The organism is Thalassospira lucentensis (assembly GCF_011806425.1).
Lineage (GTDB): Bacteria > Pseudomonadota > Alphaproteobacteria > Rhodospirillales > Thalassospiraceae > Thalassospira > Thalassospira lucentensis_B.
The window spans coordinates 748,219-863,561 of record NZ_JAATOV010000002.1 but is presented as its reverse complement, the minus strand read 5'-3'; the positions used below and the strand labels follow the sequence as shown (position 1 = coordinate 863,561).

Annotated in this window: 103 protein-coding genes and 1 tRNA gene (2 of these 104 only partly in view); 50 read left to right on the top strand and 54 right to left on the bottom strand. The window is 53.2% G+C overall.

Annotation, left to right across the window (positions count from 1 at the left end):
- The 3 genes from HCZ99_RS09475 to HCZ99_RS09465 all read right to left on the bottom strand — a co-directional run.
- On the bottom strand, positions 1-710 hold the 5' portion of the coding sequence (locus tag HCZ99_RS09475) for an ABC transporter permease (RefSeq protein WP_167446673.1). 361 nt of this gene lie to the left of the window's left edge; 710 of the gene's 1,071 nt are visible here — the first part of the coding sequence; its start codon is at positions 708-710; its stop codon lies beyond the left edge, outside the window.
- Entirely contained in the window at positions 707-2,317 is a 1,611-nt protein-coding gene (locus HCZ99_RS09470) for an ABC transporter ATP-binding protein (RefSeq protein ID WP_167446672.1), read from the bottom strand. The genes HCZ99_RS09475 and HCZ99_RS09470 overlap by 4 nt, the downstream gene beginning before the upstream one ends.
- A 127-nt stretch (positions 2,318-2,444) precedes the next feature.
- Positions 2,445-3,452, bottom strand: a complete 1,008-nt coding sequence (locus tag HCZ99_RS09465; RefSeq protein ID WP_167446671.1) for a BMP family protein — start codon at positions 3,450-3,452, stop codon at positions 2,445-2,447.
- A 487-nt stretch (positions 3,453-3,939) separates the two neighbouring features.
- On the opposite strand from HCZ99_RS09465, the gene HCZ99_RS09460 reads away from it, so the two are divergent.
- Complete coding sequence (locus HCZ99_RS09460) at positions 3,940-5,040, top strand: site-specific DNA-methyltransferase (protein WP_167446670.1); 1,101 nt, start codon at positions 3,940-3,942, stop codon at positions 5,038-5,040.
- A gap of 140 nt (positions 5,041-5,180) precedes the next feature.
- Positions 5,181-5,390, top strand: coding sequence for a hypothetical protein (locus tag HCZ99_RS09455; protein WP_254869533.1), 210 nt, complete (start codon positions 5,181-5,183; stop codon positions 5,388-5,390).
- Positions 5,391-5,513: 123 nt separating this feature from the next.
- On the opposite strand, the gene mutY is transcribed toward HCZ99_RS09455, so the two are convergent.
- Positions 5,514-6,587: an A/G-specific adenine glycosylase gene (gene mutY, locus HCZ99_RS09450; protein WP_167446668.1), complete on the bottom strand. Its 1,074-nt coding sequence runs from the start codon at positions 6,585-6,587 to the stop codon at positions 5,514-5,516.
- A gap of 69 nt (positions 6,588-6,656) precedes the next feature.
- Here mutY and HCZ99_RS09445 point away from each other — a divergent pair, with 69 nt between their 5' ends.
- The 9 genes from HCZ99_RS09445 (at position 6,657) to HCZ99_RS09405 (ending at position 16,061) form a co-directional block, all read left to right on the top strand.
- Positions 6,657-7,280 carry a DUF721 domain-containing protein gene (locus HCZ99_RS09445; RefSeq protein ID WP_167446667.1) on the top strand — a complete coding sequence of 208 codons (624 nt, stop codon included), beginning with the start codon at positions 6,657-6,659 and terminating at the stop codon, positions 7,278-7,280.
- A gap of 233 nt (positions 7,281-7,513) precedes the next feature.
- The gene (locus tag HCZ99_RS09440; RefSeq protein ID WP_167446666.1) at positions 7,514-8,110 is read left to right on the top strand and encodes a DsbA family protein; all 597 of its coding nucleotides are present in this window, start codon (positions 7,514-7,516) and stop codon (positions 8,108-8,110) included.
- Positions 8,111-8,187: 77 nt separating this feature from the next.
- Positions 8,188-11,721 (top strand): chromosome segregation protein SMC, encoded by a 3,534-nt coding sequence (smc, locus tag HCZ99_RS09435; RefSeq protein ID WP_167446665.1) that lies wholly within the window; start codon positions 8,188-8,190, stop codon positions 11,719-11,721.
- A gap of 65 nt (positions 11,722-11,786) precedes the next feature.
- Positions 11,787-13,136: a class I SAM-dependent methyltransferase gene (locus HCZ99_RS09430; protein WP_167446664.1), complete on the top strand. Its 1,350-nt coding sequence runs from the start codon at positions 11,787-11,789 to the stop codon at positions 13,134-13,136.
- Between the two features lie 461 nt (positions 13,137-13,597).
- A complete protein-coding gene (locus tag HCZ99_RS20685) occupies positions 13,598-13,951 on the top strand; it encodes an AtpZ/AtpI family protein (RefSeq protein ID WP_254869532.1) in 354 nt (117 codons plus the stop codon).
- A 34-nt stretch (positions 13,952-13,985) separates the two neighbouring features.
- Complete coding sequence (locus HCZ99_RS09420) at positions 13,986-14,708, top strand: F0F1 ATP synthase subunit A (RefSeq protein WP_167446663.1); 723 nt, start codon at positions 13,986-13,988, stop codon at positions 14,706-14,708.
- A 60-nt stretch (positions 14,709-14,768) separates the two neighbouring features.
- Complete coding sequence (locus HCZ99_RS09415; RefSeq protein ID WP_033068123.1) at positions 14,769-14,993, top strand: ATP synthase subunit C family protein; 225 nt, start codon at positions 14,769-14,771, stop codon at positions 14,991-14,993.
- A gap of 74 nt (positions 14,994-15,067) precedes the next feature.
- Positions 15,068-15,553 carry a F0F1 ATP synthase subunit B family protein gene (locus HCZ99_RS09410; protein ID WP_167446662.1) on the top strand — a complete coding sequence of 162 codons (486 nt, stop codon included), beginning with the start codon at positions 15,068-15,070 and terminating at the stop codon, positions 15,551-15,553.
- 4 nt (positions 15,554-15,557) lie between these two features.
- Entirely contained in the window at positions 15,558-16,061 is a 504-nt protein-coding gene (locus HCZ99_RS09405) for a F0F1 ATP synthase subunit B family protein (protein WP_167446661.1), read from the top strand.
- A gap of 95 nt (positions 16,062-16,156) precedes the next feature.
- Here the strand turns inward: HCZ99_RS09405 and HCZ99_RS09400 are convergent, their stop codons facing one another.
- Together HCZ99_RS09400 and HCZ99_RS09395 are read right to left on the bottom strand one after the other, a co-directional pair.
- Positions 16,157-16,963: a class I SAM-dependent methyltransferase gene (locus HCZ99_RS09400; RefSeq protein ID WP_217701482.1), complete on the bottom strand. Its 807-nt coding sequence runs from the start codon at positions 16,961-16,963 to the stop codon at positions 16,157-16,159.
- A 50-nt stretch (positions 16,964-17,013) separates the two neighbouring features.
- On the bottom strand, positions 17,014-17,973 hold the full coding sequence (locus HCZ99_RS09395; RefSeq protein WP_167446660.1) for a glutathione S-transferase family protein: 960 nt from the start codon (positions 17,971-17,973) through the stop codon (positions 17,014-17,016).
- Between the two features lie 152 nt (positions 17,974-18,125).
- On the opposite strand from HCZ99_RS09395, the gene HCZ99_RS09390 reads away from it, so the two are divergent.
- On the top strand, positions 18,126-19,067 hold the full coding sequence (locus HCZ99_RS09390) for a LysR family transcriptional regulator (protein ID WP_167446659.1): 942 nt from the start codon (positions 18,126-18,128) through the stop codon (positions 19,065-19,067).
- A gap of 42 nt (positions 19,068-19,109) precedes the next feature.
- On the opposite strand, the gene HCZ99_RS09385 is transcribed toward HCZ99_RS09390, so the two are convergent.
- From HCZ99_RS09385 to HCZ99_RS09370, 4 genes are read right to left on the bottom strand one after another with little or no spacing between them, the layout of a single operon-like run.
- Complete coding sequence (locus tag HCZ99_RS09385; protein WP_167446658.1) at positions 19,110-21,185, bottom strand: hypothetical protein; 2,076 nt, start codon at positions 21,183-21,185, stop codon at positions 19,110-19,112.
- The gene (locus HCZ99_RS09380; RefSeq protein ID WP_167446657.1) at positions 21,182-23,899 is read right to left on the bottom strand and encodes a DUF4159 domain-containing protein; all 2,718 of its coding nucleotides are present in this window, start codon (positions 23,897-23,899) and stop codon (positions 21,182-21,184) included. Before HCZ99_RS09380 ends, HCZ99_RS09385 begins: the two co-directional genes overlap by 4 nt.
- On the bottom strand, positions 23,896-24,864 hold the full coding sequence (locus HCZ99_RS09375) for a DUF58 domain-containing protein (protein ID WP_167446656.1): 969 nt from the start codon (positions 24,862-24,864) through the stop codon (positions 23,896-23,898). The genes HCZ99_RS09380 and HCZ99_RS09375 overlap by 4 nt, the downstream gene beginning before the upstream one ends.
- A 3-nt stretch (positions 24,865-24,867) precedes the next feature.
- A complete protein-coding gene (locus HCZ99_RS09370; RefSeq protein WP_167446655.1) occupies positions 24,868-25,905 on the bottom strand; it encodes an AAA family ATPase in 1,038 nt (345 codons plus the stop codon).
- A gap of 79 nt (positions 25,906-25,984) precedes the next feature.
- Between HCZ99_RS09370 and HCZ99_RS09365 the strand changes: the two genes are divergently transcribed.
- The 5 genes from HCZ99_RS09365 to HCZ99_RS09345 all read left to right on the top strand — a co-directional run bounded on the left by HCZ99_RS09365 (position 25,985) and on the right by HCZ99_RS09345 (position 29,644).
- The gene (locus HCZ99_RS09365) at positions 25,985-26,599 is read left to right on the top strand and encodes a DUF1285 domain-containing protein (RefSeq protein ID WP_368484245.1); all 615 of its coding nucleotides are present in this window, start codon (positions 25,985-25,987) and stop codon (positions 26,597-26,599) included.
- Entirely contained in the window at positions 26,599-27,243 is a 645-nt protein-coding gene (locus tag HCZ99_RS09360) for a CoA pyrophosphatase (protein WP_167446653.1), read from the top strand. Before HCZ99_RS09365 ends, HCZ99_RS09360 begins: the two co-directional genes overlap by 1 nt.
- Before the next feature lie 23 nt (positions 27,244-27,266).
- Complete coding sequence (locus tag HCZ99_RS09355) at positions 27,267-27,557, top strand: hypothetical protein (RefSeq protein WP_167446652.1); 291 nt, start codon at positions 27,267-27,269, stop codon at positions 27,555-27,557.
- 111 nt (positions 27,558-27,668) lie between these two features.
- Positions 27,669-28,997: a CCA tRNA nucleotidyltransferase gene (locus HCZ99_RS09350; RefSeq protein ID WP_167446651.1), complete on the top strand. Its 1,329-nt coding sequence runs from the start codon at positions 27,669-27,671 to the stop codon at positions 28,995-28,997.
- The gene (locus tag HCZ99_RS09345; RefSeq protein WP_167446650.1) at positions 28,994-29,644 is read left to right on the top strand and encodes a GDSL-type esterase/lipase family protein; all 651 of its coding nucleotides are present in this window, start codon (positions 28,994-28,996) and stop codon (positions 29,642-29,644) included. Before HCZ99_RS09350 ends, HCZ99_RS09345 begins: the two co-directional genes overlap by 4 nt.
- Positions 29,645-29,692: 48 nt before the next feature.
- On the opposite strand, the gene HCZ99_RS09340 is transcribed toward HCZ99_RS09345, so the two are convergent.
- The 5 genes from HCZ99_RS09340 to HCZ99_RS09320 all read right to left on the bottom strand — a co-directional run bounded on the left by HCZ99_RS09340 (position 29,693) and on the right by HCZ99_RS09320 (position 35,341).
- Positions 29,693-30,052, bottom strand: a complete 360-nt coding sequence (locus tag HCZ99_RS09340; protein WP_167446649.1) for a hypothetical protein — start codon at positions 30,050-30,052, stop codon at positions 29,693-29,695.
- A gap of 139 nt (positions 30,053-30,191) precedes the next feature.
- Positions 30,192-32,012 (bottom strand): GGDEF domain-containing protein, encoded by a 1,821-nt coding sequence (locus tag HCZ99_RS09335; RefSeq protein ID WP_368484244.1) that lies wholly within the window; start codon positions 32,010-32,012, stop codon positions 30,192-30,194.
- A 239-nt stretch (positions 32,013-32,251) separates the two neighbouring features.
- Positions 32,252-33,217 (bottom strand): site-specific tyrosine recombinase XerD, encoded by a 966-nt coding sequence (gene xerD / locus HCZ99_RS09330; protein WP_167446648.1) that lies wholly within the window; start codon positions 33,215-33,217, stop codon positions 32,252-32,254.
- Between the two features lie 11 nt (positions 33,218-33,228).
- Positions 33,229-35,202, bottom strand: coding sequence for an antifreeze glycopeptide (locus HCZ99_RS09325; RefSeq protein ID WP_167446647.1), 1,974 nt, complete (start codon positions 35,200-35,202; stop codon positions 33,229-33,231).
- Between the two features lies 1 nt (position 35,203).
- A complete protein-coding gene (locus tag HCZ99_RS09320) occupies positions 35,204-35,341 on the bottom strand; it encodes a hypothetical protein (RefSeq protein WP_167446646.1) in 138 nt (45 codons plus the stop codon).
- Between the two features lie 445 nt (positions 35,342-35,786).
- On the opposite strand from HCZ99_RS09320, the gene HCZ99_RS09315 reads away from it, so the two are divergent.
- From HCZ99_RS09315 to HCZ99_RS09295, 5 genes are all read left to right on the top strand, one after another.
- Positions 35,787-36,398: a shikimate kinase gene (locus HCZ99_RS09315; RefSeq protein ID WP_167446645.1), complete on the top strand. Its 612-nt coding sequence runs from the start codon at positions 35,787-35,789 to the stop codon at positions 36,396-36,398.
- A 4-nt stretch (positions 36,399-36,402) separates the two neighbouring features.
- The gene (aroB, locus tag HCZ99_RS09310; protein WP_167446644.1) at positions 36,403-37,518 is read left to right on the top strand and encodes a 3-dehydroquinate synthase; all 1,116 of its coding nucleotides are present in this window, start codon (positions 36,403-36,405) and stop codon (positions 37,516-37,518) included.
- A gap of 151 nt (positions 37,519-37,669) precedes the next feature.
- Positions 37,670-38,944 (top strand): HlyC/CorC family transporter, encoded by a 1,275-nt coding sequence (locus HCZ99_RS09305; protein ID WP_167446643.1) that lies wholly within the window; start codon positions 37,670-37,672, stop codon positions 38,942-38,944.
- A 217-nt stretch (positions 38,945-39,161) separates the two neighbouring features.
- A complete protein-coding gene (locus tag HCZ99_RS09300) occupies positions 39,162-39,611 on the top strand; it encodes a CBS domain-containing protein (RefSeq protein ID WP_167446642.1) in 450 nt (149 codons plus the stop codon).
- 154 nt (positions 39,612-39,765) lie between these two features.
- The gene (locus HCZ99_RS09295) at positions 39,766-40,392 is read left to right on the top strand and encodes a DUF2889 domain-containing protein (RefSeq protein WP_167446641.1); all 627 of its coding nucleotides are present in this window, start codon (positions 39,766-39,768) and stop codon (positions 40,390-40,392) included.
- A 158-nt stretch (positions 40,393-40,550) separates the two neighbouring features.
- On the opposite strand, the gene HCZ99_RS09290 is transcribed toward HCZ99_RS09295, so the two are convergent.
- From HCZ99_RS09290 to HCZ99_RS09280, 3 genes are all read right to left on the bottom strand, one after another.
- Positions 40,551-41,207, bottom strand: coding sequence for a c-type cytochrome (locus tag HCZ99_RS09290; RefSeq protein ID WP_167446640.1), 657 nt, complete (start codon positions 41,205-41,207; stop codon positions 40,551-40,553).
- Positions 41,207-42,460: a PQQ-dependent sugar dehydrogenase gene (locus HCZ99_RS09285; RefSeq protein WP_167446639.1), complete on the bottom strand. Its 1,254-nt coding sequence runs from the start codon at positions 42,458-42,460 to the stop codon at positions 41,207-41,209. Before HCZ99_RS09285 ends, HCZ99_RS09290 begins: the two co-directional genes overlap by 1 nt.
- Before the next feature lie 137 nt (positions 42,461-42,597).
- On the bottom strand, positions 42,598-42,897 hold the full coding sequence (locus HCZ99_RS09280) for a BolA family protein (RefSeq protein WP_167446638.1): 300 nt from the start codon (positions 42,895-42,897) through the stop codon (positions 42,598-42,600).
- A 161-nt stretch (positions 42,898-43,058) separates the two neighbouring features.
- Between HCZ99_RS09280 and HCZ99_RS09275 the strand changes: the two genes are divergently transcribed.
- From HCZ99_RS09275 to HCZ99_RS09255, 5 genes are all read left to right on the top strand, one after another.
- A complete protein-coding gene (locus HCZ99_RS09275; RefSeq protein ID WP_167446637.1) occupies positions 43,059-43,709 on the top strand; it encodes a DnaJ domain-containing protein in 651 nt (216 codons plus the stop codon).
- Positions 43,710-43,939: 230 nt separating this feature from the next.
- Positions 43,940-44,947, top strand: coding sequence for a cobaltochelatase subunit CobS (gene cobS / locus HCZ99_RS09270; protein ID WP_167446636.1), 1,008 nt, complete (start codon positions 43,940-43,942; stop codon positions 44,945-44,947).
- A gap of 57 nt (positions 44,948-45,004) precedes the next feature.
- A complete protein-coding gene (gene cobT, locus HCZ99_RS09265; RefSeq protein ID WP_167446635.1) occupies positions 45,005-46,933 on the top strand; it encodes a cobaltochelatase subunit CobT in 1,929 nt (642 codons plus the stop codon).
- 28 nt (positions 46,934-46,961) lie between these two features.
- Positions 46,962-47,813 carry a tRNA glutamyl-Q(34) synthetase GluQRS gene (gene gluQRS, locus HCZ99_RS09260; RefSeq protein ID WP_167446634.1) on the top strand — a complete coding sequence of 284 codons (852 nt, stop codon included), beginning with the start codon at positions 46,962-46,964 and terminating at the stop codon, positions 47,811-47,813.
- Positions 47,814-47,946: 133 nt separating this feature from the next.
- Positions 47,947-50,010 (top strand): putative bifunctional diguanylate cyclase/phosphodiesterase, encoded by a 2,064-nt coding sequence (locus HCZ99_RS09255; protein ID WP_167446633.1) that lies wholly within the window; start codon positions 47,947-47,949, stop codon positions 50,008-50,010.
- Between the two features lie 92 nt (positions 50,011-50,102).
- Here the strand turns inward: HCZ99_RS09255 and HCZ99_RS09250 are convergent, their stop codons facing one another.
- A complete protein-coding gene (locus HCZ99_RS09250; RefSeq protein ID WP_167446632.1) occupies positions 50,103-50,291 on the bottom strand; it encodes a hypothetical protein in 189 nt (62 codons plus the stop codon).
- Positions 50,292-50,874: 583 nt separating this feature from the next.
- On the opposite strand from HCZ99_RS09250, the gene rpmB reads away from it, so the two are divergent.
- On the top strand, positions 50,875-51,168 hold the full coding sequence (rpmB, locus tag HCZ99_RS09245) for a 50S ribosomal protein L28 (protein ID WP_167446631.1): 294 nt from the start codon (positions 50,875-50,877) through the stop codon (positions 51,166-51,168).
- A gap of 374 nt (positions 51,169-51,542) precedes the next feature.
- Positions 51,543-52,109 (top strand): HNH endonuclease, encoded by a 567-nt coding sequence (locus tag HCZ99_RS09240; protein ID WP_167446630.1) that lies wholly within the window; start codon positions 51,543-51,545, stop codon positions 52,107-52,109.
- Between the two features lie 85 nt (positions 52,110-52,194).
- Here the strand turns inward: HCZ99_RS09240 and HCZ99_RS09235 are convergent, their stop codons facing one another.
- Positions 52,195-52,707 (bottom strand): disulfide bond formation protein B, encoded by a 513-nt coding sequence (locus HCZ99_RS09235; protein ID WP_167446629.1) that lies wholly within the window; start codon positions 52,705-52,707, stop codon positions 52,195-52,197.
- A gap of 46 nt (positions 52,708-52,753) precedes the next feature.
- Complete coding sequence (locus HCZ99_RS09230) at positions 52,754-53,341, bottom strand: YqaA family protein (protein WP_167446628.1); 588 nt, start codon at positions 53,339-53,341, stop codon at positions 52,754-52,756.
- Positions 53,342-53,564: 223 nt separating this feature from the next.
- On the opposite strand from HCZ99_RS09230, the gene HCZ99_RS09225 reads away from it, so the two are divergent.
- A tRNA-Leu gene (locus HCZ99_RS09225) sits at positions 53,565-53,650 on the top strand.
- 460 nt (positions 53,651-54,110) lie between these two features.
- Here HCZ99_RS09225 and HCZ99_RS09220 read toward each other — a convergent pair.
- From HCZ99_RS09220 to HCZ99_RS09190, 7 genes are all read right to left on the bottom strand, one after another.
- Positions 54,111-55,553 (bottom strand): amidase family protein, encoded by a 1,443-nt coding sequence (locus tag HCZ99_RS09220; RefSeq protein ID WP_254869531.1) that lies wholly within the window; start codon positions 55,551-55,553, stop codon positions 54,111-54,113.
- Positions 55,528-56,445, bottom strand: coding sequence for a 2-hydroxyacid dehydrogenase (locus tag HCZ99_RS09215; RefSeq protein WP_167446627.1), 918 nt, complete (start codon positions 56,443-56,445; stop codon positions 55,528-55,530). Before HCZ99_RS09215 ends, HCZ99_RS09220 begins: the two co-directional genes overlap by 26 nt.
- Complete coding sequence (locus HCZ99_RS09210; RefSeq protein WP_167446626.1) at positions 56,442-58,061, bottom strand: ABC transporter ATP-binding protein; 1,620 nt, start codon at positions 58,059-58,061, stop codon at positions 56,442-56,444. Before HCZ99_RS09210 ends, HCZ99_RS09215 begins: the two co-directional genes overlap by 4 nt.
- A complete protein-coding gene (locus HCZ99_RS09205; protein WP_167446625.1) occupies positions 58,058-58,891 on the bottom strand; it encodes an ABC transporter permease in 834 nt (277 codons plus the stop codon). Before HCZ99_RS09205 ends, HCZ99_RS09210 begins: the two co-directional genes overlap by 4 nt.
- A 1-nt stretch (position 58,892) precedes the next feature.
- Complete coding sequence (locus HCZ99_RS09200) at positions 58,893-59,870, bottom strand: ABC transporter permease (RefSeq protein WP_167446624.1); 978 nt, start codon at positions 59,868-59,870, stop codon at positions 58,893-58,895.
- Positions 59,871-59,955: 85 nt separating this feature from the next.
- Positions 59,956-61,509: an ABC transporter substrate-binding protein gene (locus tag HCZ99_RS09195; RefSeq protein WP_167446623.1), complete on the bottom strand. Its 1,554-nt coding sequence runs from the start codon at positions 61,507-61,509 to the stop codon at positions 59,956-59,958.
- Positions 61,510-61,626: 117 nt separating this feature from the next.
- Positions 61,627-62,397 carry a class II aldolase/adducin family protein gene (locus HCZ99_RS09190; protein ID WP_167446622.1) on the bottom strand — a complete coding sequence of 257 codons (771 nt, stop codon included), beginning with the start codon at positions 62,395-62,397 and terminating at the stop codon, positions 61,627-61,629.
- Between the two features lie 187 nt (positions 62,398-62,584).
- On the opposite strand from HCZ99_RS09190, the gene HCZ99_RS09185 reads away from it, so the two are divergent.
- From HCZ99_RS09185 to HCZ99_RS09170, 4 genes are all read left to right on the top strand, one after another.
- Positions 62,585-63,271: a GntR family transcriptional regulator gene (locus tag HCZ99_RS09185; protein WP_167446621.1), complete on the top strand. Its 687-nt coding sequence runs from the start codon at positions 62,585-62,587 to the stop codon at positions 63,269-63,271.
- Positions 63,272-63,285: 14 nt separating this feature from the next.
- Complete coding sequence (locus HCZ99_RS09180; protein ID WP_167446620.1) at positions 63,286-64,332, top strand: histone deacetylase family protein; 1,047 nt, start codon at positions 63,286-63,288, stop codon at positions 64,330-64,332.
- Between the two features lie 102 nt (positions 64,333-64,434).
- Positions 64,435-65,814, top strand: coding sequence for an aspartate aminotransferase family protein (locus tag HCZ99_RS09175; protein ID WP_167446619.1), 1,380 nt, complete (start codon positions 64,435-64,437; stop codon positions 65,812-65,814).
- A gap of 141 nt (positions 65,815-65,955) precedes the next feature.
- Positions 65,956-66,183 carry a hypothetical protein gene (locus HCZ99_RS09170; protein WP_167446618.1) on the top strand — a complete coding sequence of 76 codons (228 nt, stop codon included), beginning with the start codon at positions 65,956-65,958 and terminating at the stop codon, positions 66,181-66,183.
- A 570-nt stretch (positions 66,184-66,753) separates the two neighbouring features.
- Here the strand turns inward: HCZ99_RS09170 and HCZ99_RS09165 are convergent.
- The 5 genes from HCZ99_RS09165 to HCZ99_RS09145 form a co-directional block, all read right to left on the bottom strand.
- Positions 66,754-68,526, bottom strand: coding sequence for an ABC transporter ATP-binding protein (locus HCZ99_RS09165; protein WP_167446617.1), 1,773 nt, complete (start codon positions 68,524-68,526; stop codon positions 66,754-66,756).
- Positions 68,523-70,214: an O-antigen ligase family protein gene (locus tag HCZ99_RS09160; RefSeq protein ID WP_167446616.1), complete on the bottom strand. Its 1,692-nt coding sequence runs from the start codon at positions 70,212-70,214 to the stop codon at positions 68,523-68,525. Before HCZ99_RS09160 ends, HCZ99_RS09165 begins: the two co-directional genes overlap by 4 nt.
- Positions 70,211-72,016, bottom strand: a complete 1,806-nt coding sequence (locus tag HCZ99_RS09155; protein ID WP_167446615.1) for a hypothetical protein — start codon at positions 72,014-72,016, stop codon at positions 70,211-70,213. Before HCZ99_RS09155 ends, HCZ99_RS09160 begins: the two co-directional genes overlap by 4 nt.
- Positions 72,013-73,215, bottom strand: a complete 1,203-nt coding sequence (locus HCZ99_RS09150) for an NAD-dependent epimerase/dehydratase family protein (RefSeq protein ID WP_167446614.1) — start codon at positions 73,213-73,215, stop codon at positions 72,013-72,015. Before HCZ99_RS09150 ends, HCZ99_RS09155 begins: the two co-directional genes overlap by 4 nt.
- 207 nt (positions 73,216-73,422) lie before the next feature.
- On the bottom strand, positions 73,423-74,502 hold the full coding sequence (locus HCZ99_RS09145; protein WP_167446613.1) for an autotransporter outer membrane beta-barrel domain-containing protein: 1,080 nt from the start codon (positions 74,500-74,502) through the stop codon (positions 73,423-73,425).
- 240 nt (positions 74,503-74,742) lie between these two features.
- On the opposite strand from HCZ99_RS09145, the gene HCZ99_RS09140 reads away from it, so the two are divergent.
- Together HCZ99_RS09140 and HCZ99_RS09135 are read left to right on the top strand one after the other, a co-directional pair.
- Positions 74,743-75,618, top strand: a complete 876-nt coding sequence (locus HCZ99_RS09140) for a dienelactone hydrolase family protein (protein ID WP_167446612.1) — start codon at positions 74,743-74,745, stop codon at positions 75,616-75,618.
- A 102-nt stretch (positions 75,619-75,720) separates the two neighbouring features.
- Complete coding sequence (locus tag HCZ99_RS09135; protein WP_167446611.1) at positions 75,721-77,694, top strand: O-antigen ligase family protein; 1,974 nt, start codon at positions 75,721-75,723, stop codon at positions 77,692-77,694.
- A 3-nt stretch (positions 77,695-77,697) separates the two neighbouring features.
- On the opposite strand, the gene HCZ99_RS20900 is transcribed toward HCZ99_RS09135, so the two are convergent.
- Positions 77,698-78,324, bottom strand: a complete 627-nt coding sequence (locus HCZ99_RS20900; protein ID WP_167446610.1) for a sugar transferase — start codon at positions 78,322-78,324, stop codon at positions 77,698-77,700.
- Positions 78,321-79,493, bottom strand: coding sequence for a DegT/DnrJ/EryC1/StrS family aminotransferase (locus HCZ99_RS09125; protein ID WP_254869530.1), 1,173 nt, complete (start codon positions 79,491-79,493; stop codon positions 78,321-78,323). The genes HCZ99_RS20900 and HCZ99_RS09125 overlap by 4 nt, the downstream gene beginning before the upstream one ends.
- A 56-nt stretch (positions 79,494-79,549) precedes the next feature.
- Between HCZ99_RS09125 and murJ the strand changes: the two genes are divergently transcribed.
- Genes murJ through HCZ99_RS09110 form a run of 3 tightly spaced genes read left to right on the top strand, consistent with a single transcriptional unit; the run spans position 79,550 to position 83,009 of the window.
- Positions 79,550-81,121: a murein biosynthesis integral membrane protein MurJ gene (gene murJ / locus HCZ99_RS09120; RefSeq protein WP_167446609.1), complete on the top strand. Its 1,572-nt coding sequence runs from the start codon at positions 79,550-79,552 to the stop codon at positions 81,119-81,121.
- Positions 81,118-81,816, top strand: a complete 699-nt coding sequence (locus tag HCZ99_RS09115; protein WP_167446608.1) for a class I SAM-dependent methyltransferase — start codon at positions 81,118-81,120, stop codon at positions 81,814-81,816. The genes murJ and HCZ99_RS09115 overlap by 4 nt, the downstream gene beginning before the upstream one ends.
- Before the next feature lie 2 nt (positions 81,817-81,818).
- Complete coding sequence (locus HCZ99_RS09110; RefSeq protein WP_167446607.1) at positions 81,819-83,009, top strand: glycosyltransferase; 1,191 nt, start codon at positions 81,819-81,821, stop codon at positions 83,007-83,009.
- A 370-nt stretch (positions 83,010-83,379) separates the two neighbouring features.
- On the opposite strand, the gene HCZ99_RS09105 is transcribed toward HCZ99_RS09110, so the two are convergent.
- The 12 genes from HCZ99_RS09105 to HCZ99_RS09050 form a co-directional block, all read right to left on the bottom strand.
- Positions 83,380-84,534 (bottom strand): iron-containing alcohol dehydrogenase, encoded by a 1,155-nt coding sequence (locus HCZ99_RS09105; protein WP_167446606.1) that lies wholly within the window; start codon positions 84,532-84,534, stop codon positions 83,380-83,382.
- 22 nt (positions 84,535-84,556) lie between these two features.
- The gene (locus tag HCZ99_RS09100; protein WP_175581443.1) at positions 84,557-86,029 is read right to left on the bottom strand and encodes an NAD-dependent succinate-semialdehyde dehydrogenase; all 1,473 of its coding nucleotides are present in this window, start codon (positions 86,027-86,029) and stop codon (positions 84,557-84,559) included.
- Positions 86,030-86,044: 15 nt separating this feature from the next.
- Positions 86,045-87,199, bottom strand: a complete 1,155-nt coding sequence (locus HCZ99_RS09095; RefSeq protein WP_167446605.1) for an iron-containing alcohol dehydrogenase — start codon at positions 87,197-87,199, stop codon at positions 86,045-86,047.
- Positions 87,200-87,226: 27 nt separating this feature from the next.
- Positions 87,227-87,889: an ABC transporter ATP-binding protein gene (locus HCZ99_RS09090; RefSeq protein WP_167446604.1), complete on the bottom strand. Its 663-nt coding sequence runs from the start codon at positions 87,887-87,889 to the stop codon at positions 87,227-87,229.
- Positions 87,886-88,662 (bottom strand): ABC transporter ATP-binding protein, encoded by a 777-nt coding sequence (locus HCZ99_RS09085; protein ID WP_167446603.1) that lies wholly within the window; start codon positions 88,660-88,662, stop codon positions 87,886-87,888. The genes HCZ99_RS09090 and HCZ99_RS09085 overlap by 4 nt, the downstream gene beginning before the upstream one ends.
- Positions 88,659-89,606 carry a branched-chain amino acid ABC transporter permease gene (locus tag HCZ99_RS09080; RefSeq protein WP_167446602.1) on the bottom strand — a complete coding sequence of 316 codons (948 nt, stop codon included), beginning with the start codon at positions 89,604-89,606 and terminating at the stop codon, positions 88,659-88,661. Before HCZ99_RS09080 ends, HCZ99_RS09085 begins: the two co-directional genes overlap by 4 nt.
- A gap of 1 nt (position 89,607) precedes the next feature.
- Complete coding sequence (locus HCZ99_RS09075) at positions 89,608-90,507, bottom strand: branched-chain amino acid ABC transporter permease (protein ID WP_167446601.1); 900 nt, start codon at positions 90,505-90,507, stop codon at positions 89,608-89,610.
- A gap of 75 nt (positions 90,508-90,582) precedes the next feature.
- Positions 90,583-91,896, bottom strand: a complete 1,314-nt coding sequence (locus tag HCZ99_RS09070) for an ABC transporter substrate-binding protein (RefSeq protein ID WP_167446600.1) — start codon at positions 91,894-91,896, stop codon at positions 90,583-90,585.
- Between the two features lie 21 nt (positions 91,897-91,917).
- Positions 91,918-93,255: an ABC transporter substrate-binding protein gene (locus HCZ99_RS09065; RefSeq protein WP_167446599.1), complete on the bottom strand. Its 1,338-nt coding sequence runs from the start codon at positions 93,253-93,255 to the stop codon at positions 91,918-91,920.
- Positions 93,256-93,497: 242 nt separating this feature from the next.
- A complete protein-coding gene (locus tag HCZ99_RS09060) occupies positions 93,498-94,877 on the bottom strand; it encodes a sigma-54-dependent transcriptional regulator (protein ID WP_167446598.1) in 1,380 nt (459 codons plus the stop codon).
- Positions 94,846-96,600 (bottom strand): sensor histidine kinase, encoded by a 1,755-nt coding sequence (locus HCZ99_RS09055; protein ID WP_167446597.1) that lies wholly within the window; start codon positions 96,598-96,600, stop codon positions 94,846-94,848. Before HCZ99_RS09055 ends, HCZ99_RS09060 begins: the two co-directional genes overlap by 32 nt.
- Before the next feature lie 306 nt (positions 96,601-96,906).
- Complete coding sequence (locus HCZ99_RS09050) at positions 96,907-97,572, bottom strand: TetR/AcrR family transcriptional regulator (protein ID WP_167446596.1); 666 nt, start codon at positions 97,570-97,572, stop codon at positions 96,907-96,909.
- A 226-nt stretch (positions 97,573-97,798) separates the two neighbouring features.
- Between HCZ99_RS09050 and HCZ99_RS09045 the strand changes: the two genes are divergently transcribed.
- The 9 genes from HCZ99_RS09045 (at position 97,799) to HCZ99_RS09005 (ending at position 106,461) form a co-directional block, all read left to right on the top strand.
- A complete protein-coding gene (locus HCZ99_RS09045; protein WP_167446595.1) occupies positions 97,799-98,935 on the top strand; it encodes a C4-dicarboxylate TRAP transporter substrate-binding protein in 1,137 nt (378 codons plus the stop codon).
- A 130-nt stretch (positions 98,936-99,065) separates the two neighbouring features.
- Positions 99,066-99,608, top strand: coding sequence for a TRAP transporter small permease (locus HCZ99_RS09040; RefSeq protein ID WP_217701481.1), 543 nt, complete (start codon positions 99,066-99,068; stop codon positions 99,606-99,608).
- Between the two features lie 9 nt (positions 99,609-99,617).
- Positions 99,618-100,928 (top strand): TRAP transporter large permease, encoded by a 1,311-nt coding sequence (locus HCZ99_RS09035; RefSeq protein ID WP_167446594.1) that lies wholly within the window; start codon positions 99,618-99,620, stop codon positions 100,926-100,928.
- 193 nt (positions 100,929-101,121) lie between these two features.
- Positions 101,122-101,790, top strand: a complete 669-nt coding sequence (locus HCZ99_RS09030; RefSeq protein WP_167446593.1) for a TetR/AcrR family transcriptional regulator — start codon at positions 101,122-101,124, stop codon at positions 101,788-101,790.
- Positions 101,775-103,010 carry a metal-dependent hydrolase family protein gene (locus tag HCZ99_RS09025; protein WP_167446592.1) on the top strand — a complete coding sequence of 412 codons (1,236 nt, stop codon included), beginning with the start codon at positions 101,775-101,777 and terminating at the stop codon, positions 103,008-103,010. The genes HCZ99_RS09030 and HCZ99_RS09025 overlap by 16 nt, the downstream gene beginning before the upstream one ends.
- 44 nt (positions 103,011-103,054) lie before the next feature.
- The gene (locus HCZ99_RS09020) at positions 103,055-104,044 is read left to right on the top strand and encodes a TRAP transporter substrate-binding protein (protein ID WP_167446591.1); all 990 of its coding nucleotides are present in this window, start codon (positions 103,055-103,057) and stop codon (positions 104,042-104,044) included.
- Positions 104,045-104,116: 72 nt separating this feature from the next.
- Entirely contained in the window at positions 104,117-104,623 is a 507-nt protein-coding gene (locus HCZ99_RS09015) for a TRAP transporter small permease subunit (RefSeq protein ID WP_167446590.1), read from the top strand.
- A gap of 49 nt (positions 104,624-104,672) precedes the next feature.
- Positions 104,673-105,983 carry a TRAP transporter large permease gene (locus tag HCZ99_RS09010; RefSeq protein WP_167446589.1) on the top strand — a complete coding sequence of 437 codons (1,311 nt, stop codon included), beginning with the start codon at positions 104,673-104,675 and terminating at the stop codon, positions 105,981-105,983.
- Positions 105,976-106,461 (top strand): GAF domain-containing protein, encoded by a 486-nt coding sequence (locus HCZ99_RS09005; RefSeq protein WP_167446588.1) that lies wholly within the window; start codon positions 105,976-105,978, stop codon positions 106,459-106,461. Before HCZ99_RS09010 ends, HCZ99_RS09005 begins: the two co-directional genes overlap by 8 nt.
- 134 nt (positions 106,462-106,595) lie before the next feature.
- Here the strand turns inward: HCZ99_RS09005 and HCZ99_RS09000 are convergent, their stop codons facing one another.
- From HCZ99_RS09000 to HCZ99_RS08970, 7 genes are all read right to left on the bottom strand, one after another.
- A complete protein-coding gene (locus tag HCZ99_RS09000; protein ID WP_167446587.1) occupies positions 106,596-107,060 on the bottom strand; it encodes a hypothetical protein in 465 nt (154 codons plus the stop codon).
- Positions 107,061-107,266: 206 nt separating this feature from the next.
- Entirely contained in the window at positions 107,267-107,728 is a 462-nt protein-coding gene (locus HCZ99_RS08995; protein ID WP_167446586.1) for a hypothetical protein, read from the bottom strand.
- Positions 107,729-108,348: 620 nt separating this feature from the next.
- On the bottom strand, positions 108,349-108,768 hold the full coding sequence (locus HCZ99_RS08990; protein WP_167446585.1) for a hypothetical protein: 420 nt from the start codon (positions 108,766-108,768) through the stop codon (positions 108,349-108,351).
- Positions 108,769-109,442: 674 nt separating this feature from the next.
- The gene (locus HCZ99_RS08985; RefSeq protein WP_167446584.1) at positions 109,443-109,829 is read right to left on the bottom strand and encodes an Imm26 family immunity protein; all 387 of its coding nucleotides are present in this window, start codon (positions 109,827-109,829) and stop codon (positions 109,443-109,445) included.
- 149 nt (positions 109,830-109,978) lie between these two features.
- Positions 109,979-110,449: a hypothetical protein gene (locus HCZ99_RS08980; protein ID WP_167446583.1), complete on the bottom strand. Its 471-nt coding sequence runs from the start codon at positions 110,447-110,449 to the stop codon at positions 109,979-109,981.
- A gap of 148 nt (positions 110,450-110,597) precedes the next feature.
- Positions 110,598-111,395, bottom strand: a complete 798-nt coding sequence (locus tag HCZ99_RS08975; RefSeq protein WP_368484243.1) for a GntR family transcriptional regulator — start codon at positions 111,393-111,395, stop codon at positions 110,598-110,600.
- Positions 111,392-112,768: a formimidoylglutamate deiminase gene (locus HCZ99_RS08970; protein WP_167446582.1), complete on the bottom strand. Its 1,377-nt coding sequence runs from the start codon at positions 112,766-112,768 to the stop codon at positions 111,392-111,394. Before HCZ99_RS08970 ends, HCZ99_RS08975 begins: the two co-directional genes overlap by 4 nt.
- 81 nt (positions 112,769-112,849) lie before the next feature.
- Between HCZ99_RS08970 and hutI the strand changes: the two genes are divergently transcribed.
- Together hutI and hutH are read left to right on the top strand one after the other, a co-directional pair.
- Positions 112,850-114,097: an imidazolonepropionase gene (hutI, locus tag HCZ99_RS08965; RefSeq protein ID WP_167446581.1), complete on the top strand. Its 1,248-nt coding sequence runs from the start codon at positions 112,850-112,852 to the stop codon at positions 114,095-114,097.
- Between the two features lie 589 nt (positions 114,098-114,686).
- Positions 114,687-115,343, top strand: the 5' end (the start) of a protein-coding gene (gene hutH, locus HCZ99_RS08960; RefSeq protein ID WP_167446580.1) for a histidine ammonia-lyase. Its footprint extends 921 nt past the window's final position; only the first 657 of its 1,578 coding nucleotides appear in the window; it begins with the start codon at positions 114,687-114,689; its stop codon lies off the right edge, out of view.

Here is a 115,343-nt window from a genome sequence, read left to right as displayed (position 1 = left end):
GAAAATTTCGCTGCAGCGGCGTTTTCACCAACGGCGCGGATTTCAAATCCCCAAACGGTGCGCTTAACAAAAACAGCCAAGGCAGCGGCCGACACCAGCGCGATGATCAAGCCCAAATGCACCCGCATCCGTTCCAGAAGTGGCGGCAAAATGGCGCTGTCGATGATCGGTTCTGATTGCGGCCAGCCCATTGACATCGGGTCTTTTAACGGACCTTCAAGCATCATCTGCACAAACAGCAAAACAATGAAGTTCAAAAGAAGTGTGGTGACAACTTCATCAACGCCAAGCCGCGTTTTCAACAATGTCGGCCCAATCAGCATCAACGCCCCAGCAATTGCACCGGCAATCATCACGGCCGGGATCATCACCCAGCTTGGCCCGTCAATAACACCAGACCCAACAACAACGGCGGCCATCGCCCCCATGTAAAGTTGGCCTTCGGCGCCGATATTCCAAAGTTTGGCGCGAAACGCGATTGCGGCGGCAAGCCCGGTCAGAATAAGCGGTGTTGCACGGGTCAGCATCTCGGACGTCGAAAAGATCGACCCGAATGCCCCCGTGATCATCAGGCCATAGGCCTTAAGAATTGGCGCCCCGGCCAAAGCCAGCGGAATGGCTGCCAGCAAAATGGCAATAATCGCGGCGAAAACGGGAACGCCATAAACAAAAATCGGACCGGGATTGGATCGGGGTTCAAACCGGATCATCGGGTTTCTCCCTGATCGGCGGTGGGAATGGTGGCAGCGTGCTGCGCATCGATTTTCGATTGCCCGGCCATCATCAGGCCAAGCTCGGACCGATCAATGGCGGCGGTGGCAATCGCGGATGAAACATGGCCCGCATGGATCACGCAAATCTGATCTGAGATTGTCAAAAGTTCGTCCAAATCTTCGGAAATCAAAATCACGGCTGCGCCGTTTTCGCGCGCTTCAAGCAGACGACGGTGGACTTCGGATTGCGCGCCGACATCAAGACCGCGCGACGGCTGATTGGCCAGAATAAGTTTCGGTGATTTTTCCAAAACACGCGCCAGGATAAGTTTTTGAATATTCCCGCCCGACAGCAATCTGGCCTGGGCGTCTGGCCCGGGGCAGCGTACATCGTAATCTTTGATTGCGTGCTCTGCGCGTTTGCGGATGGCGGCAAAATCAAGGAAACCGAATTTTTGATATTCTTTGGACCGGACGTCTTCGATGGCGATGTTTTCAGCCACCGTCATCGATCCAACCATACCGTCATGGTGCCGGTCTTCGGGGATGCGGGCAATGCCGTTTTGCGCAAATGTGTGCGCATCAAAACGGGTGATGACGTCGCCAAAAATTTCGACCGATCCATGATCGGGTTTACTCAGCCCCGCAATCAATTGCGCCAGTGCGGCCTGCCCATTACCCGACACACCGGCAATGCCCAGTATTTCGCCCTCGTGCGCGGTTAAGCTAACACCGTGTAAAGATCGTCTGTCATCACCGCGATCAATTGTCACACCCGAAAGATGCAAAACCGGCGCGCCGGGGGCGCGTTCTGTGCGGCGACTGGCCGGGACTTCGCGCCCGACCATCATTTCGGCGATGGATCTGTGGTCCGCATCAGATGTTTGCATTTCACCGACCTTTTTGCCCCCACGCAAAACCGCGATGCGGTGCGATACAGCAAGAACTTCGGCCAGTTTATGGGCAATGATAATCACCGAAAGGCCGGTTGCGGCCAGTTGGCGCAAGGTGGCAAACAGGCTGTCGGCTTCTTGTGGTGTTAGAACGGCGGTGGGTTCATCAAGAACCAGCAACCGCGCATCGCGATATAGTGCTTTTAGGATTTCAACGCGCTGCTTTTCGCCAACGGTTAATTTGTGAACCGGTTGATCCAGGTCGACATTCAAACCTGATCCACTCATCAGCTGATCAAGTTTGGCGCGTGCCTTCGTTCGGTCGCGCTTAAGACGGAAAATCGGTTCGGTCCCCAACACGATGTTATCAAGACCCGACAGGTTTTCCGCCAGCGTGAAATGCTGATGTACCATGCCGATCCCGGCATCAAGGGCTGCTTGCGGCGCGCCGGGTTCAAGGGCGGATATCCCGCCATCACGATTGGCGACCGTGACCTGGCCTTCATCGGCGACGTAATGGCCAAACAGGATGTTCATCAGGGTGGTTTTGCCCGCACCATTTTCGCCAAGCAGGGCAACGATTTCACCCTTATGGACCTTAAGGTCGATGGCGTCGTTGGCGATCAGCGGGCCAAATTTTTTGGTAATCCCTGCCAATTCAAGCAGAAGGTCAGGGGACGTTTCATGTGATGAGTGCGCAGCCGATGACATCCGGGTGATCCGTTTAGTTTTATGCGTCACGCTGTGGGGCGATAGGGAATTCTGCGTGGCCCGTTGGCCCAATAAACATGGGACAGTTCGGCTTTTATACCGAACTGCCCCGCATTTTAAGGAAATCTTACATAGAAGATTTCGGTTCTTCGTCATTTACCTCGACGGTGAATGCGCCAGAAAGAATTTCGGCTTTCTTGGCTTCAACGTCGTCCACCGTGCCTTCTGGCAGAAGGGCCGGGTCAAGAACGACGCTGCCGCCATCATATTTCATGTAGCTGAATTTGCCGTAATCTTCGGCTTTGAAGTTATCAGCTTTTACCGCTTCAATCGCGTGGTCAACGGTTGCTTCCATGTGCCAAAGGGCAGAACCAAGAATGGTTGATGGATAATCAGCTGCCGTGTCGATCACGTTGCCAACTGCCAAAACGTCGCGTTCTTTTGCCGCATCGGACACGCCAAAGCGTTCGGCATACATGACGTCCGCACCTTTATCGATCATGGCAAAGGATGCTTCTTTGGCCTTGGGCGGGTCGTACCAGCTGTTGATGAAGGTCACCATGAATTTGACATCAGGATTGACCGATTTTGCGCCTTCCATAAAGGAATTCATCAAACGGTTCACTTCTGGGATGGCAAAGCCACCCACCATGCCAATTTTGTCGGTTTTGGTGGCTGCACCAGCCGCCATGCCAACCAAATAGCTTGGTTCGTGGATGTAGTTATCAAATACCGAAAAGTTTTCGCCGTCCGGGCCAAAGCTTGATCCCATCAAAAAGGCGGTTTCTGGATACTGAGCAGCAACCTTACGGGCCGCGCGTTCAACACCAAAAACTTCACCCAAAATCAGATCAGAACCGTTTTCGGCGTATTCACGCATGACGCGCTCATAGTCGGTATTGGCAACGTTTTCCGAAAATTCATAGGAAATGTCGCCGCGTTCCTGTGCCGCGTTCAGTGCTTTGTGGATCCGCGAAACCCACTGTTGTTCGACTGGAACGGTGTAGATTGCCGAAACTTTGATCGGATCAGCAGCCTGTGCCGGTGCGCCAAAGCCAAATGAAACCACCGCCGCGGCGGCCGCCATGGCCGAAAGCAAGGCGCGGCGCGAAAGGCTGAATGGGCTAGACTTCATTATGTCCCCCTGAAGGTTATTGCCGTTTTGCGAAGTTCAACTTTTGTGATCAGTTTATGTGCAGATTGTATACGCGATCAGAAAAGAGGCAAGGCAAGTTCTGTTTGGCTGCGTGTTTTCACCCACAGCGCTAAGTATTTGGGATGACATTCAGTTTTATGATGTGGTCTAGCGTGTGCAAAGCCATCTACGTGCGTCTTTGACGGGTAATGCGCCCCCTGCGGGCAGGGCGACACATCGGATTATGGCCGTATTTTAATCGGGCATCCTGCGGAGTCCGCCCTGTTGTGCTGGTGGGTAATGCCTTTGCGATGGCATGGCCAAAATCTTCCGGTTTTTGAAGCAGACCGGTTAAGATTGTCTAAACAGGACACGTACTTTCTAACACAATGCGAATCCTTGAAAAATTTCGGAGTCGGTTAACTCTTTCATTAACTATTTGGGTTGATGCTTTGGTCAAGTTTCAAGGGGGAACCAAGAAGGCATCATGACCAAAAAGACATCTTTACCACTTGATCAAGTTCTGGTTGGCGACTGCATCGAAATGATGAACAGCTTGCCGGAGAAGTCCGTTGATCTGATTTTCGCTGACCCGCCCTACAATCTGCAGCTTGGCGGTGATCTTCTGCGTCCGAACAATTCCAAGGTCGATGCAGTTGATGATCACTGGGACCAGTTTGACAGTTTCCGTCACTATGACGAATTTACCCGTGACTGGCTGACAGCTGCGCGCCGCGTGCTTAAAGACACGGGGGCGATTTGGGTGATCGGCTCGTACCACAACATTTATCGTGTTGGTAATACGCTTCAAGACATTGGGTACTGGATCCTCAATGACATTGTTTGGCGTAAAACCAACCCGATGCCGAATTTCCGCGGCAAACGTTTCTGCAACGCGCATGAAACGCTGCTGTGGTGTTCCAAAAGCGAAGAGCAAAAGGCAATCACCTTTAACTACGAAGCGATGAAGCAGCTTAACGAAGGCTTGCAGATGCGCTCAGACTGGTTGATGCCGATATGCTCTGGCTCGGAACGTCTCAAAGACGACAAGGGCAAGAAAGTCCACCCGACCCAGAAACCCGAAGCATTGTTGCAGCGGGTTCTGATGGCAACCACCCGTCAGGGTGATGTGGTGCTTGATCCGTTCTTTGGCACTGGCACCACGGGTGCGGCTGCACGTCGTCTTGGCCGTCATTTCATCGGGCTTGAGCGCGAAGAAACCTACGCCCAAGCAGCCCGCGAACGCATCGCCAAGGTTCAGATGCTTGATGGCGATAGCCTTGAAGTCACCGAATCGAAACGCGCATTGCCGCGCATTCCGTTCGGTGCGGTGATCGAACGTGGCCTGCTATCGCCCGGCGAGAAAATCTATGACAATCGGGGCAATGTGGCCGCGATGGTTCGTGCCGATGGCTCGATCAGTCACAAAGATAACGCCGGTTCGATCCATCAGGTTGGCGCGCGCGTGCAGGGTGCAGAAGCTTGTAATGGTTGGACTTATTGGCATTACAAATGTGATGGCCGATTGGTTTCGATCGACAATCTGCGCAGCCAGCTGCGCAAAGAAATGGGTCAGGTCCCCGCCTGATCCTGATCGGGATTTCCCGATTAAATGCGAGATGCCTAAAAGCCGGCGCGGTTGAAAACTGCGTCGGCTTTTGCATTCCTAAGAGAAATTTGCTATTGTTTGGCCAGAAAAATTATCCGTAAGGATAGATGGAGGAAGTCATGCAAGCAGGCGCAGTAGGTGGTGCAGGATACGCACCCAACCCGATCCAGATACAGCAAGCGGCCGCACCAATTGCGGAAACCGGTGGCAATGACCTGCAATCCCCATCCACCCAACGGGTAGAGCAAACTGCACAAACAGAAACGTCGCAAGAGGCAGCACCCGCCCCGACAGAGGGCCGCGGACAGGTTCTTGATATTTCCGTCTGATCGCGCCGCGAACGTTTCACATGATAAAGGCCCGTGGATTTTTCCACGGGCCTTTTCTTTGTGCCATCGTCAAACCGCTACACTGATCGACCCGTGAACGGTGCCGGCGCTATCGGGCGCGGCTTAGCGATGTTGCAACGCGTGTCGGACGATCTTTTTCATGATCGTCGGCAGGGCGAAATCCGACAATCCATCAATCGTTGTCCAGCTGCCGTCCATTTGATCGGCTTCCTTGGCCGAAACGGTGGTGGCCAAAACACTGACGTTCAAATGGAAATGGGTAAAGGTATGCCCGACGGTGCCGTCAAGCTCCGCCCAGTCGGCTTTAATCGGGGCTTCGGCCAGCATGACATCGTCTGGCGTCTCAATGGCCCGCCAGTCACTGCCCGGAACTTCATAAAGCCCGCCCAGCAATCCCTTTTCCGGGCGTCGCCGGACCAAGATGCGCCCGTCGTCTTCGCGTCGGATCCAAAACGCATAGCCCACCCGGGTTGGTTTGGCTGCCTTTTTACGTTTCTTGGGAAGGTCGGCGGCGATACCGGCCTTGCGGCCTTCGCAATCGGCTTGCCATGGGCAAATGCCACAGGCCGGGTTGCGCGGGGTGCAAACTGTTGCGCCCAAATCCATTAAGGCTTGGGCGTAATCGCCGGGGCGATCCGACGGGGTCAGGGCGGCGGATTTTTCTTTAATTTCCGGCTTTACGTCGGGAAGCGGTGTTTCAAGGGCAAATAGCCGCGAAATCACGCGTTCGATATTGCCATCCACCGGGCTTGCATGACGGTTAAACGCAATCGCCGCGACCGCACAGGCCGTATATGGGCCAATACCGGGCAGTTTAAGCAATCCTTCCTCGGTATCGGGGAAGATGCCGTCATACTCGGTCGCGACCACTTTGGCGCATTTATGCAGATTGCGCGCCCGGGCGTAATATCCCAACCCTTGCCAACCATGCAGAACATCATCAAGTTCTGCATTGGCAAGGTCGGTGACGGTTGGCCAGCGCTGCAAAAAGGCGTGAAAATATGGACCGACCGTTTGCACAGTGGTCTGTTGCAGCATGATTTCGCTAAGCCAGACGTGATATGGATTGGGCAAATCGCCCGGTTCGGACCGCCAAGGCAAGGTGCGATGATGGCGATCATACCATTCAAGCATGCTGTGATTTAGGCGATGTATTTGCTGATTGGTGAAATGCACGGCGTTCCCGTGTTATGTTGCGGGTTGAATGACGGGTAATTTTGATCTGACCCTACGAAAGAAGCGGGCGTGAGCAAGAAAAAAGATACAACCGATACGACGGCCAGCACGTCAATGGATCAGGGATCCGGTGCCGTGGCGGCAAAGAATGCGGTTAAAAAGAAACAAAAAATCACCCCGATGGGCAGTTCTGAACGGCGTCAGGGCTTACGCAATGTTGCCCCGCTTGTCGGGAACCTAACACGGCCTTTGGTGCGAAAGCGCGGTTTTTTCCAAACCGAAATTATTCTGCATTGGGCCGAGATCGTCGGGCGTGATCTGGAACAATTCACCATGCCGGTCAAATATATTCAGCCGCGCGGTGAAAATGCCGGCGGCGGAACATTGGTAATCCGTGTAAGCGGCCCGGTGGCGATTGAACTGCAACACCGCATGCCCCAGATCATTGATCGGGTGAATACCTATTTCGGGTACCGGGCAGTTGAACGCATTAAAATGATGCAAGGCGACATATCGCGGCCGGAACGTACCGTACACACACCAACTTTGGTGCCAGAGGGCAATATCAACCAAGGCAACGAAGCCAGCATTGCCAAAATTGAAGACCCGCATCTGCGCGAAGTCCTGACACGGTTGGGGCGCCATATCGCCGGATCGACCGGGGGGCTTCGGCCCAAGAATATTAAAAAATAGTCTTGTGCAAATATGTCTGTTTCCGGCAAACAGGCGGCTGGTTTTGACACTCATTGGATCGTGAGTGTTATGGGACTTTTCGAATCATTTTATTGAAATGAACGATCATGGAGTTGCCGCATTTTCACGGCAGCTTGGCGACTCGTTGGTGCAATAGCCATTTTGGCGCGCGTGTTGACTCCCGCGCTGCAACAGGCTTGTAATCACAAAACTTTGTTTTAACGGAGGTTTCCTTGCTAAAGGCAGTTAAGTTTTTTGCTGGCGCGTTTTTGTTGGCGCTTGGCGTTGTAAGCGCACAGCCATCGCAGGCAGCAGAATATAAAGAGCATGTTATGGGCGACGCGGACGCGCCGGTCACGATTATCGAATATGCGTCTTTGACCTGTCCGCACTGTGCTGCGTTCCATAATGAAGTCCTGCCAGAGCTTAAGGAAAAGCTGGTTGATACCGGCAAGGCGAAAATCATTTTCCGTGATTACCCGCTTGATGGCATTGCCCTTCGTGCGGCAGCCGTTGCGCAATGTGCCGGTGATGATCGTTATTTCGGTGTGTTGGGCATGCTCTTTAAATCGCAGATGACCTGGGCCCGTGCGAAAGACCCGATCGAAGGCATTAAACAGGTTGTCCGTTTCGCAGGCATCAATGGCGATGCGGTCGATGCCTGCATCAACGATGAAGCCATGATCGATGCCATTGTCGGATCGCGCATGAAGGGCGAACAGGAACATAACGTTTCTTCGACCCCCAGCTTTATCATCGACGGCGAAACCATTGCCGGTGCACGCGATGCAGAATTCTTCATCGACAAAGTCGACGACCTGATCGACTGATTAATTCTTAATTCTGCCGGATACCGTATGGGTGCGGTGTCCGGCAACAGGGGCAAAGGTTCGGGCCGGGGGCATGATTGGTCCAATTTAAATCGTTACGGCTGACGGGGTTCAAATCCTTCGTCGATTCAACAGATCTTCTGGTTGAAGACGGGCTGACAGGTGTTGTCGGCCCGAATGGCTGTGGCAAATCCAATCTTGTTGAAGCGCTGCGCTGGGTGATGGGGGAAACCTCAGCCAAGCAAATGCGTGGCTCGGACATGTCCGACGTTATTTTTGGCGGGACATCGTCGCGTCCTGCCCGAAACGTGGCCGAAGTGTCTGTGACGCTAGATAATAGCGAGCGCAAAGCACCTGCCATGTTCAACGATTTTGAAATGCTCGAAGTAACCCGGCGCATTGAACGCGGCGGCGGCTCAAACTACCGGGTTAACGGCAAGGACGTCCGTGCGCGTGACGTTCAATTGCTGTTTGCCGATGCTGCTACCGGTGCGCGTTCAACGGCGATGGTGTCCCAGGGTAAAATTGGCGCATTGATCGGCGCAAAGCCAAGTCAACGCCGCCTGATCCTTGAAGAAGCCGCCGGGATTACCGGCCTTCATTCGCGCCGTCATGAAGCCGAACTTCGCCTGAAAAATGCCGAACAGAACCTTGAACGTCTTGAAGACGTTTTGGTGACCCTGGATGGCCAAATCGCATCCTTGCAAAAGCAGGCGCGGCAGGCCGAACGGTATCGCAAACTCAGTACCGGCATCCGCCAAACCGAAGCATTGTTGTTCCACATCCGCTGGAGCGACGCGCAAAAACGCCAAGAAGATGCGCGTGAATTGCTGGTCGCGGGCGAAAGTGCCGTCCGTGATTTGACGTCCTCGGTCACCGAAGCCACCACCGTTCAGGCCCATATCGCCGCAAGCCTTCCGGATCTACGCAAAAAAGAAGCGGACGCTGCGGCGGCCTTGCAGCGTCTTTTGATCGAACGAGAAGGTCTGGATAAAGACAAGGCCCAGATCGAAACCCAGATGAGCCAGCTGCGCGGGCGCATTCAGCAAATTGATGCTGACTTGTCGCGCGAAGCTGAACTGGCAAGCGACGCACAAGGTGCGTTGGAAAAGCTTAAACGCGAAAGCGAAGAACTGCGCGAAGCCCAAGGCGGCGAGGATGACGAGCTTGATATGGCAAAGGAAACAGCCGCCGAAAAGGCGCTGTATGTCGAAGAGCTTGAAGGCCAAGCCGAGGCCCTGACCAATAAGGTTGCCGAAGAAGAAGCCCGCCTGAAATCGGTTCAGCAACGTCTCAGCGAATTGAACGGACGGCGCAACCGCCTGACCGAGCGCCACGACGAAGCGGTCGCGAAACTTGATGACATTCGCATCGAAGCTGATTTCGACGAGGCCCTTGAAGAAGCCAATATGCACCTTGAAGAGTGCGAAGAGCTTTGCGAACAGCGCAAAATGGCCACCGAAGAGGCCGAAATGCGTCTGGCCGAATTGCGTGACCGCGAAGACAATCTGAAAACGGCGGAAAATGATGCCCGCGACGCGCTGCGTGATGCCGAAAGCCGCAAATCACGCCTTGTCGCGGAAATTGATGCGCTTGAAAGCCTATTAAAGGGCAATACAGATCAGGAATACCGCGCTGTCATCGAAGATATTTCGGTGCAAAGTGGGCTGGAATTGGCAATGGCCGCCGCCCTTGGCGAAGACCTTGACGCGCCTGATGCCGATGATGCGCCGATGCATTGGTCGGCGATTGATCCGGCCTCTGATGATCCGGCGTTGCCTGATGGTGTGACTGCGCTTGCGAAATTTGTCGAAGCCCCGGCACTTTTGAACCGTCGCTTGTGGCAGATCGGTGTTGTTGATGATGACGCCACCGGCAACTGGTTGGCCAAGAACCTAAAAGCTGGTCAGCGTCTTGTGTCCCGCGAAGGCGCACTTTGGCGTTGGGATGGTTATCGCATTTTGGCCGGGGCGGAATTGCCCGCCGCGGTTCGTTTGCGTCAACGCAACCGCCTTGAAGAACTCCACGGCGAGCTTGAAGAAGCTGACGAAATCGTCGAAGCGGCGCGCGAACGTTCCGAACTTGCCAATGAAAATGTCGAACGTCTTGAAGAAGAAATAGAGACAGCGCGCACCGCCGAACAAGAATCCCACCGTGCCGTGCGCGAAGCCGAAGGTGCCCTTTCACGGGCACGCGAAGAAATCGCCAACATCAAACGCGATGCCAGCGCCATCGAAAGCCGCCTGCAAAGCGCAGAAGAGGCCGAAAAGCGCGCCAAGCAAGACCTTGACGAAGTCATTGCCGAGCAAGAAGAACTGTCAGCCCTGCCCGAAGAAAGCAGCGAAGGGCTGATGGAAATTAAGGCTGAGCTGATTGAAAAACGCGCCAATCTTGCCGATGCCCGTGCCGATCAGATGGAAGCCCGCAGTCAGCTTGAACGGATGATGCGCGATATGTCCGGGCGGCGTAAGCGTCTTGAATTTGTTGAAAACGAAATTTCAACCTGGAATGACCGCGCATCGGGGGCGGGCGAACGCGTGGCCGAGCTTCGCGAACGCCAAGAAGAAGCCCGGATGGAGATCGAGGAGCTTGAACTAAAGCCCGAAGAGATCGAAGAACGCCGTGCTGTCTTGTCAGACCGTATTGAACTTGCCGATCAAAGCCGCAAAGAAGTTGCTGATGAGTTGCAGCGCGCGGAAAATGCCCAGCGCGAAGCCGATCAGAACCTTAAAGAAGCGGAACAAAAACTGGCCGAAGCCCGCGAAGGGCGCGTGCGTTGCGAAGCCCTGTTGGAGCAGGCCGAACAACATCGCCGGGATTTGATCGAGCGCATTCGGGAACGTATCAATGCCACCCCCGATCAGTTGGTTGAGTTGGGTGAAATCGACCTGACCAAGGAACTGCCGGCCGAAGGCGACATTGAAGCCCGCCTGCAACGGCAATCGCGTGAACGCGAAAATCTCGGTGCGGTTAACTTGCGCGCCGAAGTCGAACTGGCCGAAATGCAGGAACAAAAAGACACTATGGTGTCTGAACGCGATGACCTGATTGCAGCTATTGAAAAATTACGCAACGGCATCAATCAGCTTAACCGCGAAGCCCGCACGCGCCTTAAGGCCGCCTTTGACGAAGTCGACAAACATTTCCAACAATTGTTTGTCCGTCTGTTTGGCGGCGGTGGTGCGCATCTGATGCTAACCGATGCCGATGACCCACTTGAAGCGGGTCTTGAAATCATGGCATCCCCGCCGGGCAAGAAATTGCAGCACCTTTCGCTGCTTTCCGGGGGCGAGCAGGCCTTGACCGCAGTGGCACTTTTGTTTGCTGTCTTCCTGACCAATCCGGCACCGATTTGCGTGCTCGATGAGGTTGACGCCCCGCTTGATGATGCCAACGTTGACCGGTTCTGTAAGTTGCTTGAGGCAATTGGCCGTCATGCCAACACGCGTTTCTTGGTGATTACTCACCACCGTATGACCATGGCCCGCATGAACCGTTTGTTTGGGGTTACCATGGCCGAACGCGGCGTTTCATCGCTGGTCTCGGTCGATCTGCATCAGGCAGAAGTATATTCCAAGAAAGAACAAACCGAGCTTGATTTTACCAGTTAGGTTACTTTCCTAGTGGGTCTATGAATGTTACACCGTTGCAAAATTTTACAAAGGTGTAAGCATCCATGTCGCAAAAAGTCCGCGAGCTTTATGAACAGTTTCCCTATCCACTGCGTGACCCGCAGGAGGAAAAGGAACGTTTGTTGATGCCACCAATGGATACGCTGTCGCGGGTAAACCATTATGGCTTTGGCGGCCGTAAAGTGGTCGACGACACCTTCCGTGCGCTTGTTGCCGGTGGGGGCACCGGTGATGCGATGATTTGGCTTGCGGAACAGCTGCGCGCGGCTGGCGGCACGGTAACGTATCTTGAACCATCCCTTGCCAGCACCAACGTTGCACGTGCCCGGGCCGAGGTCCGCGGGCTTGAAAACGTTATCTATGTCAACGCGACGATTTCCGATTTTGCTGCATCAAATCCGGATGCATTTGATTACATCAATTGCGCAGGTGTCTTGCATCACCTTGAAGACCCAGAAGGCGGCCTTCGTGATCTTGCCTCGGTTCTGAAACCCGATGGCGCGATGGGGGTGATGGTTTACGGCGAACATGGGCGTTTGGCCGTGACGGAATGGCGCAAAATGGTCGCGCCGCTTTTGCCGGAAAAGGACCTTGATGCGCAATTGGCGATGACGCGCGGGCTTTTGGCCAACCTTCCCGAAGATAACATGCTGCTTAAAATGGGCGGCGGTCCGGGCTTTATCAAAGGGTTGCTTGAAAACGATCCGGAAATTGTCGACTTGCTGCTTCATCCGGTTGAATGTGCTTATGACGTTCACGGGGTATATGATTTTGCCGCTTCGGCGGGATTGGATGTTGCGGCCTTTACCGGTTTCTTTGGTTTTGGCGGGACGGGCAAGGCGCATTATGCCATCGAAAACCTGGTGCGTGATCAACGCACGTTGCGCGAATTGGCGGCCAAGCCGCTGCGCGATCAGCAGGCATTCTGTGAACGGTTTAGTGGGGCGATGCCCCTGCACGCGTTTTACCTGACCAAAGCCGAGGCGCAAGGTGCACAAGACACCAGTGCCGCGACGGGGATGCTGCCCGATGTCGATCTAGCGCCGTATTTCTTTGTGCGTCCGAACGAAACGTTCTTTGATGATATGATCGCATTGGCCGGGCAACCGGTTTTGATCGAAGACGGCAGCGGCAACGCTGTTGACCTAACCGGTGGTCCCGATTTGGCGCGGTTGCTTGCGGTGTTTGACGGAACCAAAACGGTTGCGGAGTTGGTTGCGGTTTTGCGCGATGAAATTTTGGATCGCCAACCAATCGACATGAACCAGATTGCCGCCAATACCCTTGGGGCAGTTTGGGCACTGTTTCATAAGTTCGACTGGATGCTTGCGGCGTCTCCTGACGGGTGGCAGGAAGCCGATCGTGAAAGAACGCTTTCCGTGCGCAAGGTGTAATGGCCAGGCGATGTAATCGGTTGATCCTGTGGCGATATCGCGGTGCGTTGTCGGAATGGTGAATCGGCGGTTACAAAACTGGGCAGGCGGGTTTCAAATTGTCTTTAACCCCTGAAACTCGCGTCACTTTGGTTGAAAACAACGGAATAGATTGAAATTAAGATTAACTGCGATTTTGTCCGCGACTTATGCGAAAACACGCAACAACCAAGGAAATCCGCCGGTTGCAGACTGTTTTTTTGTTGAAGTATCGATAAAATCATCTGCAACTATCGCCTAACGCCAAATGTGTTTTCCATCACATTTCGGCGGATAATTTTAATTTTTTCAATGTGTTAGGTAACTTATTGGGTGCCCCGTCGGCTGGGGTTTTACAGCTTGACAGCCCATGGGGTGCTAAGTATGTTGCCCGCGCATTTCCTTGCGACGTTTGCAAGGCTGCAAAAGCGGGGTTCACGGCAATGAGCGATGATAAAGATCGCGCTTCATTACAAGATCTTGAAACGAAGCTAAACGCAGTCGCGCATAAACGCGAAGAGACGCATAGCCCGAACCGGGCGACCGGCAAACCGTCCCAAGGGATGGCTCTCGGCATGAGGATTTCGGCGGAAATGATCGCTGCCGTTCTTGTTGGATTGCTGATTGGCTGGGCGCTGGATAGGGTGCTTGATACGACGCCTTGGCTTATTGTTCTGTTTGTCTTTCTCGGAGCAGGGGCTGGAGGTTTGAACGCTTATCGCGTTGCCAGGGGATACGACAGTGCTGTCGGACTTGGTCGTGCGATGAGGGAGCGCAAGCAGGGGGACGAGGATTAACCTCGAAGCCTTATAATATTGAGCGAGGATTACGGTGGCTGGACCGCTAGAGCAGTTTGAAATCAAGCCCTTGGCCGATCTCTCGGTTGGCGGCGTTGATATTTCCTTCACCAACTCCGCATTGTGGATGGTGATCGCAGCCGTTCTGGTAACGTGCTTCATGACGCTTTCGATGCGTCGTGGTGCGTTGGTTCCGGGACGTTGGCAGGGTGCAGCCGAGGTGATGTACGAATTCGTCGCCAATATGCTCAAAGATAACGTTGGAAGTGCCGGGCGCAAATATTTCCCGTTCATTTTCACACTGTTCATGTTTGTTATGTTCGGGAACCTGCTTGGCATGATCCCGCACAGCTTTACTTTTACGAGCCACATCGCGGTTAACTTCGCGCTGGCTTTGGTGATTTTCGTCGGTGTGACGGTCATTGGCTTTGTGCGTCATGGGACGCACTACTTCCGGATGTTCTTCCCGGAAGGCGCGCCGATTGCGACCGCGATCATTTTGATCCCGATTGAAATCATCTCCTATTTCTCTCGTCCGTTCAGCTTGGCGATCCGACTGTTTGCGAATATGACAGTTGGCCACATCATGCTGAAGGTTATCGGTGGTTTCGTTGGCCTCATTGGCATCCTTGGCGTTCTACCGTTTGCTCTTCTGACGGGGATTACTGTTCTGGAGTTCGGCATTGCTGCGCTTCAGGCTTATGTGTTCACAATTCTCACCTGCATCTATCTCCATGATGCAATCCACATGCACTAATGTGTGTGGTTTGGTGTGATCTCTTCTGATTGCCTTTAAGAAATTCGAAAGGGTGAAGTTATGGAACTCGATGCTGCAAAGATGATCGGTGCTGGCCTGGCTGCTATTGGTATGATTGGTGCCGGTATCGGTGTCGGTAACATCTGGTCAAGCCTGATTGCGACTGTTGGCCGTAACCCGGCTGCCAAAGGCGACGTTGAACTGTATGGCTGGATCGGCTTTGCCGTTACCGAAGCTATTGCACTGTTCGCACTCGTCGTTGCGCTGATCGTTCTCTTCGTTTAATCGGCGCCTTTTGAGCGAATACTCGGCCCGGCGAGGAACGCCCTCGCCGGTGTCGTTGAATTCGGGAGTAGGCTATGCCGCAGTTTGATATTGCGACGTTCTCAGAACAGATTTTCTGGCTGTTTGTTATTTTCGCCGTCTTGTATTTCTTGATGTCGAAAATTGCGCTGCCGAAAGTTGGCGAAGTTCTTGAACGCCGTCAAAAAAACATCGAAGACAATCTTGGCAAGGCACGGGCGTTGAAAGACGAAACCGATGCCGCCATCGCGAAGTACGAGGCTGCCCTGGCAGAAGCTCGTGACGCTGCGCAAGCAGACATTCGCGAAGCTTCGGAAAAGGCTGCTGCAGAGCAGGCTAAAAAAACCGAAGCAATGGTCAAGAAATTGTCTAAAAAGACATCTGATGCCGAGAAGGCTATTGCGGATGCCAAAGCGGATGCGATGACCGGTGTTGCGGAAGCAGCATCAGAAATCGCCCGTGAAGCAACCGACAAACTTATCGGTGTCAAGGTTCAGGCCAAAACTGCCGACAAGGCTGTTTCGGCTATCGTAGGAGAGTAAGATAATGGCAACCCACGAGGTTACTTTCCTTACCGATCCATACACTTGGACCACGCTTTCGTTCATCTTGGTCGCTGGTATTGGTGGCTTTAAAGCTGTCAAAGGGATCTCTGCTGCACTTGATAAACGTGCGGAAAAGATTTCCAACGAACTGGATGAAGCTCAGCGTCTTCGCGAGGAAGCTCAAGAGCTTCTGGCCAACTATCAGGCCAAACAGCGCGAAGCTCTGAAGGAAGCAGACGAGATCCGCGCGCATGCTAAGGCAGAAGCCGACCGGATGCTGGAAAACGCCCAGGCTGAACTGAAAGCGGCACTTAAACGCCGTGAACAGCAGGCTCTGGAACGTATTTCCAACCTTGAAAGCCAGGCGGTTGCCGAAGTTCGTGCGCATGTCGCCGAAATCGCAACCCAGGCCACCATGGCCCTTGTTTCTGACAAGGTTTCTGGTGCCAAGGCTGACGAGTTGGTCGACAACGCGATCGCGGAAATCAAAGGTCGCCTGAACTAAGATTTTCCGTTTTACGGATTTGAAAAACCCCGCAGTTATGCTGCGGGGTTTTTTGTTGTCCGCAAACAGTCATCAAACGGTTTGGGTTTCAGGCGTTAGCGTTTTTCCGCGGCAAGAATAAGGAACGGCGGGCGTCGCCGATGTTTCGCCCAGCGAACATCTTCGCCGTCATCCAGCGGTTCAGGTTCAAGAAGTCGCGTAAGGCTGAACCCCTTATCAAGTAACCCATTGACGTAGGTTTCAATGGTTCGATGATATTTGATGACACCGTCAACAAACCATGATGTCTCACGCGGGCCTTCGTCGCGGTAATTATCTATTGGCCAGTATTCGGCATCTCCGTGCGCATCCTTGACCCACTTCTGCGCGGCCAGCGCCGTGCAAATTGGATGCTCGACCGAAAACATCAGCTTTCCGTTTGGTGATAGCCACGATGCAACTTTGGCCAATATCTCTTGGTAATTTTCGACGTAGTGGAGGGCGAGTGAAGACACGACATAGTCAAACCTTCGCTCCAGCTTCGGCTCGAACAACTCAATCGCCACATTTTCATAGGTGATTGCGGTTTGTTTGGTCAGGTCACGTGCGGCGTTGATCATGTTCGAAGAAGGATCAATCCCGACGACGGATGCAGCACCTTGATCACAGGCACTGCGTGCGAAATCTCCAAAACCACACCCGATGTCAAGCAGGTGAAGACCTTCGAATGACCGTGGAAGCAGACTGCGAATTGCGGGCTGTTCCAGGATTTCGTTCAGGGCACGTCCGGACCTGCGAAGCTCTTCATATCCCGCATAGAAGTCGGGATCGTCGTAAATGTTTTGGGGATCTGGCATTTCGGAACCGCTTTGTGTCGGTGAGTGAACGATTTGGTGCCGTTGAAACAGCGTTTTCTGTTTCAACGGCCCAGACCGAGACTCTGAAATGCATTCTTCAGGGAAGTTTGTAAAGCTTAGGACAGTTTGTCGCGCCCATGCGGAGAGTCAAGGTCCATCACGGGACCGATTGGCACGACACCGGACGGATTAATGGTCGGGTGGCTTTCGTAATAGTGGCCCTTGATGTGGTCCATAAAGACTGTCTGCTTGATGCCCGGCTGCTGATACAGATCACGCGTATAGGCCCAAAGGTTTGGATATTCGTTCAGCTTGCGAATATTGCATTTGAAATGCCCGTGATAAACCGGGTCAAAACGCACAAGGGTCGTAAACAGCCGCAGGTCAGCCTCTGTTAAACGATCGCCCGCAAGGTAACGCTGGGTGCTTAAACGCTCTTCAAGCCAATCCAGCGCCTTAAAAAGGGTCGTTGCGGCCTCTTCATAGGCAGACTGGGTCGTGGCAAAGCCCGCCTTGTACACGCCGTTATTGACCTCGTGATAGACGCGCTCATTGACCTGATCAATTTCGCCTTGCAAATCGTCGGGGTAATAGTCGCCCGGTTTTGCGCCAAGATCGTCAAATGCGGTGTTGAGCATCCGAATAATCTCAGCCGATTCGTTATTGACGATCGTTTTGGTTTTCTTATCCCACAACACCGGGACGGTGACCCGACCGGTATAATCAGATTTCGCATCGGTATAGACCTGATACATGAAATCACGGTCTTCAAGATCATCGACAAGGCCGTCTTCGCGCGAAAATTCCCAACCGTTTTCGCCCATATGCCAATGCACGACTGACACGGAAATCATGTCTTCAAGCCCCTTGAGGGCGCGCATGATTAACGCACGGTGCGCCCATGGGCAGGCATAGGAAACGTAAAGATGGTATCGGCCAGCCTCGGCAGGGAATTGGGCATCAGGGTCCGCAGACAGCCAATATCGAAACGCGGAATCCTGACGTTTGAATTTTCCGCCGTTACTTTCGGTATCGTACCACTGATCTTTCCAGTGTCCTTCGACCAACAATCCCATCTTATTTCCTCCGACATCGTCGTTTGTCATTTATCTGATCGAGCCGTTCTCTATCTCTATTGTCGTCATTTCCGCGTTGAAGACAATGAGGCGATGTGACATTAATTTGTTTCCAAACAGGCAACAGTTTGGTCGCAGACAGGAGTAAGTCAATGTTGATCGGTAATCTTGACGCCATGACGGTTTTCGCCCGCGTGGTCGAAGAACGCAGCTTTTCCGAAGCTGCGCGAAAACTTGGTATGTCAAAATCCGCCGTCAGCAAACATGTGACCAAGCTGGAAGACAATCTTGGTATCCGCCTTTTGAACCGCACAACACGGCGGTTAAGCCTGACCGATGCGGGATCGACATTTTACCAGCATTGCGCGCGCGTCGTCGAAGAAATCGAAACCGCCGAACATGCCTTAACCGATTTGCGCGGCACCCCGCGCGGTACGCTTCGGATATCGGCCCCCCTGACGTTCGGGCAAATGTATTTGCCCGAATTGGTTACCGAATTCATGGAAGAATATCCGGGCCTGCATGTCGATATCCATCTGGCCGATCACATGGTTGATTTGGTCGCCGAAGGGATCGATATGGCGATCCGGATTACCCGACTTAAGGATTCAAGTTTGATTGCGCGCAAACTCGCCGACTTTTCCAGTCACGTTGTCGCGGCACCATCCTATTTAAAACAACATGGCGAGCCCAAAACCCCCCAGGAGCTGACCCAGCATAAAACGTTGGCCTATACCAACTTGCCCAGCCCAAATATCTGGGATTTTGATGGCCCGGATGGGCAGATCAGCGTGCGGGTTGAGCCGGCATTGTCATGCAATAATGGCGAGTTCACATCTAATGCAGCCATTCGCGGGCTCGGCATTGCGCGTGAACCCGAATTCATCGTCGCCCAGGCGCTGTTGGATGGGCGCTTGGTGCCGATCTTAAAGGAATTTACCGCCGATAGTGGCGGGGGCATTTATGCGGTCTATCCAGAACGGCGGCATCTGCCGACGAAAGTCCGGGTGTTTATCGATTTCCTGGTCGAGAAGTTCCGCGGCGGATTATGCTCATTCCATCAACAAACCGCGACAGATATCCTCAAAGACTAAGGTTCAGTTGGCGCGTAATCAACGCGCCAGCGGCATCTTTTCCTATTTGCTTTCGACCCGCCAGCCAACCAAACAGATTGCGCCGACCAAAAGCGCGATCAAAGGGATCGGCAGCAGATTTGTGATGCCACCAACAATGGTGCGGTAACTTTCGGTTTCAATAAGTCCCGCCCAGTTTAAGCCATGGCGTATTCGGTCTTTGGGGATTTGGCGGAAATCGGGCAGGCCATCTTCGATGCGTCCGATATATCCATCGTTTTGCGCCACCAAACTGCTAAGGATATCTGGCGTCGAATTGGTGTTGCGGGTTTCTGCGGTTAAAATATCCCGGTCAACATGCAGGGCACTTTGGGTGCGGTCATTTTGATCGCGTGCACTAACCCGGATCAGGCCGCGTTCCGCCATGGGAACAACCGCTTGCCACGTTTGGTCGGCTTGCCGTTCAAACGGTGCATTCACCTGCGCGCCGGTTTCGGGGTTCAACACGCTTGCCATATCCGGATTAGCGCCGATTTTCCGCCATGTCAGGATCAGGCTGTCGCCATCGGCACTGCGGACAGTCGTAATGGTGTTTTCATCCAGTGCCGGTTCTTTCATCAGCCAATGCGACAATCGGCGCAGCAGTTCCGCCACCGGTCCGCCACCATCATGGCCGCGCTGCCAAAGCCACATTTGATCGGAACTTAACATCGCAACCCGGCCTTCTTCGACCCGTTGCAGGGTTAAAATTGGCGCATTATCCGCCCCGGTCATTAGCGTCATGGCATCTGGGTCGGATATTGTGGTTTCAAGTTGTCGGTACCAACGCCCCCATTTGGGCGGTGTGTTGGGGGAACCGGCAATGGCGGCGGTGACGGGATGTAATCGCCCGGCATCATTTACGCGCGGCACGAACGGTTGTTCGATGATCCGCCCCGTCGCAACAGCGGGCATCAAATCATTTAAAACCGTGCTTGAAAGCCCGTCAGGCCCCAAATATTCCGGGCCGGCCACAACAAGTGCAGCCCCGCCCCAACGTACATAGTCGGCCACCTTTTCAAGGTAATAGCCAGGCAAAACCCCACGCATTTGATAGCGGTCAAAAATGATCAAATCGAACTGGCGCAGGCGGACTTCAAACAAATCGCGGATCGGAAATGGAATAAGGGCCAGTTCGTTGATCGGCGTATCGTCGCCTTTTTCTGGCGGGCGCAAGATTGTGAAATGCACCAAATCAACACCGGGGTCCGCCCGCAAAAGATTGCGCCACGCCCGTTCCCCCGGATGGGGCTCCCCCGATAGCAATAGGACCCGCAATCGGTCGCGCACCCCGGTCGTTTCAAGGATCAGCCGGTTGTTGGTTTGATCGGTTTCACCTTCAATTTCGTCCATGCGCAGTTCGGCCAAAACCGGTCCGGCATGGGGTACCGGGATGCTGACGCGGTATTGTTCATTGGCGGGAAGGGCAATTTCTTCTTCGCTGCCGTCTTCAAGCAACATGCGCACGGCAATCGGGGTGCCTTTGGCAAGGTCATGGTCAATTGCCTCAACCATGAATTCCGCATTTTTGCCGACAATGCCGTAATCCGCACTATGGCGAATTTGCAAACGTCTGTCGTGTTCATCCTCGTGACCGGTGATCAACACATGCAGTGGCGCGCCCAGATCAAGACTTGCCGGCACATCATGCACCTGCCCATCGGTGATCATCATAACACCGCCAAGTCGTTCGCGCGGGATGCCGCCTAACAATCGGTCAATGGCGGCAAACATGCGGGTATCTGTGTCACCGGTAACGTCCTCAAACCGTAGTTCAATGTCTTCGTTATCGGCAAAACGGTCCCGCAGATTCTTGATCGTTTCATCGGTTTGTGCGGGTCGATCGCCGATCTGCTGACTGGCGGTGCGATCAACAAGCACGAGGACAATGTCACTTAATTTTTCACGGTCCTGATCGGCAAATTGCGGCGCCAAAAGGGTCAGCAGGACCAGAACCATCACAGCGCCACGCCAGATAATCCCGCGCAGGCGGAAAACGGTAAATACCCCAATTGCAACGACGCAAACAACGGCGAGGATTTGCAAAATGCCGATATCGATCAATGGCGAGAGTTGCAGGCTTTGCCATCCCTTTGTCATCGGCCCAGCCTTTCAAGAATGGCCGGCAAATGCACCTGATCGCCTTTGTAACTGCCCGTTAGGGCATACATCACAAGATTAACCCCAAACCGAAACGCCATTTCGCGTTGCCGGGGGGAAATATCCTCGGCGCGCATGTCTTCGCGTCCTTCGGGCAGCATCCAGGCCGATGCCCAGTCATTGCCCCCGAAAAGTACGGATGCGACACCGTCCAAACGCCGATCGGGTCTGGCATCAAGCCAAATCGGTTCTGCAAACCGGCCATAGGCCTGATCAAGCAAATAGAAACTGCGAAAAACGATATGGTCACTCGGCGCGCGATCAAGGATCGGGATTTCAAGCCCGGCCAAAAGGCGGCGCAATCGGGCGGGCTCAACTTCGCGGTCGCGACTGTCGATCAGGATCATGCCACCATTTTCAAGGTATTTGTTCAGCCGCGCACGGGCCAGTTCCGAAAACGGTTTCTGCCCATCGACCAACGGCCAATAGATCAGCGGATAAAAACTAAGCTCGTCTGTTTCCGGATTGATCCCGTCAGCCCGGCTAAGATCGGCGGCACTCCGTCGACGCAGGATTTCGGTTAAGCCCGCCATCCCCGCTTGACTAAGCCGATCAACCGGGGCAACGCCGGTTTCAAAATAGGCCAATCTGGGCGATAGGGCGGCTTCCTCTATCTCGGCGGCTATGCCATTGGCCGGAAATGCTAGCAACGCGGCACCGCCAGATGCGCCAACTATGACCAGTGCCATCAGGGTGGATGTCACCGCATTGCTGCGCCGATTGCGCCGTAAGCTGAGGTGATGCAATGCGAGTAAAATCAACGCGTCAATCAGCAGCAAAACCAACGCCGCCAAAAGACACAATGCCGCGAGATCAATTTGGTCCTGATCCGTAATCTTGCGTTGGTCAACCCTTGACGGCCACATCACATCGTCTGCCAATGGTCCGACAAAGGGCCCAAGGTTAAGGGCAACGGCCTGTCCATTTTCGCCGTAAATACCGGGCGGATGGCGCGGTGTTGGGGTGGTTAAGGGCGCGCGAAGCGGCAAGATCATGTCATCGGGCTGATGCGCCCGACCAAATCCATCAAGAATTGATTGCGGCGGCAAGCTGGTTTGCAATTCGCTGCGGTTACCGCTGCTGGGGCTGGCAAGTGGCAAAATCCGTTGCCAGAGTTCGACAAACAGCCCCGACATCGGCAGGTTCGACCAATCCGCCCATGGCGTTACATGAAACAGGACAAGCCGCCCGGCATTATATTGGGTGCTTGTGATCAGCGGTGTGCCATCTGTCAGACGCGCCCATGTGTTCCCCAAGATATCGGGGTCGGGTTCGGCCAGCAATTGGCGATTAATGGTGATTTCAGACGGAATGGGGATGCCAAAAAACGGACTGTTTTCCGGGAAATCGACCATCTTTTTGGGCTTTTCCCACGACATCGATCCGCCAAAGTCCCGGTTGCCCAGACGCAAGGCGACCGGCAAAAAGTCGGTGCCGATATCTGTCGAACTGTCGCCAGCAAATCGCACCAGCATCCCGCCATTGCTGATCCATTTTTCAAGGTTTTTATATTGGCTGCCCAGTCCCGAAATCGGACCGGTCGCGACCAACACATCAACCTTGCCCGCAAGCAACTTGCCAAGCGGCTGATAGGTCACATCGGCATAAGGGGATAATGCGCGATCCAAAAAGAAATAACGATCCGATAAAACCGCCGGGCTGTCGCCCGAACTGACAATCACACCAACCCGTCTTTGTTGCCAGCGCGCACCGGTTTGAAACACAGTGGCGGCACTTTCGCGTCCCTCGATGCCAACGGTTTGAATGGCGTTGGCAATGTCGCTTGGCAACAGAACCGATATTTCGGTTTCTGTACTGTCGGGGGCAATTTCCGCTGTATGGCGCAACAAAACCGATCCGCGTTCCCCGCGCGCCAAAAGCGTAACCGACCGCGCCGTATCGCTTTTGTTGTGCGCAAGTGTTGTGACCAGTCCTGTGCGTGTTCGCATCAGTGAACGCAACGCGATCCGGTCATTCGTGGCTGGCGCAATTACGGTGATCGGCGCGATTTCAAGAAGCTCGTCGGCAAGTTTTGATTTGCCTGGCAACGCCATTTGATCGCTCAGCCACAGCACACTGCCAATCGTATTGTTCATTTCCTGTTGTTCGGAAATCAAATCCGACAGCGCCAAATAATCCGACGGCCATGGACGCGGTTGCAGGCGGCTGACGATATTTTCGGCTGCGGGCGGTGACAACGGCCCGACGATATCGGGCAAGTTCCATGTGCTGGCCCCGGCGGCCTCGGGTGCTGCCTGGGCGATGTAAATCGATTGCAGATCAAATCGCGCCTTATTGATGATCTGATCAAGGGCCGAACGATATTGGGACCAATCACTGGCACTCGACCAGCCATTGTCGAGGACGATCAAGATCGCGCCATCATTTTGCGCAAATTCATTCCTGTTCATTACCGGGCGCGCGGCGGCTATGATCAACAAGGTCAGAATGAGACAGCGCAAAATTGTCTGCCAGATCGGCGCACGTTGAACGTCGCGTCGCGCACTTTTCAATCCGCGCAGCAACCGGGCCGCTGGAAACCGAATTTGTTTGGGCGCACGCGGGGCGGACCGGATCAACAGCCAAACAATCGGCAGGACCATCAACCCCGCCAACATCGCCGGATACAGAAATGTAATGGCCGACAGGCTCATGACGTCTCCTGCATATCGTGGCTGCCTGTCCGTGCTTGGGTCAGGCTTGGACGACCGCGTCCGTTTGATCCGCCTTGGTTCTGGCGTTCGCTAAGATGTTGATAAAGGGCCAGAAGCGTCGGGCTCGCACTTTGGGACGTAACATGCTGATCACATAGCCAATCGTTTTGGCGTGCAGCATCGCGTACATCCGCGCGCCATTTTTGGGCACGTTGCTTAAAGCCGTCAGCAAGGTCTTCGAACTTCTCGCTTTTAAAAATCAGGTTGTCTTGTGAATCGATGAAATTCACGCGCCCCTGAAACGGTGGCGAAATTTCTGCCGGATCAAGAATATGGACCAACGCCCCGTCATTTTGCGATTGCCCCAAACTGCGAAGCGCATGTCGGGTTTGATCGCCGTGATCGGCAAATTCCAAAAAGTCACCCAACACCAAAACAGAATGTTTGCGCCCGGGATGCATGTTCATCCCCGACGTGGCAATGCTGTGCGGGGTGGCTAACATGGCATGTGCCAGCTTTTCCAAATGCTCGACCGATGTAATCCGGGTGCGTTCCCCGTCAAATGTACCAACGGTTTCGCCATTGCGAATCAAAAGGTCGGCCAGCGCAATGGATAGGATTAGGGTGCGTTCGGCTTTGCTGGGAATAGACCGGCTTGATGACCAATACATCGACGGCGATAAAACCGGCCATATCCAGTAATTATGGCTGGCCTGCCATTCGGTTTGGCGGATGAATGTATGATCGCCGCGTGCGGAACGTCGCCAATCAATCTGATTGGTTGGATCGCCGGGGATATAGGGGCGAAACTGCCAAAAATCACTGCCGGGGCCGACCTTGCGGTTGCCATGCAATCCCCCGCGCAGACTAATCGCGGTCCGGCGAGATTCATCAATCAATTGCGGCAGTCGTGCCGCCAATGCTCGGGCCGCCGCAACATGATCCTGCACAGCATCAAGCGCCACTTCTTAGCCCTCCTGAAGGTGGGCAAGCGCGTTGGTGATCAGGCTTCTTGCGGTATATCCTTCTGCACGTGCGCCATATGTCAGGCCAAAACGGTGGCGTAAGATGGGCACGGCCAACTCGGCGACGTCTTCGATTGACGGTGCAAACCGACCATGCAGCATCGCACGAGCCCGACAGGCCAGCGACAGCGCCTGTGCCGCACGTGTGCCCGGCCCCCATGCAACATTATCGCGAATATCGGCCATTGATGTGCTTTCCGGGCGGCATTCCCGGCACAGCGAAATGATGACATCAAGGACCCGGTCCGGCATTGGCAGGCGGCGCACGAAATCCTGGGCCTCGGCCAGATCATCGGCCTGAAGAACTTGTCGTGGCCGGGCGGGATATCGCCCGGTGGTTTCGGTCACAATTTTGCGTTCTTCGTCCGCACTGGGATAGGCCAGCCGCACTTCAAGCAAGAACCGGTCAAGCTGTGCTTCGGGAAGGGGATAGGTCCCTTCCTGCTCTAGCGGGTTTTGGGTTGCCAAAACATGGAACGGTTCGGGAAGTTTGTGGCTGTATCCGGCAACCGATACTTCGTGTTCTTGCATTGCCTGCAAAAGTGCAGATTGGGTGCGGGGGCTGGCACGGTTGATTTCATCGGCCAAAAGAAGCTGGCAAAACACCGGCCCCTTGATAAAGCGAAAGGCGCGCTTGCCGTCGGTCCCTTCTTCAAGAACTTCGGAGCCCAGGATATCGGCGGGCATCAGGTCTGGGGTGAACTGAATGCGCTTGTCCAAAAGGCCAAGAACCTTGCCCAAGGTATGGGCCAGTAATGATTTACCAAGACCGGGTGCGCCGACCATCAAAACATGGCCGCCAGATAAAATTCCGATAAGTGTTTGCTCTACGGCGTCATTCTGCCCAAATATAATGGATGAGACCATTTTGCGGGCTTCGGCCAGTCGTGCGACACATTCATCCAGACGCGCGGCGTCGCGTGCAAGGCTGCTATCTTGGGATAACCCGACTTCTTCGGGGAAACGTGGCGCGTTTGTCATGACGGGAAAACCTTGCTTCCTCTGTTGCAGTGCAATCGCTGACCAGATCAAGGAACGCAAATGAATTCACATAACGACGATGGGAAACATCCGGTTCCGGATTCAACTGTACAGCATGAGCAATAACGAAAAAACCACAGATCTCGCCGAAAAGCTTTGGACACGCCTACGCGGTCAGAAAACCGGCACTGGGCGCCACCCGCAGATTTGCGGCGATATTCCTATGTCTATAGGTCGGGACGGCACTTGGTTCTATCAAGGTGGCCCGATTGGCCGGATAGAGCTAGTGAAACTTTTTTCTTCTGTATTACAACGCGATGAAGAAGGCGGACATTGGCTGGTTACGCCAGCCGAAATGGCCCGGATTGAAGTCGAAGACGTCGCCTTTATTGCCGTTGAAATGCAAAATTCCGGCACTGGCCGCGATCAGGTGATCCGATTCCGTACCAATATCGATCAGTGGGTCGAATTGGATGCGGACCACCCGCTTCGGGTGGAACATGATCCAGAAACAGACGAACCGTCGCCATATGTCATGCTGGAACGGGGACTTGAAGCACGCCTGAACCGGGCAGTATTTTATCAGCTTGTTGAATTGGCCGAAGAAATCGTTGAACCTGACACCGGTATGATGACGGTCGGTGTGTATAGTCACGGACAGTTTTTTGAAATTGGCCGCATGGAGGCGGTTTAATGACGCCAGACGAAATCATCGCGGCACTCCGGGCTCCACGCCACGACATCGTTCAGCGCATTGGGGACCATGCCGTTGATTATCCCGGATCAAAATCACGTGCGCGCGCCTTTGCCGAGGGCGAATTGATCGCGCGACCAGCAGCGGTTTTAGTGCCGCTTGTGAAACGCGATGATGGACTGCATGTGATTTTAACCCGTCGCACAGATCATCTAAGTGATCATGCGGGGCAAATCAGCTTTCCGGGTGGGCGACAAGAACAGTTTGATGCCACCATCGAAGAAACCGCCTTGCGCGAAACTGAAGAAGAAATTGGTCTTGCGCGTCATCACGTTGAACTGATTGGCCGTATTGATGACTACTATACCGTCACCGGCTATCAGGTGACGCCGGTGATCGGGCTTGTTACACCGCCTTTTGATCTGGTACCAGATGATCATGAAGTGGCTGAAGTGTTTGAAGTTCCGTTGGAATTCATCCTCAACCCGAGTAACCAGAAACTGCAAACCGTGACCTTTGAAGGTGCACGGCGGCGCTATTTTGCGATCCCGTACCGGGAATATTACATCTGGGGGGCGACAGCCGGAATGCTGGTGAATTTCAGCGAAGTTCTGCGCGCGTCAAAAACCGAGATGCAAACATAAATGACGTTCAGGGATAAAGCGTAATGCTAAGACAAATCATCCAGATTGGCCTGCCCCTGATATTGCCGTTTGTCATCTATGGCATTTGGCTGAAATTCGCGCGTGCCAAGGCCATCCGCGAAGGTCACGACATCGTCCCACCCTGGAGCAAGGGCCCATGGTTGTTACTGTTTGGGGCAGGGGTTGCGTTAACCGCGGCCATCCTGATTTACACTGCCCTCGGTACAGGTGCGTCACCTGATTCGGTTTATCACGCGCCTTCATTGGGTGACGGCGGGGTTGTTGAACCGGGCTATTTCGAACCCAAGAAATAAGCAAACCCATCATGTTCTGGTCGGAGGCTGCGTTTCGCGGTATTGAAATGCATCATTTAAATGCGTGCAGGCCCCGCACATCCCATGGACATTAAGCATCAAGACCTTGCGATGACAGTATTGGAAGCAACCGGCAGATTACGGCCCTATGGCGTCATGGTCGCGCCAGATACGGCACGCGTATTTGATGCCATCGAACAACATGGCGGGCGGGCACGTTTTGTCGGCGGTGTCGTACGCGATGCGTTGCTGCGTCGTGATTTGCATGATGTTGATATGGCCTGCGACCTAAGCCCCGAAGAAACCACAGCCGCCCTTGAAAAGGTCGGCATCCGCGTGGTGCCAACCGGGATCAAGCATGGCACTGTCACGGCAATTACCGATGGGGGGGCATATGAAATTACCACCCTGCGGATGGATGTTTTAACCGATGGCCGCCATGCCGAAGTCGCCTTTACCGACAACTGGCTTGAAGATGCCAAGCGTCGCGATTTTACGTTTAACGCGATCTATTGTGATCTGGACGGGACGCTGTATGACCCGTTTGATGGCCAAACGGATTTGGGCGATGGGCGTGTGCGGTTTATTGGTGTTGCTGAACACCGCATGGCCGAAGATTACTTGCGCATTTTGCGGTTTTTCCGTTTTCAGGCATGGTTTGGTCGCCCACCAATTGATCCGGTCGGCGCGGAAGCTTGTCGCAAGGGTGTTTCGGGGCTGCTGGATATTTCGCCTGAACGCATTCGCGATGAAGTTCTGAAATTATTGCGCGCCAAAAGCCCGGCCGGCACGGTTGGCGATATGATCGGGTTTGGAATTTTACCCGCAATCTTGCCGCAACTCAGCCACGTTGCAAATCTTCGAATCATGCAATGGCTTGATAGTACCGCCTTGGCCGATCCCGCCATTCGTCCCGATCCTTTGCGCCGATTAGCCGCTCTTTTTAAATCGCCTGATGATCTTGATGACAGCGATGTTAGCGCTAACATCGCCGAAGAATTCGCACGGTCTTTGCGGCTATCGAATGCCGAAGTTGATCGTTTTAGCGCGATGATTTCCCATGCCCCCTTGATTGAGGCCAATCTTAACCCTGATACCGTCCGGCGTGATTTGTACCGAATGGGGGCGGACCGTTTTCGCGACGCGACCCTTTTGGCATGGAGCATGCGCGCCGCTGTCCCGCCGCGCTGTTCGCAAGATGAAAACAAGGCGTGGCAAAACCTTGTGACCATGGCGGCCAATTGGCAACCGGTATCTTTGCCAATCCAAGGGCGCGATATTCTGGCGGCAAAGCTTGTACCTGCGGGACCGAAAATGGGCATCTTGCTAAAGCAGGCCGAAGAATATTGGCTGGATCGCGGCTGTGAACCGGATCGGGATGAATTGATGAACTATCTTGCCAGCCATCCATTGGTGGCCAGCGAACGGGAGACACAATGAGCGACGCTAAAATTGGACATCGTATTTGCTGTTTTGGCGACAGTTTGGTCAATGGTGTCCGGGACGGGGAAAAAGGCGGCTGGCCGATGCGGTTGGGACGCCGGATGTTGGCAGAGGCAAAGCGCGATGTCACCGTCTATAACCTCGGTATCCGCGCTGAAACGACCGAAGGCCTCAAAGCCCGTTGGAAGTTTGAGGCCGGGCTTCGCATGGTGCCGGAATTTCCGTCTGTGTTGGTGTTTGGTTTTGGTGTGCATGATGCCAACCATGCCGAGGAACGCGGCGAAGAAACATCGATGCGTGTTTCCCCGGCATCATCGGCCGCCAATGCCGCCGAAATCATCGGAGAAGCATCCAAACTGGCGACCACGCTTTGGATTGGGCCGCAGGCGGTAATTGATGGCGGAAAATCCAGCCGAGAAATCAATGAACGCCTTGAAGGGCTCAATCAGATTTATCTGGAAACCGCACGTGGCTTTGATGTGCCGTATCTTGATCTTTTAGATACGACATTGCGCGATGAGACTTGGCAACGCGCTTTGCGCCGCGGGGATGGTTATCACCCCGATAAAGTCGGCTATGACTTGCTGGCGAATTTGATTTGGGATTGGGATGGTTGGAAGCGCGCAGTTGATTTGATCGACTAATCGACTGTTTGACTGATTCTTGCGGCCACTAGGCACTGTACAAAATAGTTAGGCGTAAATATCGATATATTGCCCGCGCGCACTGGCGATATTCGTTTCACCGGCATTGGCAAAACCCGTCTGCGAATAACCGTTGGCGGTGGCATCTTCAAAACCGTTTTCAAGAACCGCGTTGCTAAGCTGGTCACTGGAAAACTGTTTTTGCTGCTGGCGGTCCTGTTCATAGGCGCGGACAGCGCGCGCGATTTCTTCATCAGACGTGACAGCTTTTTGATTGTTCTTATCAACAATCTGGTCGTTTTGCTGTTGGTTCTGATCTTGTTGCGGCTGCTGACGCGGTGCAATCGGCCGTGCTGGCCGCACCGGGATCATCTGCTGCAGATCGGACGAAGAAGAAACGCTTACCATCGACAGGACATACTCGTTTAAGGAACGGATATTTCGCCGGGATATTAAACGCAGCGTAGATAAAGAAAAGCTTTATTTTGCCGATTTCAGTGTCTTATAGCGGTTGCGTTTTTGTCCGTAACTGCGCCAATCGCTACCGTTAGGTTGATGCTTGGGAAGGATTATCGGGCACATCCGGGCTTTCGTAATATGCGCTGGCAAAACGCGTCGGGCTATTTTTGGCGGTGGTTTTTAGTTTGGCTGCTGCAATCGACACATGATCAAGGGTTATGTCGCAGCGTTCTGGTGGAATGCGAACGATGGCGGCACTGACACTCATCAAATCAAAACGGGCTTCGATGCCATCTCGGCCCTTACCGGTTAGGTATCCAGCTTCGCGTGTTTCTGCGTCATAGAAACTTTTGATCTGTTCATCAAACATCGACTGCACACGTTTAACCGCGGCAACCGCCTCTTCGAAATCAATCGACTGCACATAGGCAAAGAAATCGTCGCCGCCGATATGGCCGATGAACCAGTCATTTTGGCTCAGCACCTTGCCAAGGATGTCCTTGAACAACAAAATTGCCCGGTCGCCCTGACGAAACCCATAGCGGTCATTGAACGGTTTGAAGTTATCGAAATCAAAATAGACGGCAAAACGACGCTTTCGCGTATTGGATAAGGCGTTCGCCGCATATCGATAAATCGCACTATTCCCCGGCAGGCGCGTCAGCGGATTTTCATCGCGCGCGTTCAAGGTATTGCGTTCATTCACCGCATGCAAAAGTGCACTTTGATCCAAAACCCCCAGATACTGACCATTTTCCGTCAGGATAACGCCATCAATGGCATTGGTATTGACGAAGGTCTCGAGAAGTTCAGAAAGGCTGGTGCGGATATCGGCGATGGGGCATCGGTGTAAAAAGCGTTTGATATTGGTGCGGTTGGCCGGGTTTTGCAGCAATTCACGCCCGAACGGGGTGTAGATAAACGATTTGAATTCAGAATCGCGCACAACGCCGAGCGGTTCACCATTCTGATTAACCACCGGCACCAGCGAAATATCCGGGTTGTGCTGAAAATAGGTCAAGATATCCACCGGGTTAATGTCACTGGTCAGGGCCGGTGTATCAAGAAGGTAAGATCGCACAACGTCGTCGTCACGTTGGGTTTGACGGCGATTGTCAGCGGCAAGGTCAGCGGCAATTTGGATGGCATCGGTTTGTTCGGGCAGTTCCGTTGACGGATGGGCCAGAAAGAACCCCTGAACAAGGTCACAGCCAAGCCGTCGGCAACACAGGAATTCTTCGCGTGTTTCAACCCCCTCGGCGACGACCTGTGCGGCGATCATGTGGGCGAAGGCGTTGATTTGCGTGACAAACAGTTCCTTGCGTCGGTCGCGGTCAATGCCATCAATAAAGAACCGATCGATTTTGATGATATCGGGCTCGCATTCATAGATCGCGCGCAACTGGGCAAAGCCGCTGCCGTAATCATCAATGGCAATCTTAAATCCCTGACTGCGATATCGAACCAGAATATCTTTTAGATACTGCGCGTTGCTGATGTCGTGCCGTTCGGAAATTTCCAGAAAGATCGTATCGCGCTCAAGCCCGGCATCGGACAGGAGTTTGGCGGTTTGGCCGGGTTGGTAGTCCTCGGTTTTGATGACGCGATTATCGAAATTGTAAAACAGTTTAAGGCGCTTGGCCCCCGGAAGGCGGGCAAACTTCTTAATCGCTTTTTCGCGCAGCATCATATCAACGCTGTGCAGGTTACCTGTTTCCCATGCGGTATCAAACAGGGCTTGAATGGATGTAAATCCGGCACTTTCCCAGCGACGCAATAAGGCCTCATAGCCAAATACGTGGCCTGTATGCGGACTGACGATGGGTTGAAAGGCAAAGTCGACCTTGTCGACGACCTGCTGCCAGTTGCGAAGCATCACCGGTGTGGCGGCGGCTGTATTAAATGTCACTGCGTTGTCTGCATCAAACGCCAATGCAGTTCCCCGATTTGCCAAAATGTTCTTCTTTTCCCAACACGGCGGTAGAGTCAGTTTTTGTTAGATTTGCTCTAGCTTATATTTGGCAACAACTTGATGACAGTCGGGTTACGGGTTTATGACAACCGCAGAAAACGTGCATTTTTTTGTGAAATGATCGTGGCCACCCTATACGGGTGGCCTAGACAAATATCGCCGACCTATATCGGGTATTAGGCTTTGTTGATGTGTGCCAACGGGTGATGTTCCTGCACCAGTCCACGTAGCCGTGACTCGAGAACGTGGGTATAAATCTGGGTGGTCGAAATATCTGAATGGCCCAGCATTTTTTGCAAACTACGTAAATCTGCACCATTGGCCAAAAGGTGACTGGCAAAGGAATGGCGTAAAACGTGCGGCGAAACGCGTGATGGCGCGACCCCCGCATCAACCGCCAAGTCTTTGATCATTTTAAGGAACATTTGCCGGGTCAAGTGCCCGGTTTTCCCCCGTGATGGGAAAAGGTATGAGGATTGACCCGGCCGGTCAGCCTGTCCTTCGGATTTGTCTGATGGAATAAAAGCATCGCGGACATCAATGTAATCACGCAACGCATCACGCGCCGGATCGGACAGGGGCACCAAACGTTCCTTATTGCCCTTGCCTTTCACGATCAACATTTGCGGATCGCGGGCGGCGGCGGCAAAGGGCAGCTCAACCAATTCCGAAACACGCATCCCCGTCGCATACATCAGTTCGACCATCGCCAAAAGACGTTTGCCTTTGATCCCCGGATGATTGGATGCGGCGACAATCAGGCGATCAATTTCATCGATTGTCAGGAATTTCGGCAAAGTCTGGCCTTGCCGCGGACTGTCGATATTGGCCGATGGATCCTCGGTACGATATCCGTCGGAATAGAGAAACTTATGAAACTGCCGCACCGATGAAAGCCGCCGCGCCTGTGTGCGTGGCGCAAGCCCCGCCGCCCCAAGTTCGGCCATGTAACGGCGCATATCACCATCGGCAGCAGTGAGGGGATCGGATTTGCGGGCCTTTAATGACGCAACGTAATCTTCAAGGTCCCTGCGATAGGCATCAAGCGTGTGGGGGCTGGCCCCACGTTCCGCTGCCATCATTTCAAGAAATGCCGAAATCAGCGAACTGCTTGGTGCCTTTTTCGCAGGGGCTTGTGTCATGGTGTGTGCCGTTATTGATCCGAGATCAAAAGCAGTTCCGTTGCCAATTTCCGGGCATCGGCCGTCAGACCCAACATGTTAAGCGCCGCAACCGTATCGGTCAGTGCCTTTGGATCGGCATTTTCCATGGTTGCAACTTGTTGTGCCTGAATGGCCAAAATCGCGGTTTTTGCGGTTTCGTCGTTGCGTGCCGCATCAATCATCTGATGGGTAACAGCACTGCTGACCGTCATGCGTTGTTCGGCATATGGTGCGACGAGCAGGCTATCCCATGCCCCATCTGGCACTTCGATCCCGAACCCGTAAAACAGGTTGTAAACCAGCTCGGCGGTGCGTTTTGCGGCGTTCCGGTCTGCCCGCGCGGCTTGGATTTCTTGCCACTCGGTCATGCGCGAACGGTGATCGGTCAATGCCTGCAAGTCGACGGCACGTGTTGGCTGTGCCGGGGCTTGGTTGATCGCCCCACCAAGGCCAAAGCGCGGCTTGGCGATGACGTCTTCATTGACCTGAACCGAAGCACTTTGTTCATCTGGCCGTGGTGAGCCAGTGTCTTCAAGCCCGGAAATTGCCAAAACCGGATACAGAAGGCTCAAGCGTGATGAAATGTCATTGCCCGGCGTTGCCGATGATTTCGCAACCCGAAGCCAGGTTGACGCGCGTTCCATATTATTGGCCGCGATGGATGTCTTAAGGGCGGTAATGGCAAACCACGAGAAATCGTTATTGACCGGAATGTCATCAACAAGCGGGGCGCCAAGGCGGGCAGCTTGAAGGAAATCACCATTGATTTGGGCGGTTTCAAACAGGGAAGCGAGAATTTCCGCACGGGCGGCAGGTACATCGGTGCGCAACGCTGCCTGATAAAGCTTGGCATATTGACGGCCCTGAACGCTTTCGGCAGCATCATCAAGCGCATCTTCAAGGTCACTTTCCTCGAATTGAACGCCGCGATAAACCTCGGCGAGCTTGTCTGCACTGATCAGGCCAAGTTTTTCAGCCTTACGGGCGGCTTCAAGGCGTAAGTCAGTCGGTGTCGCAGCCGCATTTGTCAGGCCGATAAGGGCTGCGGCATTGCCTGATTCAATCTGACTTGTCGGGATGGATTGTTTGGCGATTGCCAACAGCGCAATATCAATCGGGCGCAAATCCGTCAAAAGGTCGGGATCAACCGCCGAACCATTGCGAATGGCGGAAACCAGACCAAAGAATGTTGCGTCGTTTTCACCGCCCATTTCCCGGACCAGATCGACCGAGAATGCCGCACCCGCAGGATCATTGGCATGAAGCGCGCACATGGCAGCAGCTTTCAGCCAGAACATTTCTTCAAAGCTTGCGCTATAGCTTTTAATCGCGTTGCAGGCTTCGTCGATCCGCCCACCAATCATAAGGGCGTTTACTTCGGCCTGTGCCAGCATCGAACCGCGTGATCCTTGAGGGGTTGCACGCACCAGATCAATCGCACCATCAAGCGCGCCCATATTAATCAGTTTGGCAACGCGGGCTTCAAGAAGGCTGACTTTGCCGGTGTTGTCTTCTGGCAAAGCCGCAATCGACAGCAACAAGCGTTTTTGCAAATCGCGTGCGGTATGGGTTGCCGGTGTCGCCGGAAGGTTGGTCACCAGTTGGGCGGCAGATCTGCGCGATGTGCCGGTCCACATATCGGTACCAAGCCCACCATTCGACGGGCCAAGCGTTCCGACAGCCTCGGCATCAACCGCCTGAAGGGTCAGTGACTGAACCGCATTTGGGTCCGACGGGAAACTGTCGGCAGACGATCCGGAATTAAACCCGCGCTGGCCATTTGTGCTGTTGGCCGATGGGGAACGGGTGTCAGAACGGCCGGTCGCGTCCTGTTGGGCTTCCTGTTTTAAAAACAGCGGTACCGGTGCACCGTTTTGGGCATTGGCGGGCGCGGGTACAAGCCCGGTTCCCGTCATCATTGCCAGCAAACAGGTCTGCAGTAATAGGCGGGAACGAAATGCCATTTTAATTGAACCTCGAATTCGGGATGGTTTCTTGGATCTGGGTGGTGGGGGCCGGGATATCCCAAGTGATGAGGAATACGGCGCCGCCGACGATGATGGCCAGAACCAGCAGCAGAATAATGCGCGTGATGATCTTCATTTTAATCCAGACTTCGATGCGTTTATGCGAATGACGCGTCTACCAGTATGCTGACGACGTAGAAAGATGCAAGTAACGCAAACAATCACTCCATCGCGCAGGAAAAACCCTGCGTGTGGTTACATGTGATTGCCCGGTTTTGCGTCATCCATTACGCGATACCAGCTTGGTTTCAACGCGGTGGATGACATTCTATTTCGGCAACTTCATGGCAGTATAGGGTCCTGTTCCTCACAGAGCGTTAACAGAAAAGCCCGAAATGAGATTTGTCTGATCAGTCGCGGTGCGTGCGCCGTAAAAGTGAAATCGGTCATTTTGCCGGGTATTTTAAGCGGGAATTTGTCGCAAAGAACGTGCGGTTTACTTGCGTTTGGGGCTAAGCTGCCCTAAAGAATTATATATATTTTGTTGAAACCAGATGAACTTACAGGACTGCAAACCGAACATGGAGAGCAACATTGCCGAGTCGGGTTTGCACGAAGACGTGATTGCCAAAATCCGCAAAGGCCTTAACGGCCGCGCCTTGGTGTTTATTGGCCTGATGGGGGCTGGAAAAAGCTGCATCGGCCGGATGGTCGCCAAGGAATTGAAGCTGGATTTTGTCGATGCCGACCGTGAAATAGAAGAGGCCGCTGGCTGTTCAGTTGCTGATATCTTCAAGCTGTATGGCGAAGACGCATTTCGCGATGGCGAAGAACGCGTGATTGCCCGGCTGCTTGATAGTGATCAGATTGTCCTCGCAACAGGCGGCGGCGCGTTTATTCGTGAACGCACCCGACAACTCATCCTCGAAAAATCTGTATCGGTGTGGCTGCGCGCCGATCTTGACCTGTTGTTGCAACGGACCAACGGACGGAGCCACCGACCGTTGCTGAATCGTGGTAACCCGCGCAAGATTCTCGCAGATTTCATCGAAACCCGTTACCCGGTCTATGCTGGGGCTGACATCGTTTTTGATTGTGACGAACGTTCCAAGGAAGACACCTGTGTCGCCGTCCTTGAGCTTTTGGCGCAGTCGTTTGACGATGATGGTAATTTGATCAGAACAGGAAGCTAACGAAGTGAGCAATCACGACACTCTTCGCGTTGAACTTGGCGCGCGCAGCTATGACATTCTTGTGGGCAGCAACCTTTTGGCTGATACCGCCAAATACATTGCGCCGTTCGTGCGAAAAGCAGGCGTTGTCGTGATCAGCGATGCGACCGTGGCGGAAAAACATTTGCCGACCGTTCTGGCATCGCTTGACGGGGCCGATATCGCGCACCGCGAAGTTATCGTGCCGTCCGGCGAAAAATCCAAAAGTTTTGCTGTGTTCGAAGATGTCGTCGAACAGATTTTGGCGATGGGCATTGAACGGTCCACCGTGATTATCGCACTTGGCGGTGGGGTCGTTGGGGATCTGGCGGGCTATGTTGCCGCATCCCTTTTGCGCGGGCTTGATTTCGTGCAAATCCCAACCACCCTGTTGTCTCAGGTTGATAGCTCGGTCGGTGGTAAAACCGGCATTAATTCCAAATCGGGCAAGAACCTTGTTGGCGCTTTTCATCAGCCGCGTTTGGTGCTGGCTGATACGGCGGTGCTTGATACCTTATCGGCGCGCGAAATGCGGGCCGGCTATGCCGAGGTGGCCAAATATGGCCTGATTGATGATCCGGAATTCTTTGCATGGCTTGAAGAAAACGGGCAGGCGGTCATTGAAAATGATGGGCCGGAGCGCCGTCAGGCGGTGATCAAAAGCTGTGCGGCAAAGGCGCGTATCGTATCCGAAGATGAACGCGAAGGCGGCAAACGTGCGTTGCTTAACCTTGGTCACACATTCGGTCACGCCTTCGAGGCCGAAACCGGATACGGCCAAAAATTGCTCCATGGCGAGGCGGTTTCGATGGGCATGGTAATTGCCCATGACGTCTGTGGTGCGATGGGCATGGCCCCGGCAGGTGAAAAAGACCGCATCGTTGCCCATCTGAAATCTGTTGGTTTGCCGGTGTATGCGTCCGAAGTTGCGGGCATGCATTGGGATATCGACAAGGTCATTGGCCATATGTCGCGCGACAAAAAGGTCAGCGATGGCCAGATCACCTTTGTCATGACGCGCGGTATCGGCAAGGCCTTTACATCCAAGGCAATGGATGTTGAAAAAATGCGTGCGGCGATCACCCGGTCTTGCCGCGGTTAAGCATCGCGGGATCAAGGCGATCTTGGATTTGGGTTCTGACTGTGGTCAATGGTCAGAACAGTGAAGTCGTTGACGTTACGGTATTTGACCTTACAACTGATTTGGCGGACATCTTCGTTCGCGTGTGATCACTCTTTGGAGACGGCCCTGAATGACAATCACGATTGTCGTGATTTTTTTCCTGCTGATGTTGTCGGCATTCTTTTCTGGCTCGGAAACCGCGCTTACGGCGGCGTCGCGTCCGGTCATGCATCACAAGGAACAGGATGGCGATCTCAGGGCTGCGACGGTTAACCGCCTGCGCCAATATCAGGAACGCTTGATCGGGGCGATTTTGCTGGGCAACAACTTGGTCAATATTTTGGCCTCTGCCTTGGCAACGTCGGTGATGATCGAACTGTTTGGCGAAAATGGCGTTGTCTATGCGACGATGGCCATGACCGCACTTGTTCTTGTGTTTTCGGAAATCTTGCCAAAAACCTATGCGCTGCAGCATGCCGATACCATGGCGCTGCGCGTCGCACGCCCGATGAGTATTCTGGTGGTTGTTTTTGCGCCGATCACCCAAAGCATTCAGGTGGTGGTTCAGGCGACTTTGCGCCTGTTTGGCAGCGGCGAAGGACCTGGGCTGGATAGCGAACGCGAATTGCGCGGTGCCATTGAACTTCATGCCGATGACGTGGTGGTGGGTGATCACCATGCGGAACGCACCATGTTGCACGGCGTGCTTGATCTTGAAGATGTTGGTGTTTGGGAAATCATGGTGCACCGTCGCAAGGTGCAGATGATCGACATTACCCGTCCGATCGAAGAAATTCTTGAAACGGTGCTGGCAAGTCCGCACACGCGTATTCCGATTTACGAACAAGATCCCGATAACATCGTTGGCGTTTTGCATGCCCGCGAAGTGTTAAAGGCCATCGTGCGCGGATCAAAACCGACAACCGCCAAAGACGTGCGCGAACTGAGTTCCGACGCATGGTTTATCCCCGATTCAACCACGCTTGCCGATCAGCTTAAGGCGTTTAAGGAACGGCACGAGCATTTTGCAATTGTGGTGGACGAATACGGTGCGTTCGAAGGTGTCGTATCGCTTGAAGACATCTTGGAAGAAATCGTTGGTGATATTGCCGATGAAACCGACGTCGAAGTGGTCGGTGTACAGCCGCAAACCGATGGATCGGTGATTGTGCGTGGCGATGTGACCATTCGCGACTTGAACCGTCGTTTTGCATGGCGTTTGCCCGATGAAGAAGCCGCAACGGTTGCGGGGCTTTTGCTGTATGAGACCCGGCGTATTCCCGATGTTGGTCAGCAATTCCGTTTCCACGGGTTTGAATTCGAAGTGCTGCGCCGTATTCGTAATCAGGTGACGCGCATCAGGATGCGCGAAGTTACTGATTTGACCACGGATGATCGCGAATAGGGCAATTGTCTATGCGGGTTAGAGACAGGCTCGATTTTCCCCTTTGGCGTAAACTGTTTTAAGTTTTTCGACTTATGGGTTAGAATCGGGTTTGAGCTCTTGACCCGAAGGATCGCAGGGCCACTTCGACATAAGGCCCCTTTGCGTTGGTAAGCGTGCGTTAGATGATCTGACTTGGGTTGGGCATGTGGCAACAGCAATCCGCAAAGGTATAAGCATGGATACGAAAATCGTACCAGGCGTGGTCAAGGAACAATCCATCGCGACCCTCAATCCCGCTGATTCCGTTATGGATGCCGTCACAATGATGACGGAACGGACAATTGGCGCCGTTATCATTGTTGATAGTTCCGCAAAACTTGCGGGCATCTTTACCGAACGTGACCTTGTGAACCGGGTTATTGCAAAGCGCGAAGACCCGTCGACCACACCACTTTCCAAGGTCATGACCGCCAATCCCGATACATTGGGGCCCAATGATACCGCGATGAATGCGCTGGAATTAATGAGCGCGCGTCGCTATCGCCACCTGCCGGTTGTTGATGGGGATAAGGTGATCGGCATGGTGTCGATCCGCGATTTGTTTAACGTGGTCAAAGCCGAACTTGAAGAAGACGTGCGCGAACGCGAAAAGTTCATCTTTGGTTCGGACTACGGTGTTGCGTAATCCAACGGCCTATCTTTCCTGATCTCTGTTTTAAAACCACCAGTCGGTTATGGGGTGTCTCCCACAGCCGTCTTTACTGTTTTGGCGTGTTTTGGCTTTGTTGCTTGACATCGGGCGGGTGAACGACTTTACGTTTACGTAAAGGAGAATTCCCATGCCATTATCCCGCCCCACCGCCCGCGAGCATATCCATACCCGCAATGTGACCTGTCAGGGGTTTCGTCGTGAAGATGGGTTATGGGATATCGAAGGGCATATCACCGACACCAAATCATACGGTTTTGCCAATCATGATCGTGGCGAAATCCCGCCGGGCGTTCCCGTTCATGAAATGTGGATACGGGTTACCGTGGGCGATGATTTGGTCATTCGCGCGGTGGAGGCCGCAACCGATTACGCGCCGTTTAACGGGTGTGACGCCATTGCGCCCGCCTATGAAAAACTGGTCGGGTTGAAACTGGGGCCGGGCATCCGAAAGCAGATCCGCGACCGGGTAGGCGGCATTCAAGGATGCACACATCTGACCGAGCTGATGGGACCGGTTGCGACCACGGCATTTCAAACGATCTTTCCCATCCGTTCGCGCGAAGCCGAGGAAAAACGCCGCGCCCAGTCACAAGAAGGCCAACCCTCACAGGATAGCGTTGTCGCGCCCAAAAATCAGAAAATGCCCCTGATCAATACTTGCCATGGCTGGCGCAGCGACGGGGAAGCGGTCAAGCGCATTGCACCCAATTTCTATACGGGAAATGAAGATATCGACGGCACGCGAGAACCGTGAAATCCGCTTTGATGCGTGCCCGTGCGTGCTTGCCACATATCATTGTGCCGGTCATTGAACGCGACACGGGGATGTTCTGCCGGCGCTGACCATAGGACCGGATGTATCGTCGGCAGGACGCCATAAACGCTGATCGCACCCCGCCATCATGCAGTGACTTACTTTCCCAACGGATCGGTTATTTTCAGATCAATCTTGCTGTACCAATCAGATGCCTGCTGCATTTCGGTATCGGTCAGGTCCTTGGCAATCGGCGTCATGACGTCATGCACACGTTTGCCAGCCCGAAACGCCTTAATCTGGGTTTCGATGTAAATGTTGGTTTCCGCGGCTAGATTGGGTGCTTCGGGCAATTCGGAAATGCCGTTTGCACCGTGGCACCCGACGCATAATTGTGGTGCGTCATCCTCAGTCTTGCCAGGTGGCAGGGTTGCCGCAACGTCAAAATGGTTGAACCATGTTGCGACGTCTTTGATTTGCGCGTCGGACAATCCGCGTGCGACCACACTCATCATTTCATGTTCGCGTTCGCCACTTTTGAACGCATGCAATTGCTTCATCAGATATTCAACGGTTTCGCCGCCAATATGCGGGGCGATTGGAATGCGCGCCATACCTTCAAGACCATGACAGGTTCGGCACATGCCCGCAATCTTGCGTCCGGCTGTCACATCGCTGTTGCTTTGGGTGATTTCAACGAGGTTGGTTTCCGTGCTGGCGGGGGCAGGGGTGGCCGCAGGGGCGGTGGCGCTTTGCGCCCAAAGATCCCCGGCGGGCAAAAGCCCGCCAAGGAGTACCATGATCACACTACGCATCAATTGCCCTCATACCAGATGCGGTAAAGCGCACCGGCAAGATCATCTGAAACAATGATCGACCCGTCGCGCAGTTGGGCAACATCTACCGGACGGCCAAGGTATTCGTCATTTTCGTCGATCCAGCCTTCGGCAAAGGGTTCGGTGCTGGTGTTTCCCTCGGCGTCAATAAACGTCACCATCACACGCGCCCCAACCGGTGTTGTACGGTTCCATGACCCGTGTTGGGCCGAGAAAATCGCGTTCTTGTATTTGGCCGGGAACATCTTGCCCGTATAGAAGCTCATGCCAAGATCGGCGGCATGGGCAACGGTTTCGACCGCTGGCATAACGACGTCATAGGGCACTTCTTGTCCGGCATATTCATTGGTCCGCACGTCACCGCCGCCATACCATGGATGGCCAAAATGTTGGCCTGCTGCGGTCTGATGATTGATTTCGCCGGGCGGAATGTCATCGCCCATGCCATCGACCTGATTGTCAGTCCACCACAATTCGCCGGTTTCGGGGTGAAAATCATGGCCGACCGAATTGCGGACCCCGTATGTATAAACCTCGCGGTCGGAGCCGTCGTTATTCATACGGATGATGCCGCCCATCCCGACCTGACGATAAAGATCAAGCTTTTCAGGCGGCGAGACGTTAAAGGGCTGACCTAGCGAGATGTAAAGCTTGCCGTCCGGGCCGATTTTGCAAACGCGTGCGGTGTGGTTGTAGCTTTCTTCTTCTGGCGGAATAAGGTCACCTTGCTTGACGACATTAAACGCGGCAACATCCGGGCTTTCATAGAAAAACTCGGCTGCCGGGAAGGTCAGAACGCGGTTTTGTTCGGCAATATAAAGCATCCCGTCGGGTGAAAAACACGGGCCGTTCGGAATGGCAAAACGAAGTGACGGCGCGAAGTCCTTTACCTCGTCTGCGATACGGTCCTTGTTCCGGTCGGTCACCGACCAGACCTTGTCCTTGCGCGTGCCGACAAACACAACAACGCCTTGCGGGCCGACAGCGATATGTCGGGCATCAGGTACAACGGCATAGAGTCCGATTTTAAAACCGGGCGGCAGAGTGATGCCTTCAAGGGTCTTTTTGATCCCGGCGGCGTAATCGCCACCCTGTTCAATGACAATGAAGTTTGTCGTTCCGGTTGATTGGAAGTTTGAGAGTTTTTCGAGATTGTCCGGTGCAGGTGCTTGCGCATGTGCGGTTCCGGATAAGACAAGGGCAATGGTCGCCCCAATAAGGCGCTTGGTCATTACATAGTCCTCCCGTTTGATACAGATACCATTGGCCGGTACCCGCGCTGCGCCTGCATAGGGTGCAAGAACAGCTTGTACCTAAGGCATGCGCTCAAACGGAAGGATCGTCTAGGTTGATTTCACAATGCGGAAAACTATTTATTGGTTTTGGTTTCCATGGCCGCGTCATATTCGGCAGGGGTCATGGTTTTAAGGGCCAGTGCATGTACCCGGTCTTTTAGCAGCGCATCAAGTGCGCCATAGACAAGCCGTTGACGGTTTACGCGGTTTTCGCCATCGAATTTATCCGAGACCACCAAAACAGAAAAATGGGACTCGCCGCGCGGGTCTGCGCCCGAGTGACCGGCATGTTTGGACGAATCATCGATGATTTCGAGTTTCGCTGGGGTAAATTCGGTGGTCAGGATGTCACGGATCTGATTTGCGACCTGCATGATAAGGGCCTCTATTTCCATTGGATGTTTGCAGATCACTGCAAAAAAAACGAACTGTAAGTCAGGTTCTGTCATGCATAGGCACTTTTTCAAGCCTTTTATCGCATTAAATCGAACCGTATGATATTGCGAGCAGCGATATCCAGAACATATAGACGCAGATGAACCGAGGACACCGCAACAAGCGCAGAACGCTCTACCATGACGAACCGGTCTTGCCCAAATGTGATTGGCCAGACTGCGACGGTCATGGTGAATTTCGTGCGCCCAAAGATCGCAAGCTGAACGAGTATTATCAGTTCTGCCTTGAGCATGTGCGCGAATACAACAAATCCTGGAACTACTACGCCGGCATGAAGGCCGAAGACATCGAAAATGACATGCGCCGTGATACCCATTGGCAGCGGCCAACGTGGCAGTTTGGTCATATTCGGGGTTCGAAAAAGCCGTTCAATTTCAAATTCAAGGACGGTTTTGGCTTCTTTAACGAAGACGGCGATCAAACCCATCATGGCCCCGGCGAAGAAGGCCGTGCGCGCGCAGAGCAAAAACGCAAAAGCGAAGAAGCCCAACGTCGTGCCGGCGCACTTGGCATGCCGTCCGAGCAACAGCAGGCAATGGCGACCCTTGATCTGGGCTGGCCTTTTACCCGCGATGAGTTGAAATCAAAATATAAGGCCCTGTCCAAGAAGTATCACCCCGATGCCAATGGCGGGGATAAGGCGGCAGAAGAACGCTTTAAAAAGATCAGTGCGGCATATTCATCGCTGATGAGCTACATCCGCGACCTTGAAGCCCGCGTTTCCCTTTAACCCCAGTTCTTATTTGGCGGGGGTTTGGGCCAGCCTTTTTGCGAAATCCGATTGCCAAAACGATGCGTAGGATGGTGTGATCACGCGTCCGAAACACCGGTCCTTTTTGCGGCGATAAAGATTTTTTACGCATCTGCCCTTTGAGGGATGCGACTTAGCCGCTATTAATGAACCAGTTTAGTGAAACGACCGCGTCACCAGCGCCGGTCCAAGATAATGCGCGAGTACTTATGAGCCAAGGTTACGAAGCGACAGGTGTAGCGGCTGAACATCCGTTTGATACGCCTGATACCACCATTTCCGTGCGTGAGACGTTCGGGATTGATGTCGATATGGATGTCCCGGCTTTTAGTCAGGGCAGCGAGCATGTCCCAGCGATTGACCCGACCTATCGGTTCGACCGCGATACCACGATGGCGATTTTGGCCGGCTTTGCCTATAACCGTCGCGTGATGATTCAGGGGTATCACGGTACGGGTAAGTCGACCCATATCGAACAGGTGGCTGCACGTCTTAACTGGCCATGTGTGCGTGTGAACCTTGATAGCCATATCAGCCGTATCGACCTTATTGGTAAAGATGCGATTGTTCTGCGCGATGGCAAACAGGTTACCGAATTCCGCGAAGGCATCTTGCCATGGGCGCTTAAACGCCCCGTCGCGATGGTGTTTGATGAATATGATGCCGGTCGCCCGGATGTCATGTTCGTGATCCAGCGCGTTTTGGAAGTTGATGGTAAATTGACCCTGCTTGATCAGAACAAGGTCATCCATCCGCATTCGCATTTCCGCCTGTTTGCAACGTCAAACACGGTTGGCCTTGGCGATACCACTGGCCTGTATCATGGTACCCAACAGATCAACCAAGCACAGATGGACCGTTGGTCCGTTGTTGCGACGTTGAACTATCTGTCGGTCGAAGATGAAACCAACATCATCGTTGCCAAGGTTCCCGACTTTGATACGCCAGACGGCCGCAGCAAGGTCGAAGCAATGGTCGCATTGGCCAACTTGACCCGTCACGGGTTTGTTGCCGGTGACATCTCGACTGTCATGAGCCCGCGTACCGTGATTACCTTGGCGGAAAACACCAAGATTTTCGGTGATGCGTCTTATGCCTTCCGCGTGACGTTCCTGAACCGTTGTGATGAAGTCGAACGCCCGATTTTGGCTGAGTATTATCAGCGTTGCTTTGGCGAAGAACTGCCCGAAGAAGCCATCAATGTGATGGTGCGTTAAGCAGTTCCCATGGCGTTAAAGCAGATCGGCGATTTGGTTCCCAAGGCGGGTGAGACAATGAAAAATGATGAGGCTCTTTCCGGGTTTTTGCGCGGCACGGCGGCGACGTTTCGTGCGCTTGCTGGGCGCAACGATTTGGAAGTCGGCTTTGTCAAAGGCGGTCGTCCGGGCGGATATGGTGAACATGTCCGCCTGCCGATGCCAAAGCAAGCCATGCCAAAGGGTGAAGTTGCCGATTTGCGCGGTGTTGCAGATGGCTGGGCGCTTAAGATGCGTCACCACGATGCGGCCCTGCATGCGCGCCGTATGCCCGAAACTGCCGAAGCACAAGCTGTCTATGACGCGCTTGAAACAGCGCGTTGCGAAGCAGTGGGATCGCGGTATTTCCCAGGTGTGCGCAAAAACCTGCACGAACATTTCGAACAGGATTGCCATACAAAGGGTTATCACCGTCTGACCGCCCAAGAAGACGCACCGTTTGCCGATGCGATCGGTATGCTGGCGCGCGAGGTTTTTACCGGCGAAAAGGCCCCTGAATCGGCCCGTCCGTTGATTGATCTGTGGCGGTCGCATATCGAAGAAAAAGCAGGGGCCGATCTTGGCGATCTGCGCGATGTGCTTGATGATCAGGATGCCTTTGCGCGCAGCATGCGCCGTTTGCTTGATCATTTGTCGCTTGAAGATGACCTTGGTGATGATTCCCCGCCCGACCAAGATAGCGAGGATGACGAAGAACAAGGTGGCGAAAACGACCCTGACCAAGACGAAATGGAAAGTCAGGGCGGCCAGCAGGGACAGAATGACGAGTCTGAACCCGATGGCAGTGACGAGCAGCAAGATGCCGGTACCGAGGACGCCGAAGCAGGCGAGGGCGATATCGATGATCAGCAGCTTGAAGCCATGTCGCAGGAAGAACAGCCTGCCGGTCCGGGCGAACAGCCTGAATTCGATGGTCGTAACGAACCGCTCGAACGCGGCTATGAGCCATTCACCCGCGAGTTTGATGAAATCGTCACCGCCGATGAGCTTTGCGAAGGGCTTGAACTGTCACGTCTGCGGGCGATGCTGGATAAGCAGTTGGCGAATTTGCAAAACGTGGTGTCACGTTTGGCCAACCGGTTGCAGCGCCGCCTGATGGCACAGCAAAACCGTGGATGGGACTTCGACCTTGAGGAAGGCATTCTTGACGCTGCCAAACTGGCACGGATTGTCTCGACCCCGTCGACTTCCCTGTCGTTCAAGCAGGAACAAGATACCGATTTCCGCGATACGGTTGTCACGCTTCTGATTGATAATTCCGGCTCGATGCGCGGGCGCCCGATTACGATTGCGGCCCTTTCGGCCGATATCCTTGCCCGCACATTGGAACGGTGCGGGGTGAAGGTCGAAATTCTGGGCTTTACTACCCGTCAGTGGAAAGGTGGCCAGTCGCGTGAACGTTGGGTCGATCAAGGCAAGCCGCCAAAACCTGGCCGTCTGAACGATCTGCGCCATATCATCTATAAGGCCGCCGATACGCCGTGGCGCCGTGCGCGCAAGAACCTTGGTTTGATGCTGCGCGAAGGGTTGCTTAAGGAAAATATCGACGGCGAAGCCCTGCTTTGGGCGCATGAACGGCTTTTGGGCCGGTCGGAACAACGTCGGATCATGATGGTGATTTCCGATGGTGCGCCGGTCGATGATTCGACCCTTTCGGTAAATTCGGGCAATTACCTTGAACGGCATTTGCGCGAAGTCATCGACTGGATCGAAACCAAATCGCCTGTCGAATTGATGGCGATTGGTATTGGTCACGATGTCACCCGATATTATCAGCGTGCTGTGACCATCAATGATCCCGAAGAACTCGGCGGGACCATGCTGCGCGAATTGTCTGATCTGTTTGAAGAACAAGGCGCACGCCAACCCAAACGCCCGTTGCGTCATGTTCCGGCCGATAACGGTCAGGCGCGCGATCGTGCCGCGGGTGATCGCGACCGCTGGTAACAGTCAAAAAGGGGACGGTGCTGACACCATGACAGCGATTACCCGATTTGCCCCAAGCCCAACCGGCTATCTGCATCTTGGCCATGCGGCATCCGCCCTGTTTTCGTTTAAGCAGTCGGAGCCACATGGACGTTTCCTGTTGCGGATCGAAGATATCGATCAAACCCGTTTTCGCCACGAATTCCTTGATGCGATCTATGAAGATCTCGCGTGGTTGGGGTTGGAATGGGAACACCCCGTTCGCGTTCAATCAGACCATTTTGATGACTATCAGGCCGTGCTTGATCGCCTGACGGATATGGAACTTTTGTATCCGTGTTTTTGCACGCGCAAAGACATTCAGGCCGAAATCGCCAAAATCGGTAATGCCCCGCACGGGCCTGATGGCGCGCTGTATCCCGGTACATGTCGCCATTGCTCCCGACAGGAACGCAAGGAACGTATTGCTGCGGGGGAAAGTTATGCCCTGCGTCTGGATATGGCCGCAGCCATAAAACGCGCTGGTCACGAACTGGTGTGGTTTGACCGCGCGGCAGGCCGTCAGATCGCCACGCCCGAGATTTTTGGCGACGTGGTTCTGGCACGTAAAGACACGCCAACCAGCTATCACCTTTCGGTTACCTTTGATGACCACCTACAGGGGATTAGCCTTGTTACACGCGGCGAGGACCTGTTTTTCGCCAGCCACTTGCACCGGTTGCTGCAAGAAATTCTTGGCTATTACGTGCCTGAATATCATCATCACGGGCTTCTGACCGGGCCGGACGGCAAGCGATTTGCCAAGCGCAATAAATCGATGACTTTGCGATCAATGCGTGAACGGGGACTTGATCCCAAAGATGTAATTGCTTTGACTGATGCATTCCAAAGTCAAAAATAGTGTTTCATTGAACTAAGTTAAAAGACCTATAGTCCTTTTGTATCAGCATTAAGCGTATATTCGTTCTGGCTTGAGTTAGTACGTATGTATAGTATTGTTGATACTTATTGCGTGGCAGGGGCGAAAAGCACGGATGGATCAAGAAGCCATCAGTTTGGTCAAAAAGTACTTCTGGCGCTTTATTGGTCCAAACATCGGTCAGCAAGCAGATGAGAATCTGACCGGCAAAGTGCGTCGCGACCTCCTCGATCTTGCATACCGAAATAGCTGGGCGAATATCCTCGTCAATCTGTCCGCCGGGGCGGGATTGCTGCTGATGTTTTGGCTGCGTGACGAGCTTGTCCTTAGCACCGTGATCTGGTTTGCCAGCGTGTGCGTGGTGTGTGCTGTACGCATTTGGGACGGTTTTCTGTATCGCAGAAAACGTCGAAGTGTTGAAAATTTTGATCCGGATGAATACCGAATTTGGCGTCATCGCTATGCTGCGGGTGTTTTCATTGCCGTCATGCTTTGGGCGGTGCTTGCTGTCCTTAAAATCCCGGTGGTCAGCGGCGATAGCGAGTCCTTGACCTTGATTGTCTATGCCGGGCTGGCTGGCGGTGCGACGGGTATTTTTGCGCCGATTTTCTTTGTCGGCCGGGTCTATCTTTTAATCTTGTTGGGCCCGCCGATTGTTTTGCTGATGATGGCGGGGGATAATTACATTCTTCCGGGTCTTGGCGTTGTATTCCTGTTCGTGATGTTGGCAACGCATCGTAACAACCATGCGATTTTGTTTCGGTCTTTGGTTTTGCATCACCGAAACGAAGGATTGCTTGCGGATTTACGGCACAAAAACCGCGTTACAGAGAACTGGAACGCAACCCTTGAAGCGCGCGTTGCCCAGCGCACAGAAGAACTTCGTCAGCTGGTAATCCATGACACCATGACGGGTCTTTTGAACCGCGATGGGATCATTGCCTGGTTCAATGATGTCTGTTCGCGTGGCGAAAACTTGGATTATGCGGTTCTGTTCATCGATCTTGATCACTTTAAACAAATCAATGACGGGCTTAGTCACGCCATTGGTGATGAAGTTCTTCGGTTGGTTGGCGCGCGGTTACAACAATTTGATGGTCCGCGTCAGGCGGTGGGGCGTTGGGGCGGGGATGAATTCCTGATGGTGTTGGCGGCATCCACCGGTGATCTTCATTCCGACGTAATGGCAACGATCAAAAAGACCCGCGAAGCGGTTAATCGTCCGCTGAATGTTTCGGGTCATACCTTGCATGTTGGTTTTAGTACCGGGGTGGCCTTCTCAACACGCCACAATCCAGATATTTCCGAATTGATCCACTGGGCGGATCTGGCCGCAGCCGAGGTCAAACGCGATGGCCGCGGGAGCGTGCATAACTACGACGAAACCCTTTTGATAGAGCAGGAACGCCGCCTTAACATCAACCAAGCCCTTCGTCGTGCGATGCCGTCGCGTGAGTTCTATCTTGAATTTCAGCCGGTGGTTCGGGCCGCTGACGGGGTTATTGTTTCCTACGAAGTGTTGTTGCGCTGGCAAAGTGCGGAACTTGGGCTTGTTCCCCCGGACGAGTTCATTCCCATCGCCGAGGAATCCGCACAGATCGTTGGCATTGGCGAATGGGTTTTGCGCGAAGCCTGTGCGACGCTGGTTGCTTGGCAGGATGTGCCGCCGACCACCAAGGTTGCGATTAACGTCTCTATCCGTCAGATCGTTGTGCCAAACTTTGTGCGCGTGGTCGAAGATGTCCTGCGTGAAACCGGTCTTCCCGCCAGCCGACTGACGCTTGAAGTCACAGAATCCATTTTTGATCAGCGTCAGATCACCCTGATTGCCGATGTCTTGTCGGTTTTGCATGGGTTGGGAATCGAAGTGCATATTGATGACTTCGGCACGGGATATTCGTCCTTGTCGCGGCTCCATCAAATTCGCGTGGACGCGGTCAAGATCGACAAGTCATTCGTTTTGAAAATGGATGAAAATGCCAAGGTCGTGATCGAAGGGGCCATTTTGATTGCTCACCGCTTTGGCCTGAATGTGATTGCCGAAGGGGTCGAGACCGAACAACAGCGTTCTGAGTTGGCCGCGATGGGGGTTGATGCCTATCAGGGGTATTTCTTTGCCCGTCCGGCCAAGGGGCCTTGCAAGGACCTGCACTGGCAGGCGACGTCCTCCACAGCCTAGACGTTTAAAGGCACATGACGGCGCATAAAAAAAACGGCCCGCCAAAACATGGCAGGCCGCATTTAATCTTTTTGCCGCGTCGTTAAGAAGACCTAGCGGCTAAAATCAATCAGCACCAAGAATGCGACCGGCACTAGGGCCAGTGCGACGTAAATCCATGCTGATGCGATTGGCACCCCAAGATGGGCAAGGACAAAGCCCACCAGATACAGCACCAGCCCGACAACTGCGACCAGCAGAATGCCCAAAAGGGGCAGCGACACTTTACTATCTGTTTTCATTTTGCACCTTGCTCTCAAAGGAAAATTTTGAACTCTATAACGGTATAGCTACCACGCATTTGCGCGCATTTACTTTGATCCGTATCAATTACATTAGCCCGCGATTAAGCAGTGCAGCCGATCGCCGCGTAAGGTGCACTGGCCCATGATTTGAATTGCAGTATGGGGCAGGGGACGAACGAGCGTCCGAAAGCCGTTTGAATGAGAATCCAGTACCTATGGGGTTTGGAAGTGGGGCTTCGGATATCACTATATATAATGTGTTGGGTCTATATATAGTCCCTTAAGGCTGAGAATCGGGCAGAAGCTCAGCGCATTTTCTATTTATTTGCGGCAAAATTGGCTGATTGGTATTGTCGCGCTGGTTTGAAATGGGGCTGACTTCTTGCGGTTGAGTTGGGAAAAATACGACGAATACCGTAAATTGGCGTCAAAATAGCCCTGATCAGCGTTTTGTCGGTTGATTGCGTTGATGAAGGCTTGACGACATTGGTCAGAGGCGGTAATAACCCGGCTCCAAGCGCGGGCCTGCGTGTTCAGGCCAAGCGTCCTTTTGCGAATTTATAGACCAGGAGATCAGGTCATGGCACGTCGCTGCCCGGTATCCGGCAAAGGCGTTTTGGTCGGCATGAATGTGAGCCACGCCCACAATCGTACCAAACGTCGTTTTCTTCCGAACCTGCAGCCGACTTCGCTGCTTAGCGAGTCGCTCGGTCGTTCGGTGCGTCTGCGTCTGACCACCAATGCTGTCCGCACCATCGAAAAACGTGGTGGTCTGGATGCGTTTTTGCTCAGCACTGCAAATGCAAAGCTTCCGGCTGACTTGGTGAAAATCAAACGCCAGGTTGCCAAAGCTGTTGAAGCAAAAGCTGCCTAATTAGGCTTCTGCTTTAAGAACAGATTTGACGAAGGCTCGCTTTTAGCGAGCCTTTCGTTTTTTCTGCCTCAATTTGGCTTGGCTTCAAGCCGCATGAATAGCCGTGCCATCTGTGATGGACGGCTTTTTTTGTGCCGTGATTATGGTTGAGACCTCTTGTGGGCGTTTGACTTGCGCCGGTACGGGGACCGGAAACGCGACTCGGCGGAACACGGGCTTTGCGCTTTTGTGAAATTGGTTTATACTTTTCTCTATCAGTGGTTTATGTGGCCGCGCCGCACGGTTTTTCGAACGTCATGATATGTTCATCAATCAAAATGTTCGAACCTGCTAAATAAAATGTGCGACTCGGTAAACACGGTGGAGCGAATGGTATGCATTTATCGCCCAATGTGTGTCCTGCACTTGTTCTTAACGCCGACTTTCGGCCGTTAAGTTACTTCCCGCTGTCTTTATGGTCCTGGCAGGATGCGCTTAAGTCGGTCTTTCTAGACCGTGTGAACGTGCTTTCGGAATATGATCGCGAAGTCCATTCGCCATCCTTTACAATGAAATTACCCAGTGTCATCTCGCTTAAGGAATATGTGCCGCTTAAAAGCAGCCCGGCTTTTACGCGTTTTAATGTTTTCCTACGCGATGAGTTTTCCTGTCAGTATTGCAATGATCGCTTACCGACCAATGAGCTGACCTTTGATCATGTTATCCCACGATCACGGGGCGGACGGACAAACTGGGAAAACATCGTTACAGCCTGTTCTGAATGCAACCTGTTTAAGGGCAGTCGATCGGTCCGTGAGGCCGGCTTGCGGCTTCGCAGGGCCCCCGGACAGCCCACCATGCACGAATTGCAGGCCACAGGCCGTCGTTTCCCGCCAAACTATCTCCATGAAAGTTGGCGGGATTTTTTATACTGGGATACCGAATTGGATTACGATTTCTAAAGACGTCGCGATCCCGGCCAAAACAAAAGCCGACGGAACAGATGCCGTCGGCTTTTTGCTGTTTAGAAATGCGATCGCGTTAACGTCAGGATGATTGCTTCATCCAGCGTGACGGCGCGATCAAACAAAAGATCGTCAAGGCGGCTGAGAAGAACACATTCACCGTTGGCATGGTGATGCCAAACAGTTTCCAGTCGATTTTGTCGCAGCGAATAATCGGCTGGGCCATCAGCTGCGCCTTAAGGTCCGCGACCGAGCTTGCCCCGCTTTCGACTCCACCACACATGGCCGGTCCTTGCCACCACAGATGCTGAACACCGACGTGGTACACCGCGATTGCCGTTCCAAATGCAAAGGCGACCCCGCACAGATACACCATAAGGCGCGCCACCTTTGGAAACCGCAGCAGCAAAAGGGCAACAACCGAAAGCCCCGCCACGATGTAATAGGGGGTGCGCTGATGCAGGCATAAAACGCAGGGCAATATTTTCTGCACATATTGCGCATATAGCGCGAAGCTCAGGCTGCCGACAGAGACCAGCAAAAGGGCAATCGGCGGAAAGGCCGGGACGTTGCGGGCGCGAAGCAGTTTAATCATCGAAGATCCGTGTTGCTTGGGTGGTTTATGTGGGCGCGAAGCCCGTTTAGCCATGGGGCAAAAGCTTAATAGCGGCAAAGCCCCCGATAAGAACCACAACAAATATGGTAAAAAGGAGGCCCAGACGCTTTTCGATGAAATCGCGTATCGCCGGACCAAATTTCCAAATCAGCGCCGCAATGACAAAGAACCGTAATCCGCGTGCGCAAATCGATGCAATGGTAAACACCACCGGATCAAGCGCCGTCACCCCCGACAAGATCGTGATCACTTTATACGGGAAGGGCGTGACACCGGCGATAAAGACCGCCCAGGCGCCCCATTCATTATAGTATTCGCGGAACTGGTCAAACTTCGCGGCATAGCCATAAAGCTCAAGCACGGGCTGGCCAACGGTCTCAAACAGGAAATACCCGATCCCATACCCAATCATCCCGCCAAGCACGGACCCCGCAAGACAGATCAGCGCATAGCGCCATGCCTTGGTCGGGGCGGCAATGATCATGGGGATCAAAAGGATATCAGGGGGAATCGGAAAAACCGAACTTTCGATCAATGCGATAAAAAACAACGCCAATCCGGCATGGCGGTGGGCGGCAAGGTTCATTGTCCAGTCATAAAGGCTGCGAAGCACGGCAGTTGCGCCCTGTTTTTATTTGTTGATCAAAATCTGAAGAAAGACGGGGAAAAGCCCCGTCAAAGGCGCGCAGATCAAAGCGCATTTTACCGATAATCGCAATGATCCTGTTCGTTGCAGGACAGATCATGACATTTTTAAACAAACCCCCATTGACCCCGCAAAATTTAACGCTATTATCCGCGCCGTTGATGGGGTGCAACATGCACCATAAAAGTCAGCCCCTGTGGCGGAATTGGTAGACGCGGCAGACTCAAAATCTGTTTCACTTGGTGAGTGGGAGTTCGATTCTCCCCGGGGGCACCATCTCTTCTCTCCTTGCTTTCAGCGATTTAATAATCGCGCCAAAAAATCTCATTCCGGCTTTTCAAAGCGGCCCATTCCGTAAACGTGTTTCGGGATACTGTCCGCAAATTGGTTTTACGACGTCGAACTAAGGCTTTTTACGCCGCTGTTTGGCGGGACGTATTTTATCCTTGGGTTGATCGCGGGCATTTTCTGGGGCGGGATATGGCCTGATATGCCTGCGCAACCTGTTCAGCCTTAACTATTCACTCGTGTAAAAGACTGTAATGGCCACATTGATGTGGAATGTGAACGTAGGAGAGGCTTCAACATGGCACGTCAAGGTATGACTACATTGTGAGAGCGGTCGACATCTCAATAGTATCAATTGCGGATTTGTATTTTCCCGCGTCACTACTGGTAATGCCGACCTGATTTTCAATTTCTAGCGATTGTGCATCAGTGATATGAGCTGTGCGCTTTATTCTGGAATCTGAGGCAAGCCGAAGCCTTGTTCAAGGACCTCACCCGCGGTCAGGCAGATGTCTTCGCGCCAAGGTGCTGCGACCAGTTGCACGCCGGACGGGACGCCGTTTTCAACACCCGTACTGATCGAGATGGCCGGAAGGCCGAGCAACGGAATGGCGATTTGGGGCAATTGGGATTCCCACAGACGGGTCAATGTTTCCGACCCTTCGAGGTCCTCGTCCTTGCGGAACGGGAGTTCAGCCGACACCGGCATCAGGACAACAGGATAGTCCCCCAGGAAGGCGCGCCAAGCGCGGACAAGCGCTGCACGGCGGATGAAAAGCTGGCTGAATGCGGCGACATCAATGGCGTTGGCCCGATCCGCATAATGTTCAAGCAGGGCGATCGCACCCGGATCGTTTTCTTGGCGCGCCGCGGTAAGTTTGGCCGCATGATCATCGGACAGCCAGAGATCAATTTGCAGATCGACGGCCTCGCGGATTTCAGGAATATCCGGGGTTTCGACTGTCCAGCCTGCAGAGCGGAACATTTCAGCGGATCGTTCGAGATCGGCGACAATACGCGGATCGGTATTGATCCCGCCCGGATGGGTAACAAGCGCCACACGGCGATTGAAATCAGGCCCGCGCAGCGGCATCGGCACACTCCATGGGTCATCGGCCGCGTAGCCCGACATGCCTTCGAGTGCGAGCCTCAGATCATCAACAGAACGCGCAAGTGGGCCTGACACGGCCATCAGCTGCGCGCCAATCGGGCGGTCCCCCCCGGTTTGATTGAACATCGGAATACGCCCATGGGTCGGGCGCAGCCCGTGAATACCACAGGCATAGGCCGGATAGCGTACTGAGCCCGCGATATCGGTGCCATGGCCGATGTGACCCAATCCAGCCGATGTTGCGGCACCGGCCCCGCCCGATGACCCGCCCGGGGTCAGGTCGGGATTATGCGGATTAAGCGTTGTGCCATGGACCTTGTTGGATGTGAACCAGCGATAGGAAAAGGCCGGTGTGTTGGTACGGCCAATGACAATCGCGCCGTTACGACGCAGGTTTTGCAAAAACGGGCTGTCGCTGGTTGCCTTCAAATCGGCGGCCAGTGTTGTGCCATTGGTGGTGGCATAGCCCGTCTGGTCAGAGATCACCTTGATGGTAACCGGAACACCTGCCAGCGGCCCGACGGGATCACCGGCGGCGATGCGGGCATCAAGGTATTGTGCCTCTGCCATGGCATCTTCGGCGCAATCCTGAACGATGGCGTTAATGGCGGGATTGACGCGCGTGACCCGGTCAAGGGTCTGGCGAATGACCGAGGTGGCGCTCAGTTCGCCATTTTTGATGCGTCGGGCCAATTCACGGGCGGAAAGGGAGTTGGGATCAATGGTCATCGGCGGCGCTACCTTTAAGTTGGGTTCAAGCTGTGAGGGGCTGTCGTTCAAGTTGGGTCCGACGGATCGAAAGAACCGCAGCCGGCGGTTCACAGATGCAAGCCACGTGGGGGGTGACAAACACCTTTGCATGGCTCCAAAGCGGGTGATCGGTCGGCAATGGTTCGGTATCAAACACATCAAGCGATGCGCCAGATAGATGGCCGCGATCAAGGGCATCCATCAGGGCACCCTCATCGACTTGCCCACCGCGACCCAGATGGATCAAAGCCGCATCCTTGGGCAATTTGGCAAGGTTTTCAGCCCCGAGTATTCCCCGCGTCTGATCGGTCAGGGGCAGGACGTTGATCAGGATATCGCTTTGGGCGAGGAAATCATCAAATGCCCCTGCACTATTCTGGGAACTGTAATGCGTTACGCCGTTTTCGGACGGGTTCGGACGGGAGCGCGAATAGCTTGCAACCGGATAGCCCAAGGCCACCAGCGCCTTGGCAACCGTGCGTCCCATATGACCAAAGCCCAAGACCCCGATGCGGCGCGCACGCGGTGACAAACCGGTCAGTTGGCGTTGCCAATGACCAATTTTCTGATTGGCAAGACAGTTGCCCATATTGCGGTGATGCCAGACGACATGAAAGGCGGCAAAACCGGCCATCTGCCGGGCCTGATCGGGATCCTCGACCCGGTGGACCGCAACCGTCGGCGGCAAGGACGGGCAAGACAGGATTGCATCAACCCCGGCCCCGATTGAATACACCGCCCTGATATTGGGATAGGGGGTGAAGGCATCAGGGGCCGGCGCGAAGGTGACCATAAAGGTCACATCTTCGGGCCGATCGATTTCGTGGGGCAGACGCAGGTCAAGCTCGGGCGCCAAGGTTTCGAAATGCGCGCCATAAATGTCGCGCAAATCAAGCTTGCTGCAAGACAGAACACCAATCATGCGGGTACTTCTTTGGTTTGTGTCCAGTTGCCGCCGGGCACGGCCGCCAGAAGTTGTCGGGTGTAGTCCTCTTTTGGCGAAAGGAAGATTTCATCAACCCGACCGATTTCAACCAATCGGCCCTTTTGCATCACGGCAATTCGGTCGCAAAGCTGGGCAGCAACCCGCAAGTCATGGGTGATAAACAGGATCGACAAGGACAACCGTTCACGCAGATCACGCAACAGATCGAGCACCTGCGCCTGGATCGACACATCAAGGGCCGAAACCGCCTCGTCGGCGATGATCAGATCGGGTTCCATCGCAAGTGCGCGGGCAATGCCGACGCGTTGACGTTGCCCACCGGAAAATTCGTGCGGATAACGCATGGCCGCATCAGCCCCCAGGCCGACGATTTCAAGTAATTCGCAGGCTTTGGCCTGTGCCTTTTCCTTTGGCACGCCGCGATTGATCGGTCCATCGGTCAGTGCCCCCATGATCCGTTGACGCGGATTAAGCGACGCATAGGGATCCTGAAATACCATCTGGACCTTGTTGCGTTGCTTGCGGAGTTCTTCCTCAGACAGGGCAGCCAGATCGACACCGCCGACCATAACATGCCCGCCATCGGGCGTGACAAGGCGGACCGCTGTGCGACCGAGTGTTGACTTGCCCGACCCGGATTCACCCACCAAACCAAGAACCTCGCCGCGCGCAACCGTAAGCGAGATATCATCCACCGCATGGACTTCGCGGACCGGTTTGAACAGCCCACCACCAGTGCGGAAGGTTTTACGCAGGTTTTTGATTTCAAGGGCTGGTGTTTCGCTGAGCGTGCGGGCCTCGGGCAGTTTTCCGGTTGGAATGGCATCGAGCAGGCGCTTGGTATAGTCGTGTTGCGGGTCTTCAAGAACCGTCTTCGCGTCACCGCGTTCAACGACCTTGCCTTCGCGCATGACGATCACCTGATCGGCGATTTCCGCAACCACGCCGAAATCATGGGTGATGAACATCACCGCCATGCCACGGCGTTCGCGCAGATCAAGAATAAGCTTCAGGATCTGGGCCTGTGTCGTGACATCAAGGGCGGTTGTCGGTTCATCGGCAATCAGGAGCCTGGGCTCCAGCGCAAGTGCCATGGCAATCATCGCACGTTGGCGCTGTCCGCCCGAAAGTTGGAACGGGTAAGCACGGATGATCTTTTCCGGGTCCGGCAGGCCGACCTCACGCACCAGATCAAGCGTTCGCGCGCGACGCTCAAACTGGGTGTAAAGATTGTGGGCAGCAAAAACCTCGGCAATCTGATCACCGATGCGCATCAACGGATTGAGTGCCGTCATTGGTTCCTGAAAGATCATTGCGACCTGTGCACCGCGCATGGCTTGTTTGTCGGCCTCCGACAGACGCAGCACATCCCGGCCTTCAAAAATTGCCCGACCGGATTTGACATCAACACCGGGTGGCAACAAGCCCATCAAGGCGTTGGCCGTCATTGACTTGCCAGAGCCTGACTCCCCCACCACGCAAAGGATTTGTCCCTTTTCGATGGCGAAGCTGACATTTTCGACGGCAAACGGGCGGTCTGCACCTTCCGGCAAGCCAATCGTCAGCCGTTCAATGGATAAAGTCTGGCTCATGCTTTGCCCTTTCGCGACAGATGCGGATTAAAGGCATCATTAAGGCCCTCACCGATCAGGTTAAGTGCCAAAACGGTGATCACGATGGCGATACCTGGGAAGAAGCTGAGCCACCAGCTTGTGCGGATGACCGTGCGGGCAGCGCCAATCATATAGCCCCACGACATGGAGTTAGGATCGCCCAAGCCGAGGAACGACAGCGAACTTTCAAGCAGGATCGCGGTTGCCACCATCAGCGACGCCATGACGATAATCGGCGACACCGTGTTGGGCAGCACCTGACGGATCAGAATGTGCGGTTTTGACAGACCTGCCAAACGTGCGGCATCGACAAATTCGCGGGTGCGGATCGACATGACCTCGGCGCGTACAAGACGTGCGACCGGCGGCCAACTGACAATCGCAATCGCCACTGTGATTGAGGTCAGGTTCGGTTCAAAAATCGCGACCAGCACAATGGCCAGCGCGAAGTTGGGGATGGTCTGGAAGAACTCGGTAAAGCGCATCGCGCCTTCGTCGACATAGCCGCCATAGAAACCGGCCAATGCGCCAAGCGGTACACCGATCAACAAGGCAACCAAGGTTGAAACCAGCCCGACAAGAAGGGAAACACGCGCACCATAGGCAAGTTGTGCGGCGACATTACGCCCAAGCGTATCAGTGCCCAACGGCAGACCATCGACAGACATTGGCGGCAAGAAGGGACGTTGCACCATCTGCCACGGCCCATGCGGGAAGAGCATGGGTGCAATAACGGCAATAACAATAACGGCAATCAACAGGGCGACACCAACCATGGCACCCATATTGCTTCTGAAACGTTTCCACATGTCAGCTACGGGCTCCGATACGGGGGTCGACGATGCGATAGACAATGTCGGTGACAATGTTGAACAGGATCACCATGGCGGCAGAGACAAGGAACACGCCCAAAATCGTGTTGTAGTCACGCGCGGCAAGGCTTTCGAACATCAGGCGCCCAATGCCTGGCCAGGCAAAGACTGTTTCTGTCAACACGGCCCCGCCAACCAGTTGCCCTGCCTGCAAACCCGCAAGCGTTACGACTGGCAAAATGGCATTGCGCAGAATGTGACGGCGACGAATGACCGCATCGGAAAGGCCCTTGGCCTTGGCGGTCTTAACGAAGTCGAGTTGGGAGACTTCCAACATAGAGGCACGCGCCATGCGCATATAAACAGCCGTAAAGAACAAACCGAGTGTCAGGGCGGGCAAAACCAGGTGACTGAGGATGTCAAAGATACGGGTAAAGCCGGTATAGTTTTCCCCCACGGTTTCGTAGCCAAAGCCAGGCAACCAACCAAGCCAGACCGAGAACACTAGAACAGCCATAAGAGCCAGCCAGTAAAGTGGTGTGGCATAAAATAAAAGCGCCAATGTGGTCAAAATCGAGTCGGATGGTTTGCCGACCCGGGCGGCGGCCGAGACGCCAAATATGATCCCCATGACAAGCGAGACAACGAAGGCGGTGAGTGTCAGCAACAAGGTCGCGGGCAACCGATCGGCAATCAGGTCGACCACAGGCGCGCCTTGACGGAAGGAATAGCCAAGATCAAGTTGCACAATCCCCGCTACATATTTGCCAAGCTGAACATAAAGCGGCTGATCAAGACCAAAACGGTCGCGCAGTTGTTCGATCATCTGCTCGTCCGCGGCACCTGCTTCACCGGCAAGCACAACGGCCGGATCGCCCGGCGCGGCATGGATCAGGAAAAAATTGAGAATCGCGATAGCTAACAAGGTGAGAACTGCCTTGGAAAGCCGCGAAACGATGACAGCGAATATGGTCATTGGTCCCCGTATCATCTGGTATTGGAAATCCCGCTTTGGCGGGTGTCAGGAAAAAGGCGGGCCGAGAACCGGCCCGCCCGCAGACTTATTTTTCAATCCAGGCGTTACGTGGACCATCGTTCACACCAATGGCGGTGGTCACCAGATCCTTAACGTTGCACCGGTAGATCGTCGGGAAGGTCAGTTCCTGCATCCAGGCAACCGGCACATCATCGACGATTTCTTTCTGAATGTCGGCATAGGCACTGTTGCGTTCTTCCGGGGTTACCATCGTCGCAGCAGCGGCCCATTTCTTGTCGAGTTCAGGGTTGTTGTAGCCCTCTACATTGTTCCATGGGCTGCCTTTTTTAATGCGATCGGCTGTGTAGTTGCGCGAGACACCAAGGGCCGGATCACCGTACTGATAGAGATAGGTGAAGGCCAAATCGTAGTCCCACTGGGACGTTTTTTCGTTCCAGCCGGCAACATCAGCGCTGTCGATTTCGGCATTGATGCCAACTTCACTAAGGTTCTGACGCACGGCCTCGGCCCAGCGCTGCCAGGTTTCGCCATATGGCAGGGGCAGAATACGGATAGGTTCGCCGTCATAGCCCATCTCGGCCAGTAGCTCCTTGGCCTTTTCCGGGTTATGATCATAGATGGTCACGTCGTCGGAATAGAAATTGGTGCTCGACGCGATCGGGCCGGTCGCAACCTTGCCAAAGCCGTTCCAGACAACTTGCTGCATGAATTCACGATCCATGGCGTACATGACAGCCTGACGGAACTTCACGTTTGCCGTCGGACCTTCGCGGTTGTTGAGCCACATCCACGCAAGCGGTGCGACGAATTCCCAACCCTTTTCGGTGATGCAAACGCCATCCATTTCGGCCAGACGTGGAACATCCCAGTTTTCGACAGAACCGCCGGGCAGGACATCGACATCGCCGGTTTCAAACGCCACAGCGCGCGCAGCGGCATCGGGGATCACACGGTAGAAGACCTCGTCAAGGTGAGGCAGGCCATCAATATAGTAGTCCTCGTTTTTCACGAGATGGATGTGGCTGCCCTTGACCCATTCGTCAAACTTGAACGGTCCGGTGCCAATCGGGGTCGCATTTGCCGGATTGTTGGCAAAGTCAGTGCCCTCGTAAATGTGCTTGGGCACGATCGGCATCGTGCCGTTTTCAAAGGCATTGATAAACGGACCAAACGGTTCTTTGAGTTTGAAAACAACTGTCAGCGGATCGGGTGCTGTGATGCTTTCAACATAGGCCAGCGACGCACGCAGACGCGCATGGGTTTCGCGCAGGAAGACATCGGCAGAAAACACAACGTCATCGGCAGAGAAAGGCTTGCCATCATGCCAGATAACACCTTCCTGGAGCTTGAAGGTATAGGTCAGGCCGTCGTCGGAGATTTCCCAGCTTTTTGCCAGACTCGGCATCGGGTTTAGGTCACTGTCATAGCGCAGCAAGCTTTCATAAATATCGCCTGCAACCATCTGGGTTGGGCCGTTCTGCACCAGGCCCAGCATCAGTCCAGGTGGTTCTGGCTGAACGACGATATCAAGTCGACCGCCGGCTTCTTGCGCGGCCAAAGGCGACGCCAAGGTCGCCGCAATGAGGAAAGTCGTTGCTTTCAGTTTTAAGTATTTCATAGCATTCCCTGATTGTTTTTAGCATTTTTGTTCCTGTTTTCCGGCTTTTCGCACGTGTTATTTATCGAAGATCGTAAGTGGGGCTTTGGGCATTGGATGATCCCGAATCACCGGGATCTATCCTTGGTAATCTGGCGCGCAAACTTCTAACCTGCGGAGTTCGGCCGCCCATTCTGGGTCTGCTTTGCCCTTTTGTTCCATCGCGTCGTACATCGATTGGTACTGGCCCGCAGTGTGCTCAGCCACCTCATGCGACAGCACGACCGGCGTCAAACCCATTCCCAATGCGGCCACCTGGGCCTTGCAGGACCGCTCAAGATTAAGCGCCAATTTGAACGCCTCGGCAACGGAACGACCTAATAACAATGTACCGTGATTGCGCAGCAGCATCACCGATTTGCCGTCAAGATCGGCAACGATACGGGCGCGCTCGTCAAGATTAAGCGCAATGCCCTCGTAATCGTGGAAGGCAATCCGGTCATAGAATTGTGCCGACCACTGATTAAGCGGCAGAAGGCCTTCCTTGTTCGATGAGACGGCAACGCCAGCAACAGTGTGGGTGTGTAACACACAGACAGCGTCGTGACGGGCCATGTGAACCGCTGAATGGATGGTGAAACCTGCGGCATTCACCCCAGCCCCATATGGATCGTCAATGACAGCACCAGTTTCATCGACGGTGACGAGATTTGACGCGGTGACTTCATCAAAACGCAAACCAAACGGATTGAGCAAGAAACGCTGTTCGCCGCCGGGCCCACTCGGGAGCCGGGCGGAAATATGTGTGTAAATTCCGTCATCCATGCCTTCAAGTGCAATCAGACGATAGGCCGCCGCCAGATCTCGTCGTATTTCGGCGACTGTCTGATTATTCGTACCATCGCGCATTGGTACCACCCTTTCGTGTTGCCTCTTTTTTGATTGCTTCAAGGCTGCGGGATGATTTCGGCTCCGTCAAGTAAATTGTCGACAATCTACAGTTTGTTGCCTAGACTGAGCGAGCCAAACATATTTCGTTGGCATCGTTCGCGGGCACATTACATAGATTTAAGACACATATTTTTCAGGATTACATATGACAGAAACACAGCCAACTTCCGGCTTTCAGCAGCTTGATCGCGAAGGACTTGTGCAGCGAGTTGCGAAAATTCTGAGCAGAGCGATCGTCAGCGGAAAGCTTGCACCGGGAGCGCGGTTGTCCGAGTCGGTTGTGGCCCGCGAACTGGGTGTCAGTCGCGCGCCGGTCCGCGAAGCCGCAAGGTTGTTGGAAAGTTCTGGTCTGGTGATATCCGAGCCCAACCGCGGCTTTTTCGTGCGTCAGGTTTCAGCAAAGGCGCTAAATGACCTTTATGGGTTGCGACTGGCAATTGAGATTGCCGTGGTCGAGCGTCTGGCTCAGAACTGGAACGACGAGATCGACGAAACCTTGACAGCGCAGGTCGCAGAACTTCACCGGGTTGCCGCCGAAGAGACAGATATGTTCACCCAGGTCGAAGCCGACATGCAGTTTCACCGTCTGATGTGCAACGGCAGCGACAACCCCAAATTCCTGCAGGTTTTCGAACAGATCGCCATAGAAACCGAATTCAGCATCATGCTGATAGGACGGCTTTATGACGATCCGACCCGGATTGCAGAAACCCACGAACCCATTCTTGCTGCGCTGCGAACCCACGATACCGACGCAGCAGTCAAGGCCATCCGCTACCACATCTCCGAAGCACAACGCATCGTCATAGACCAGTTCCGCCTGCTTGAATAAGGTAAGACCTCTCCATGAAATGCTTCTACGCCCCAGAAACTGAATCCCATGATCCGCTGTTCCGCCTGACCTACGGCAAACTGCAGCGAAATGCCGAGCAGGCCGAACGCGCAAAGCTTTTGTTAGCAGGTCTTGATGCGCTTTCGTTGTCGGCGACACCGCCGCCTCGCGCACCCAGGGCGGCACTCGAAGCCGTTCATACGACACGGTTTCTGAACTTTCTTGAAACCGCCTGGGATGAATGGCAGAAACTGCCCGACGCAGGTCCCGAAGTGGTGCCAAACGTCTTTCCCCGTGCAGCAACATCGTCATACCCTGAAACCACGCTGGCGCGGGCCGGCTGGCATATGGGCGATACATCCGCGCCGATTGGTCAGCATAGCTGGCAGGCATCTTTGCGCGCTGCGGATTGTGCGATTGCCGCAACGGATGCGGTACTGGCGGGGGATGATGCGGCGTATGCGTTGTGTCGTCCGGCGGGGCACCACACCAGTGCCGAAATTGCCGCCGGCCATTGCCTGTTAAATAATTCGGCCATTGCGGCGGCCCGACTGCGTACAGCGCATGAACGCGTTGCCACCCTTGATATCGATGTTCATCACGGCAATGGCACACAGGATATCTTTTATGATCGCGGTGATGTTCTAACGGTTTCGATCCATGCCGACCCGACAACCTATTACCCGTTCTTTACCGGCTTTGCGGGGGAAACCGGCGCGGGTGAAGGTGCGGGCTATAACCTCAACATACCCCTTACGCGCACCACCACCGATGCCGCTTGGCTTTCTGCGATTGATACAGCCCTTGCGCGGATCTCGGACTTTAAGCCCGGGGCGATTGTGCTGAGCCTTGGTCTGGATACGCACGAAGACGATCCACTTATGGGGATGAAGATTTCCTGGGACGGACTTCGCCGTGCTGGCGAGAAAATCGCCGCCGCAGGTTTCCCGACCGTGATCGTGCAAGAAGGCGGATATCTTTCGCCGTCCTTAACAACATCGCTTCAGTCTTTCCTTTCGGGCTTTATGGCCGCCAAAAGACACGCCCTTGAGCCAAATTGACCCTTACCCGCAACCGATCACGGGCTTACTGGAAAATACCTATAATCCACCTCATAATGCACGCCCCACGAATGGGCATCATCTTCAAAACGGGAGTTTCACATGAACCATCGCCCAAATTCGCTTCACATGTCAGACATCGCCCACTCGATGCATCCTTATACCAATATGCGATTGCACGAGGAAAAGGGCCCAATGATTATGGCCGAGGGCAACGGCGCCCGCGTCACCGACAGCGAAGGCAAGGAATATATCGAAGGGCTTGCGGGCCTTTGGTCGGTCGCCGTCGGGTTTTCGGAAACACGTTTGGCCGATGCGGCCTATGCACAGATGAAACGCCTGCCCTATTACCATAGCTTCGCGCATAAGGCGCATGAGCCGTCGATCCGACTGGCGGAAAAACTGGTCGAGATGACCCCGGACGGGCTGAACCGGGTGTTCTTTACAAATTCTGGGTCGGAAGCCAATGATACCGTGGTCAAGATGGCGTGGTTTCTCAATAACGGTTTGGGACGGCCCGAGAAGAAGAAATTCCTGTCACGTACCAAGGCGTATCACGGGATCACGATTGCGTCCGGCTCATTGACCGGACTAGCTGGCAATCAGAAGGATTTCGATCTTCCGGCGATTCCGGTCACGCATCTGAGCTGCCCGCATTACTGGCGTTACGGCGCGGAGGGCGAAACCGAAGCCGAGTTTACCGCGCGTCTTCTTAAGGAGCTTGAAGACACGATCATCGCCGAAGGCCCGGAAACCATTGCGGCCTTTATCGGTGAACCGGTGATGGGGGCCGGGGGCGTTATGACCCCGCCAGAAGGCTACTGGCCGGGCGTTGCCGAGATTTGCCGCAAGTATGATATCCTGCTTGTTTCTGATGAGGTCATTAATGGCTTTGGTCGAACGGGTGCGCGCTTTGGCTGCGAAAAATATGGCTTCACGCCAGACATTCTGGTGACGTCCAAACAACTGACATCATCCTACATGCCGCTTGCAGCGATTGTGGTAAATGACAAGGTCTATGACGCCATTGCCGATAACACTGCCAAGCTTGGCAATTTCGGCCATGGCTTCACCGCAAGTGGTCATCCGGTGTCGTGTGCCGTTGGCCTTGAGAACCTCAAGATCATTGAAGAACGCGACCTTATGGGCAATGCCGAACGTCTGGAGCCGCTGTTCCAGAGCGGCTTACGCGCCTTTGCCGACCATCCGTTGATCGGCGAAATCCGGGGCGTCGGGTTGATCGCTGGACTGGAAATGGCCGACAAAAGCACCAAGCAACCAATCGGCAAGCCCGGCGCTGTGGCTGCCAAGGTCGTCGCACTGGCCGCTGAAGAAGGCCTTATCTGCCGCAATGTCTATGACACCGTGGCCTTGTGCCCGCCATTGATCGTGACCGAAGAAGATGTCCAGGAAATTCACGCCCGTTTAGGACGCGCGCTTGATCGGGCGTTGGACTGGGCCAAGACCGAAGGCATGATCTGACCTGAAAATCGCACCTGTGCGGCAAACGACCAGCTCGGTGGCATCGTGAAAAAGAAAAAGCCGTAGATGAGAAATAATATCTCATCTACGGCGTTCTAATTTTATACGTCAATTCACAGATACCTAGAGCCGGTTCCGCATATGTTTTTGGTTGTTGCGCGTGTTCGTGGTCTTTTGAGTGCCTATGTCGACGAACGTGACAGATCCCTTGTTTCTGTCGGAAGTCAGGCGCACTTCTATCCTGAGGCCAGTGACTATCCTGTTCTTGATGGAGCAGTTGTGCATGTTCAGAGCGTGCCGGCAGACTTCCTGAACGAGCCGTTGCTGGCTTCTCTGAATGGTGGGAAATCCCAGCGCGCAAGGACGTGAACGGGGAACTATTACCGGAACACGGGCAATATTAGGTCACCATCGAGATGAATGTGGAAAGTAACCATCATGCTGTCTCGCATGTGCTGCGCGGAGTCGTTTACTCAGACAGCAAGCCCTATTCACTGGCAGGTTGTGTCTATGACCGGGTGAGGGCTTTACTGTCGCGAGAAACAGGTTTTTGGAAATACAGAAACGCAAAGAGCCGGACGGACACAAAATATCTGGAATGCAGGGTAATCGCCAACGATAGAAAATGATGAGATGGAATTTGACTTTGAAAACCACCGCTGTCGCGATTGTCGGCATGTTTGTGGTTGCATCCGTCCATTCCGTTTCGGCAAATGCTTAGCAAAATGAAATCGTCATCGGGGCGGGCGGAGTGACGGGCATTTATTTTGTGGCCGGTGGTGCGATTTTCGGGATGATCAATAAGACATCATGTTCATAAGGGCCGCACCGCTTTACCGAAAGTGCAGCCGGTTCGATCTATAACCTGCGCGCGCTTCGCAAAGGCGAAATCGGATTTGCAATCGTCCAGTCAGACTGGATTGTAATGTCTCTTTATGATCATTGAATAACATTGACGCCTAAAACTCGCTCAATGTCTTCGCTAATATCTTCAAACGAACCATCGGCGACTAAGCGACTATTATCAAGCAACAGTACTTTGTCAGCATGTCGGATGGTCTCTAGGCGATGTGCAACAACGAGTATCGTGCAGCGACCCTTTAGTTCGTTCAAGGTTTCTGCGACAAGTTTTTCTGTCATCTTATCCAATGAGGATGTTGCCTCATCGAGGATAAGAATTTCGGGCCGGCGGATAAGAGCACGGGCGAGAACAATTCGCTGACGTTCGCCGCCAGAAAGACTGTCTCCACGCGGTCCAGCTATGGTTTCAAGGCCGTTCGGCAGGTTTTGCACGACGTCGGCGACAGATGCAGCCTCCAACGCTTCCCACATTTCGGCCTCGGTGGCTTCGGGGTACGACAGGCGTAGGTTGCTGGCGATGGTGTCGTGGAATAGAAAAGGTTCCTGCGGTACCAAAGCTATGCGTCTTCTCCATTGGGTCCGGTCGCTTGTTGACAAAGGCATATTGTCAACAAGCATGCGACCGCTGTCGGCCACAATCAGACCTGCGATCACGTCGGTCAAGGTCGATTTTCCAGCGCCCGACGGCCCGATCAAGGCGGTGATCGCGCCCTTTGGTATGTCAGCAGTTATATTCATCAAAGCAGGCCGATGGCTCATTTCATCATCGGCAAGATAACTTACCGAAATGCTCTCGAGGCTTAATTTTCGTTTCATGGTGGGCAGCGTGGTTGCGGTGTGAGAGATTGGTTCGACTGAGGTGCTGCACATTTGAAGTGTTTCGTCGTAGGATTGCAGTGCCGCAGTTGCATCACTCAATTTTCGCCATGATGATATGGCGCGCAACGATAACTGTAAAAGGCGTGCGTAAGCGATTATGAGAACCAAGGCTTCTGCAGGAGGGACCTTTATGATGCTCACAGCGATAAAGAGGGCTAAGGCTGAAGCCACGGCTGCTGCACATTGCAGAGTGGCCCGTTCAGTTGCTATGGCACGGACGTAAGCCATTTGATTGCAACGAATATCGGTAAAGCGCGCCGATATTTTGGTCACTCGCCTTTGCTCTGCGGAAAAACTTTTGATCACCCTAAGTCCGGCTAGGTCGTCAGCCAAATCGGCTGTGGCGTTCTGATTGACTTTTCCTTGTTCGCGCGCCAGCAGAAACCCTTGTGTACCCAAGTGCCGGGTAATTAAGGCGATGATGCCACCGACTAAAAGGGCGACCAAAGTCAACGGCCATGACAAAACGAACGAGGTGATAAGCACCGCAGGAATCGTCAACAGCATGCTGGTTAGGCTATCAAGCAAAAAGACGCCTTGTCCAATTCTGGCGATTTCGCCCGTAATAGATTGCAAAAGGTCAGATGTACGAACTGTCCGAAAACGGGCCCATTCCATGTGAAGGATGGCATCGTGCAATTTGCTACGCAGGCGGTCGAGAAACTCCAAAGATAAGGATCGAACCTCCAGCGTACGTTGGCGCACGACCATTGCGCCGCCCCCTACGAGCATTACATAAGCTGCCAAAGCGAGAGGGAGATGCCAATCAGTGACCATCCCGTTATCGAAACCGACAAGTTTAATAAGTGGTACAAGTGCTAGAATGCCCATGCTTTCAGCCAAGCCTGAAAGGATGCTAAGCACAATTACCCGCAGAAGCCTCTTTCTTCCCATTTCCTGAATACGGCACATCAAAACTAGTGCTGCGTTTTTTGCTGAAATAGGTGACGTGCTCTTGGCTGATTTATTCATTGTTTTTCTGTCGTCGACGTCGCGGTAAACTTGGCTGCTTGCTCGGACCGGGGCATTACCGTCCCAGCCAAGAATAACCAAACCCAAATCGAGTGCGGGTTGATGGCAAAGAATTTGGCTGGGTCTACCGTTTCAGTAAGCATCAACGCGATAGCATATAAAACCGCACCTTGGGCAAATACCGAGGCAACTGCGTTGTTGTCTTTAGGTTGTGAGAATGTTGTGCGCCATAAACGCCACATGGCTACAAGGAAAAATCCGTAAAGGCCAAGGCCAGCAATTCCAAGGCCCCCTCCCAGCTCAATCAAGACATTATGCGGACTGTCGAACGGAAACTGCGTACGCTGAAAATATTCGTTCGGCCAATTTGTTGGGCCAATCCCAAGAATCCAGTTATCGGCCCATATATCAAGCCCGATTGACCACAATCGGTTTCTCTGTCCGGTGCAAATCAGTGATTTGCATTCCTGATTTTTGTATTTTATATCGCCGTCAATGTTGCGGTAGATTTGGCTATGCTTTTGCGGTTTATCTTTAGATGGCGTGACGACAATCATTTCATGTGAACGAGACAGCCTTAGCTGCTGCTTCATTCTTTCGAGCACATTTGGGGACGGTTTCTCCGGCGATACCGGTTTGGGTATATGTTCCGCTTGGCGATACTGTTCATAGGTCCATTGCCCAATGTCAGTCGCCAAAACTAGGGTATAGCTCATCGTTACAATGGCAATTACCATTGCAGAGGCGATAGCAAATAGGCTCGCACGCTTTGAAGATGACCAGAACGCGATCGCCGCAGCCATAGGAGCGAGAACAGCTGCTATCAGGCTGCCCTTCGAAGATGTTGCGCTGATGACGATTGCAAAGATTATTGCAATTGTTGAGGCCGCCAATAGCTTTGCAAATCTGTTTTTTGATCTAGGTGGATGTATTGTCCCGTTACACCCAAATAGCTGCCAACAGACAGCAAGGGCGATTGCCAGGCCGGCCAAAAAATATTTCGCAGTCGCGTTAGGGTTACTATGCAGCCCAGAGAGACGCAGTCCCGGCCATTCCGGAAGCAGTTGTAAAAAATTGCTGAGCTTGGGGAAATAGACCGAAATTACATCAAAACTTATTGTAAGCATGAGAGCCAAAGACACGGCACTGATGAGCCCGAGGCGCATCGAATTGCCGTTTTCAGTGAGGCAATGATGAAATATCGCCAGTGCAGCTCCAAACAGAAAGATAACGAAGGCACAGGCCATGAAGGTGCTGTCGGTTTGTTGCTGAGGCAGCGTACTTAGAGTGAATAGGCTCCAAACTATGAACAAAACCACGAATGCCGCTAGTACCAGCAGCAGTGTAGGCAAGCGTTTCCATGTGCGGCTATGTAATAAAGTGAGCCAAAGTGGTGCGTGGCGCAGGTTCACTGCTGCCATCAGGGTGCCAAGCAATAGCGGCATGTCGGCTCGTGAGAGGCCCCATAAGCCTTGAATGGGGGTAATCATAATCAAAAAGGTCAAGCCCAAACGCGGGAAAGCCAAGGCTATTAAGAAGAATAGAACCCCGCAAAAAACCAATGCGATATCCCTCTGCGTAAGCGCTAGCAAGCTAAGTGCTACGACAGCAGCCATGAGGCAAATCTGGGCCACAAGCATGTGGTAGATGCCCCATTGAGAATCCCATTTGGCTAGTTGCTTAATCATTGATGGCCTTCTTCACGACCATATTTCCGCTGCCAGGTCCTGAAACCGATCATGATCAGTATCACAAGAATAAGTATGTTCAAGGGGTTTGGAACTCGTGGTACCAAGTGATGGTAAAGAATGTTTACGTCTGTCTTATCGGCGCGCCCGTTGAGCTTATCCTTGCATCGTGACATCGAGGCGACCGCCCCAGCGATGTCGTTAAGCATAGGTATTGCGGCTGTGCCATATGGAAGTGCCAGTGTAACTGCGGTTCTATGTTGCTTTGCCAAAACCGGCTTCATCGGTAGGCTATTTTCCGCTCCAACCGAACTGACAGCATAGGGGATCCAAGATGGGCTTTGGATCCAACAACCGGCCTTCAGTTCGAAACCGGCATAGAGAAAGTCGCGATGTCCCGATATTTGAGCGATCGCAACATAACCCGTCATTGCCAAACTTCCGATCAGAGTGGTTGCGAGGCAGACGCGGGCTAAGCGGGCTAGCGGGTCTAAGGGGAACCTATGAAGAACCCAAAGCCCCACTATTTGTATCGTTAACGACGGCATTATCGGGAAAAGCCCCGAAAAGGAGCTTCGCCATAGGGCAAAGCCGAATAGGGTGCCGCAATCAAATCCTCGGCGTGCAAGGAGACGCCAGCAGAGTATTAAGATCAGGGGAACCGCCAACATCCAGATAATCGGTGGGCCGGGGAAATACACGCTTGCCTCACCGAAGGCCAGAGAGGTGGTCTGGCCGTGGCCGTGCCCACCGTAAATTCTGCGGAATAGAAATTCCTCCAAGTTGGGGCGTTCACTAAGCCTTAGCTTACGCAGAACCTGATCTGTAAGGGTCGGAAGCTCAATCTCTGTGTCCGCCAGATGCACGGCAATTGCACTTTGGTAGAGAGGGAACACGATGCGTTGGCTTACTCGACCGATAAAGTAATTTGGAGGCGGAGCTACGCTCTCGGATTCAGTCTTTTTAGCTGCTGGCTCCTGTTCAATGTTTGGTCCCGTGTGAGGGGCAAGCACCTTAGAACGTTTTGCTTCGGGTGGAAGCGGGTTTTCGGGCGGAAGAGAAGTCACACCTAGGCTCTTGCCCAGAAGGGTGGGCGAGCGGGTTTTTGTGTCTTGGATGCCAGCAAACACTACCGTAGCACAGATGACCGCCAGGACGAATGCCTCGTGGGTAATACCCTTCCAGCGCCGTTCGTGGCTTCGGAGCCGCCATGCTTCCCAAGCAGATAAAAGAAATGGTAGTGCGAAGCCAAATAGGACCAGCGCCATTAACATGGAGCGGTATGGCGAAAGGGACATGCCTAATAAAAGTGCTACGAGAAGAGGTAACCGTGTAGGACAGTTACTTTTTGATGCGACGTAGAGCTGCAACAACACGGGGAGCAGCAGGTTTTCCAACGAGATTATGGTGCTGTAATATTCACTCTGGTTCAGTCGGGACACATGAATGGGCCCAAACTCGATAAGTGCCAGATGTACGAGGAACAGGCCAAGAGCCCCGGAAATGAACAGATATTGCAATGGTGTCGCTTTGGCATCCGTCGTCGTGGGGCGACCTGGCACGCTAGCCCAGCCACGCCAAAGCATCGCGGCCAGGACAGCGGCATACGTTATGGCGCTGTAGATTCCAACTTCCAGTGCCATGGTTTGGCAGTTGTCAGCAGAAAGGTTGTTCAGGCGGCAAGCTACGCTGATGGCCGGAAAGGACTCTACTGGGAAAAATGCAGCTAGGGCCAAGGTTCCAGACATGACTACGATGGAAAGAAGCAAGCCCGCCAGCAAAGGAGCGCCGGGCAAGGTCATGAGCCGATCCCTGCGCTCGCATCAGTTTTGGACGCCTTCCATTGAGAACGGCAAGGGATACGGTCCGGATCATAGTGATCGCCATAGCGTTGTGCGATGTCGATTACTTCCTTCATCAACCCGCTTTCCAGAAGAGTAGGGGTAAGGCCCATGGACTGAAGATTCTTTGCGGTTGCCGGCAGTTCGTTCTGCGGTGCCTCATTTCGTGGATTATCAACGTATTCTATTTTGCAGCCGGTCATATCAGCGATCATTTTAGCCAGGTCGGCAACGCGATGCGTTTCGGTCATCTGGTTAAATATCCGTACCCGTTCGCCATGTTCTGGTGGATTTTCCAGTGCCAATGCCAGGCAGCGGACGGTGTCTTGAATATGAATGAAGGCACGTGTTTGGCCCCCTGTGCCATGTACGGTAAGGGGATGTCCAACGGCCGACTGCATAAGGAATCTATTTAAGACGGTGCCGTAGTCGCCGTCATAATCGAATCGATTGATGAGACGCTCATCGCGCAATGTATCTTCGGTATTGGTTCCCCAGACAACGCCTTGATGCAGGTCGGTTATCCGAATCTGGTCGTTCTTATTGTAATAGTGAAACAGGTCCTGATCCAAGCATTTGGTCATGTGATAGATGCTTCCCGGATCAGTGGGGTGCCTGATCTCTTTGGCTACGCGACCTATTCCATCTGATGTTGGAACCTCAACTGTCAAATAGCCTTCTGGAATGAGGGTGCCACCGCCAGAGCCATATCCATAAACGCCCATTGTACCGATATGGACCAGATGGATATCGAGGCCGCTTTCGACAATTGCGCATAGCGTGTTATGGGTCGCGCTAACGTTGTTTTCAACAGTATACCGTTTGTGACGCGGCGACTTCATCGAGTATGGTGCAGATCGCTGCTCCGCCAAATGCACAATGGCATCAGGTTGCTGGCTTTCGATTAGATCAAGCAGCCCGTCATAGTCTCGCGCAACATCTAAATCGAACCATTGAATTCGACGCTCGGTGATTTCGTGCCAAGCGTTGAGACGGTCGGGCAAGGAGCAGATCGGGGTAAGGGAACCGGCCTTAAGTTCTTCATCTGCTTTTCGGCGTGCCAGATTGTCGACGATCATGACTTCATGTCCACGTGCAGACATATGTAGAACTATCGGCCAGCCGCAAAAGCCATCACCACCAAGAACCATAATCTTCATAGTTATTCCTGCTTCGAAACCCTGTCCATTCCGGTCACTTTAGACATGCCTATGGCTGTCCTGCAACAGGAGCGTCAATCTTGGAAAGGGAAGTTGGTTATAGTTATGGCATCAGTAGCAGATGCCTGATCGTTCGATTAAGAGCCCATCACAATAAAAAGGGGCCGATTAACGGCCCCTTTCTTTATACTCGATGTTTGTTGAGCCCTAAAACTTAAAGCGAAGGGTCCCAGTCAAGGAATAGACATCAAGATGTTCGCGGAACTGGGCTGTTGTGCCTTCGACCGTCAGAGAAAGGTCATCTCCGATGTTCGCCTGAGCACCCAAGCCGAAGGTCGCCCCAAATTTGTCATTCGCGACTGGTGTACCGAACTGGTCTGCAACACCTGCATCAGGCTTGATGCTATCATATTCCAACTGAACCGAGCCAAATGGCATGATGCTACCCCATTGGGTTTCGAACTCATAGCCTGCTTGACCCGAAAGTCTCCACTGACCAAAGTGGATTTTCTCTTCTTCGATGCGGTTTCCACCTGCACCAGATTCGGTGTACGCATCTTGCGTTTCAACGAGGTACATGTAACCGAATGTGCTTCGCAGATCCCAGCCACCAAGCTCGAACCGAGAATTTGCACTCAAATCACCAAAGAAACGATCACCAGAAATATCGCCGGTAATCGCGCCGTCGTTCCGGCTGGTGTCATAGTCGACTACAGCATAGCCAACGTTACCGTTGACATAGAAGTTCTTGTTGAAAATGTAGCTGGCATAAGGCGAAACCGTGAAGTTGTTACCTTCGAACGTACCGTTGTTGAACTTGGTATCGATATCTGGATTTTCATAGCCAAATGCTACACCAGCCAAAAACTGATCATTGAATTGGTGATCCACACCAATAAGACCGGTAAGAATTTGGCCTGAATAATCGACACCGCTTTGATCATTTTCGATCCAGCTATTTCCGATATTCAACCACATCGCGGTATCTTTTGCAGAATCGCCTGCAGCCTTTCCGTCACCACCGATGATTGCAGTTTGAGGCGATCCTAAACCGCCGCCAAAACCGCCGCCAAAACCGCTCCCAACGGCACTGCTTACTGCCTGGCTAATGCGACCAGCTAAAAGGCTGGTCGATTGGCTTGATGCCTGTTGCACAATCTGGGGTGCAACTACCGATGCTGAAGCTTCGGGGCCATAAGTCGTCGCTGCTTGGGCGCTCAGTGGTAGGAAGCCCAAAACCAACGACAGCACGGCCGTCTTTTTCAATGTCCCGATTAAATTTTTCACTGCTGCCCCTCAAGCATAAAACTCTAGATTTTCTCTCGTTACATACATTGTAGTACAAAATCAAGTTTCGTTTGTGGTTTTATTGTTTGAATTAAATAATTTAATTGATTGGAAGCTGCAGATGACAGCCGCAAATTTCATCAAAAATTTCGTTTTGGTAGGGCGAAGATGTTAGCTGCTGATAATAGGAGCTCTTGTTGAGCCTTTTCACGCTTTGTGTTCGTTTGAGGGGAAAAACTGATGGGGATGTTGACCCGGTTTGTGAAGCAGCTTTACAGCTTATCTGTCGTGATTGCTTTGATTCCTCTTGTGGGGTGTGTAGGGGCAGACCTTTTACCAGGGCGGAGCCAAGCGGGTTGGTATGCGGGTGATGCAGGATGGGCGTATAGCACTGTCGATACAGGGACGTTTTTTCTAACTACAGCTTTGTCTCCGTTTCTAGCTACTGGCGAGACGCTTACGGTCTACCTGGAAGGAGATGGACGTGCGTTTGTCGGTAAACGTACGCCATCTGCTGATCCTACCCCAGGAACGCCGACGGCATTGCGAATGGCAGTGTCCCAATCAGGTCCCGTTGGCTGGATAGCGCGGCCATGTCAATACACGCGGGCCGAAACCGCTCGCGGTTGTGATGTTCGTTATTGGACCAGTCACCGCTATGCGCCAGAGGTGATCGAAAGTGTCGGGCGGGCTATCGATAGATTAAAAGCCCTTAGCGGAGCGCAAACAATTGTCTTAGTAGGCTATTCTGGAGGCGGTGCGGTAGCAGCACTTCTGGCCGCGCAGCGAGCGGATGTCACTGGGTTCGTTACGGTAGCGGGCAATATTGATATTGGTTTTTGGGTGGCACGCGATAAGTTGGCGCCGTTGGCAGGGTCTCTCGATCCGGCCGATTATGCGGATCGTCTCAGTAAAGTGCCCCAAGTGCATTTCACAGGGGGAAAAGATTCTGTTGTTACATCGGATGTTGCGGAAGCCTACATGAAAAAATTAGAGAGAGGGGCCCCTGCACGCGTTGTTAAACTTGCCGAGTTCGACCATCATTGCTGTTGGGTTGATGCTTGGCTGCGGCTGCTACAGCGTCCAGAACTTAATACCATTCCCGATTGGCGATAGGAGACTTGCCGTGAGTTTGAAGTCGTCAATTGTTTTACTTCTGATGCATAGGCACCCTGGCGAATGAGTATATCCGACCAAGCTAGCGTCCGAGTCCGTGATATGAATGGCCCGAAGCTAATCATCTCTTTTGGGCGTGTGCTAAGTATTCTGGGGCTGGGGGTTGGTAGTGGCTTGATCTCTTTGGCCCATCCGGTATTTGCGATGGGGGTCTGGGCGGACTCTCAGCCAATGGTCTTGGGGCTTTTCGGCGCCGGTGCTTTGTGTTTTTTGGGGGTTGGTTTACAGGTTGAACACAGTCGGATAGCGCGGCGCGCAGCGCTTCATCCTGTTACCCTGACGCCTCTGGCAATCGCGATTTGGAGTTTGTTGATTTCTCCATGGTCGGATCATCCACTCCGATCAGTATTTGGTACTGCGCAGAGTGGCCAGGGCATTTTATGGTACTTGGCTTTATCTTCGTTAATGGCTGCTGCGCTCACTGTTTACCCCCTTCGGCGCGCCTGGTGGGGCATCTTGATCGTGGCAGTGGTCAGTTCTCTGATAGCCGGATTGCTAGGCGTACAGGGATTTGACTGGCTATACCCTTGGCTTGCCGATCATGGAATGGTCCCATCGGTTCGGCTGCTGCATTTTAACGAATATCTTGCCTATCCGGGGCTCGCCTTGGTCGTGTTTGCCGCTGCTGCCGGGGAAGACCGGCAGAAGGTTTGTTCGTGGCTACTATGGGGCGTGGCTTTATCTGTTCTTTTGCTCTCGCGCAACCGGACCGCTTGGTTGGTTATGCCGGTAGCTTTGCTGGCAGCACTTTGTCTGCGTAATCTTGAGCTGTTTAGCACTAAACGGTTGTTTGGCCTTGTAGTTGTGGTGAGTTTGGCAGGCATCTTGCCTCTTTTTGTCGTCTTCATGGCGCATGATGGGCCTTTGAGTTTGCTGCATTCGTTATGGTCGCGGTCAGTTATTGCGCATTCTCTTTTGCCGTCCGTGATTGATAGTATGAAGCATCTTTTGATCGGCCACGGATGGGGATCGGTTCCTGATGAGATGATCCGAAACATCCCGATCAGTGGAATTGATTTATATGATTCAAAATGGGGCGGATTGGGGCGCGATATCTACCATAGTCACAACGCGACCCTCGAAGGGGTCATGGCTGCGGGCCTTCCTGGTGGGATACTCGCCATTTCGTTGCCTGCTACTGTACTTTTGTTCGGTCAGCGACATCGTCTGTGGTTGGCAGCTTTTCTTGCGATTTCTTGGGCTGCTATGGATGCTTTTTGGTTTATGATTCCTGCGTCGCTACCTTTGATTGCATTGGCGTCAGCCAGTGTGATTGGTCGTCCGCGACGCTGGTGCTCTGTTCCCTCATTGGTTCCTTTTGTATGTTCAATCTTCGGTGGGCTGATGCTCTTGTCTGGTGCAGTGGCCCTTTTGATTCAGGGGATGCAAGAAAGCAGACTGATGTTCGCGATGTCCGAGGCAAATCAAGCTGACAAACTTTATTTGCCGATGGATATACAAGGTGACGGACATTCTCTTGCTGCCATTCTGACTGAGGCACATGACGCTTTGCAGTCTGCTCCTTTAGAGGAAAAGACTGCGCGGACACAGCAGCTGTCTAAATTCCGGAAGCTTTTGGATGGTCAGTCTTCGTCGATTGCTTCGTCGACCTTTTTCATGGCCTTGGTCAATAATGTGTCGGAAGAAGCATATTCAAAAAGAAGCGATAATCTAACATCAGCCGATGAAGACAGTCTGTCCAAGAGATGGGCGCAGCGGATTATGGCTCTTTTAAGGGAGGCTCCAATGCGCCTGGATGTGGTGGTACCCTATTTCAATTGGATGATGATTAAAGGCCGCGATCAGGACCTGATAAACCGGATTGAAGCGGTTAAGGCTCTTGAGGGAGTAGATAGCAATCATCCGGTTTTGTCGTGGTTTGATGGTAGCATTGCATTAAAATCGAATTCGCCTGCTGTGCAGAAGAATGGGCTAATGCTTATGCGGCAGGCGTTGCGCTCCGGGCTAGAACGCTTTATGCCCGTTGATAAGGCGCTAAAGGATGCTTTGGGGTAAGGACTAATTTTCCGGTAGTGACAATTTCGACATGCGTGCTGGCAGGCCTCCCAGCACAGCTGCAGTTTGTATGATCAGCCACAAGTTAAGTGAAGCTGTGGCACGTCTGACATAAAAACGAGCCCACCGCAGCTTATGGGGGAGTATTACCTGACGGTAATACTCTTCAGGTGCGTTTTGGCGTGCCAAGATATGCTCTTCGCGCCGATAGACCAAGCTTGCGAAGTCTGTGATACCCGGGCGTACTGATAGTACAACAGATCTGTCCATTGCACTCCAAAGTGATACGTAATGCGGCAACTCAGGACGCGGTCCAACAAGGCTCATATCGCCGCGGATTACGTTGAATAACTGCGGTAATTCGTCGAGTTTTGTTCGCCGCAGCAATTTGCCCCACTGCGTTAATCTTGCAATGTCTCCAACGCTAGCCTGTGATGCCTCAGTCGCTGGACGCATAGAACGAAACTTTAATATGGCGAACGGTTGACCGTTTTTTCCCACCCTTATTTGGCGAAATAGCACTGGACCGTTGCATTCCAAACGAACGCCGATTGCAACAATTAGCATGAGCGGCCATAAGATGAGAAGTCCGGTGGTCGATAGAAAAAGATCCAGACTTCGCCTGCTCACTGCAGAAGACTCCGCGTTGCCTCGATTACGGTGTTTACTTCGCTGTCTGTCATGCTCGAGAAGATAGGCAGAGAAACAGAGCGAGAAAATGCTTTTTCGGCAACTGGGAATTCTCGAACATCAAAATCAAGAACTTTTTTCCAAAGCGTATGTCGGTGCAGCGGGACGTAATGGACGCTGCACTGAACACCAAGACCTGCCATTAGGGAAATAAACTCGTTGCGATGAATTCTAGCCTCAGGCTGTAGCTGAACCATGAAAAGATGCCAAGCATGACGATCGTTTGGCAAAGGTTTCGCTGGCATCGTAAGCGGCAAACCTTTCAAGCCCTCGTAATACCTTTCAGCGACTTTTTCACGTCGCTGCCACATCTTTTCCAATTTAGCCAATTGAACTAAACCAAGCGATGCCGAGATATCGGTCATATTCGCCTTGAAACCGTCTTCTGTAACGTCATATAGCCATGAATTGCCATTAAGACGGTTAAATGCATCTGAATTGATCCCGTGAAGACGCAGTCGTTTCATACGCTCGGCCAGCGCCGGATCCGGGCAAGTAATCATGCCGCCTTCGCCAGTGGTGATGCTTTTAGTTGCATAAAAGCTAAAAACGGTCGCCGCTGAGCGTCCCGCGCCGACCATTTCTCCGCGCGATGACGTTGGTAAGGCGTGCGCGGCATCTTCGATTACCAATAGTCCTTTGCGCGATGCGATATCGTGTATCGCATCCATGTCACAGGCCAGACCACCTAGGTGAACTGGGATGATTGCACGGGTGCGAGAGGTAATCGCGGCCTCAATCCGATTGGGGTCAATGCAAAGTGTGTGATCGATGTCGACAAGAACCGGTGTCGCCCCCAGATGATAGATGGCCAGCGCCGTCGCGGTGAAGGTATTGGTTGTCGTGATCACTTCGTCGCCTGGGCCTATGCCAAGGGCTTTCAATGCTGTAGTTAAGCCAAGTGTCGCCGAGTTGGTTGCAGTGGTATGAGCTTTGCCGCCAAGGTAATCCGAAAATGCCTTTTCAAACTTCCTGACCGCAGGTCCTGATGTTAGCCATCCAGAACGCAGAGTCTGAGCCACGGCCTCAATTTCATCTTCTGTAATATCGGCACGTGACTGAGGAACTGTGAAGCTTGTTAGTTGGTTCATTGCATTTGACGCGGTCATTATCTTATAAGTCTCTACCTTGATGGCGATCTGCCGCGCACATTACGCGCTACTTCTTGAACTTGCAATTCCATCGCCTAATATTGTCAGAAATGGATTTTGGAATGCCTTCAGGTAGAGCTGCAAAAGCTACAGCATTGACATTATCCATTTTGGCGGTTGGCGCAATCGTTTCAGGATATTTGCGCGAAATGGTACTTGCCTCGACTTTTGGAGCAGGTACGCTTGCGGATGCCTATTTGTCTGTGATGACCGTGGCGCGCTTGGTCTGCGATATAGGTCCAGCGGCGGTTTTGCTGGCTGGTGTCGTGCCTGTAATGTCGTCTTTATCTGATCATTCGGTCGGTGCGCGTGGTCGTGTCTTTTTGGTTTCTGTAAGCATTACCCTGTTGTCGACAAGTCTTCTGGCCGTTGGTTTGAATCTTCTGATGCCAGTTGTGCTTTCGATGCTTGTACCAGGATTCGATGAGACGGCGCGTGACACCGGTTTAGCTATGTCTAACGGCGTCGTCTGGTTCTTACCGCTCCAATCTTTGACCGTTTTGTTTACACTTTTTCTGAATGCGGAGGGGCGATTTACCGGGGCAGCGGCACCATTAATCGCCAATTTTGCTTTCATTGGTGTTCTGCTTGCCTCCAATGGTCAGGATCCCGTGAGCAGGCTGTGGATCGCCACCCTTTTGGGCCCTGGATTGGCCGCTTTGATTTTGGGCTGCCAATGTTGGCAGATTGGGTTGTTTCACTCTGCCCCATCCGACGCAGCAAATGACGCGTTGCGATCTTTACGAAAGATTGCCGGTCCGGTTCTCCTGTCTTTTGGCTTGGCAGGCAGCGCGGGGCTTTTGCTTTATTGTCAATTATTGGTGCGCCGCTACGGGTCTATGGCGGGTGAGGGCAGCGTCTCGTCACTGGTCTATGCTTTTCGTCTTTACGAAGTGCCGGTATCATTAACCGCGAATGTCGCGGCGACAATGGTCTTGCCCGCGCTGTCGCGGCTCCATGCGCAAGGGCAGTTTCAGCGCATAACCGAAATTTGTCGCGATATTCTTGAATGGGGCATTCTGCTGCTGGCCCCCATGGCCGTAATCGTATACTTGGAGGCTCCACTAATTGTGGACCTTTTGTTTGGTTATGGTCGTTTTAATCCTTCGGATGTTGAACGGACAGCAGAAGCCTTGCGCGGCTTTGCCCCGGTTATTGTGTTTGAGGCCGGTATCGTTGTGTTTTACCGTGTGCTTTACGCGATGCATCGGGCACGCGTAGCTTTAACGGTGTCACTGGTCGTTGTATCTGTGCTGTTGCTTTCTCTTACCGTCGGCCGGGCTGAAAGTGAACATGGCCTGGCCTTGACATTTAGTGCCAGCTTTGTTGTGGGGATGGGGTGCTTGGCTGTATTTCTACTTAGATACTTTGGGCGAGGAGTTGTACCGTTTTTTGGTCGCCTTACCGCAATTTCAGTCCTTATGTTTATTTGCTTAGTGGCGAGCCTTATTTCCTTTCCGCAGGATACGCCATTGCTTGGGGGCGTTGGTTTCTTGGTTGTTTATATTCTGGCTTTCTTGGTCCTTTTTCCGTCGCACCGGTCCGCGATGCTTAGTCTGATCAGCCGTAAGGAGCGCGCACGGTGAGCAAGGATGAACTTGACCGCATCCGAGCCGTCTATACAGCTCGCCAGGAAGTAAGAACAGCAGACCGATATCGAGGAGACGCGCCAGCCGAGGTTCATGCATTGGCTCGTCGCCGTGAAATGTTCCGTGCGCTGCTTGGACGATGGTTGCCAGAAGGGCTTTCAGGGCAGACTATCCTTGATGTCGGATGTGGCCGAGGCAGTCGTCTTGCCGAGTGGTCCGACTGGGGAGCAGAGCCAAGTAAATTGGTTGGCGTCGACCTAATGCCCAGCTTGATCGGTAATGCCAAGAAATCCTTTCCAAAATCTTCGTGGTTGGTCGGGGCTGGTGACCGTCTGCCTTTTAAAAATCAGTACTTCGACGTGGTCACACAGTCGATGGCGGTCTCGTCGATCTTAAAGACGGACATGCGGGCCAGTTTTGCGGCCGAGATGTGGCGGGTTCTAAAACCGGGCGGTGTGCTGCTTTGGTATGATTTTCACTATCCCAACCCTTTTAACCCGAATGTGCTGCCGGTTAGGCGTGGCGAGTTGAATTCTTTGTTTCCTATGCCGCCTAAAGAGGTGTGCAAAGTGACTCTTATACCGCCTTTGGCAAGGTTGATCGCACCGCGTGCGCCAGGTTTCGTTCGGTATTTGGAGTGCTTGCCGTTTCTGCGCTCGCATCATGTCGCTTTATTTAAAAAGGAGTGCTGACGGTGTTGGAGACGTTGGCAATAATAGTATTTTGGGTAGCACTACTGCTATTGGTTCATGCCTATGGTGGCTATGCGATGCTATTGCGTTCGCTCGTGAAACTATTCCCATCCAAATTCGTAGCATGCCCCGTTCCAATTGTGAGGCAAAAGCCCAACGTTAGCGTGCTTTTAACCGTGCATAACGAACAACAGCATATTGTTCCCCGGCTCGAAAACCTACTGAGCCAAGACTATCCGCAAGAGCTGATGGAAATCGTTGTCGCTTCAGACGGCTCTGATGATCATACCGATGATTTGGTGATAGAGTTCGCTGCGCAATCAGATGCAAACATAAAACTGATTTCTGTGACCGGTCGGGAAGGAAAATCTGGTGCCCAAAACCATGCTTTGCCCAAGCTGACAAATGAGATTGTGGTGCTGACCGATGCTGCCGCCAGATTCGCGCCGGATTTCATCGCCCGCATCGTTGCGCCATTCGCTGACGATACCGTGGGTTGCGCTGTTGGAAGAGTCGCATTTTCCGATGAGGATACCGGCGTCTCGCGGGGTATGAGAAGGTATTGGCGCACTGAGATGGCGCTTCGGGAAACCGAAAGTCGTCTTGGCATCTTGGCTGTTGCAAGTGGACAGGCCATGGCTTTCCGCAAAAGCTTATTTCGTCCGTTACCTTTGCACGTCGGAGATGATTGCATTATTCCTTTGGATGTGGTGGCGTCTGGCGCACGGGTTGTTCACGTCCAAGATGCGTTAACATATGACGAGGCGGAGTCCGGGATCAAAGGCGAATTGCGCTCGCGCGCGCGCATGACTGCGCGGAATTGGGTGGGGACATGGCGTCATCCGGCGCTTCTTTCACCTTTTGGACATCCGGGATATGCTTTTTCATTGTGGTCTCATAAGTTGTTGAGGTGGCTCAGTCCAGTTTTGCTGGCATCGCTTTTTGTAGCAGCGCTATTTATGGCGGATAGGCCATTTTATGGTGCTATTGCATGTATCAGTAGCGTTGGCCTCGCTCTTGCGGGCATCGGTTGGGCCGCAGAGGCTCGCTTGGGCCATGGGCAAACTGTGCCGCACATTCCTGGACTTTCGCTGGCGCAATTCGCGTTTGCGTTTTTCTTAGCGCAGATGGGCTTTTTCTGGGGGCTATGGATTGCGGTGCGGGGCCAAAGAATTCGGGCTTATAAAACGTAGGGCATACGGTTTTGGAGCCTTGATTTGAAAGTTTTCTGCTCAAAGTAGCGGTATTTACAAGGTGTTGTTGTTCCCCACGAAGAGTAATCATTACGGATGACGAGTCCATGTGCCTACCTTGAGGCATTTTTCGTTCTTGTCGTCGCATGGCGAATTGTTTTCGTCTTGCCGCTTCTCTGGTGGCTGCCTATAGATCACGCATTTGGCAACGGCTTACTCGCCTCCATCCCAAAACAGGTATAATGTCGGTATTCCTGACCGAAGCTGTTCATGAAGTTACTGTGCTTGCGTGATATGGGCAATACGTAAAAAACCGGCATCCCCATCGGAATGCCGGTTTTAACTGTCGGGCAGACGACCATTTGAGTTGCTAGTAAACCTGCCGATAGATGGCTTCGATGTCTTTGGCGGTCATATCGCGTGGATTGCTTTCAATCAGGCGATAGATCTTGGTAAAGACTTCTTCGGCCATTTCGGGCAAAGAGTCTTCGGTTACACCAAGGTCACGCAGCCGGGTTTCAAGGCCGCTTGCCGGGACCATTTCCTCAATCCGCTGGACAAATGCTTCGGCTGCGGCGTCTTCGGACGCAAAATCGGCGTCCTCAATCAGGCAAGGGACCAGTTCCGCATAAAGCTTTTTGGCCGCTGGCAGGTTAAAGCGCAGGACTTGCGCCATGACCAGCGCATTGGCATGCCCATGCGGGATATGGAACCGGGCACCAAGCGGATAAGCCAAGCCATGAATGGCCGCGACCGACGCATTGGCAAACGCCATGCCGGCAATCAATGACCCTTGCAGCATCGCCGATCGCGCATCCTTATCGCCTGGATTTTCAATCACCTTCATCAGGTTCTTGCCCAGCAACGACAGCGCAGTCACCGCCATTCCATCGGCAATCGGGTTTTTGCGCGTGCGGCTGGTATAGCCTTCGATGGCGTGCACCATTGCATCAAGGCCGGTGGCAGCGGTCACCTTTTGCGGCAAACCATAAGTCAGTTCCGCATCCAAAAGCGCGATATCAGGCATCAGTTGCGGGGTATAAACAACCTGCTTAAGGTTATCGGGATCGGTAATCACTGACACCCATGTTACCTCCGATCCGGTTCCCGCGGTGGTCGGGATCTGGATCAGCGGCAGGCGATCGCCGCGTGCTTTGTCGATGCCGTAAATTTCTTCGATGGTTTGGTCGCTATTGGCCAAAAGCGCAACCAGCTTGGCACTATCAAGCGAGCTTCCGCCGCCAAGGCCAATAACGCCGTCCGCCTGCCAATCCTTGGCCTCATCAAGCGCTTGCTGGACGATATGTTGGGGCGGATCAGCGGCCACATCGGAAAACACCTGTACCGCGATTCCTACCGACTCCAGCGATTTTTGCGCCTGATCGGCAAAGCCAAGTGCAACAATGCCCGGATCGCAAATGATGGTGACGCGGGTGGCACCAAGTTCCTGCATCAACGGGCCGGCTTTTACAATGCCACCGGCCTCGCACACGATGCGCGGAACACTTCTAAACATGAAACTCATGGTGGGGCTCCTTGATCGGGGATCAGTTGGCTTTTCCGGCAAGACCGCCGAGGCACATATATTTGATTTCAACAAAGTCATCGATGCCGTATTTCGATCCTTCACGGCCAATTCCCGATTCCTTCACACCGCCAAACGGTGCGGATTCCGTGGAAATGATGCCTTCATTGATGCCGACAATGCCGTATTCCAACGCTTCGCCAACCCGCCAGATGCGTCCGATGTCACGGGCATAGAAATAGGCCGCCAACCCAAACGGCGTGTCATTGGCCATGCGAATGGCTTCTTTTTCGGTGCTGAACTTAAACAGCGGTGCCACTGGGCCAAAGATTTCCTCGGAGAAAATCCGCATGTCATCGGTGACCCCGGTCAGAATGGTCGGGGCAAAGAAGTTGCTGTCGGCTTTTGCGCGCTGCCCGCCAAGGACGGCCTTCGCCCCCTTGGAAACAGCGTCTTGCACCAGTGTTTCGACCTTTTCAATCGCCTTGGTGTTGATCAGTGGTCCTTGGGTCACCCCGTCTTCTGTGCCGTGTCCAATCCGCAATTTGGCAACCGCATCGGCCAGTTTGGCGGCAAAGGCGTCATAGACACTGTCTTGCACCAGAATGCGGTTGGCACAGACACATGTCTGCCCGGCATTGCGGTATTTTGAGGCAATTGCACCGTCAACGGCCTCGTCCAGATCCGCATCATCAAACACGATAAACGGTGCATTCCCGCCAAGTTCCAGGCTGACCTTTTTGACGGTATCAGCACATTGACGCATCAAAAGTTTGCCGACCTGAGTTGATCCGGTAAACGACAATTTGCGCACAATCGGGTTGGACGTTAGCTCGTTACCAATGTCCGCCCCATGCGATGCGGTCACGACATTAATCACCCCATCGGGGAACCCGGCCCGGCGGGCCAATTCGACCAATGCCAAGGCGGTCAGCGGCGTGTCTTCGGCAGGTTTGATCACAACCGTGCAACCCGCGGCCAACGCCGGGGCGCATTTGCGCGTAATCATCGCCATCGGGAAGTTCCATGGCGTAATGGCGGCCACAACGCCAATGGGCTGTTTGATGGTGATAATGCGTTTATCGGCACCGTGCGATGGAATGACATCGCCATAAACGCGTTTGCCTTCTTCGGCAAACCATTCAAGGAATGATGCGCCATAGCCAACTTCACCTGCGGCCTCGGCAAGGGGTTTGCCCTGTTCGCGGGTCATCAAAAGCGCAAGGTCATCCTTGGCCGCCATGCACAGATCAAACCAGTTGCGCAAAACAGCCGCGCGGTCCTTGGCCGTGCGGGCACGCCATCCGGGCAGGGCGGCATTTGCCGCTTCAATCGCCGCACGGGTTTCTTGCGCCCCCATGTCGGGTACATTTGCAAGAAGCTCGCCAGTGGCGGGATCAAGCACGGCAAAGGTTTTGCCGCTGGTCGCATCTGTCCAGGCACCGTTGATGTGGCCCTTAGTTTGCCAAAGGCCGGGATCGTTTAAGGTCAGCATTGTGGGGCTCCGTCGTTACAGGACGCTGGCGTAAATTTTACGTGCGGCGTCAAAGGTCATCTCGCGCGGATTGTTGATCAACAGGCGTTCAACCTTCATGGCGTCCGTTGCCAACATATCAAGATCGCTTTCGCTGACCCCGACTTCGCGCAGTGTTTTGGCAAACGGCATGCGTTCGACCATGTCGGTCATGAATGCGATGAAACGATCACAGGCCGATGCGTCATCGGTAAACCGTTCGCCGGGCAAAACTGCGCGGGCCAGTTCGGCATATTGACCAAGTGCAGCATCGCGATTGAAATTCAGAACTTCGATCAGCACCAACGCATTGCTGTGTCCGTGGGGGACGTGAAAATGCCCGCCAAGCGGATAAGCAAGCGCATGGACCGCCGCAACCGGCGCATTGGCAAATGCCATGCCCGCCATCATCGATCCTTGCAACATGGCTTCGCGGGCAGCCTGACTTGGATTGGCCGATACCGCATCGTCAATTGTGCTGGTCATAAGCTGCAACGCGCGAATGGCCAAACCATCCGACAGGGCGTTTTTCTTATGCTTGGTCGTATAGGCCTCTATCGCATGCACCATGGCATCAATGCCGGTCATGGCCGTGATGGATGCCGGAAGATCCATGGTCAGCTTAGCATCAAGCAGGGCGATATCAGGATAAAGCAACGGCGATACAACACCCTTCTTTTCTTGTGTCGGGGTGGTGACGATTGAAATCGGGGTGACTTCCGATCCGGTCCCGGCTGTGGTTGGCACCTGAATAAGCGGCAGGCGCGGTCCTTTTGCCAAACCAATACCGTAAATGTCAGAAAGGTTCTGATCGTGCCCACATAAAAGCGCAACCAGTTTGGCGGTATCCATCGAGGATCCGCCGCCAAGGCCGATGATGATATCGGCCCAGAAATCCTGCGACCCTTTGACGGCTTCAAGAATGGTGCTTTCGGGCGGGTCGGCTTCGACGCGGGTCCAAAGCAGTGTTTCAATCCCTGCCTGTTTTAACGCGTCAAACGGGGCGTCAATCAAGCCGACCTTTTGCAGGCCGGGATCGGTGATCAGAACCGCACGTTTTGCACCAAGTTCGTTGCACAAAGCACCAAGCTTAAGCGCACCATCAAATTCGCAAATCACGCGCGGTGTTGTTTCAAAGATAAAGTCAGACATGGAAAACCTCGTCTTATGTGGGGCGGCTTATGCAGGCTGCATTTCGGCGGGGTGAACGGTACCGCGTTCAATGCGATAGCTGCCTGTGACTAGATCGGACGAATGGCTGTCGTCTGATTCCGAAATCAGAACGCACAAACCACTGCTGCCCAGATTGGCGATGACTTCTGACAGACGCCGCGACAAAACGGGCGCGACACCTTCGAACGGTTCATCAAGCAGCAACAACTTGCGGCCCGGCATCAATGCACGGCCAAGCGACACCAGTTTTTGCTGGCCCCCCGACAATTGCAAAGCACGTCTTTGGCGGAATTGGGCAATTTCAGGCAACAGGTCATAAACCCACTCAAGCCGTTCTTTGGCGTCGGTAATGCCATTGGTCCATGCGGGCATCAGAATGTTTTCCTCAACCGTCAGCGACGGGATCAGGCGGCGGTCTTCGGGCATATAGCTGATGCCGTTTTTGGCCCTTGCGTGATCGGCCATCTTACGAAGGTCATTACCGTCAAAGGCAAGATCACCGTCATCAATATCAAGCAACCCCATGATGGTGCGCATCAAGGTGGTTTTGCCCGCGCCATTGTGCCCAATAAGGCCAAACATTTGCCCGGACGGAACCGACAAAGACACATCGCGCAGGATCGGAATATTGCCGATCGACACATTCAGATTTTTGATTTCCAAGGTCATGATGCGCCATTCCCTTTTTTCTGTGTGGGCCGATGACCGGTCACAAGATCACGGACCTGTTCATCGGCAAGAACTGCGGCGGGTTTGCCATCGGCGATGATTTCACCGCTATAAAATGCCAACACGCGCGAGACATAGCGTTCGACCACATCCATATCGTGTTCGACAAACAACACCGTCACACCATGCTGGCGCACCGCATTCATCACCGTATCCATAAGGCCGGTTTTCTCATCCATGCTGACGCCACTTGTCGGTTCATCAAGCAACAGCATCTGCGGATTGCCAATCAGGGCCATGGCAATATCAACCAGCTTACGCGCCCCTTGCGGAACCGCGGTGACCAGTGAATCACGGTAATGTTCGACACCAAATTCGGCCAAAATTTCCTCGGCACGTGCAATGCGGGCATCACTTCGAAGCGGGCTTAGGAAACTTGGGCGTGGGCTTTCAGCCGCCGCAAGGGCAACCAAAAGGTTATCCAGAACGTTCATTTCCGGAAACAGCTGCGCGACCTGAAATGACCGCGCCATACCGGCACGGGTAATCGCACGCGGTGAATGTCCAAGGATCGATTTACCATTGAACAGGATTTCGCCCCGTGTCGGTTTCAAGTAGCCGGTGACCATATTGATAAAGGTGGTTTTACCCGCCCCGTTTGATCCAATCACACCGACAACTTCGCCCTTGGCGACCTGCACGTTTAAATCCTTTGCCGCGATGACGGCGCCGAATTCTTTGTTCAGGGAACGTGTTTCAAGAATATTGGTCATGTGCGTTCTCCTGACTTTTCACGTGACACCAGGCTCCAAAGACCTTTGGGCAGGAAGACGATGACGCCAAGCAGGGTGAAACCAAGAATCATCTGCCAAGTGTTGGGGACAAATTCGATGGAATAGGTCCGAACAACCGAAAAGACGATGGCGGCAATAAAGGGTGCTGCGACATGGCCAAGCCCGCCCAAAAGGGCAATGAAAATGAACTCGCCCGACGTCGTCCAATAAGCCATTTCCGGATCAACGTGCCCGGTGGCAAGGGCGGTTAAACCGCCGCCAAGGGCCGATACAGCCGCCGCCGCAACATAGTTCCCGTACAAAAGCCACCTTGGCGACAGGCCAAGATATTCGACCCGAACTTCGTTTTCGCGTACCGCTTCACAGATCACACCGATCCCGGCCTTGGTGTAACGGTGGATCAAAATGGCAATCAGAAGGCCGGCCGCAATGGTCATGGTAAAGACGGTTTGCTGACTGTCCGCACCAGTTTCCGGGGCCCAGCCAAACAGCGTCCAGTTGTGAACGTTAAAGCCATCCGTGCTGCCCAGTCCCTGACTTTTGACCAGAATGCCAAACAGGATCATGGAAAAGGCCAGCGACAACATCGCAAAGAAGATGTCGCGATAGCGTGTCAGAAGCAGGCCAAGGATCATGGCGACCACAATCGCAACCGCCATCCCCAATGCAAGGGCGGCAATCGCATCATGAATGCCAAAGAACTGCCCACCCATCCCGACGGTATAACCACCGATGCAGTAAAACAGACCCTGACCAAATGATACCAAACCAGAACGCATCTGCATGACCACGCCCTGCACAACAAGGGCCTTGGCAAGGGCGATGGTCAAAAGAAAGATCAGCCAACCTGGTGATATAAAACCAAACAGGACACAGGCGATTGCGACCAGCGCAAGCGAGATTTCAGTTTTATCAAAACGCATGTCAGATTTTCCTCGCCATGGTGCGACCAAACAGGCCTTCGGGGCGGAATGCCAGAACAAGCGACATGACGCCGTAAATGACGAAAAGTTCGAATTCCGGCGCGTAATGCACAGCTGCCGCACGGCTCATACCTACAAGAAGGGCACCAACGGCCGCCCCCCCGATGCTGCCAAGGCCACCGATCACGACAACTGCAAAGGCCAGAACGATGACTTCGATCCCGATACCGGGCACAACTGAAATGGCGGGTGCCGTCAGCGCACCGGCAAGTGCACCAAGGGTGGTGCCAAGGACAAAGGTAATGGTGAACATCAGGCGGACATTGACGCCCATCGCAACCGCGATTTCGCGGTCATGGATCACCGCACGCAGGACCTTGCCCTGATTGGTGCGTTCAAGCCACGCCCACAACCCAACACCAAGAAGGGCCGAGACCCCGACAAGGGCCAGATCGTAATTCGATACCTTAAGTAAGCCGAACGCCGTTCGCCCCAATTCTGTATAGGGCTGATAAGCAAAATACGGGCTAACCCCCCAAACGATTTTCATCGTGTCTTCAAGGATCAGCAAAAGCGCATAGGTAATGATCACCATCAGGATTTCATCGCGGCCATACATCAGGCGCAGCAACCCACGTTCAACGATCACACCAACAATCAGGCCGGCAACCAGTGCGGCCCCAACCAATAACAGATAGCTCATCCATGCCGGGCCAACGCCATTGTTGAAATACCAGCCAATCAATGATGCCGCGGAATAGGCCCCAATGGCATAGAAACTGCCATGCGCCATGTTCAGAATGCGCATCACGCCGTAAATAACGGTCAGGCCAGCGGCAACAAGAAATAGCCACGACGCATAGATTGAACCATCAATCAGGACGGCAAGAAGACTTGTCATCACAAATATCCAATGTGCAGGAAAGGGGGCGGACATCCCGCATTTGGGATGCCCGCAGTCACAGGGAGAACGTGCTTATTTACACTCGGCGCCAGCGAAATCGTCGGCGATCCAGTCCGCAGCAGAAACGCCTTCCGGCGGGGTGACACACTCGCCAGTGAACGAGACTTTATTCACGATGGATGCTTCGCCGTCTTCATAGTGGTATTCGCCGTAAGTGATGCCCTGCATGGCCTGATGACCATTGGCGCGCGCCATTTGTACGGTGCCAGAAACCGATTCAAAGGTTGCACCCTTGATGCCCGATGTAAGCTGCTCTGCGGTCGGGATTTCCTTATCGGCAACGCCCGCATTTTCAGCCGCAAACTTCAGGCCAAGGATCGCCTGCGCCATTTTGGTTGCCGGATACACCGGATCCAGATCATAGGCCGCGTTATACGCACCCTTGAACCAGTTGTTCAGCGCATTGTTCGGCGCAAAGGCACCAAATGGCCCACGGGCACCAATGATCATGCCGTTTGGTGCCTGATCCTTATAGGTCGCAAAGCTTGCTTCACCGCAGGTCAGAAGGCCGGTTGCATCTTCAAGAAGGCCACGGGCGTTTGCCTGAAGAACCAGTGCTTCCATATCCCCACCCCAGAAGGAGGAATGAACGATTTCCGGGCGTTTAACTGAAAGAGCGGAAATCTCGGCGCCATACTGACCCTGATAGATTTTCGGGAATTGTTCTTCGACGATTTCCGCGTTCGGAAGAAGTTTCCCGGCCGCTGCGGTGAAATCGGCCCAGCTATCCTGACCCCAGGAATAGTTCTGCTGAATGCCCGAAAGGCGGGTAACGTCCGGACGGGTTGCAGCCAAATAGCGCGCAGCACCGATGTTATCAACAGATGCATCAAGGCCGGTACGGAACATGTATTTGGCATCTGGATTGTCGGCAAACAGGCGCGGTGTGCCGCAATCATATGCGATGGTAAAGGTTTTAAGTTCTTCGGCAACCGGCGCGATGGCAAGGCAATCACCCGATGAAACATAGCCGATCACGGCATCAACGTTCTGGCGCTGAACCAGGTTGCGGTATTCTTCAACCTGTTTGGTTGCGCCACCGGCTTCGTCAATGATCACAGCTTCGATTTCAGCACCATTGATGCCGATTTTATCGTAAGGGGCCGGAAGGTTGCCTTTGTTCAGGCCTTCGACAAGAACCTTGGCCGCATTGGCAGACGGAACACCAAACGGACCAGCAGCGGCACCTGACAGGAAGGTCACGATACCAACGCGGAATTTACCGTTGTCTGCGGCGGATGCACCCGATGCCATGCCGGCACTCAGTGCAACGGCAGCGACGCCTGAAACCAGATATTTGCTCAAAGTTGCTTTATTCTTCTTCACGTTTTCCTCCCTAGGAAATGACTATGGTGTTGGTGGTGGAACCGCCTCTGACCCGCCCGCCACTGCATTGCGGCGTAGCTTCACCATTTTCTTTGATGGCTTTAGGTCTTCGGCGTCATAAATCGCCCAATTCCCGACCATCAATTTCGACGGTGGAAAATCTTCGTTATGGACGATTGTGCCCACGGCTTGCGCCTGGACAATCTGGTGGGTGTCTGGATCGATATAGGATGCGAAACCGGGCGGATCTTCGGGCAGGGCCAGTTGCAAACCTTCAAGCGCTTTGATCAGCTTGGCGTCGTCATTGGCTGTTCCGGCTTTTTCAATCGCGCGCGCAATCGCCATGATCCCGGTATAGGCACCTTCGGCGGCATAGGTCGGATACCGTCCGGTTCTGTTGTGGAACTGGGCAACAAACTGCTTGTTGCGACCTGTTTCGGGCCAGTTGTTGTGATGGCGCGCCGACAGGATCAAACCCGGATAGGGCTGATCGCCAAGGGCTGTCATCACATCGTAATTCGCCCCGGTGTCAAAGTTCGCCAGCCGCGTGGTTTCAAAGAACCGTGTGGTTGCGGCCTGCTTGATAAAGGCAATGAAATCGCCACCCCAAAGGGCGGTTACAACAACATCTGGCTTGGCCGACTGAAGCGCGTTGATATAGATGGAATAGTCCGGCTCATACAGCTTGGGCCACAAATCCCCAACCCGTTCATACTCAACACCCAATTCATCAAGGGCGAGCTGAAGGTCGGTCCAAGACACATGGCCGTAATCGTAATCAGGCCCGATAAAGGCCAGTCTGCGCCAGTTGGTTTTCTTTTGCAGATCGCGCAGATACCGCGCACCTGCCGCCATTGAGGTCCAGCTGTCATTGGTGACACGGAAATAATATTCGTGACCGGCCTCGATGCTCAGCCGCGAAGACGCGTGATCGGTGCCGATCATGATGATCTTTTCGCGAAGGGCCAGATCACTGACCGCATGCGCCACCCCTGATGACACGATCCCGCAAAAGAACTGGGCCTTGTCATTGGTGATGAAATCTTTTGCCAGTCGCACGGCATAGGATGCTTTGGATCGTGGATCGTCGGCAATGACGCGCAATTGCGGGGCGGGCAACCCGGCCTTTGCTTCCTTGGCAAGGTCATCAAGGGCAATCTGGATACCAGCGATGCTGTCACGACCATAGGTCGCTGATCGGCCGGTCATTGGGTACAAACAGCCAACGACCGCGTCCGCCTCTGCGGGCGTCGCGCCAAGTTCAAAACGTTCTGCCTGTGCAGGCGTGCCCGCCAACAGCATGAACGTTGTTGCAATGATGGTGATGCACCCGGAAACCGGGCGTTTAAGCATCTCCATAACGTATCCTCCCTACGAATGGTTGTTCCATTCGTGTTTGTACCTTTGATCTGCTATTGCGCAAAGGCTGTGCCAGTTCTGGGAAACAGGGTGCAAAGCGCACGATGATGCGGGTTTGCGCATTTTGGCGGGATGAACCCTGCGCGTATGAGCGGCTAACAGAGCGGCTTTCGCTCCAAAAGAAAAACCCTTATGAGCGGTTATCGCTCATAAGGGGGTGCGTCGATCAAAGCCAAAAGGGATTACTGCAGGCCAAGCCGCTGTAGCCTGCGTTTTAAGGCATGGCGCGAAATCCCGAGTATCTCTGCCGCACGTCCTTTGTGCCCGTCGGCTTGTTCAAGGGCGTCTTGCACAATATGGCGCTCGGTCACGTCAAGACGGTCTTGTAATTGTGGGGCATTGGCGTTGGCAGGGGGGGCTTCAGCGTTTGTCAAAGAAGGATCGCCTTGCTGATGAAACTCGCCAGGCAGGACATCCGATGTGATGGTTTTGCCGGGATACAGAATTGTCAGGCGCTCAATCAGGTTTTTAAGCTCCCGCACGTTGCCGCGCCACGGATGGGCCAACAAAATATCCTGCGTTTCGCTGTCAAACTCGATCGGGTGGCAGCCTTCTGCCTGTGCCTGGCGATCGGTGAAATGTCGCACAAGGCTTAGGATATCTTCGCCACGCGCACGAAGGGCAGGGATATCGATGGTAATCACATTCAAACGATAAAACAGGTCTTCTCGGAAAAGGCCCAATCGGACTTGCTCGGCAAGGTCACGGTTGGTTGCGGCAATCACCCGCACATCGGCGGATGCAGATCGTTCTGCCCCCACCGGGCGATAATCGCCGTTTTCCAGAAAATGTAAAAACTTCGCCTGAAGCGCAAGCGGCAGTTCGCCAATTTCGTCTAGGAACAAGGTGCCTCTGTCGGCAAGTCGGACCAGACCTGTGCGTTTTTGGTGGGCGCCGGTATAGGACCCTTTTTCCGCACCAAACAATTCGGATTCAATCAGTTGTTCGGGCAATGCCGCACAGTTGACCTCGACAAAAGCGCGATCTTGACGTGGGCTTTGGCTGTGGATTGCGCGCGCAACCAATGCCTTGCCGGTCCCGGATTCCCCGAGTAGCAAAATACGGCTGGCACTACTTTGCGCCACCCGGTCAATGGTGGTGCGAAGGTCGCTCATGGCGGCACATTCGCCGATCAATCCGTTGGTCGGGACCGCATCGCGACGGCGATGATAATCAAGTTCCAGCGCTACCTGGCTTTGATCGATAGTGGTTTTGATGGTGTGGATCAGCTCATCAAGTTCAAACGGTTTGCTTAGGTAATCCGCCGCGCCGTTTTTAACCGCCTGCACGGCCGCACGCGTGTCGCCATGGGCCGAAATCATAATCACCGGGATGCTGACATCCAGTTTCTGGATACTGCCCAGCACCTCCATGCCATCCGCACCTGGAAGACGCAGATCAAGCAAGATGATATCAAACTGTTGCTTGCGGACGGCCAAAAAGGCGTCTTCGCCAGAATGAACGCCGGTGACGTCCATGCCTTCTGTGCGCAGTGCAAAGCTTAGTGATCGGACAAACGATTCCTCGTCGTCAACGATCAGAATCCTGATCCGTTTGGACATTTTTTGGCTTTTCCTCCTGACGGGGCCCCGACCTTTGGGCCGGGAACGTCAATATTATCGTTGTGCCCTCTTGCGGGGCGCTTTCGATGTTGATTGTACCATGATTTGCTTCGACCAGTTGCTGGCTGATTGTCAGGCCTAATCCGGTACCTTTGCTTTTCATGGTAAAAAATGGCTGGGTCACGTCAAGTAAATGCTCCCGCGCGATGCCACAGCCATCGTCAGTCACGCGGATTTCAACCATGTCGCCTTGATCTTCGGCGCGCAGGCTTACGGTGCCGCCTTTTTCACATGCCTGCACCGCATTAATTCCAAGGTTCAGCAGGATTTGCAAAATCTGATCGGGATCGACATAGATGCTGATGCGGGAATCACCGCTTGTGAAAAAGCGGACATTGGCTTCTTCGGCGACGGGTTCAAGTAACACTGACGTTTGGCGAAATAACTCACGGATTGCGGTGGTTTGCGGGGCCGCTTCGCCCGGACGACCATATGATAGCAGGTCATTGACCACGCGTGACAGCCGGTCAATCTGACTTCCCATATCATCCAAAAGGGTGATGCGTTCTGCGTCTTGTTCACGCCGGCTTAATGCCTGAACCGTTGTTTTCATGGTTGCCAGCGGATTGCGCACTTCATGGGCGACGCCGGTGGCAAACTGCCCCAAAACGGCAAGCTTTTCGGCGCGCACCGTGCGATCAATCAAATCTTTCAGCTGCCAGGCCATGGTGTTAAATGCCTTGGCCACGGTGCTGATTTCATCGCGACGGCGTCCTTCGGGCAGGCGGTAATAAAGATCGCCCGATGCGATGCTGTTGGCCCCTTGGACCAAGGTATCCACCCGTCGGCGCAAGCTGCGCGACAGGGCAAAGAAAATCGCCAAAATCACCGCGATAATCAGAATGGCGGTGGCATAAAGCCAGAGCCGCGTTTGATCAATCGGCTGCAAAATCGTGCCCGGGTGAACGCTCATGACGATGTTCCATCCCGGAAGGATGCTGGGCCCTTCAACCAACTCGCCGGTGACCTCGGTCGGGCGTCCGGTCGGGTCAAGCACGATGCCGCCGGGGGTCCGCAAAAGCGGCTCAATCACGCCCGCCACCCCGGCACTGGCCAGCAGTTCGGTCAAGGATGCCAGACGCACATGCAGTGCGACCGATACATTTTGTCCCAATCCGGAATCGCGGATTTGTTGGCGCATTAACAGCCAACCAGAATTGCCATGTTCGGGCAATTTGGGCCCAATGAACTCGACCCCTTGGTGGGTCACATGCGGAAGGCCCTTAATGTCCCAATCGGTTTTTGACCAATATGGCGGGCCTGATGCGGCTTGCCCGGCGACCAGGCGATCCAGATTGTCCTGACGATCAAAAAACAAAACGCCATACAAATCCGGTGAGTCTGCCTCAACCCGCAAAAGGGTCAGGGCTTCGTCCGCTTGCGGTGTGTTGGGCGCATCGATAAAGGCCGGCAGGGCCGGGTGATTGGACAGGGTGACCAGTTGATAAATGCGCGCATCCAAGAATGATGAGAGCTTGTTGGACGTCGCGGCAACCTGCGCACTTAACCGTTCCCCGGTCAGGCGATCAATCAGTTCATTGGAAAAACGCTGATAGAAAAAGCTCAACGCAATCAGCGCGCACACGACAACCCCAACCGATAAAAGCGTATATCGGGCGACAAGGCTCAGACGTTGATTGCGCGACCAATGAAACGCGGACACGGACAGGCTCCCAGATGGCTTGTTGATTTTCAAAGCCAGTAATTTTGTTGTTTATTGTATTAGTTCTGTCGCAATTCGACCAACGCAGCAAGTCAAAGATGTGCGCGGGATGCAGATGCCGGGCATGGCTAGGCAAGCCATCTTTTGTGGCCTGCTATTCAGGCGGGATCATCTTTTCGCGGTTAAACTTTTTGATGGAAAACTCGCAGGTCTTTGGCACCATCACGCAGAATCAGGCGCACCAAACTCTTGCCCGCAAAGATCATTTTGCAGGTTCTTTAACCTCACAACAGCCCGTTGGACGCGTTATTGGAATCTGCCTGACTTTGCCAGTTCGCGCAGGATGGCCTTCCATTCTTCAAGGATTTGACGGGCGGCATCCGGTTGACTGTCAAAGCTTTTATGCACCGCCAATCCGCGCAGCAGGCACAGGTTCATCTGAACGAACGTTTGGACCTGTTTGGTGTTTTCGGTAACACCCAGCATCTGGGCAACGTCGTTGTCACGTTTTGCCGTCCAGCGTGACATGGCGTTGCGCAAATCTTGGCCAAGATCATCATCAAGCCGTGAGGCCAACATTAATTCCAGCGACGCCATATAGTTGTCCGGCGAGAATATCGTATCCCACAACACATCAATAAGCTCGTCCGTTTCCATCTTGGGCGGGCCGTCCGGGTTATTAAACGGCCAGGCATTTTCCCAAGAGGCGATCAGATATTCAAACGCTGCCACGATCAATTCATTGCGGGTTGGAAACTGATGGGTGAGCGCCCCGCGCGAGACATTCGCCCTTTGCGCGATTTCCTGTGTTGAGATTCGCTCATATCCAATTTCCGTAAGCGCACGCAACGTCGCCTCGCATACGCGTTTTCGCGTATCTCTGGACCGTTCAGCCTGTGTCCGGCGGCGTGGTGTCGTCGTCTTTTCAGATGCCGCTTCAGACGGGGCTGATGTCTTATTTTTCAAGGCCATAGGCGTAACTCTCCCAAAGTCGTTGCGCAGATATAGCTTATTTCACACCGCACAAATACGACAAGCCCCATTTATGACAGTTGACATTTACAAGCAGACCCGTCTGTATGTTTATTAAATCGCGATCGGAAATTGGGGGCCGCATACGGATGTTCTGCCTCCCCGATGACGAACGACAAAAATTCTAAATCAGCACGGCAATTCACGCCTGAATCAGGAGACATTAATGATCAATAAGAAGACCTTTCTTACGTTGGCAACGGCCCTTTTGGCGGCTGGCAGTGCGTTTTCGGCACATGCTGAGACCAACTTTGTTGCCAACTCTTTTTACGATGGCGAACATCCGCTCAGCAAATTTGGCTATATCGAGTGGGCCGATACGGTGCGTGAACTTTCGGGCGGCGATCTGAACCCCGAAGTCTATACCGGCAGTGTTCTTCTTGCTCCGCGCGCAAGCCTGCAAGGTGCACGCGATAACATTGCGAATGTCGCCAATATTGCCGCGGTTTACACCCCGTCCGAACTGCCGGTCGCCAACGCGATCCAGGAACTGGGCTTTAACTATTCCGATCCGCTCGTTGCGATTTTCGCTGCCGCTGATTTTAGCATGCACAACGAAGAGCAGCTTCAAGAATGGGCCGATAACGGCATTGTCTATCTTGGGGCCTATGCCACCCCGCCTTACATCCTGTTCTGCAGTAAACCGGTCCGCACCCTTGAAGATATCAAAGGCAAGCGTATCCGTACCGCTGGATCGAATGTTTCCAAATGGGTCGAAGAAGTCGGCGCGATCCCGGTCAACGTTCCATCAAGTGAGATGTATACAGGTCTTGAGCGCGGCACACTTGATTGCGCAACCAATGCTGCAAACGATCTGATCGACCGTTCGCTTTGGGAAGTTGCCCCTTACACCACCGAGCTTCCAACTGGCATGTATTGGACCGGACCAGAATGGGGCTTTAACGCTGGCTTCTGGGCGGACATTACCACCACGCAGCGTCAGCAGCTGATGGATGCTACCGCACACGGCATGTCGAGCATGGCTGTTAAATACATTGCCCGCTCCGAAGAGGCCCTTGTTCAAGCCAAAGAAAAAGGTAACGAGATTTCGCAGCCCTCTGCCGAACTGATGGCATCCGTCGAAGCATTCCGTGAAAAAGTTCTCGGTGATATCTATACCGTTGCCGAAGAAAAATACGGTGTTTCTGATGGCCCGGCTCTGATCGATGATTTCCGCTTCACCTATGCGAAATGGGAAGGCCTTCTTTCCGGTGTTGACCGCAGCGACATCGACGCGTTGACGGAACTGGCCCGCAAAGAAATCTACGGCACACTTGATCCGGCAACCTACGGAATCAACTAAGCCAATGGTGCCGCCTCTTCTTGGGGCGGCACTTTGCCTTTGTGCCGATATCAGGCAGGACACCTTCGTTTCCTGCGGATGTTTGGCTGCTTTTGATGTTTCATTTTCGACATAAAGCAGAGCTTTCCCTATGCCTTCAACCACAAATGACATGCCGGTCGACGTTCACGACGACGATACCGGTCTCCTCTTTCGCTGTGTGTCGTGGCTTAACAAAGCCTTTCTTGCCGTCGCGGCGATTTTCGTTGTCCTGATGATGCTCCATGTCACGGCGGATGTCGTGCTTCGCAATGTCTCGGATATTGGCATTCCTGCAACGCTTGAAATCGTTTCGTACTACTACATGGTCTGCGCGATTTTCCTCGCCTTTGGCTATGTTGAACTGAAAAATCAGCATATCCGGGTCGATCTGTTTGTGATGCAAATGCCCCGATCGGTGCAGGTCGTTTTGTACATCTTCGCTTGCCTTGCCGGATTTGTGTTTTTTGGTTTGTTGGCATGGCAAAGCACGGTTGATGCGATCCGTGCGACCCAGTCGTACGAAACGATCATGTCCAATTTCCTGTTTTATGTCTGGCCCAGCAGATGGGCGCTTCCGATTGGTTTCTTTGGCTGCCTGTTGGCCATTTTGTGCAACCTGTTAAAGGCGGTAACGCGCTGGCGTGCTTTGTAAGAGGGTATAATGAGTAATCTTGATATTGGGATCATTGGTACCCTTGTTGCGCTTGGCTTGATCGCGCTGCGGGTGCCAATTGGTTTAAGCTTGGGGCTGGTTTCCATCGGTGGCATTGCCGCGATGTTCAATATAAACGTCGCATTGGGGACGATTTCCGCCACCCCATTTGAATATGTCGGCCAGTGGGAATTGACGGCCGCCCCGATGTTCTTGCTGATGGGTTTTATCTGTTCATCGACAAACATGACCAAGGGGCTGTTCGAAGCCCTTCGATTGTATCTGTCGCGTCTGCCCGGAGGGCTTGCGATTGCAAGTGTCGGTGCCTGCGCCTTCTTTGCCGCTGCTGCTGGCTCAAGTGTCGCAACCGCATCGGCGATGTCGCGCATCGCGGTGCCTGAAATGCTGCGCAACAACTATGACAAGGGCCTTGCGACTGGGACCATTGCTGCGTCCGGCACTTTGGGGTCGCTTATTCCGCCAAGTGTGCTTTTGATCCTGTATGGTGTGTACGCCAAGGTATCTGTTGGGCAGTTGTTTATGGCCGGGTTCATCCCCGGTGTGCTGTCCGCACTTGTCTATATCGGCATGATCATGGCGCGGGTGAAACTTAAACCATCCCTTGCTGGCACGGTTGTCGAACGCCCAACCCGCGAAGAAAAACGCGCCGCGCTTAAAACCATCTGGCCATTGCCGGTTTTGATTTTCTGTGTGCTGGGCGGGATTTTCTCAGGTCTGTTTTCCCCGACGGAGGCCGGTGCGCTTGGCGCCTTTGTCGCTGCACTGATTGCTGCATTCCGTGGGACGCTGACATGGAAGGCAATCAAATCATCTCTGTGTGACACCATCGTTGCCGCCACGGGCATCTTCGTCATTCTGATTGGCTCTGTCTTCTTCACCAGATTTTTGGCGCTCAGTGGCCTTCCCGCAGCATTTTCCGATGCTGTCTTGGGGGTGAGTTCAGAGCCATGGTGGATATTCCTGGCGGTGACGGTGATCTATGTCGTGCTTGGCATGTTGATTGACTCGATTGGACTGTTGCTTTTGACCCTGCCGCTGATTTTGCCATTGGTGCATGGTGCGGGACTGGACCCAATTTGGTTTGGCATCATTTTGATCAAGCTGCTTGAAATTGGTCTTGTCACTCCGCCGGTCGGCTTGAACGTTTATATGATCAAGGGGGCCTTGGGGGATCTTGTGACCTTACCTCAAGTGTTCCGTGGGGTGGGGTGGTTCATTGCGATGGACTTCTTGACCTTGTTGATTTTGATGCTGATTCCAGCCCTGTCTTTGTGGCTGCCGACCCTCGCATATCGCTAAAATAATCCCCCTGACGCGTTCGCGTGGTCAGGGGGCACCCGTTTGAATATGTCGAACAATATTGGAAAATCAGGGGCGGCAGAGGCATCTTCTTGATTATTCATAAAACAAACAGCCTTGACTGTTTGTTTTATTTCTGACCAACTAATGTACCCCAACGAACGGTAAAACACGCCTGCCATAAGGTATCCCGGTGACTGAAACGATCCACCAAACGCAAGTTTTAAAAAGTGCAGATACCCGTCGTCGGATCATGACGGCGACGGCAACGCTTTTGCTGCGTGATGGATATTCCCGGTTAACGACAACCGCGATTGCCAAAGAGGCCGGAGTGTCGCGTGGCGCACTGACGCATCATTACGCCACCAAGGAAGACGTCGTTATTGCCTCGATCGAGCATCAGCTCAAACAGTCCATCGAACATACCCGCCGCTACATGGAACAGAATGCCGGTCGCGATCTTACCGTCGACGACATCATTGATTACCTGTGGCGCCTGATGGCGGATGGCCTGTTTTACATGACGTTGGAATACCTGCCGGAAATGCGGCACAACGCGTTGTTTAAGACGCGATTGGTGCCGGTCATTCAGGGGTTTCACAGTTCCCTGAATGAAATATGGGCGATGATTTCGCGCCGATATGATGCTGACCCCAAGCATGCTGAAATCGCGCTCAATGCCACGATGTGCCTGTTTAGAGGGACGCTGGCACAGACCATTGTCCGTTCGGACACTGACTATTTCGATGAAATCCTCTCCCTTTGGCGTCATTTGCTTCGGCAAATGTTTGCCAATGGCTTTGGGTTTGAAAGTTCTCCTCGTTCCACCAAAACAGAAGAAGCCGCATGTCACTCAAACTGATTAAAAATGCTCGTATTGTTGATGGTTCTCGTGCCGAGCCGACGGAACCGCAAAACATCCTGATCGAAAATGACAAAATCGTCGAAGTGTCCCCGGATGCGACGTCTTCCTCGGCCGATGTCATCGACCTGCGCGGCAAAACCCTTATGCCGGGCCTGATCGATTGCCACGTGCATGTTATTGCCACGACGACAAATCTTGGCCGTAATGCTGATCTTCCGAATTCTTTGGTGGCGCTGCGTTCGGCCAAAATCATGGAACGGATGCTGATGCGCGGCTTTACCACGGTCCGCGATCTTGGCGGTGCCGATTATGGTTTGGTCGAGGCCGTCGAACAGGATGGTCTGGCTGCACCGCGTTTGGTGATTTGTGGTAAAGCCCTTTCGCAAACCGGTGGTCACACCGATTACCGCGGCCGTCACAGCCTGCGTTCGGTTGACTATTATCAGGACCAGATTGGATCGCTTGGCGTTGTGGTCAACGGTGTCGACGAAGTACGCCGCGCGGCCCGCGATCAGATCAAAGGCGGTGCTGAGTTCATTAAGGTCATGGCAAATGGCGGTGTTTCGTCACCGACTGATCCGATTGCGATCCTTGCGTTTTCAAGTGATGAACTTAAAGCCGCCGTTGAAGAAGCCAAAAACGCCCAGATGTATGTATCGGGCCACCTTTACACCGACGAAGCGGTTCGTCGCGCGCTTGAATGCGGTGTTGAATCCATTGAACACGCCAACCTGATTAAACGCGAAACCGCGCCAATGATCCGCGATGCCGGTGCGGTGGTTATTCCAACCAACGTTACTTATGACCTTTTGGCACGTGATGGCGCGCGCTTTGGTTTGGGTGCGGAATCCGTTGCCAAGATCGAAGACGTCCGTGGGGCCGGGCTGGAATGCCTGACCTATCTGCACGAAGCAGGTGTGACCATGGGCTATGGCTCGGACCTTTTGGGTGAAATGCATGATCACCAATCCGAAGAATTCCTGCTGCGTGGTCGTTATTTGCCGGCCAAGGACGTCATTCGTTCGGCAACCATTGATGCCGCCAAAGTTTTGCGCAAAGAAGGCGAAATCGGTGTTATCGCCCCGGGTGCATTTGCCGATATGATCGTTGTTGATGGCAACCCGCTCGAAGATCTCTCGTTGCTGACCGATCAGGGCGCACACATTCCGTTCATTATGAAGGGCGGACGGGTCTTCAAAGATGCGGGCGCGCTTTAACGCCTGCCTGTGATTGCTCGATTTAAAGACAAAAGGATTCCACGATGAACAAGTTTACCCTTCCGGCATTTGCAATCGCACTTGGCTTGGGCGCGGCGACGGCACATGCCGATGTCAATCTGGATATGTCCAGCGAATATCCCGTCAGCTCCATTCACGCGCAGACCGCCGATTTCTTCGCCAAAACACTTGCCGATGAAACGTCGGGCGACGTGAATGTTACCGTCCACCACGGTGGTGCTTTGGGCTATAAGTCTGTTGACCATTATGATGCTGTTGGTGATGGCGCGGTTCAGCTGGCATCGTCATTTTCCGGCGCGTGGTCGGGCATTAACCCGATCTTCCTCGTTTCTTCGTTGCCGTTCTTGGCAACCTCGATTGACGACACCAAAAAGCTCTATGAAGCAACCCGGCCTTTCTATGAAAAGGCGCTTGAAGGTGACAATCAGATCTTCCTCTATGCCGCACCGTGGCCGGCTTCGGGCTTTTGGGCCAAACAGCCGATCAGCAGTGTTGATGCGCTCAAAGGTTTGAAAATCCGTACCTTTGATACGCCGGGTACCAAAACGCTTCAGAATGCGGGCGCTTCGCCGGTTCAGCTGAGCTGGGGCGATGTCGTGCCGCAGCTGACAACCAACGGCATTGATGCTGTCCTGACCTCGGCAGACGGCGGCGCTGGTTCGCAGTTCTGGGAATATCTGTCGGACTTTACCGAAGTAAACTATGCCTTGCCGTTGCAGGTTACCCACATGAACCGCGATACGTTTGACGATCTAAGCGACGAAGAACAAAAAGCTGTTCTTGATGCCGCCAAGAAAGCAGAAGCATTTGGTTGGGCTGCTTTGGAAACCCGGGTTAAGGACAACTACGCCGAACTGTCTGAAAATGGCGTCACGGTGACCAAGGACATTTCGCCAGAACTTCTGGCGCTCCTTAAATCATCTGCTGCCCCGCAGGTCGAAGCATGGAAAGAACGCGTTGGCGACGATGCGCAAACTCTGCTTGATAGCTACGATGCGATGCGCGCGCAGTAATCCTGCCTCTTTATGAACCTTTGACGGGCATGGATTTTTATCCATGCCCGTCGCTCCAGAACCGGTTGAAATATGAAATTCCTCGTCACACTGATCGATAAGTTGTGCAAGCTCGGTGCTGCCCTTGCGGCGCTGACGTTGGTCGGCATGGTCTCGTTTATCCTGCTTGAAATCGTTCTACGCACCTTTTTTGACAGCTCGACCTTCATCATGGATGAAATGGTTGGCTATGGCGTGGCCGCTGCGACGTTTCTGGCGCTGCCATACGCGCTTGGTAGCGGAAGCATCATTCGGGTCGAACTGCTGATTGGTCATCTGACGGGGGGAAAACGCAGGCTGCTTGAAGGGTTTAGTTGCCTTGTTGGGCTCGGCGTTACCGCGGTTCTGATTTCATTTATCTGGGTGCGTGTTGCACGCGCCTGGTCTCGTCACTCGGTCAGCAGCAGCATTGCTGAAGTCCCGATGTGGATTCCTCAAGGGGTTATTCTTGTTGGCCTGTGCCTGCTGTTTTTACAGCTGATTGCACTTTTGATGCGCCAATTCATGGCCGATCAAACCGCTAACACCCAGGGATCATAAAACGCAACCTTTCGGGCATTGAACGCGTAACTGGAGACCGAATTTTATCATGGATGCACTTCTTTCCGCAGGATTGGTCCTGTGCCTGATCTTCCTGTTTCTTGGAATGGGGGTCTGGATATTCGTGGGCCTGCTGATGGTCAGCGGCACCGCCTTGGCACTTGTTGCCGGCATGGATATCGGGCGCATTGGCACGATTGCAGCCAACATTGTTTATCGTTACTCGACGACGTGGGAATTGGCGGCTATTCCGATGTTTATCTGGATGGGGGAAATCATTTTCCGCACCGATATTTCGGATCGTATTTTTCGCGGGCTAACCCCGTTTGTAAATTGGCTGCCCGGTCGATTGCTCCATACCAATGTTTTGGGCTGCACGATGTTTGCCGCTGTCAGTGGCTCAAGCGCGGCGACGGCCGCAACGGTCGGTAAAATCACCACCACCGAACTGTCCAAGCGCGGCTACGATCAATCCTTGTCGCTGGGCTCTCTTGCGGGGGCGGGCAGTTTCGGTCTTCTGATCCCGCCATCAATTGTCATGATTGTGTACGGCATCCTTGCCGAAGTTTCGATCAGCCGCCTGTTCGCTGCGGGTGTGCTTCCCGGCATTATGATTGCAGTTTTATTTTCGTCTTATATCGCGGTTCGCGCCCTGATCCGACCAACTGTTGCGCCAAAATCCGATATGGCGTTTGAATTGCGTTTGTTCGGCCGGGCGATTGTTGATTTATTGCCGATCATCTCGTTAATGGTGATTGTGCTGGGCGCGATCTATTCCGGCGTTGCCACCCCATCAGAAGCCGCCGCCGTTGGCGTGTTTGGCGCGGTTGTGATCACGATTTTCTTGCGCCAGTTTTCGATCGCGATGCTGATTGAAACCTTGCTTGGGGCGGTGGTCAGCAGTGCGATGATCTGTTCGATTTTGATCGCCGCGGCGTTTCTTTCAACCGCGATGGGCTATCTGCATATTCCGACCGAAATTGCAACTGCGATTGGCAGTTTGCATCTGTCTCCGGTGATGCTGATTGTGGTTCTGACCCTGTTTTATCTGGTGCTGGGACTATTCCTTGATGGCGTGTCGATCATTGTCATGAGCCTGCCGATCACCCTTCCGCTTGCCATGCAGGCGGGCATTGATCCGGTATGGTTTGGCATCTTCCTGATTGTCACGGTCGAACTGGGCCAGATCACCCCACCCGTCGGGTTTAACCTTTTCATCTTGCAAAGCTTAACCGGGCAATCGGTTGGCCGTGTTGCGATTTACGCGCTGCCGTTTTTCGTTCTGATGCTGATTGCCATTGCTCTTCTTGTTGTTTTCCCTGACATCGCTCTTTGGTTGCCGAGTTCGCTTTATGATTAATATTGACCTTGGCCAATTGGCGGCGGGATACGGGGCAACCAATCAGCCCCAGTCTTCTTTTGATTGTGTCGCGGACATCTTCATCAAACGCTTCGATCCGCGCCTTATGACCTTCTTTGCCTGGGGGCAGGGGGATGATCTGTGTGAACGGGTCTGGTCGAATAATCCGGAAAAATACCCGGTCCCATTTGGCAAAAAAATGGGACCAACCAAATGGGGTCAAACCGTTTTGCGCGAACAAACCCCATGGTTTGGCAAAGACGAAGCCGCCATGGAGGATGCCTTTCCTGATCATAAACTGATCAAAAGTGTCGGATGTTCATCCTGTCTGAGTGCGCCCGTAGTGGCAAACGGCCAGTCCGTCGGCGCAGTCAGCATCTTGCACGCCCAAGGCACCTATACCGCCTCTGACCTTCACGACGTCACCCAACTAACCGCCCTCCTTGTCGCGCCACTTTTGCTGCGAAAACTCGGCTGATTATTGTGATGGTGTCCTATAGCGAGGGCTGTCAAAAAGGATCGGTCTCTTGGAGTAGGGCGCGCTGTGATTAATTGCGAATAGGGGCGGGGATTGTGCTTCTAGGGGTGGAAAATAAATCTGTCCCCTTAATGTTAAATAGAGTGAGTCTCAGGTCGATAACCGCTCTCGATTCTTTCGACTAATAGCGGGGCGCTGCTTATTCCACGAAGAGAATAATGTTTTTCTGTATCAGTCAAATCTCTTGTCAGCATTTCTTCTTTTTGACCGTCCCAAAGCCACCAAGGGCCAAGTTGGCCATCTGCTCCAATTACACGGGAACGAAACGTCGGGAATGGTTTGTTTCGGTCCGCCACTGCAACATTTGCAACAACACAGAATAATCCCTCGTTTAATGCAGGCTGTAGAGGAAAAAATGTCTGAAATGTAGGGGCGCCAGAAACGATGGAGGAGAAATCTTTGGGGGCTTCGTTATAAAATCCCTCAAAAATAGACAGAAGAGCTCCAAATCTTTGGTGCTTATGTGTGAATTGAGCGTATGCGATACCTCTTGAAGTCAGTATTTGGATCACATCACCAATCAGTATTTTCTTTGCCATTCTAGAACCCAGGGTAATTATGCTGTCTGAGTAATTCCGCACCAGGAAAAAGGGGACAGATTTATTTTTCCGAGCAGAGGTCGACGAGATCAGGAAACTTGCAAAATATCCCTAAAATAAATCTGTCCTTTTTTACTCACTACAGCAAGTTCGATTCCCAAAGTCAGTTCAACGGTTTTTTATTATTTAAACAGAAATTGAAGTAATTAATAATCTATTAAATTGATAGTTCTTTCTGTTTCCATGCCCTCGACTCTGTGTATAGTCTTGATTCTATCTGGAACATTTTTCAAGTTAATGTTAAATTCTTTTTTATAAATATTATCAAAGTATTCACTTCTTTTTTGAATTATTGAAAGGCTAATGGCCATAGGTTTTCGAATGTAAATGCGTAGATAGTTTTTTGTATCGTGGTTTATTTTTGTTGATGAATCGATTGATATTAGTGCTTTTTCGTATAGATGAACTGCATCGTCAAATCGCATTGCGCGGTATCTTACATACCCTGCGAAAGCAAGGTCGTGTGGAAGTGGGTTTTTGTAAATCTTGAAAGCTTTGTCTATTTCTTTGTTTGCTCTTTCTAAATTTCCCTTAGCAGTTGCCTCCCAAGAATTGCTAATTTTTATGGCGATATATATGGATTTAATTAACTTTGATATAAAATTCATATAGAACATCCATGTTGTCTAATAATTCCATTACTCTGAACGTTGCATTGTTGACCTTCTGCCGATTTGTTTTTCCAGGAAAAGGGGCTGCCCCCTTTTTTTGAGGTAGTGGGGGTGATGCTTCAACCCTTTTCCCTAAATTATTTATTTGAATGTTTTGATTTGTAGTATTTTTTTATTTCATTTTCTATTTTTATTTTCATGTATAATTAAGCCTCTCTCTTCACAAATATAGTGAAATTATTCACCTTTTATTTTTGGGTGAGGATTTTCGTTTTGTAGTGATGAATCAAATATTCTAGTTGAATCCTGAGGGGCGTCGATTTTATCTGCCAGTTGAGAGGCTATCAATTGTATTTCTTTTATAGATGTTATCATTTTAGCTTACCCTTTTTAAATAACGGTTATCGGGTAAACATTGCACATTCAATTTTTCACCGAGGTTAGGCAAAACCTGTATTCCAACCTCCCGGTTGATCAAGTGCGAGTGAATCTTGTGCTTGGTTAACGGCAAGTTCTTTCTTTAATTTATATACCTATAAGGTCTCTGATTTACTTCGTGGTGCCATAGATCTTTGTTCGAGCGGAATACCTTCGGGTGACATAAAGGCTCCTTTTGGTCAGTCATATCTATCGATACGAGTTCCTATAGGCAGAATTGCTTCTGCGGAGGTAGATTCAAACGCAAAATTATCCGGCCAATCCCAACCACTACCGTCTGCCTTCTTGAGCTGATCATAGTAAGACAAGCCTACAGCCTCAATGTCGGTTTCTCCGGGATTGAGAGTGCCTGCTGGAGTATCGGTTATAGTGTCAATGTCTTCCGCCCGGATAAGCTTCTTTCCAGCAGCAGCAACTGTCTCGCCAACATCTACCCCGGTGTTGATTGTGGTCAGTAACTGAAACTGAAGTTCCCCTGCGATTTCCCGGGCTTCTTCAAAGTTACCGGCTTCGTGCGCTGCTTGCGCCTGTTTCGATGCGTCAATAACAGAGTAAGCCATCGCAGAAGGAAGTTTATCAAGATTGCTGATCAGCCACATTAGGCTTTTTGCTGTTTCTAAAGTGCAGTCTGCGGAGTGTCGGCGCCGGATAGAGCAAGGGCGATAAGCGCCAATCGCTCGGCGGTTCAGTATTTTGCACGCCCAAGGCGCCTATTGCCGCCTCTGACCTTAACGACGTCACCCAACTAGCCGCCCTCCTTGTCATGCCGCTTTTGATGCGACAAGTTGGCTGAAGATAATAATCGCGTTTTATGGGGGGCAGCAAAGAAGGGCCGGCTCGCCGAACTCTTATGGCTTGAATGAAAAAGCTGACGGGTCGCTTTTATCCTGTCGGCTCATCTTTGATTAGGAAGAGGTCATCGCGGAGCAATGATTTCTGTTCGGTGCGATGCTTTTAGAGCATGAGGGAGTCATCGGCCACGTCGTTAATTTCTTCCGTCACCTGTACCAGATATCCACCCCGGATTTTCTGAACAGGAAAGCCCGCAGAAGAGATCTTTGCTGCGTCAACTTCGTGCGAAAACTTATCGCCATATAACATGGCCCATCCGATATTCGGAATTTTTCCATCTCCGGGTACAAAGGATTAGGGGTAGCTTTCGGGAGTTCCGAATTATATGTAATCCCTCTCTACGCGATAGTCTTTTTCAATCATATCAATCAAAAGTGGTGCGCTGGGCAATGAAGGGCCTTTAGGATATTTTTTCTCCTCTTCAGTTAACGGTCTCTCGACTCTGATCTGCCTCCCTCCAGACCAAAAAAAACCACAATGCATCGGGATCTTTTAAGTTGTTTGTGGATCGAAAGGTAGGAAACTGGCGTAAGTGGGGCGGAACATCGACGTTTGCAACCAGGGGAAAAAAACCTCTCTTTACACCATCCTGAATTAAGAACGTTGTGATCAGTTGAGGCTGCTGAATGACAACCTCGTTGAAATCTACGGGTTCTTTCGTGAAAAAATCTCTGAAAATTGCAACCACAAATTTCCATTTTGGGTGCGTATGGGTTACTTGCCCGTAGCAAACCCCCTTGGCTGTAAGTATCTGGAAAATATCGCCTACCTTGACCGTTTTTCTTTTCAGCATTTCTAGTTCGCCCATCTGTGTTTGACGTTTTCTAAAAATCCCTTGCCGCGGATTAGCGCTTGCTCGTAGCTGTTTGGACTCTTGCGCATAAAAGGGGGCAGTCCCATTTTTACCGGGACTGTGACGGGCTTATCCCCTCTGTCGGGTCAAAAGGTCTCTCCGAATTATATGTAATCCCTCTCTACGCGATAGTCTTTTTCAATCATATCAATCAAAAGTGGCGCGCTTGGAAATGAAGGGCCTTCAGGATACTTTTTTTCTTCTTCGGTGAGGGGGCGCTGCACTTTCCACTGCTTATCACCCGACCAGAAAAACCACATAGTCTCATCACCTTTGAGATTGTTTGTCCCTTTAAAGGTGGGAAATTCGCTGAGGTGCGAAGGAACAGGCACGTTTGCAACCAAAGCAAATAATCCTTGCCGTACAGCGTGCTGAATCAGGAAAGTTGAAATGAATTGAGGTTCTTTTGAAACCACAACCGCAAAGTCTTTTGGCGGCTTCGAGAAAAACTCTCGAAATATTGCAACAACAAACTTCCACTTAGGGTGCGTGTGCGTGACCAAACCGTAGCAGACTCCCTCAGAAGTCAAAATCTGGAAGATATCTCCAACTTGCACTGTCTTGCGTTTCAACATGTTCAATTCGTCCATTGATAATCAACGCTATCAAGCAATTCCTTGCCTCGAATCAGCGCTTGCTCGTAGCTTTGGGGACACTTGCGCATAAAAGGGGACAGATTTATTTTTGTGCATCAAGCCCCTTTAAATTTTTGCACGATCATCCCTAGATCGCCGAATGCATCCGATAGCCTGGTGCAAACAGCAGGCGGGCGGAGGTGATGCCGTGGTCGCCGTTCCAGGTGGTGCGCTCAATCAGGAAAAGGGGTGCGTCTTTTTGGGTTCGCAGCACCTTGGCTTCGGTTTCGGAGGCCAGCACGGCGGAAAATGAAATGTCGCCTTTGGTGTAGGGCGCATGCAGGACCAGCCATTCATTGGCGCTGATTTTTGATAAATCCGCATTGGCAATTTCTGGGGTTGCCGCGACCGAGACCCAGCGTTCTTCAAACATATACGGTTTGCCGTCTGCCAGATGAAGCGACGTGATGTGCAGCATGTCGCTATCTGGGCTGACCCGCAAATTGGTGCAAATTTCCGGCGGTGGGGTGCGGCGTTCGCTAAACAGCAGGCCATAGGCATATTTCTGTCCCCGGCCTTCGATTTCAAGCCGGATGACCGGGATATCAAGTTTGGCCCGGCGCACCGGATGGGTGGCAACCCGTGTCCCGGCCTTGCGGCGGCGGTCCAAGAACCCTTCTGCGGCCAATTCACGCAGCGCACGGTTGACCGTGGCGCGCGCACAGCCAAGCTGTTCGGCCAGTTCGACTTCCTTGGGGATCAGGTCACCCGGCTTCCATTGCCGGGTATGGATACGATGCAGGACTTCGGCATGCACGCTTTGCCAGCTTGTTTGGCTGCTTGCCTCCGGCCACGTTCTTGACGCGGCGCCAGGGGTGGCGTCTAAGGATGCCTCGGGTGCTGCGTGCGGCATGTCTTGCAGCGTATCTTGGGTTTTGGTGCTCACACCGATGCCTTCAATTGTTCCATGACCTTACGATATTCTGTCGTGATGGCGTCATGATTGATGTGTCGGCCATTGGTCACAACATGGCGACCCGCGGACCAGACATCACGCACCATGCGATCATCTCCGGCAAAGATATATGTATCAAGGATCGTATCGCCTGTTCGGCCGATCAGGTCAACCGCATCGCCATCAAGCGCGATCAAATCGGCCAGGGCGCCAACTTCGATCTTACCCGAATGACGGCCGGCAGCCTGTGCGCCACCTTTGGCGACAGCTTCATACAGGCGCCGTCCGGTGGATTGTTCCGGGGTGGCCAGGGCGGCGCGTGATTTGTCGCGCAGGCGTTGGCTGTAATCAAGGGTTCGGAGTTCCTCAGACAGTGAAATACGGATGTTGGAATCCGATCCAATGCCAATGGTGCCATCCGCGCCAAGATAGCGCACACCATCAAAAATCCCATCGCCGAGACTGCTTTCGGTAATCGGGCAAAGCCCTGCAACCGCGCCGGTTTTGGCAAGGCCCAGCGTTTCATGCTCAAGCATTTGGGTGCAGTGGATCAGGCACCAGTTTTCATCGACTTGCGCATTTTCCAGCAGCCATTCGACCGGGCGTTTGCCCCAGAATTCGTGCACTTCATCGACTTCGGCGACCTGTTCGGCAAGGTGCATGTGGATTGGGCCGTCTTTGGAAAGCTTGGTGGTGGCGAGTAAATCCTCGCGGCCGACGGCGCGCAGCGAATGCGGGGCAACCCCCATGCGGGTGTCTGACGGCAAATGCGAAACGGCCTTAACCGAGGCATCATAAAGCTTTGCGAACTGTTCGGGGTCATTGCCAAAGCGGATTTGGCCCGCGCCAAGCGCACGTTTGTCGCAGCCGCCAAACTGATAATGCACCGGCAAAAGCGTTAGGCCGATGCCGGTGATTTCGGCGGCGGCAGCAATGCGTTCGGCCATTTCGCCGATATTGTCATAGGGCGCGCCACTGGGTTGATGATGCAGGTAATGGAACTCGGTATTGTTGGCATATCCTGCTTCGAGCATTTCCATTTGTACAAAGGAAGCAATGGCTTGCACGTGATCAGGGGTCAGCTGATCCAAGAAGCGGAACATCAATTGCCGCCATGTCCAAAAGGTATCACGCGGGTCTGGACCGCGTTTTTCGGTCAATCCGGCCATGGAACGTTGGAACGCATGGCTGTGCAGGTTGGCAACAGCAGGCAGCAAGATGCCCGTGCGGGTGACATTGGCGTCATTTGGGGAAGGGGAATCGGCCTGAATGCTTGATATTCTGCCGGTTTCGTCGACTTCAAGTCGAACGTTATTTTCCCAGCCGTTGGTGGTAAGTGCCTGATTTGCCCAAAGAACCGTCATTGCTTATACCCGTCTTGACAGAAATATTATGTGCAGACATATTATATTTAATAACAGACTTATCAAGGGGTGATGCTTCGCATGTTGCTGGGAAATGCAAAAATCGCAACCATCGATAAAACGTCCGACGCGGACCGATTTTCTTATTGTATGAGGAATAACGGCGCGGTCGCGATCAAGGACGATAAGATCGTCTGGGTCGGTGACAACGATGCCATCCCAGCAGAATTCCAAGACCGCGAAAAATTCCCCTATCACGACCTTGAAGGGCGTCTGATCACCCCGGCATTGATTGATTGCCACACCCATGTTGTCCATGGCGGCAATCGTGCGGTGGAATTTGAAATGCGCCTTGAAGGGGCCGGGTACGAAGAAATCGCCCGTGCCGGTGGCGGGATCGTTTCAACCGTGACGGCAACGCGCGATGCGGATGTCGATCAACTTTTGCAAACTGCACTGCCACGTGTGGATGCGCTTTTGGCAGAGGGTGTTTCGGTGATTGAGGTTAAATCGGGTTACGGCCTGGACCGTGAAACCGAACTCAACATGTTGCGCGCGGCACGTAAGATCGAAGATGTCCGTGCGGTGCGGATCAAAACCACCTTCCTTGGTGCGCACGCCACCCCCGCAGAATTTAAAGGCGAACCAGACCGTTATATTGACGAGGTTTGCATCCCGACCCTGCGCGCAGCGCACGCCGAAGGGCTGGTGGACGCGGTTGATGGGTTCTGTGAAGGGATTGCCTTTAACACCGATCAGATTAAACGCGTGTTTGAGGCCGCCCGCGACCTTGGCATTCCAGTCAAACTGCATGCCGAGCAATTGTCGAATATCGGCGGCACCAAATTGGCGGCAAGCTTTGGCGCGCTTTCGGTTGATCACGTTGAATATGCCGACGAGGAAGACGCCAAGGCGATGGCAAAATCCGGATCGGTCGCGGTTCTTTTGCCCGGCGCGTTTTACACCCTGCATGAAACCCAATTGCCGCCGATTGCTGCGTTTCGCGAGCATGGCGTGCCAATGGCGGTGGCCACTGATTGCAATCCGGGCACATCCCCGCTGATGTCGATTTTGCTGACGATGAATATGTCCTGCACGCTGTTTCGCATGACGCCTGAGGAAGCGCTGGTCGGCGCAACGGTTCATGCCGCGCACGCGCTTGGCTTGGACGATACCGGGCAGGTCAAGGAAGGTATGCGCGCCGATCTGGCGATTTGGGATGTGACCCACCCGGCAGAGCTTTCCTATCGCATCGGGTTTAATCCGCTGTTTGATCGGATTTTTGGTGGGGTTTTTGTTGGGAAGTTAGTTAGGAAGTTAGTTAGCTAACTCAATCGGTATGTTGGCGCCTAATTCTTTGCTTAGGGCGACGTCATGCCAGAGGGGGTAATGCAGGGCCGAACCGGTGAAGCGTTAAATTGCGGGTGTTGCTGCGAAGTTCGGTTTGTGAATGTCGTCCGGTTCGTGGATTGAGACCGCCACTTGTGAATGACGACGCGACACGGATTAAGCCGCTATTTGTAAGTGGCGACGAACGAGATGGAGTGACGTAACGCTTAGGAAGTGCAGACGAAGACCGGTCATTGATCGTCGATCACAGCGACCAGAGGTGAATTTGCCGATGAGAGCGCTTGGACCAATCGGGGGCTGATACCTGAGACCGAATGTTGACCATCGAACACCGGGCTTTGGTCGCAACGACTACACGATGTTGACCGAACCATAAAGACCTTGCCGCTGCAAAGACGACCATCAAGACCGATTGATAAGAGCCGACGATTAAGACTGACCACTAAGACCGCCCATAAGGCTTTGCCACCAAAATCCGCCTACAAGTTCTGAAACGGCGCCGCACAGTTTGATCAAAATTTGAGCGCCGAATTTAAGCCCCACAACATTGTATCTAAAGGGATGCCTCATGACTGCGACCGAAAGTTCAAATTCACACCAAGGCGAGACGCTGACGCTGGTTCCGGCAACCGCGACATTGCGCGATCTGGAACATATCTGGCGCAGTCAAAGTGCGGTTAAGCTGGATCCGTCCGCCAAGGATGGGGTTGAAGCAGCACACGCCATGGTCCGTGCCGCCGCCGATGGCGATGCGGCCGTTTATGGGGTCAATACCGGGTTTGGCAAACTGGCATCGGTCAAGATTGCATCCGAAGATACCGAAACCCTGCAACGCAACTTGATCCTGAGCCATTGTTGCGGGGTGGGTGAAGCCCTTGATATCGCGACCACGCGGTTGATGATGGCGTTGAAATTGCTTTCGCTGGGTCGTGGGGCGTCAGGTGTGCGCTGGGACATTATCGATCTGATCGAAGGCATGCTGGCAAAGGGCGTAACCCCGGTTGTGCCATCGCAAGGATCGGTCGGCGCATCGGGTGATTTGGCCCCCTTGGCGCATATGGCCGCCGTGATGATTGGTGCTGGCGAGGCGGTGTTTGAGGGCACGACCATGTCTGGTGCCGATGCCCTTGCCAAGGCTGGTTTGATGCCAGTGGTTCTGGGCCCCAAAGAGGGGCTGGCCCTGATTAACGGTACGCAGTTTTCGACCGCCTGTGCGTTGGTTGGG

Excerpts from the sequence above, each read along its gene's own strand:
- HCZ99_RS09470 (WP_167446672.1), bottom strand. The coding sequence starts at position 2,317 with ATGTCATCGGCTGCGCACTCATCACATGAAACGTCCCCTGACCTTCTG.
- HCZ99_RS09465 (WP_167446671.1), bottom strand. The coding sequence starts at position 3,452 with ATGAAGTCTAGCCCATTCAGCCTTTCGCGCCGCGCCTTGCTTTCGGCC.
- HCZ99_RS09460 (WP_167446670.1), top strand. The coding sequence starts at position 3,940 with ATGACCAAAAAGACATCTTTACCACTTGATCAAGTTCTGGTTGGCGAC.
- HCZ99_RS09455 (WP_254869533.1), top strand. The coding sequence starts at position 5,181 with ATGCAAGCAGGCGCAGTAGGTGGTGCAGGATACGCACCCAACCCGATC.
- HCZ99_RS09430 (WP_167446664.1), top strand. The coding sequence starts at position 11,787 with ATGTCGCAAAAAGTCCGCGAGCTTTATGAACAGTTTCCCTATCCACTG.
- HCZ99_RS20685 (WP_254869532.1), top strand. The coding sequence starts at position 13,598 with ATGAGCGATGATAAAGATCGCGCTTCATTACAAGATCTTGAAACGAAG.
- HCZ99_RS09415 (WP_033068123.1), top strand. The coding sequence starts at position 14,769 with ATGGAACTCGATGCTGCAAAGATGATCGGTGCTGGCCTGGCTGCTATT.
- HCZ99_RS09410 (WP_167446662.1), top strand. The coding sequence starts at position 15,068 with ATGCCGCAGTTTGATATTGCGACGTTCTCAGAACAGATTTTCTGGCTG.
- HCZ99_RS09405 (WP_167446661.1), top strand. The coding sequence starts at position 15,558 with ATGGCAACCCACGAGGTTACTTTCCTTACCGATCCATACACTTGGACC.
- HCZ99_RS09395 (WP_167446660.1), bottom strand. The coding sequence starts at position 17,973 with ATGGGATTGTTGGTCGAAGGACACTGGAAAGATCAGTGGTACGATACC.
- HCZ99_RS09390 (WP_167446659.1), top strand. The coding sequence starts at position 18,126 with ATGTTGATCGGTAATCTTGACGCCATGACGGTTTTCGCCCGCGTGGTC.
- HCZ99_RS09385 (WP_167446658.1), bottom strand. The coding sequence starts at position 21,185 with ATGACAAAGGGATGGCAAAGCCTGCAACTCTCGCCATTGATCGATATC.
- HCZ99_RS09380 (WP_167446657.1), bottom strand. The coding sequence starts at position 23,899 with ATGAGCCTGTCGGCCATTACATTTCTGTATCCGGCGATGTTGGCGGGG.
- HCZ99_RS09370 (WP_167446655.1), bottom strand. The coding sequence starts at position 25,905 with ATGACAAACGCGCCACGTTTCCCCGAAGAAGTCGGGTTATCCCAAGAT.
- HCZ99_RS09365 (WP_368484245.1), top strand. The coding sequence starts at position 25,985 with ATGGGAAACATCCGGTTCCGGATTCAACTGTACAGCATGAGCAATAAC.
- HCZ99_RS09360 (WP_167446653.1), top strand. The coding sequence starts at position 26,599 with ATGACGCCAGACGAAATCATCGCGGCACTCCGGGCTCCACGCCACGAC.
- HCZ99_RS09355 (WP_167446652.1), top strand. The coding sequence starts at position 27,267 with ATGCTAAGACAAATCATCCAGATTGGCCTGCCCCTGATATTGCCGTTT.
- HCZ99_RS09350 (WP_167446651.1), top strand. The coding sequence starts at position 27,669 with ATGACAGTATTGGAAGCAACCGGCAGATTACGGCCCTATGGCGTCATG.
- HCZ99_RS09345 (WP_167446650.1), top strand. The coding sequence starts at position 28,994 with ATGAGCGACGCTAAAATTGGACATCGTATTTGCTGTTTTGGCGACAGT.
- HCZ99_RS09340 (WP_167446649.1), bottom strand. The coding sequence starts at position 30,052 with ATGGTAAGCGTTTCTTCTTCGTCCGATCTGCAGCAGATGATCCCGGTG.
- xerD (WP_167446648.1), bottom strand. The coding sequence starts at position 33,217 with ATGACACAAGCCCCTGCGAAAAAGGCACCAAGCAGTTCGCTGATTTCG.
- HCZ99_RS09325 (WP_167446647.1), bottom strand. The coding sequence starts at position 35,202 with ATGGCATTTCGTTCCCGCCTATTACTGCAGACCTGTTTGCTGGCAATG.
- HCZ99_RS09320 (WP_167446646.1), bottom strand. The coding sequence starts at position 35,341 with ATGAAGATCATCACGCGCATTATTCTGCTGCTGGTTCTGGCCATCATC.
- HCZ99_RS09315 (WP_167446645.1), top strand. The coding sequence starts at position 35,787 with ATGGAGAGCAACATTGCCGAGTCGGGTTTGCACGAAGACGTGATTGCC.
- HCZ99_RS09305 (WP_167446643.1), top strand. The coding sequence starts at position 37,670 with ATGACAATCACGATTGTCGTGATTTTTTTCCTGCTGATGTTGTCGGCA.
- HCZ99_RS09300 (WP_167446642.1), top strand. The coding sequence starts at position 39,162 with ATGGATACGAAAATCGTACCAGGCGTGGTCAAGGAACAATCCATCGCG.
- HCZ99_RS09295 (WP_167446641.1), top strand. The coding sequence starts at position 39,766 with ATGCCATTATCCCGCCCCACCGCCCGCGAGCATATCCATACCCGCAAT.
- HCZ99_RS09290 (WP_167446640.1), bottom strand. The coding sequence starts at position 41,207 with ATGCGTAGTGTGATCATGGTACTCCTTGGCGGGCTTTTGCCCGCCGGG.
- HCZ99_RS09285 (WP_167446639.1), bottom strand. The coding sequence starts at position 42,460 with ATGACCAAGCGCCTTATTGGGGCGACCATTGCCCTTGTCTTATCCGGA.
- HCZ99_RS09280 (WP_167446638.1), bottom strand. The coding sequence starts at position 42,897 with ATGCAGGTCGCAAATCAGATCCGTGACATCCTGACCACCGAATTTACC.
- HCZ99_RS09275 (WP_167446637.1), top strand. The coding sequence starts at position 43,059 with ATGAACCGAGGACACCGCAACAAGCGCAGAACGCTCTACCATGACGAA.
- cobS (WP_167446636.1), top strand. The coding sequence starts at position 43,940 with ATGAGCCAAGGTTACGAAGCGACAGGTGTAGCGGCTGAACATCCGTTT.
- cobT (WP_167446635.1), top strand. The coding sequence starts at position 45,005 with ATGAAAAATGATGAGGCTCTTTCCGGGTTTTTGCGCGGCACGGCGGCG.
- gluQRS (WP_167446634.1), top strand. The coding sequence starts at position 46,962 with ATGACAGCGATTACCCGATTTGCCCCAAGCCCAACCGGCTATCTGCAT.
- HCZ99_RS09255 (WP_167446633.1), top strand. The coding sequence starts at position 47,947 with ATGGATCAAGAAGCCATCAGTTTGGTCAAAAAGTACTTCTGGCGCTTT.
- HCZ99_RS09250 (WP_167446632.1), bottom strand. The coding sequence starts at position 50,291 with ATGAAAACAGATAGTAAAGTGTCGCTGCCCCTTTTGGGCATTCTGCTG.
- rpmB (WP_167446631.1), top strand. The coding sequence starts at position 50,875 with ATGGCACGTCGCTGCCCGGTATCCGGCAAAGGCGTTTTGGTCGGCATG.
- HCZ99_RS09240 (WP_167446630.1), top strand. The coding sequence starts at position 51,543 with ATGCATTTATCGCCCAATGTGTGTCCTGCACTTGTTCTTAACGCCGAC.
- HCZ99_RS09235 (WP_167446629.1), bottom strand. The coding sequence starts at position 52,707 with ATGATTAAACTGCTTCGCGCCCGCAACGTCCCGGCCTTTCCGCCGATT.
- HCZ99_RS09215 (WP_167446627.1), bottom strand. The coding sequence starts at position 56,445 with ATGATTGGTGTTCTGTCTTGCAGCAAGCTTGATTTGCGCGACATTTAT.
- HCZ99_RS09210 (WP_167446626.1), bottom strand. The coding sequence starts at position 58,061 with ATGAGCCAGACTTTATCCATTGAACGGCTGACGATTGGCTTGCCGGAA.
- HCZ99_RS09205 (WP_167446625.1), bottom strand. The coding sequence starts at position 58,891 with ATGTGGAAACGTTTCAGAAGCAATATGGGTGCCATGGTTGGTGTCGCC.
- HCZ99_RS09200 (WP_167446624.1), bottom strand. The coding sequence starts at position 59,870 with ATGACCATATTCGCTGTCATCGTTTCGCGGCTTTCCAAGGCAGTTCTC.
- HCZ99_RS09195 (WP_167446623.1), bottom strand. The coding sequence starts at position 61,509 with ATGAAATACTTAAAACTGAAAGCAACGACTTTCCTCATTGCGGCGACC.
- HCZ99_RS09190 (WP_167446622.1), bottom strand. The coding sequence starts at position 62,397 with ATGCGCGATGGTACGAATAATCAGACAGTCGCCGAAATACGACGAGAT.
- HCZ99_RS09185 (WP_167446621.1), top strand. The coding sequence starts at position 62,585 with ATGACAGAAACACAGCCAACTTCCGGCTTTCAGCAGCTTGATCGCGAA.
- HCZ99_RS09180 (WP_167446620.1), top strand. The coding sequence starts at position 63,286 with ATGAAATGCTTCTACGCCCCAGAAACTGAATCCCATGATCCGCTGTTC.
- HCZ99_RS09175 (WP_167446619.1), top strand. The coding sequence starts at position 64,435 with ATGAACCATCGCCCAAATTCGCTTCACATGTCAGACATCGCCCACTCG.
- HCZ99_RS09170 (WP_167446618.1), top strand. The coding sequence starts at position 65,956 with ATGTTTTTGGTTGTTGCGCGTGTTCGTGGTCTTTTGAGTGCCTATGTC.
- HCZ99_RS09165 (WP_167446617.1), bottom strand. The coding sequence starts at position 68,526 with ATGAATAAATCAGCCAAGAGCACGTCACCTATTTCAGCAAAAAACGCA.
- HCZ99_RS09160 (WP_167446616.1), bottom strand. The coding sequence starts at position 70,214 with ATGATTAAGCAACTAGCCAAATGGGATTCTCAATGGGGCATCTACCAC.
- HCZ99_RS09155 (WP_167446615.1), bottom strand. The coding sequence starts at position 72,016 with ATGACCTTGCCCGGCGCTCCTTTGCTGGCGGGCTTGCTTCTTTCCATC.
- HCZ99_RS09150 (WP_167446614.1), bottom strand. The coding sequence starts at position 73,215 with ATGAAGATTATGGTTCTTGGTGGTGATGGCTTTTGCGGCTGGCCGATA.
- HCZ99_RS09140 (WP_167446612.1), top strand. The coding sequence starts at position 74,743 with ATGGGGATGTTGACCCGGTTTGTGAAGCAGCTTTACAGCTTATCTGTC.
- HCZ99_RS09135 (WP_167446611.1), top strand. The coding sequence starts at position 75,721 with ATGAATGGCCCGAAGCTAATCATCTCTTTTGGGCGTGTGCTAAGTATT.
- HCZ99_RS09125 (WP_254869530.1), bottom strand. The coding sequence starts at position 79,493 with ATGACCGCGTCAAATGCAATGAACCAACTAACAAGCTTCACAGTTCCT.
- HCZ99_RS09105 (WP_167446606.1), bottom strand. The coding sequence starts at position 84,534 with ATGAGTTTCATGTTTAGAAGTGTTCCGCGCATCGTGTGCGAGGCCGGT.
- HCZ99_RS09100 (WP_175581443.1), bottom strand. The coding sequence starts at position 86,029 with ATGCTGACCTTAAACGATCCCGGCCTTTGGCAAACTAAGGGCCACATC.
- HCZ99_RS09095 (WP_167446605.1), bottom strand. The coding sequence starts at position 87,199 with ATGTCTGACTTTATCTTTGAAACAACACCGCGCGTGATTTGCGAATTT.
- HCZ99_RS09090 (WP_167446604.1), bottom strand. The coding sequence starts at position 87,889 with ATGACCTTGGAAATCAAAAATCTGAATGTGTCGATCGGCAATATTCCG.
- HCZ99_RS09085 (WP_167446603.1), bottom strand. The coding sequence starts at position 88,662 with ATGACCAATATTCTTGAAACACGTTCCCTGAACAAAGAATTCGGCGCC.
- HCZ99_RS09080 (WP_167446602.1), bottom strand. The coding sequence starts at position 89,606 with ATGCGTTTTGATAAAACTGAAATCTCGCTTGCGCTGGTCGCAATCGCC.
- HCZ99_RS09075 (WP_167446601.1), bottom strand. The coding sequence starts at position 90,507 with ATGACAAGTCTTCTTGCCGTCCTGATTGATGGTTCAATCTATGCGTCG.
- HCZ99_RS09065 (WP_167446599.1), bottom strand. The coding sequence starts at position 93,255 with ATGGAGATGCTTAAACGCCCGGTTTCCGGGTGCATCACCATCATTGCA.
- HCZ99_RS09060 (WP_167446598.1), bottom strand. The coding sequence starts at position 94,877 with ATGTCCAAACGGATCAGGATTCTGATCGTTGACGACGAGGAATCGTTT.
- HCZ99_RS09050 (WP_167446596.1), bottom strand. The coding sequence starts at position 97,572 with ATGGCCTTGAAAAATAAGACATCAGCCCCGTCTGAAGCGGCATCTGAA.
- HCZ99_RS09045 (WP_167446595.1), top strand. The coding sequence starts at position 97,799 with ATGATCAATAAGAAGACCTTTCTTACGTTGGCAACGGCCCTTTTGGCG.
- HCZ99_RS09040 (WP_217701481.1), top strand. The coding sequence starts at position 99,066 with ATGCCTTCAACCACAAATGACATGCCGGTCGACGTTCACGACGACGAT.
- HCZ99_RS09035 (WP_167446594.1), top strand. The coding sequence starts at position 99,618 with ATGAGTAATCTTGATATTGGGATCATTGGTACCCTTGTTGCGCTTGGC.
- HCZ99_RS09025 (WP_167446592.1), top strand. The coding sequence starts at position 101,775 with ATGTCACTCAAACTGATTAAAAATGCTCGTATTGTTGATGGTTCTCGT.
- HCZ99_RS09020 (WP_167446591.1), top strand. The coding sequence starts at position 103,055 with ATGAACAAGTTTACCCTTCCGGCATTTGCAATCGCACTTGGCTTGGGC.
- HCZ99_RS09015 (WP_167446590.1), top strand. The coding sequence starts at position 104,117 with ATGAAATTCCTCGTCACACTGATCGATAAGTTGTGCAAGCTCGGTGCT.
- HCZ99_RS09010 (WP_167446589.1), top strand. The coding sequence starts at position 104,673 with ATGGATGCACTTCTTTCCGCAGGATTGGTCCTGTGCCTGATCTTCCTG.
- HCZ99_RS09005 (WP_167446588.1), top strand. The coding sequence starts at position 105,976 with ATGATTAATATTGACCTTGGCCAATTGGCGGCGGGATACGGGGCAACC.
- HCZ99_RS09000 (WP_167446587.1), bottom strand. The coding sequence starts at position 107,060 with ATGGCAAAGAAAATACTGATTGGTGATGTGATCCAAATACTGACTTCA.
- HCZ99_RS08995 (WP_167446586.1), bottom strand. The coding sequence starts at position 107,728 with ATGAATTTTATATCAAAGTTAATTAAATCCATATATATCGCCATAAAA.
- HCZ99_RS08990 (WP_167446585.1), bottom strand. The coding sequence starts at position 108,768 with ATGTGGCTGATCAGCAATCTTGATAAACTTCCTTCTGCGATGGCTTAC.
- HCZ99_RS08985 (WP_167446584.1), bottom strand. The coding sequence starts at position 109,829 with ATGGGCGAACTAGAAATGCTGAAAAGAAAAACGGTCAAGGTAGGCGAT.
- HCZ99_RS08980 (WP_167446583.1), bottom strand. The coding sequence starts at position 110,449 with ATGTTGAAACGCAAGACAGTGCAAGTTGGAGATATCTTCCAGATTTTG.
- HCZ99_RS08970 (WP_167446582.1), bottom strand. The coding sequence starts at position 112,768 with ATGACGGTTCTTTGGGCAAATCAGGCACTTACCACCAACGGCTGGGAA.
- hutI (WP_167446581.1), top strand. The coding sequence starts at position 112,850 with ATGTTGCTGGGAAATGCAAAAATCGCAACCATCGATAAAACGTCCGAC.